Origin of the sequence: Limosilactobacillus caviae, from assembly GCF_014635905.1 — a bacterium.
GTDB lineage: Bacteria > Bacillota > Bacilli > Lactobacillales > Lactobacillaceae > Limosilactobacillus > Limosilactobacillus caviae.
Genome location: NZ_BMDS01000005.1, coordinates 114879 through 212842 on the forward strand (window position 1 = coordinate 114879; position 97964 = coordinate 212842).

126 protein-coding genes, 1 tRNA gene, 1 pseudogene and 1 other annotated feature (1 of these 129 only partly in view) are annotated in these 97964 nt (G+C 38.7%); of the genes and pseudogenes, 114 read left to right on the forward strand and 14 right to left on the reverse strand.

Annotation, left to right across the window (positions count from 1 at the left end; genetic code table 11):
• The 7 genes from IEU90_RS07905 to IEU90_RS07935 form a co-directional block, all read left to right on the forward strand.
• Nucleotides 1–460 carry the 3' portion of a peptidoglycan D,D-transpeptidase FtsI family protein gene (locus tag IEU90_RS07905; RefSeq protein ID WP_188357958.1) on the forward strand. 1640 nt of this gene lie to the left of the window's left edge, so the window shows 460 of its 2100 coding nt (coding positions 1641–2100); the start codon falls outside the window, past its left edge; its stop codon occupies nucleotides 458–460.
• 139 nt (nucleotides 461–599) lie between these two features.
• Nucleotides 600–749: a 50S ribosomal protein L33 gene (gene rpmG, locus IEU90_RS07910; RefSeq protein ID WP_003664049.1), complete on the forward strand. Its 150-nt coding sequence runs from the start codon at nucleotides 600–602 to the stop codon at nucleotides 747–749.
• A gap of 139 nt (nucleotides 750–888) precedes the next feature.
• A complete protein-coding gene (locus IEU90_RS07915) occupies nucleotides 889–1443 on the forward strand; it encodes a 5-formyltetrahydrofolate cyclo-ligase (protein WP_153710322.1) in 555 nt (184 codons plus the stop codon).
• A 3-nt stretch (nucleotides 1444–1446) separates the two neighbouring features.
• Nucleotides 1447–2106: a rhomboid family intramembrane serine protease gene (locus IEU90_RS07920; protein ID WP_153710321.1), complete on the forward strand. Its 660-nt coding sequence runs from the start codon at nucleotides 1447–1449 to the stop codon at nucleotides 2104–2106.
• 6 nt (nucleotides 2107–2112) lie between these two features.
• Entirely contained in the window at nucleotides 2113–2352 is a 240-nt protein-coding gene (locus tag IEU90_RS07925) for a YqgQ family protein (protein ID WP_153710320.1), read from the forward strand.
• 23 nt (nucleotides 2353–2375) lie between these two features.
• Nucleotides 2376–3347, forward strand: coding sequence for an ROK family glucokinase (locus IEU90_RS07930; RefSeq protein WP_153710319.1), 972 nt, complete (start codon nucleotides 2376–2378; stop codon nucleotides 3345–3347).
• A gap of 13 nt (nucleotides 3348–3360) precedes the next feature.
• The gene (locus IEU90_RS07935; RefSeq protein WP_153710318.1) at nucleotides 3361–3780 is read left to right on the forward strand and encodes a rhodanese-like domain-containing protein; all 420 of its coding nucleotides are present in this window, start codon (nucleotides 3361–3363) and stop codon (nucleotides 3778–3780) included.
• Nucleotides 3781–3935: 155 nt separating this feature from the next.
• On the opposite strand, the gene IEU90_RS07940 is transcribed toward IEU90_RS07935, so the two are convergent.
• On the reverse strand, nucleotides 3936–4112 hold the full coding sequence (locus tag IEU90_RS07940) for a DUF3042 family protein (RefSeq protein WP_003664039.1): 177 nt from the start codon (nucleotides 4110–4112) through the stop codon (nucleotides 3936–3938).
• Between the two features lie 114 nt (nucleotides 4113–4226).
• Here IEU90_RS07940 and miaA point away from each other — a divergent pair, with 114 nt between their 5' ends.
• The 4 genes from miaA (at nucleotide 4227) to IEU90_RS07960 (ending at nucleotide 9691) form a co-directional block, all read left to right on the forward strand.
• Nucleotides 4227–5150, forward strand: a complete 924-nt coding sequence (gene miaA / locus IEU90_RS07945; protein ID WP_188357959.1) for a tRNA (adenosine(37)-N6)-dimethylallyltransferase MiaA — start codon at nucleotides 4227–4229, stop codon at nucleotides 5148–5150.
• 169 nt (nucleotides 5151–5319) lie between these two features.
• Nucleotides 5320–6663: a type I glutamate--ammonia ligase gene (glnA, locus tag IEU90_RS07950; protein WP_153710316.1), complete on the forward strand. Its 1344-nt coding sequence runs from the start codon at nucleotides 5320–5322 to the stop codon at nucleotides 6661–6663.
• Between the two features lie 229 nt (nucleotides 6664–6892).
• The gene (gltX, locus tag IEU90_RS07955) at nucleotides 6893–8398 is read left to right on the forward strand and encodes a glutamate--tRNA ligase (RefSeq protein WP_153710315.1); all 1506 of its coding nucleotides are present in this window, start codon (nucleotides 6893–6895) and stop codon (nucleotides 8396–8398) included.
• Between the two features lie 111 nt (nucleotides 8399–8509).
• Nucleotides 8510–9691, forward strand: a complete 1182-nt coding sequence (locus IEU90_RS07960; RefSeq protein WP_153710314.1) for an aminotransferase class I/II-fold pyridoxal phosphate-dependent enzyme — start codon at nucleotides 8510–8512, stop codon at nucleotides 9689–9691.
• 71 nt (nucleotides 9692–9762) lie between these two features.
• Here the strand turns inward: IEU90_RS07960 and IEU90_RS11420 are convergent, their stop codons facing one another.
• On the reverse strand, nucleotides 9763–9888 hold the full coding sequence (locus IEU90_RS11420) for a hypothetical protein (RefSeq protein WP_003664033.1): 126 nt from the start codon (nucleotides 9886–9888) through the stop codon (nucleotides 9763–9765).
• Between the two features lie 492 nt (nucleotides 9889–10380).
• Here IEU90_RS11420 and IEU90_RS07965 point away from each other — a divergent pair, with 492 nt between their 5' ends.
• The 6 genes from IEU90_RS07965 (at nucleotide 10381) to IEU90_RS07990 (ending at nucleotide 14714) form a co-directional block, all read left to right on the forward strand.
• The gene (locus IEU90_RS07965; protein ID WP_153710313.1) at nucleotides 10381–11232 is read left to right on the forward strand and encodes a MetQ/NlpA family ABC transporter substrate-binding protein; all 852 of its coding nucleotides are present in this window, start codon (nucleotides 10381–10383) and stop codon (nucleotides 11230–11232) included.
• A gap of 17 nt (nucleotides 11233–11249) precedes the next feature.
• Nucleotides 11250–11774 carry a peptide-methionine (S)-S-oxide reductase MsrA gene (msrA, locus tag IEU90_RS07970; protein ID WP_153710312.1) on the forward strand — a complete coding sequence of 175 codons (525 nt, stop codon included), beginning with the start codon at nucleotides 11250–11252 and terminating at the stop codon, nucleotides 11772–11774.
• A 2-nt stretch (nucleotides 11775–11776) separates the two neighbouring features.
• Entirely contained in the window at nucleotides 11777–12091 is a 315-nt protein-coding gene (locus IEU90_RS07975; protein ID WP_153710311.1) for a metal-sulfur cluster assembly factor, read from the forward strand.
• A gap of 175 nt (nucleotides 12092–12266) precedes the next feature.
• Nucleotides 12267–13154: an exonuclease SbcC gene (locus IEU90_RS07980; RefSeq protein WP_188357960.1), complete on the forward strand. Its 888-nt coding sequence runs from the start codon at nucleotides 12267–12269 to the stop codon at nucleotides 13152–13154.
• Nucleotides 13144–14175 (forward strand): hypothetical protein, encoded by a 1032-nt coding sequence (locus tag IEU90_RS07985; RefSeq protein WP_188357961.1) that lies wholly within the window; start codon nucleotides 13144–13146, stop codon nucleotides 14173–14175. The genes IEU90_RS07980 and IEU90_RS07985 overlap by 11 nt, the downstream gene beginning before the upstream one ends.
• A gap of 32 nt (nucleotides 14176–14207) precedes the next feature.
• The gene (locus IEU90_RS07990; RefSeq protein WP_153710308.1) at nucleotides 14208–14714 is read left to right on the forward strand and encodes a hypothetical protein; all 507 of its coding nucleotides are present in this window, start codon (nucleotides 14208–14210) and stop codon (nucleotides 14712–14714) included.
• A 74-nt stretch (nucleotides 14715–14788) separates the two neighbouring features.
• Here the strand turns inward: IEU90_RS07990 and IEU90_RS11425 are convergent, their stop codons facing one another.
• Nucleotides 14789–14923, reverse strand: coding sequence for a hypothetical protein (locus IEU90_RS11425; protein ID WP_259395134.1), 135 nt, complete (start codon nucleotides 14921–14923; stop codon nucleotides 14789–14791).
• A 206-nt stretch (nucleotides 14924–15129) separates the two neighbouring features.
• Nucleotides 15130–15203, reverse strand: a tRNA-Arg gene (locus tag IEU90_RS07995).
• 186 nt (nucleotides 15204–15389) lie between these two features.
• On the opposite strand from IEU90_RS07995, the gene IEU90_RS08000 reads away from it, so the two are divergent.
• From IEU90_RS08000 to recN, 16 genes are all read left to right on the forward strand, one after another.
• On the forward strand, nucleotides 15390–16022 hold the full coding sequence (locus IEU90_RS08000) for a TetR/AcrR family transcriptional regulator (RefSeq protein ID WP_153710307.1): 633 nt from the start codon (nucleotides 15390–15392) through the stop codon (nucleotides 16020–16022).
• A gap of 140 nt (nucleotides 16023–16162) precedes the next feature.
• Nucleotides 16163–16235, forward strand: a sequence feature (ribosomal protein L21 leader region).
• 15 nt (nucleotides 16236–16250) lie between these two features.
• On the forward strand, nucleotides 16251–16559 hold the full coding sequence (rplU, locus tag IEU90_RS08005) for a 50S ribosomal protein L21 (RefSeq protein ID WP_153710306.1): 309 nt from the start codon (nucleotides 16251–16253) through the stop codon (nucleotides 16557–16559).
• A gap of 15 nt (nucleotides 16560–16574) precedes the next feature.
• The gene (locus IEU90_RS08010) at nucleotides 16575–16898 is read left to right on the forward strand and encodes a ribosomal-processing cysteine protease Prp (protein WP_153710305.1); all 324 of its coding nucleotides are present in this window, start codon (nucleotides 16575–16577) and stop codon (nucleotides 16896–16898) included.
• 25 nt (nucleotides 16899–16923) lie between these two features.
• Nucleotides 16924–17205 (forward strand): 50S ribosomal protein L27, encoded by a 282-nt coding sequence (rpmA, locus tag IEU90_RS08015; protein ID WP_019254008.1) that lies wholly within the window; start codon nucleotides 16924–16926, stop codon nucleotides 17203–17205.
• A 100-nt stretch (nucleotides 17206–17305) separates the two neighbouring features.
• Nucleotides 17306–18013 (forward strand): YggS family pyridoxal phosphate-dependent enzyme, encoded by a 708-nt coding sequence (locus tag IEU90_RS08020; RefSeq protein WP_188357962.1) that lies wholly within the window; start codon nucleotides 17306–17308, stop codon nucleotides 18011–18013.
• 12 nt (nucleotides 18014–18025) lie between these two features.
• On the forward strand, nucleotides 18026–19102 hold the full coding sequence (locus tag IEU90_RS08025; protein ID WP_153710705.1) for a M24 family metallopeptidase: 1077 nt from the start codon (nucleotides 18026–18028) through the stop codon (nucleotides 19100–19102).
• Complete coding sequence (locus IEU90_RS08030) at nucleotides 19103–19777, forward strand: 2'-5' RNA ligase family protein (protein ID WP_153710704.1); 675 nt, start codon at nucleotides 19103–19105, stop codon at nucleotides 19775–19777.
• Nucleotides 19778–19860: 83 nt separating this feature from the next.
• Complete coding sequence (locus IEU90_RS08035) at nucleotides 19861–20298, forward strand: Asp23/Gls24 family envelope stress response protein (protein ID WP_188357963.1); 438 nt, start codon at nucleotides 19861–19863, stop codon at nucleotides 20296–20298.
• Between the two features lies 1 nt (nucleotide 20299).
• Nucleotides 20300–20716: a transcription antitermination factor NusB gene (gene nusB, locus IEU90_RS08040; protein WP_153710702.1), complete on the forward strand. Its 417-nt coding sequence runs from the start codon at nucleotides 20300–20302 to the stop codon at nucleotides 20714–20716.
• Between the two features lie 211 nt (nucleotides 20717–20927).
• On the forward strand, nucleotides 20928–21785 hold the full coding sequence (locus IEU90_RS08045; protein WP_188358011.1) for a bifunctional 5,10-methylenetetrahydrofolate dehydrogenase/5,10-methenyltetrahydrofolate cyclohydrolase: 858 nt from the start codon (nucleotides 20928–20930) through the stop codon (nucleotides 21783–21785).
• On the forward strand, nucleotides 21778–23115 hold the full coding sequence (xseA, locus tag IEU90_RS08050) for an exodeoxyribonuclease VII large subunit (protein ID WP_153710700.1): 1338 nt from the start codon (nucleotides 21778–21780) through the stop codon (nucleotides 23113–23115). The genes IEU90_RS08045 and xseA overlap by 8 nt, the downstream gene beginning before the upstream one ends.
• Before the next feature lies 1 nt (nucleotide 23116).
• Nucleotides 23117–23395, forward strand: coding sequence for an exodeoxyribonuclease VII small subunit (locus tag IEU90_RS08055; protein WP_153710699.1), 279 nt, complete (start codon nucleotides 23117–23119; stop codon nucleotides 23393–23395).
• 20 nt (nucleotides 23396–23415) lie between these two features.
• The gene (locus tag IEU90_RS08060) at nucleotides 23416–24288 is read left to right on the forward strand and encodes a polyprenyl synthetase family protein (protein WP_153710698.1); all 873 of its coding nucleotides are present in this window, start codon (nucleotides 23416–23418) and stop codon (nucleotides 24286–24288) included.
• Nucleotides 24289–24302: 14 nt separating this feature from the next.
• Nucleotides 24303–25124 (forward strand): TlyA family RNA methyltransferase, encoded by an 822-nt coding sequence (locus tag IEU90_RS08065; RefSeq protein ID WP_188357964.1) that lies wholly within the window; start codon nucleotides 24303–24305, stop codon nucleotides 25122–25124.
• Between the two features lie 18 nt (nucleotides 25125–25142).
• The gene (locus tag IEU90_RS08070; RefSeq protein ID WP_153710696.1) at nucleotides 25143–25595 is read left to right on the forward strand and encodes an arginine repressor; all 453 of its coding nucleotides are present in this window, start codon (nucleotides 25143–25145) and stop codon (nucleotides 25593–25595) included.
• Between the two features lie 15 nt (nucleotides 25596–25610).
• Entirely contained in the window at nucleotides 25611–27290 is a 1680-nt protein-coding gene (recN, locus tag IEU90_RS08075; RefSeq protein ID WP_153710695.1) for a DNA repair protein RecN, read from the forward strand.
• 65 nt (nucleotides 27291–27355) lie between these two features.
• Here recN and IEU90_RS08080 read toward each other — a convergent pair whose 3' ends face one another.
• Nucleotides 27356–27703 carry a hypothetical protein gene (locus IEU90_RS08080; RefSeq protein WP_188358012.1) on the reverse strand — a complete coding sequence of 116 codons (348 nt, stop codon included), beginning with the start codon at nucleotides 27701–27703 and terminating at the stop codon, nucleotides 27356–27358.
• 140 nt (nucleotides 27704–27843) lie between these two features.
• Between IEU90_RS08080 and gmk the strand changes: the two genes are divergently transcribed.
• The 28 genes from gmk to rplS all read left to right on the forward strand — a co-directional run bounded on the left by gmk (nucleotide 27844) and on the right by rplS (nucleotide 57501).
• On the forward strand, nucleotides 27844–28464 hold the full coding sequence (gene gmk, locus IEU90_RS08085) for a guanylate kinase (RefSeq protein ID WP_153710694.1): 621 nt from the start codon (nucleotides 27844–27846) through the stop codon (nucleotides 28462–28464).
• Complete coding sequence (gene rpoZ / locus IEU90_RS08090) at nucleotides 28461–28679, forward strand: DNA-directed RNA polymerase subunit omega (protein WP_003663855.1); 219 nt, start codon at nucleotides 28461–28463, stop codon at nucleotides 28677–28679. The genes gmk and rpoZ overlap by 4 nt, the downstream gene beginning before the upstream one ends.
• A 132-nt stretch (nucleotides 28680–28811) precedes the next feature.
• Nucleotides 28812–30017 (forward strand): bifunctional phosphopantothenoylcysteine decarboxylase/phosphopantothenate--cysteine ligase CoaBC, encoded by a 1206-nt coding sequence (gene coaBC, locus IEU90_RS08095; RefSeq protein WP_153710693.1) that lies wholly within the window; start codon nucleotides 28812–28814, stop codon nucleotides 30015–30017.
• Nucleotides 30018–32447 carry a primosomal protein N' gene (priA, locus tag IEU90_RS08100; protein WP_153710692.1) on the forward strand — a complete coding sequence of 810 codons (2430 nt, stop codon included), beginning with the start codon at nucleotides 30018–30020 and terminating at the stop codon, nucleotides 32445–32447.
• Nucleotides 32448–32465: 18 nt separating this feature from the next.
• The gene (fmt, locus tag IEU90_RS08105; RefSeq protein ID WP_153710691.1) at nucleotides 32466–33419 is read left to right on the forward strand and encodes a methionyl-tRNA formyltransferase; all 954 of its coding nucleotides are present in this window, start codon (nucleotides 32466–32468) and stop codon (nucleotides 33417–33419) included.
• Entirely contained in the window at nucleotides 33409–34752 is a 1344-nt protein-coding gene (gene rsmB / locus IEU90_RS08110; protein WP_188357965.1) for a 16S rRNA (cytosine(967)-C(5))-methyltransferase RsmB, read from the forward strand. The genes fmt and rsmB overlap by 11 nt, the downstream gene beginning before the upstream one ends.
• Nucleotides 34753–34759: 7 nt before the next feature.
• Complete coding sequence (locus tag IEU90_RS08115) at nucleotides 34760–35500, forward strand: Stp1/IreP family PP2C-type Ser/Thr phosphatase (RefSeq protein ID WP_153710709.1); 741 nt, start codon at nucleotides 34760–34762, stop codon at nucleotides 35498–35500.
• A gap of 3 nt (nucleotides 35501–35503) precedes the next feature.
• A complete protein-coding gene (gene pknB / locus IEU90_RS08120; RefSeq protein WP_188357966.1) occupies nucleotides 35504–37408 on the forward strand; it encodes a Stk1 family PASTA domain-containing Ser/Thr kinase in 1905 nt (634 codons plus the stop codon).
• 12 nt (nucleotides 37409–37420) lie between these two features.
• A complete protein-coding gene (gene rsgA, locus IEU90_RS08125; protein WP_153710689.1) occupies nucleotides 37421–38311 on the forward strand; it encodes a ribosome small subunit-dependent GTPase A in 891 nt (296 codons plus the stop codon).
• Nucleotides 38312–38321: 10 nt separating this feature from the next.
• Nucleotides 38322–38975, forward strand: coding sequence for a ribulose-phosphate 3-epimerase (rpe, locus tag IEU90_RS08130; protein ID WP_153710688.1), 654 nt, complete (start codon nucleotides 38322–38324; stop codon nucleotides 38973–38975).
• Nucleotides 38976–39080: 105 nt separating this feature from the next.
• A complete protein-coding gene (locus tag IEU90_RS08135; protein ID WP_153710687.1) occupies nucleotides 39081–39734 on the forward strand; it encodes a thiamine diphosphokinase in 654 nt (217 codons plus the stop codon).
• Nucleotides 39735–39881: 147 nt separating this feature from the next.
• Nucleotides 39882–40067: a 50S ribosomal protein L28 gene (gene rpmB / locus IEU90_RS08140; RefSeq protein WP_003663833.1), complete on the forward strand. Its 186-nt coding sequence runs from the start codon at nucleotides 39882–39884 to the stop codon at nucleotides 40065–40067.
• Nucleotides 40068–40283: 216 nt separating this feature from the next.
• Nucleotides 40284–40646, forward strand: coding sequence for an Asp23/Gls24 family envelope stress response protein (locus IEU90_RS08145; protein WP_003663831.1), 363 nt, complete (start codon nucleotides 40284–40286; stop codon nucleotides 40644–40646).
• Between the two features lie 25 nt (nucleotides 40647–40671).
• Entirely contained in the window at nucleotides 40672–42381 is a 1710-nt protein-coding gene (locus IEU90_RS08150; protein ID WP_153710686.1) for a DAK2 domain-containing protein, read from the forward strand.
• Nucleotides 42382–42479: 98 nt separating this feature from the next.
• Complete coding sequence (recG, locus tag IEU90_RS08155) at nucleotides 42480–44516, forward strand: ATP-dependent DNA helicase RecG (protein WP_188357967.1); 2037 nt, start codon at nucleotides 42480–42482, stop codon at nucleotides 44514–44516.
• A gap of 18 nt (nucleotides 44517–44534) precedes the next feature.
• Nucleotides 44535–45566, forward strand: a complete 1032-nt coding sequence (plsX, locus tag IEU90_RS08160) for a phosphate acyltransferase PlsX (RefSeq protein ID WP_153710685.1) — start codon at nucleotides 44535–44537, stop codon at nucleotides 45564–45566.
• A gap of 36 nt (nucleotides 45567–45602) precedes the next feature.
• Nucleotides 45603–45857 (forward strand): acyl carrier protein, encoded by a 255-nt coding sequence (gene acpP, locus IEU90_RS08165; RefSeq protein WP_153710684.1) that lies wholly within the window; start codon nucleotides 45603–45605, stop codon nucleotides 45855–45857.
• Between the two features lie 206 nt (nucleotides 45858–46063).
• The gene (rnc, locus tag IEU90_RS08170; RefSeq protein WP_188357968.1) at nucleotides 46064–46765 is read left to right on the forward strand and encodes a ribonuclease III; all 702 of its coding nucleotides are present in this window, start codon (nucleotides 46064–46066) and stop codon (nucleotides 46763–46765) included.
• Between the two features lie 16 nt (nucleotides 46766–46781).
• Nucleotides 46782–50342: a chromosome segregation protein SMC gene (gene smc, locus IEU90_RS08175; protein ID WP_153710682.1), complete on the forward strand. Its 3561-nt coding sequence runs from the start codon at nucleotides 46782–46784 to the stop codon at nucleotides 50340–50342.
• Between the two features lie 16 nt (nucleotides 50343–50358).
• A complete protein-coding gene (gene ftsY / locus IEU90_RS08180) occupies nucleotides 50359–51801 on the forward strand; it encodes a signal recognition particle-docking protein FtsY (protein ID WP_188357969.1) in 1443 nt (480 codons plus the stop codon).
• 18 nt (nucleotides 51802–51819) lie between these two features.
• Nucleotides 51820–52161 (forward strand): putative DNA-binding protein, encoded by a 342-nt coding sequence (locus IEU90_RS08185; RefSeq protein ID WP_153710680.1) that lies wholly within the window; start codon nucleotides 51820–51822, stop codon nucleotides 52159–52161.
• A 1-nt stretch (nucleotide 52162) separates the two neighbouring features.
• Nucleotides 52163–53608, forward strand: coding sequence for a signal recognition particle protein (ffh, locus tag IEU90_RS08190; protein ID WP_153710679.1), 1446 nt, complete (start codon nucleotides 52163–52165; stop codon nucleotides 53606–53608).
• 98 nt (nucleotides 53609–53706) lie between these two features.
• The gene (gene rpsP, locus IEU90_RS08195) at nucleotides 53707–53982 is read left to right on the forward strand and encodes a 30S ribosomal protein S16 (RefSeq protein ID WP_188357970.1); all 276 of its coding nucleotides are present in this window, start codon (nucleotides 53707–53709) and stop codon (nucleotides 53980–53982) included.
• Nucleotides 53983–53994: 12 nt separating this feature from the next.
• Complete coding sequence (locus IEU90_RS08200; protein ID WP_153710677.1) at nucleotides 53995–54255, forward strand: KH domain-containing protein; 261 nt, start codon at nucleotides 53995–53997, stop codon at nucleotides 54253–54255.
• Between the two features lie 54 nt (nucleotides 54256–54309).
• The gene (rimM, locus tag IEU90_RS08205) at nucleotides 54310–54816 is read left to right on the forward strand and encodes a ribosome maturation factor RimM (RefSeq protein ID WP_153710676.1); all 507 of its coding nucleotides are present in this window, start codon (nucleotides 54310–54312) and stop codon (nucleotides 54814–54816) included.
• Nucleotides 54817–54818: 2 nt separating this feature from the next.
• On the forward strand, nucleotides 54819–55577 hold the full coding sequence (trmD, locus tag IEU90_RS08210) for a tRNA (guanosine(37)-N1)-methyltransferase TrmD (RefSeq protein ID WP_153710675.1): 759 nt from the start codon (nucleotides 54819–54821) through the stop codon (nucleotides 55575–55577).
• Nucleotides 55578–55587: 10 nt separating this feature from the next.
• Nucleotides 55588–57018, forward strand: a complete 1431-nt coding sequence (locus IEU90_RS08215) for an APC family permease (RefSeq protein WP_153710674.1) — start codon at nucleotides 55588–55590, stop codon at nucleotides 57016–57018.
• A gap of 123 nt (nucleotides 57019–57141) precedes the next feature.
• A complete protein-coding gene (gene rplS / locus IEU90_RS08220) occupies nucleotides 57142–57501 on the forward strand; it encodes a 50S ribosomal protein L19 (protein ID WP_153710673.1) in 360 nt (119 codons plus the stop codon).
• Between the two features lie 114 nt (nucleotides 57502–57615).
• Here rplS and IEU90_RS08225 read toward each other — a convergent pair whose 3' ends face one another.
• From IEU90_RS08225 to IEU90_RS08255, 7 genes are all read right to left on the reverse strand, one after another.
• Complete coding sequence (locus tag IEU90_RS08225) at nucleotides 57616–58746, reverse strand: tyrosine-type recombinase/integrase (RefSeq protein WP_188357971.1); 1131 nt, start codon at nucleotides 58744–58746, stop codon at nucleotides 57616–57618.
• 2 nt (nucleotides 58747–58748) lie between these two features.
• Nucleotides 58749–59066 (reverse strand): hypothetical protein, encoded by a 318-nt coding sequence (locus IEU90_RS08230; protein ID WP_188357972.1) that lies wholly within the window; start codon nucleotides 59064–59066, stop codon nucleotides 58749–58751.
• A 122-nt stretch (nucleotides 59067–59188) separates the two neighbouring features.
• The gene (locus IEU90_RS11340; protein ID WP_229723648.1) at nucleotides 59189–59782 is read right to left on the reverse strand and encodes a hypothetical protein; all 594 of its coding nucleotides are present in this window, start codon (nucleotides 59780–59782) and stop codon (nucleotides 59189–59191) included.
• Nucleotides 59783–59800: 18 nt separating this feature from the next.
• Nucleotides 59801–60382: a hypothetical protein gene (locus IEU90_RS08240; RefSeq protein WP_188357973.1), complete on the reverse strand. Its 582-nt coding sequence runs from the start codon at nucleotides 60380–60382 to the stop codon at nucleotides 59801–59803.
• 61 nt (nucleotides 60383–60443) lie between these two features.
• Nucleotides 60444–60914 carry an SHOCT domain-containing protein gene (locus tag IEU90_RS08245; protein WP_153710298.1) on the reverse strand — a complete coding sequence of 157 codons (471 nt, stop codon included), beginning with the start codon at nucleotides 60912–60914 and terminating at the stop codon, nucleotides 60444–60446.
• Nucleotides 60915–60976: 62 nt separating this feature from the next.
• A complete protein-coding gene (locus IEU90_RS08250) occupies nucleotides 60977–61405 on the reverse strand; it encodes an ImmA/IrrE family metallo-endopeptidase (protein ID WP_188357974.1) in 429 nt (142 codons plus the stop codon).
• The gene (locus IEU90_RS08255) at nucleotides 61402–61710 is read right to left on the reverse strand and encodes a helix-turn-helix domain-containing protein (RefSeq protein WP_188357975.1); all 309 of its coding nucleotides are present in this window, start codon (nucleotides 61708–61710) and stop codon (nucleotides 61402–61404) included. Before IEU90_RS08255 ends, IEU90_RS08250 begins: the two co-directional genes overlap by 4 nt.
• Before the next feature lie 258 nt (nucleotides 61711–61968).
• Here IEU90_RS08255 and IEU90_RS08260 point away from each other — a divergent pair, with 258 nt between their 5' ends.
• From IEU90_RS08260 to IEU90_RS08270, 3 genes are read left to right on the forward strand one after another with little or no spacing between them, the layout of a single operon-like run.
• Nucleotides 61969–62178, forward strand: coding sequence for a sigma factor-like helix-turn-helix DNA-binding protein (locus tag IEU90_RS08260; RefSeq protein ID WP_094508923.1), 210 nt, complete (start codon nucleotides 61969–61971; stop codon nucleotides 62176–62178).
• Nucleotides 62179–62204: 26 nt separating this feature from the next.
• Nucleotides 62205–62945, forward strand: coding sequence for a Rha family transcriptional regulator (locus IEU90_RS08265; protein ID WP_188357976.1), 741 nt, complete (start codon nucleotides 62205–62207; stop codon nucleotides 62943–62945).
• A gap of 11 nt (nucleotides 62946–62956) precedes the next feature.
• On the forward strand, nucleotides 62957–63265 hold the full coding sequence (locus IEU90_RS08270; protein WP_188357977.1) for a hypothetical protein: 309 nt from the start codon (nucleotides 62957–62959) through the stop codon (nucleotides 63263–63265).
• Here the strand turns inward: IEU90_RS08270 and IEU90_RS08275 are convergent.
• The gene (locus tag IEU90_RS08275) at nucleotides 63230–63586 is read right to left on the reverse strand and encodes a DUF2513 domain-containing protein (protein ID WP_188357978.1); all 357 of its coding nucleotides are present in this window, start codon (nucleotides 63584–63586) and stop codon (nucleotides 63230–63232) included. The genes IEU90_RS08270 and IEU90_RS08275 overlap by 36 nt on opposite strands.
• A gap of 345 nt (nucleotides 63587–63931) precedes the next feature.
• Between IEU90_RS08275 and IEU90_RS11430 the strand changes: the two genes are divergently transcribed.
• Nucleotides 63932–64054, forward strand: coding sequence for a hypothetical protein (locus tag IEU90_RS11430; protein ID WP_263851451.1), 123 nt, complete (start codon nucleotides 63932–63934; stop codon nucleotides 64052–64054).
• A gap of 10 nt (nucleotides 64055–64064) precedes the next feature.
• Nucleotides 64065–64352, forward strand: a complete 288-nt coding sequence (locus IEU90_RS08280; RefSeq protein ID WP_188357979.1) for a hypothetical protein — start codon at nucleotides 64065–64067, stop codon at nucleotides 64350–64352.
• Here IEU90_RS08280 and IEU90_RS08285 read toward each other — a convergent pair.
• Complete coding sequence (locus IEU90_RS08285; protein ID WP_188357980.1) at nucleotides 64288–64626, reverse strand: hypothetical protein; 339 nt, start codon at nucleotides 64624–64626, stop codon at nucleotides 64288–64290. The genes IEU90_RS08280 and IEU90_RS08285 overlap by 65 nt on opposite strands.
• A 51-nt stretch (nucleotides 64627–64677) precedes the next feature.
• On the opposite strand from IEU90_RS08285, the gene IEU90_RS08290 reads away from it, so the two are divergent.
• The 48 genes and pseudogenes from IEU90_RS08290 to IEU90_RS08525 form a co-directional block, all read left to right on the forward strand.
• Nucleotides 64678–64863 (forward strand): hypothetical protein, encoded by a 186-nt coding sequence (locus IEU90_RS08290; protein ID WP_229723650.1) that lies wholly within the window; start codon nucleotides 64678–64680, stop codon nucleotides 64861–64863.
• 31 nt (nucleotides 64864–64894) lie between these two features.
• The gene (locus tag IEU90_RS08295; RefSeq protein ID WP_188357981.1) at nucleotides 64895–65182 is read left to right on the forward strand and encodes a hypothetical protein; all 288 of its coding nucleotides are present in this window, start codon (nucleotides 64895–64897) and stop codon (nucleotides 65180–65182) included.
• Complete coding sequence (locus IEU90_RS08300) at nucleotides 65179–65448, forward strand: helix-turn-helix domain-containing protein (RefSeq protein WP_188357982.1); 270 nt, start codon at nucleotides 65179–65181, stop codon at nucleotides 65446–65448. Before IEU90_RS08295 ends, IEU90_RS08300 begins: the two co-directional genes overlap by 4 nt.
• Nucleotides 65441–66364, forward strand: coding sequence for a recombinase RecT (locus IEU90_RS08305; RefSeq protein WP_188357983.1), 924 nt, complete (start codon nucleotides 65441–65443; stop codon nucleotides 66362–66364). The genes IEU90_RS08300 and IEU90_RS08305 overlap by 8 nt, the downstream gene beginning before the upstream one ends.
• Nucleotides 66300–67235, forward strand: coding sequence for a PD-(D/E)XK nuclease-like domain-containing protein (locus IEU90_RS08310; protein WP_188357984.1), 936 nt, complete (start codon nucleotides 66300–66302; stop codon nucleotides 67233–67235). The genes IEU90_RS08305 and IEU90_RS08310 overlap by 65 nt, the downstream gene beginning before the upstream one ends.
• A 3-nt stretch (nucleotides 67236–67238) precedes the next feature.
• Nucleotides 67239–67454, forward strand: coding sequence for a helix-turn-helix domain-containing protein (locus IEU90_RS08315; protein ID WP_188357985.1), 216 nt, complete (start codon nucleotides 67239–67241; stop codon nucleotides 67452–67454).
• A 25-nt stretch (nucleotides 67455–67479) separates the two neighbouring features.
• Nucleotides 67480–67899 carry a DnaD domain protein gene (locus IEU90_RS08320; RefSeq protein ID WP_188357986.1) on the forward strand — a complete coding sequence of 140 codons (420 nt, stop codon included), beginning with the start codon at nucleotides 67480–67482 and terminating at the stop codon, nucleotides 67897–67899.
• Nucleotides 67900–67910: 11 nt separating this feature from the next.
• Complete coding sequence (locus IEU90_RS08325; RefSeq protein ID WP_188357987.1) at nucleotides 67911–68750, forward strand: ATP-binding protein; 840 nt, start codon at nucleotides 67911–67913, stop codon at nucleotides 68748–68750.
• A gap of 1 nt (nucleotide 68751) precedes the next feature.
• Complete coding sequence (locus IEU90_RS08330) at nucleotides 68752–68901, forward strand: hypothetical protein (RefSeq protein WP_188357988.1); 150 nt, start codon at nucleotides 68752–68754, stop codon at nucleotides 68899–68901.
• Nucleotides 68898–69419 carry a hypothetical protein gene (locus IEU90_RS08335; protein WP_188357989.1) on the forward strand — a complete coding sequence of 174 codons (522 nt, stop codon included), beginning with the start codon at nucleotides 68898–68900 and terminating at the stop codon, nucleotides 69417–69419. The genes IEU90_RS08330 and IEU90_RS08335 overlap by 4 nt, the downstream gene beginning before the upstream one ends.
• Complete coding sequence (locus IEU90_RS08340; protein WP_188357990.1) at nucleotides 69416–70117, forward strand: Rha family transcriptional regulator; 702 nt, start codon at nucleotides 69416–69418, stop codon at nucleotides 70115–70117. The genes IEU90_RS08335 and IEU90_RS08340 overlap by 4 nt, the downstream gene beginning before the upstream one ends.
• A 13-nt stretch (nucleotides 70118–70130) precedes the next feature.
• Nucleotides 70131–70598, forward strand: coding sequence for a hypothetical protein (locus tag IEU90_RS08345; protein WP_188357991.1), 468 nt, complete (start codon nucleotides 70131–70133; stop codon nucleotides 70596–70598).
• The gene (locus tag IEU90_RS08350) at nucleotides 70588–70998 is read left to right on the forward strand and encodes a hypothetical protein (RefSeq protein ID WP_188357992.1); all 411 of its coding nucleotides are present in this window, start codon (nucleotides 70588–70590) and stop codon (nucleotides 70996–70998) included. The genes IEU90_RS08345 and IEU90_RS08350 overlap by 11 nt, the downstream gene beginning before the upstream one ends.
• Before the next feature lie 76 nt (nucleotides 70999–71074).
• A complete protein-coding gene (locus IEU90_RS08355) occupies nucleotides 71075–71338 on the forward strand; it encodes a DUF6275 family protein (RefSeq protein ID WP_188357993.1) in 264 nt (87 codons plus the stop codon).
• Nucleotides 71338–71601, forward strand: a complete 264-nt coding sequence (locus IEU90_RS08360) for a hypothetical protein (protein WP_188357994.1) — start codon at nucleotides 71338–71340, stop codon at nucleotides 71599–71601. Before IEU90_RS08355 ends, IEU90_RS08360 begins: the two co-directional genes overlap by 1 nt.
• A complete protein-coding gene (locus tag IEU90_RS08365) occupies nucleotides 71602–71943 on the forward strand; it encodes a hypothetical protein (RefSeq protein ID WP_188357995.1) in 342 nt (113 codons plus the stop codon).
• A 14-nt stretch (nucleotides 71944–71957) separates the two neighbouring features.
• A complete protein-coding gene (locus IEU90_RS08370) occupies nucleotides 71958–72383 on the forward strand; it encodes a RusA family crossover junction endodeoxyribonuclease (protein WP_188357996.1) in 426 nt (141 codons plus the stop codon).
• A complete protein-coding gene (locus IEU90_RS08375) occupies nucleotides 72370–72813 on the forward strand; it encodes a hypothetical protein (protein WP_087214765.1) in 444 nt (147 codons plus the stop codon). The genes IEU90_RS08370 and IEU90_RS08375 overlap by 14 nt, the downstream gene beginning before the upstream one ends.
• A 21-nt stretch (nucleotides 72814–72834) precedes the next feature.
• Nucleotides 72835–72981: a hypothetical protein gene (locus IEU90_RS08380; RefSeq protein WP_188357997.1), complete on the forward strand. Its 147-nt coding sequence runs from the start codon at nucleotides 72835–72837 to the stop codon at nucleotides 72979–72981.
• A gap of 119 nt (nucleotides 72982–73100) precedes the next feature.
• Nucleotides 73101–73628, forward strand: a complete 528-nt coding sequence (locus IEU90_RS08385) for an ArpU family phage packaging/lysis transcriptional regulator (protein ID WP_188357998.1) — start codon at nucleotides 73101–73103, stop codon at nucleotides 73626–73628.
• A 1059-nt stretch (nucleotides 73629–74687) separates the two neighbouring features.
• Entirely contained in the window at nucleotides 74688–75182 is a 495-nt protein-coding gene (locus IEU90_RS08390) for a hypothetical protein (RefSeq protein WP_188357999.1), read from the forward strand.
• Nucleotides 75183–75248: 66 nt separating this feature from the next.
• Nucleotides 75249–75404, forward strand: a complete 156-nt coding sequence (locus IEU90_RS08395; protein WP_162607111.1) for a hypothetical protein — start codon at nucleotides 75249–75251, stop codon at nucleotides 75402–75404.
• A gap of 20 nt (nucleotides 75405–75424) precedes the next feature.
• A complete protein-coding gene (locus tag IEU90_RS08400) occupies nucleotides 75425–75610 on the forward strand; it encodes a hypothetical protein (protein ID WP_188358000.1) in 186 nt (61 codons plus the stop codon).
• Between the two features lie 77 nt (nucleotides 75611–75687).
• The gene (locus IEU90_RS08405) at nucleotides 75688–75882 is read left to right on the forward strand and encodes a crAss001_48 related protein (protein WP_094532547.1); all 195 of its coding nucleotides are present in this window, start codon (nucleotides 75688–75690) and stop codon (nucleotides 75880–75882) included.
• A gap of 2 nt (nucleotides 75883–75884) precedes the next feature.
• Nucleotides 75885–76031 carry a hypothetical protein gene (locus IEU90_RS08410; RefSeq protein ID WP_188358001.1) on the forward strand — a complete coding sequence of 49 codons (147 nt, stop codon included), beginning with the start codon at nucleotides 75885–75887 and terminating at the stop codon, nucleotides 76029–76031.
• A gap of 70 nt (nucleotides 76032–76101) precedes the next feature.
• Entirely contained in the window at nucleotides 76102–76242 is a 141-nt protein-coding gene (locus IEU90_RS08415; RefSeq protein WP_168353419.1) for a hypothetical protein, read from the forward strand.
• Between the two features lie 149 nt (nucleotides 76243–76391).
• The gene (locus IEU90_RS08420) at nucleotides 76392–76613 is read left to right on the forward strand and encodes a helix-turn-helix domain-containing protein (RefSeq protein ID WP_094536974.1); all 222 of its coding nucleotides are present in this window, start codon (nucleotides 76392–76394) and stop codon (nucleotides 76611–76613) included.
• Nucleotides 76614–76703: 90 nt separating this feature from the next.
• On the forward strand, nucleotides 76704–76982 hold the full coding sequence (locus IEU90_RS08425) for a hypothetical protein (RefSeq protein WP_003670971.1): 279 nt from the start codon (nucleotides 76704–76706) through the stop codon (nucleotides 76980–76982).
• A 131-nt stretch (nucleotides 76983–77113) separates the two neighbouring features.
• Nucleotides 77114–77629: an N-6 DNA methylase gene (locus IEU90_RS11435; protein WP_188358002.1), complete on the forward strand. Its 516-nt coding sequence runs from the start codon at nucleotides 77114–77116 to the stop codon at nucleotides 77627–77629.
• Nucleotides 77613–78593: an N-6 DNA methylase gene (locus IEU90_RS08435; RefSeq protein ID WP_188358003.1), complete on the forward strand. Its 981-nt coding sequence runs from the start codon at nucleotides 77613–77615 to the stop codon at nucleotides 78591–78593. The genes IEU90_RS11435 and IEU90_RS08435 overlap by 17 nt, the downstream gene beginning before the upstream one ends.
• A 36-nt stretch (nucleotides 78594–78629) precedes the next feature.
• Nucleotides 78630–79469 carry a terminase small subunit gene (locus tag IEU90_RS08440; RefSeq protein WP_188358004.1) on the forward strand — a complete coding sequence of 280 codons (840 nt, stop codon included), beginning with the start codon at nucleotides 78630–78632 and terminating at the stop codon, nucleotides 79467–79469.
• Nucleotides 79450–80730, forward strand: a complete 1281-nt coding sequence (locus tag IEU90_RS08445) for a PBSX family phage terminase large subunit (protein ID WP_188358005.1) — start codon at nucleotides 79450–79452, stop codon at nucleotides 80728–80730. The genes IEU90_RS08440 and IEU90_RS08445 overlap by 20 nt, the downstream gene beginning before the upstream one ends.
• A gap of 15 nt (nucleotides 80731–80745) precedes the next feature.
• Complete coding sequence (locus IEU90_RS08450) at nucleotides 80746–82239, forward strand: phage portal protein (protein WP_188358006.1); 1494 nt, start codon at nucleotides 80746–80748, stop codon at nucleotides 82237–82239.
• Nucleotides 82175–82462, forward strand: a complete 288-nt coding sequence (locus IEU90_RS08455; protein WP_153710969.1) for a ribosomal-processing cysteine protease Prp — start codon at nucleotides 82175–82177, stop codon at nucleotides 82460–82462. Before IEU90_RS08450 ends, IEU90_RS08455 begins: the two co-directional genes overlap by 65 nt.
• Nucleotides 82463–82472: 10 nt before the next feature.
• The gene (locus tag IEU90_RS08460; RefSeq protein ID WP_188358007.1) at nucleotides 82473–83537 is read left to right on the forward strand and encodes a minor capsid protein; all 1065 of its coding nucleotides are present in this window, start codon (nucleotides 82473–82475) and stop codon (nucleotides 83535–83537) included.
• Between the two features lie 147 nt (nucleotides 83538–83684).
• The gene (locus IEU90_RS08465; protein WP_153710967.1) at nucleotides 83685–84335 is read left to right on the forward strand and encodes a DUF4355 domain-containing protein; all 651 of its coding nucleotides are present in this window, start codon (nucleotides 83685–83687) and stop codon (nucleotides 84333–84335) included.
• Between the two features lie 19 nt (nucleotides 84336–84354).
• On the forward strand, nucleotides 84355–84723 hold the full coding sequence (locus tag IEU90_RS08470; protein WP_153710966.1) for a hypothetical protein: 369 nt from the start codon (nucleotides 84355–84357) through the stop codon (nucleotides 84721–84723).
• Between the two features lie 17 nt (nucleotides 84724–84740).
• A complete protein-coding gene (locus IEU90_RS08475) occupies nucleotides 84741–85790 on the forward strand; it encodes a major capsid protein (RefSeq protein WP_153710965.1) in 1050 nt (349 codons plus the stop codon).
• Between the two features lie 19 nt (nucleotides 85791–85809).
• The gene (locus IEU90_RS08480; protein ID WP_371868217.1) at nucleotides 85810–86118 is read left to right on the forward strand and encodes a phage head-tail connector protein; all 309 of its coding nucleotides are present in this window, start codon (nucleotides 85810–85812) and stop codon (nucleotides 86116–86118) included.
• Complete coding sequence (locus tag IEU90_RS08485) at nucleotides 86115–86468, forward strand: hypothetical protein (RefSeq protein ID WP_087214748.1); 354 nt, start codon at nucleotides 86115–86117, stop codon at nucleotides 86466–86468. The genes IEU90_RS08480 and IEU90_RS08485 overlap by 4 nt, the downstream gene beginning before the upstream one ends.
• A complete protein-coding gene (locus IEU90_RS08490) occupies nucleotides 86461–87009 on the forward strand; it encodes an HK97-gp10 family putative phage morphogenesis protein (RefSeq protein ID WP_188358008.1) in 549 nt (182 codons plus the stop codon). Before IEU90_RS08485 ends, IEU90_RS08490 begins: the two co-directional genes overlap by 8 nt.
• Nucleotide 87010: 1 nt before the next feature.
• Complete coding sequence (locus IEU90_RS08495) at nucleotides 87011–87379, forward strand: hypothetical protein (protein ID WP_124216590.1); 369 nt, start codon at nucleotides 87011–87013, stop codon at nucleotides 87377–87379.
• A gap of 4 nt (nucleotides 87380–87383) precedes the next feature.
• The gene (locus IEU90_RS08500; protein ID WP_079376038.1) at nucleotides 87384–87875 is read left to right on the forward strand and encodes a phage tail tube protein; all 492 of its coding nucleotides are present in this window, start codon (nucleotides 87384–87386) and stop codon (nucleotides 87873–87875) included.
• Nucleotides 87876–87950: 75 nt separating this feature from the next.
• The gene (locus tag IEU90_RS08505) at nucleotides 87951–88361 is read left to right on the forward strand and encodes a DUF6096 family protein (protein WP_019251705.1); all 411 of its coding nucleotides are present in this window, start codon (nucleotides 87951–87953) and stop codon (nucleotides 88359–88361) included.
• Nucleotides 88362–88471: 110 nt separating this feature from the next.
• Nucleotides 88472–88747, forward strand: coding sequence for a hypothetical protein (locus IEU90_RS08510; protein WP_153710962.1), 276 nt, complete (start codon nucleotides 88472–88474; stop codon nucleotides 88745–88747).
• A 2-nt stretch (nucleotides 88748–88749) separates the two neighbouring features.
• Nucleotides 88750–94932 (forward strand): lytic transglycosylase, encoded by a 6183-nt coding sequence (locus IEU90_RS08515; RefSeq protein WP_188358009.1) that lies wholly within the window; start codon nucleotides 88750–88752, stop codon nucleotides 94930–94932.
• Nucleotides 94933–94947: 15 nt separating this feature from the next.
• Nucleotides 94948–95304, forward strand: a complete 357-nt coding sequence (locus tag IEU90_RS08520; RefSeq protein ID WP_079376042.1) for a DUF6711 family protein — start codon at nucleotides 94948–94950, stop codon at nucleotides 95302–95304.
• A 15-nt stretch (nucleotides 95305–95319) separates the two neighbouring features.
• A pseudogene (locus IEU90_RS08525) lies at nucleotides 95320–97964 on the forward strand (hypothetical protein); the annotation flags it as partial.

The window sequence follows — 97964 nt, forward strand, 5'->3', positions numbered from 1 at the left end:
TATGTCAACGATTGCTAACGGTGGTAACCGGATGCGGCCATACATTGTTAAAGAAATTCGGGGTACTAAGGCTAATGGTGAGCTTGGGCCGGTTGAATACACGACAAAGCCACAGGTACAGTTAACGATTCCTGCATCTAAAGCAGACTTTGATGTTGTTAAACAAGGTCTTTACCAAGTGGTGCATGGTTCTAACCGCTACATTACTGGTAAAGCGCTGGCAACCGTTAAGCCATCGGTATCTGGTAAAACCGGGACTGCCGAAACTTATTACAAGTCACATTCGACAACGACAATAAGTTTTGCCGGATATGCTCCTTCTAATAATCCACAGGTAGTAGTTGCATTAGCAATTCCGGGAGCATCTAATTCAGACGGTGGTGCTAACCTAACAATGGCAAAACAAATCTTTGAGGCATATTGGAAGACAGTTCAAAGTCCTAAAGGTTTAGGTGATTGATCTAAACTGTCAAGGAAATTTCCTTAACAAACTTTGATAAATTACTAGCCAAATAGAAAAATAAATGATATAGTTGTACGAGTTAGGGTTACGAAAAATAACCACGTTAAATAAAAGTAATAGTTTGGAGGTCAAAATAATGCGTGTCAACATTACACTTGAATGTACTTCATGCCACGAACGGACTTACTTAACTAGCAAGAACCGTCGTCACAACCCAGATCGTCTTGAATTAAACAAGTACTGTCCACGGGAACAAAAGGTTACATTACATCGGGAAACCAAGTAATGACTAAAATAAAAAGAGCTGGGGAACCAGCTCTTTTTATTTATTTTTATAAAAAAACGCTTGCATAAATACGCACAAGCGGTGATAATAAAGTCTGATACCGTTTGTTATTTCACTATAAAGGAGCGGTCATAACATAATGGCTTATTCAAAAAAAGAATTACGGCAAGCATATATTGCACGCCTTCAACAATTGGACTTGAAAACCCGTCTGCATGAGGAACGGCGATTAGCATCTCTGCTATACGATCAGCCGGAATGGTTGAATGCAAAGACGATTGCAGTTACTTTAAGTCAGTCTTTTGAGATTGATACTGCACCGATTATCCTTCATGCGCGACATAAGGGACAGCAAATTGTCGTTCCGCGGACTTTACCGCACCGCCAAATGGAATTTGTCGAATTAAATGAAGATACGGATTTTGATGAGACGACATTTGGGGTGTTAGAGCCCCACGAAGGTAAAGTTTATTCTCCTGATGAGATTGACTTAATGGTTGTACCAGGAGTAGCATTTACAGCTTCTGGTAAACGTATTGGTTTTGGTGGTGGCTATTATGATCGGTATCTTCAAAAGTATGATGGTCCAACTGTTTCCATGGCATTAACGACTCAGTTAGCTGAGGAAACCGAGTGGACTCCAGAAGAACATGATCAGCAGATAGATAAAGTATTGTATTTGCCGGAGATATAAAAGATGCGGACGCAGGGACTTAGGCTAGCGCCAGTAACGCTTACCTTAATAGTTTTTCAAGTACTTGTTTATTGCTGGTTAGTCTATGCAGGCGGTTCAACCAATACGACGGTTTTACTTAATAATGGTGCGCGAAGTACTGCATTAATCAGGGATGGACAATGGTGGCGTTTGATATCACCTGTGTTTCTCCATGTTGGACTATCGCATTTGGTTGTTAATAGTGTGACACTTTTATACATTGGGCGTTATATTGAAGAGTTCTTTGGCCACTGGCGGATGGTTATAATATACTTTGTAAGTGCGATTTTTGGTAACCTAGTAAGTGCCGTTTTAATGCCTTCAACGGTTTCGGCAGGAGCTAGTACAGCTATCTTCGGACTTTTCGGCTCGTTTTTGATGCTTGGTGTTTGCTTTCATCATAACGTTATTGTTCGTGTCCTAAGTCGTACCTTTTTGCTATTTGTCGTCCTTAACATTGTAATGGATATCTTTATATCAGGTGTTGACCTAGCCGGACACATTGGCGGGCTATTTGGCGGATTTTTCATTGCATTTGTTGTTGGAGCGCCGCTATTAGGAAATGTTGACTTGCTAAAGCGTTTTCTAAGTGGCACTATATTAACTGTGAGTTTGATAATTTTAACTCTAGAATTGAAGTGATAATTTATGGCAGTCACCTCACGAGAATACCGCACACTATATGATGTTCAACAATTACTCAAAGAATTTAATATCTTTGTGTATGTTGGTAAACGATTGTATGATATTGAATTAATGGCAATTGAGTTAGATAATCTTTATCAATCCGGAGTCGTTGACAATTCAACATATACAAAAGCAAAGATTGTTTTGCGTAAAGAGCATCGTGAAGAACAAACGAGAATTAAAAGGGGTAAATTATACTAAAATTACCCAAGAAAGGAATCATTATGGCTAAGAAATTAATTGGTGTTGACCTTGGTGGTACTACTATCAAGTTTGCAATTTTAACGGAGAATGGTGAAATCCAACAAAAGTGGTCATTACGGACCAATATTTTGGATGATGGTTCACATATCGTGCCGGACATCATCGACTCAATTAATCACCACCTTGATTTATACAAGATGACTCGCGATCAGTTTATTGGAATTGGAATGGGTACTCCCGGAACAATTGACCGTGAAAAAGGAACAGTTATCGGTGCTTACAACTTAAACTGGAAGACAACTCAAAATGTTAAGGAACAAATTGAACAGGGTACTGGAATGCAATTTGCTCTTGATAACGATGCTAACGTTGCTGCCCTTGGTGAACGCTGGAAAGGTGCCGGTAACGAGGGTGATGATGTTGCCTTTATGACACTAGGTACTGGTGTTGGTGGAGGACTTATCTCTAATGGTAAGCTTATCCACGGGGTAGTTGGTGCCGGTGGTGAAGTTGGTCACATGATTGTTAAGCCGGATGGATACCTTTGTACTTGTGGAAACCACGGATGCCTTGAACAATATGCTTCAGCAACTGGGATTGTTCATATTGCTCAAGACAAGGCCGAAGAATATGAAGGTAACAGTCGCTTAAAGGCAATGATTGACAATGGTGACGAGATCACTGCTAAGATTGTTTTCGACCTTGCTAAGGAAAATGATTACCTTGCAAATACTGTTGTTGATGAAGTATGTTTCTACCTTGGCTTAGCATCTGCAAACTTAAGTAATGCACTAAATCCTGAATACCTTGTTATTGGTGGAGGAGTTTCTGCAGCAGGTGAATTCCTTTTGAAGCGGGTAAAGCAAAACTTTGAAAAATTCGCTTTCCCAACTGTACGGACTTCAACTCAATTGAAATTAGCTGAATTAGGTAATGATGCTGGTGTTATTGGTGCAGCTTCATTAGCTCGTCAGTTTGTAAATGAAGATTAATTTATAAGGGGAAATGATATTGGTACTTGGAGTTAGTTCTGGTTTGATGATTCTTAATGCAGTAATTTTAATCATCTTGCTAGTATGGATTTTTAGTTGGGCATTTCAGACCTATCGTCGTAAAAGATATGCAACCGTTCTTAGTCAAGACGACTTTAAGAATGGAATGCGAAAAGCACAAGTAATTGATTTACGACAAGAAAATGACTTTAAGCAAGGGCATATTTTAGGCGCACGCAACCTGCCTTATCCATATCTTCGTCAACAATATGGTGAATTACGGAAAGACTTGCCAATTTACTTGTATGATGAAGGGATGACATTGAGTACCCAAGCTGTTGCGTTTTTAGGTAAGCATGGGTACAATCACCTTTATATCCTAAAAGATGGGTACCGTGCGTGGGATGGTAAGACTAAAAAGTCCAAGTATTAGGAAATAGGCAAAAGTCTGTTAACTTTTTTCCAATCCTCGCAAAGATGGCAGGATGTTTTGAATAAGCATCTATACCCAATTTCTTGCAAAAATAACCACAAAAAAAGAGCTAGAAATTTAGATTTCCGGCTCTTTTTTCGCATGTAGCTTGTAAATTAAAGTTGGTGTGCGGAACGACCCTTACGGATAGCTGCGCGACGGTTTTGGTCAAACTTTTCTTCCTCTTCTTCGGCTGGCTTAATAACAGTTTTATGGAAAGTAAGAACCCCGCTAGCAATAGCAGCAACAGTTGCCAAGCTACCAACTAAAATACCCTTTGCTAATTGTTTCATAACATAAAACCTCCTCGAATTTATAGGTTACCTCCATTATGCAAGAATTAATGGCGTTTTACCAGTAAGAAGGACAAGTTTTAGCATAAAATTTATAAAAATTGGAGAGTCAATATGAGTAAAGTAATCGGAATTGTCGGCCCGACCGCTGTAGGTAAAACGGCACTGTCAATAAAACTAGCGCATGAATTTGATGGTGAAGTGATTTCAGGTGATTCGATGCAGGTTTATCGACATCTTGATATAGGAACTGCTAAAGTCACTCCGAAAGAGATGGATGGTATTCCCCATCATTTAATTAACATTTGTGATATTGATGAACGCTTTTCGGCTGCTCGCTTTAAGCAACTTGCAGACCAAAAAATAGTTGAGATCACTAATCGTAAACACCTGCCTATTATTGCAGGGGGGACGGGCTTTTATCTGCAAACGTTAACGGATAATCTTGCACTTGGCAGTGATAAATTCGACCAAGAAACGCTTGACATCCGAAATAAATGGAAAAAGATAGCTAATGAAAAGGGCGCTGAATATGTTTGGCAACAATTAAATAAACAAGACCCTATTGCTAGTGAACAAATTCCAAAAGCTAATATGCGGCGAGTTATTCGGGCGCTAGAGGTAATTCAAAAGACAGGACAGTTGTTTTCAAACCAGCCACAGTACCAAGCGACAAATGATTTTCTTTTAATCGGTCTTACAACAGATCGCCCAGTGTTATATGACCGAATTAATAAACGAGTTGATTTAATGGTTCATAATGGATTGCTGGATGAAGCAAAATGGCTATTTGATCATGGGGGAGAAAACCTTCCAGCTGGTAAAGGAATTGGTTATCATGAACTATTTCCTTATTTTCATGGCGAAATTACCCTTGATGAGGCAGTTGAAAAAATTAAGCAGGATTCACGCCACTACGCAAAGCGACAACTAACATGGTTTAGAAATAAGGCTGATACGCATTGGTTTGATATTTTGAGCCATCCGGATGACATTAATCAAATTAAGCAATTTATAAAAGATTGGTTAAAAAAATAAAGCATGAGAGAAGAGATTTTTTTAATTAATATAAAGCATTCAAATAGAATTGACTTATGGGCTCGCTATTGTTATTCTAAGTCACAGTGTTAAGGAGAGAAGCAGAATTTAGGTGAATTGGTATAGTCAGCTATTTCTGTTTTGATTGTATGAAAGGGAATGAAATTTTATGGGTAAACACGTATTTACAAAAGATGAAGTTCGCCAAATGGTAAAGGATGAAGATATCCATTTCTTACGAGTTATGTTTACTGACTTGTTGGGAACGATTAAAAGTGTTGATTTGCCAGTTAGTCAGTTAGATAAGCTAATGGATAATAAGATTATGTTTGATGGTTCTTCAATTGATGGATTCGTACGGATTGAAGAAAGTGACATGTATCTTTATCCGGATATGTCCACTTGGCTTGCATTCCCTTGGGGTGCTGAACATGGTAAGGTTGCACGAGTAATCTGCAGTGTTTACAAGACTGATGGTACTCCATTTGAAGGTGACCCTCGGAATAACTTAAAGCGTGTTCTTGAAGATATGCGGAAGATGGGCTTTAAAGACTTTAACATCGGTCCTGAACCAGAATTTTTCCTTTTCAAGACTGATGATAAGGGGAATCCGACTACAAACCTTAATGATAAGGAAAACTACTTTGATATGGAACCAGCTGATCCGGGTGAAGACTGTCGGCGTGATATTGTTCTTGCACTTGAAAAGATGGGCTTTGACGTTGAAGCTGCTCACCATGAAGTTGCTCCTGGTCAGCATGAAGTTGACTTTAAATATTCAGATGCCCTCGAGGCTGCTGATAATATTCAAACATTTAAGTTTGTGGTTAAGACGATTGCTAAGAACTATGGCTTCCATGCTACGTTTATGCCTAAGCCGCTGTCAGGCATTAATGGTTCTGGAATGCACCTTAACATGTCATTATTTAAAAAAGATGGCAGCAATGCATTCTTTGACGAAAATGATAAAGATCAGCTTTCATCAACTGCTTATCATTTCTTGGGCGGTTTGATGAAACATGCCCGAAGCTATACGGCAATCTGCAACCCAATTGTTAACTCCTACAAGCGATTAGTTCCTGGTTACGAAGCACCTGTTTATGTTGCATGGTCGACATCTAACCGGTCACCACTTGTACGGATTCCAAGTGATCGGGGAATGGGAACCCGATTAGAATTACGATCTGCTGATCCATCAGCAAATCCTTATCTCGCAATTGCTGCTGTTCTTGAGGCTGGTCTTGATGGTTTACGTAATAACTTACCACCAATTCATAATGTTGATGAAAACATCTACACAATGACGAAGGAAGAACGGGCTGAAAAAGATATCCGTGATTTACCTGATACCTTACACAATGCATTGAAGTCATTAGCAACTGATGAGGTTGTGAAGGGATCAATGGGTGAACACCTGTATCATAGCTTCATGGAGGCCAAGACCCGCGAATACGCTTCTTATCGTCAACATGTTTCTGATTGGGAACGCCAACATTATATGGAACAATACTAATAACTGGATAATTAAAAAAACACTTATGCAAAATTACTTGCTAAGTGTTTTTAATGCGAAAAAATTGTTGAATTGACAAATATGTTGTTTCATATACAATTATATTTGTTGCAATAAAAACGTTGTTAATTAAATCATCGACACGTTTTTTAAGACTGCTAGCGGGTCTAGCAATCAATTTTAAATCAGGATTTTATCTTGATTAGTTACTAAAGGAGAGTCTTAGATAATGGATCAAAAGGTCAGAGTTCGGTATGCACCTAGCCCAACAGGTTTCTTACATATCGGAAATGCACAATCAGCATTATTTAATTATTTATTTGCACGTCACTTCGACGGTACGATGGTATTACGAATTGAAGATACTGATACTAAACGAAACGTTGAAGATGGTGAAGCTAGCCAACGTGAAAACCTTCACTGGCTAGGTATTGACTGGGATGAAGGTCCAAATAAGCCAAATCCAAAGTATGCCCCTTACCGTCAAAGCGAACGGAACAAAGAAGGTATTTACCACAAATACATTCAAGAATTGTTAGACAAGGGTATTGCCTACAAGGATTACTCAACAGAAGAAGAATTAGCTGAAATGCGCGAACGGCAAAAGGCTAACAATGAACCGCCTCATTATGATGGCCGTTGGTATGGTAAAAGCGAGGAAGAACAAAAGGCTGCTGAAGCTAAGGGCTTAAAGCCGACTATTCGTTTCCACTTCCCTAAGGACCACGACTATGAATGGGACGATATTGCTCGGGGTCATGTTTCATTTAACTCTGATAATCTCGGTGGTGACTTTATCATTGAGAAGAGTGATGGAATGCCAACTTATAACTTTGCCGTAGTTGTTGATGACCATACGATGGACATCACTCATGTTTTACGGGGAGCAGACCACATTTCAAACACACCCAAGCAAATTGCTATTTATGAAGCATTAGGCTGGGATCACCCAACATTCTGTCATATCCCATTGATCTTTAATCCTAAGACTCGTAAGAAGTTAAGTAAGCGTGATAAGGATACCCTTCAATTCATTAGTGAATACAAGAAGCATGGATACCTTCATGAAGCCATCTTTAACTTCATTGCTTTCCTAGGGTGGTCTCCAGTTGGCGAACGGGAAATTTACTCTAAGGAAGAATTGATTAAGGTTTACGATCCAAAGCGGATGTCAAAGGCTCCAGCATACTTTGACCAAAAGAAGCTTGATTGGATGAATGCCCAATACATTAAGAGTATGTCTGTTGATGAATTAGCTGATCGGACAATGCAATTAGTTAAAGAAGGCGAAACAGAAGAAGCTAAACGCCTTCAAAGTATTCCAGAAGATCAATTAACCGAGTTGCTAAAGAAGACAATTAAGGTTCACCAACGGGATGTTAATAAGCTTCTTGAAGTTATTCAATATGCATGGTCATACTATACGGTTCTTGATCAATCATTTAACTATGACCTACTCAAGGACAATGAGGACTTCGCAAATGAAGATGTTTTAGCTGTTCTCAAGGGCTTAAAAGCTAAACTTGAAAACGGTGGCGAAGATCTTGATTACAGTCAAGCAATCAAAGAAGTAGGTAAAGATACGGGAATTAAGGGCCGTGGATTATACTTCCCATTAAATCTTGCCTTTACTGGATCAACTTCTGCTCCACAAATTTACGAGATTATGGATATTTACTCTCGTGACACAGATGTTGAATTACTTGACCGAATGATTAAGGCTTTTGAAAACTAATTTTATAAAGTTGAGCATGGAACAACAGTTATTTGATGTTGTTCTGTGCTTTTTATTTTAAACTGATTTATAATTAAGAAGTGTAATTAGTTTAAAAGGGGACTTAAATAAATGGTTGAAATGAGTAAATATATGCGGAAAATCTTGAGTGATGTTCCTACGCTAAAGGTGTTTGATTTCTCTCAGTATGTCTCAAAAATTCCGGGAATTATTAAGTTTACAATTGGTGAACCTGATTTTGATACGCCAGAATATATTAAAGAGGCGGGGATTAAAAGCATTGAAAATAATCGAACGCACTATGCACCGCAACGGGGAACAGTTGGCTTACGGCAAGCGGTTGCAGATACATTAGCTAAAAAATATGGCCTTCACTATGATCCCGCGACTGAAATCCTTGTTACTAATGGGGTGACAGAGGGAATTTCTACTGCTATTACTGCGATTACAAATCCTGGCGATATTATTCTTGTCCCAACCCCTACATTTTCAATTTATACGCCGGATGTAATGATTGCTGGCGGGACACCAGTAGAAGTTGATACATCGAAGACTGGCTTTAAATTAACCCCAGCATTGCTACAACAATATCTTAATAAATATGGTGATCGAGTTAAGGGAGTCGTTTTTGTTAATCCATCTAACCCGACTGGTATTGCTTACAGTCAAGCAGAAATGAATGAATTAGCTGCCCTTATTAAAGGGAAACCTATTTTTGCAATCTGTGATGAGATTTATAGCGAGTTGAATTATGATGGCGAATATTCTAGCATGGCTAAGGTGATTCCAGAACAGACGATCCTCGCAAACGGCTTTTCTAAATCATATGCTATGACAGGCTGGCGGATCGGATACCTTTGTGCGCCAGCTAAAGTGACTGACTTATTATTTAAGGTTCATGCTTTTGCCGTAACGGATATTGCAACGTTTGTTCAGGATGCTGCAGAGGCGGCTCTAAAGGCTGGGGACGAGGCAACAAAGGAGATGGACGCTCAGTACATTAAGCGGCGTGACTACATGTATAAGCGCCTTACAGAAATGGGCTTTGAATGTAGTCAGCCAATGGGTGCATTCTATATCTTTGCAAAGATTCCATCGTTTCTTGATCAAGATGATAATAAGCTGATTTATCAACTAGCTAATGATGCTAAAGTTGCGGTAACAGCCGGATCAAACTTTGGCAAGGGCGGTGAAGGATATCTTCGTTTTAGCTATGCAACAGGTATGGATCAGATTAAAGAGGGGATGGACCGCCTCGCAGCCTTTTGTAAAAAAGAACAAGGCAATAAATAAAAAGAAAAGAGACAGCGGTGTTAAAAACATCTCTGTCTCTTTAAGTATATAAGTGAATTGCTTCAAAAAAGTTATTCGCTCAGTTTCTTGGCGTCAGCATCAATCTTTGCAAAACCAGAACCATCTGGTTTCTTGCTGCCACGCTTTTCCATAGCTTTACGAGCCATTTCCTTACGTTCTTGCTTACTAAGTGCCATAAATAACTTCGCCTCTTTTTCTGAAACGCTTCAACAACAGTTATTTAAGAAAGATAAAATAACTGTTACTAATATTATAGTTCAGTCTATAAAAAATGCAATAAACATCATTATCTACGGTAGAGTTCATAAAAGAAGGTTGACTTTTATGATGAATATCGTTAATATAATTAAAACTAAATTAAAATATTGTTAGAAAAGATGAGTAGTTATTTTACGACCTATACAGAGAGCCATGGTAGCTGAGAGATGGCAGGAACCGAAATAATGAAGATGGTCTTTAGTTAATTGAGAGAATGAGCTTGGTTAAAGGTAAGTTCTCTACGGGGTAGCAGCCGTTATCCATGCTTCTAATTTCAAGGTGAGATTAGAATTGAGGGTACTTTTTGTACTAAAGACAGGGTGGTAACGCGTTATTAACGTCCCTAAGAGCACGGCATGGTTGTTCTTAGGGACGTTTTTCTTTTCTGGCATAAAGGAGGATTAAATAGAATGAAACGAAAGAGAAGGACAGGGTTGATTATTTCAGTTATTTTGGCAATTGTTGTGGTGGTTGGTATTGCCGGGATAGTCCACCAACGTTTTGGTAAAACTTCAACTACAACCGTTCGCTTGGGATTAGTTGGGACAGATTCAGAGCCGGTATGGGATAATGTTCGGAAAAGATTGAAAAAGCAGGGGATTAATATTGAATATGTGATTTTTAATGATTATGTTCAACCAGACGTGGCACTGAAAGACGGAAAAATTGATATGCATTCTTGTCTTACTCGGTATTACTTTGAATCCTATAATAAGCAACAGAATGCGCACTTAACAGCAATTGGTAATACTGTGATCTCCCCGTTAGGACTATATTCACAAAAATATAAAAAATTACAGGATTTGCCTAATGGAGCAACGATTGCGATTCCAAACGAACCGACAACACTAGGGCGGGGGTTGAACGTATTACAATCAGCAGGACTAATTAAAGTAAAGAAAGATAGTGGAATTAAACCATCGTTGAAGGATATTACGAGTAATCCACGCAATTTGCAATTTAAGGAAGTTGATCCGGCCACAGCTGCACGGGCCTTGAATTCTGTTGACGCGGCGATAATAAATGGAAATTACGCAGTAGCAGCTAACCTCAATCCAAAGAAAGATTCGATTTATTTGGAACCAATCAATAAAGCAGCAAAGCCATATGTCAATATAATTGCAGTTCAAGAGAAAAATAAGGATAATGAGGTTTATAAAAAGGTTGTAGCGGCCTATCAAACAGAGCAAACGAAACAAGCAATTGAAAAAACTTACAAGGGCGCTCAAGAAGCAGCATGGCCAATCTATGGTCGCAATTAAGAAAGGATGTAATTATTATGAGTTTAGATACAGCGATATTTGCAGGTGGGTGTTTCTGGTGCATGGTCAAACCTTTCGATACTTATCCTGGTATTGAAAAAGTAGAATCAGGATATACTGGTGGTCATGTTGCAAATCCTACTTATGAGCAAGTTTGTTCAGGAACAACGGGGCATACTGAAGCGGTAAAGATTACTTTTGATCCCACTAAGGTCTCATATAAGGATCTTGTTGAAATTTACTGGCATCAGACGGACCCGACAGACGCGAGTGGTCAGTTTCAAGATCGTGGCGATAATTATCGGCCGGTAATCTTTGTAAAGGATGAAGAACAACGGCGAATTGCAGAAGAATCTAAAAAGGACCTCCAAAAAAGCGGCCAATTTGGTAACGATAAGATTGTGACAACGATTGAGGATGCACAACCATTTTATCTTGCAGAAGATTATCACCAAGATTTTTATAAAAAGAATCCGCAACGATTTGCCTTAGAAGAAGCAGGCGGGCGTCAACAGTTTGTTGAAAAACATTGGAAAAAGTAATTATGAGAGATAAACAAGCAATTAAAGACGACATCGTCAAACAATTATCAACAGTTATTGACCCCGAACTTCATATTGATATTGTTAATTTGGGCCTTGTTTATACAATTGATCTTGATAACGATGGGATATGTTTAATTGAAATGACCTTAACGACAATGGGATGTCCGTTGACCAATGTTTTAGCTGACATGGTGGTTAAAGCAGTCAAGAAGGTGCCTGAAGTAAAAAATGTCGATGTAGAATTTGTATGGGAACCGGTCTGGACAATTGATCGAATGAGTCGTTTCGCTAAATTATCACTCGGTGTTCATTGATATTTAAATATTGGATAAAGGGAGAAAAGCTTTTCAATTTTGAAAGGCTTTTTCTTTTTAGAAAGGAAAAGTAATCGAAATATATAAAATTTTTGAAAAAAGTTTAAAAATAGTGGAAAAAGGGTAGTGAAGTTATTTATTATAATAGATAGTTATTTAGACAAGGAGCATGCTTATGGCGAGTGTAGAAACTAATAGTGATGCGCTTGATGTTACTCAAGCCATCAACCAACAAATTATTACAAAAGTAAAGTATTTACGACGCTTTAACGACGCAATTTCAAATCACCGTGATCGGGAAATCTACCAGTTGCTAGATAACCAACGCTATGCTAAAGAAATTGAACATCGCGAGCAGCAGCCAAATGATAAGGGTGTAATGAACCTGGTGGACGACTTGGCTGACCAGTTAAGTAATCACCTCAGTGAAAACTTAATTAAATACTTAGGCAAGACTTATCCATTTTTCTATTACGAAGAATATCAAACGGGCCATTACCGGATTTATTTTGGCAATTGGTGGGATCGTCGCCAGTTTGGTGAATTAGATGTGTTAAATGTCCGTTTTTCTTTTGATCAGACGGAATATGAGAAGCTGCGTACTGCTTTCGAACTTTCACGTGATAATAAGCGTTATAATAGCGAACGAATTAATAAAATTTCTAGTGAAAATGATCGGCTTCAAGACCTTATTGATCATCAACGAGAACGTGAAGAACGCAAAGAAGCACTCCAAGAACAGTTAAAAGATATTAGTTCCCGTTCTGGTATTTGGGAATCTAGCCGAAACAAAGAGAGTCGTCAGGAACTTGTGGAGCAATTGCAAAAGCTGGAAGACCAAGAAGACGAATCTCGTAATGCGGTTCAAACGATCAAAGATAATGAACGCGTTGTATTATCCCTATCTAAGGAAAATACAATTTTAAGTTATGAGCAAAAGAGCATTGTCGATACTTTTGGCAGTTTTGAAGATTTTGAACTGGCAAATCGCAACTTATACGCTAATTACTTAGAAAGCTTAAATGAAGCAAACGGAAAGCAGGTGGATAGCGATGAGCAATAATCGAATCGTGACTTCTCCTAGTGAGCGAGTACAAGCGCTTTCTGATTCATTTAAGGATGTCTTAAGTTTAGGACAAAAGTATGTTGACTTACTAGATCGATTAGCGCAGACCAAGGATACTAAGGACCTCCTAGCAGCTACAATAAAGTTAACGAAAATGGATTTAGCAAATGCGTTTGTTAACTTCCCTCCGCATTATAAAGCGGCTGATTACTTTTTGATTTTTATGGACCGCCTTCTGAAAATGCATGGGGATACGGCTGTTAATGTTACAGAGAATGAACTAAACCATGAATTTGAGGCAACAATGGCTTCAATCGGTAATGAAGCAATATTTAAATTTGAGATTGATAGTCGCGGTGAGGCAGCCTTTACTGAACAGAGTCAGCATGAACCTTTGTTTTACCTCAGTTTAGAAGACAAGTTAATGCAATTTAACAATCGTACTTTGGTAAATTACTTCATTATATATGCATTGAATCAGCACACGGATCTTGAGTTACGAGACGCGGTAAAACCATTGATTGATTTTGCTAAGTATCTGCAACAAGACCTTGATTTTACAATTGACCTCGGTATCCTTGCAACTGCTAACGATCGTCGCTTTATGCTGGATAAGCCGGATCTCCCATTGACTGTAATTGACCGTCTATTTGTTGCAACTGCAGATGAAGATTATATGCTAATGAACCTACCACGTAATAATGGGGCTGAATTAATATTAGATCAGGGTACCAAGCTTGATATTGCCTTTGACCCAGATGATTATAGTCAAGAGTGGGCCTTTTTAGTTGAAGATCCTGATGAACAGGTTTCATTCTTTGATGTCTTACTTCATTATGGATTAGTTCGTAAATGGTACTTGGCAGACCGCGATTCGTTAGCTGTTAGGACAGATCATATGGAAATAGCCGATGATGAAGAAGCGGTGCCTGATAGTGCTAGTTTGGCAGTAGATCAATCTGATGAAGAAGCAGAGGTAACAACGAAGAAAGACGATTCAGAAGAAAATGATGAATAATTGTTACTGCTTTTTTGTTGTGGAGGCAAAAGATGTTAGATATTACTAAAATGCTTCACCAAATCATTGACTTAGAATTAAAAATTGATGATGAAAAAGAATTGTTAATTGGCCCGGAAGTACGAAAGCAAACTATTTTTCTTGATCTTGATATTTCCTTATCTGATATGGCTGAGGCCGCTGGCTGGTATAAAGTTATTAATCCAAGTGAAGTAGATGAAAAGAAATTATTAAAAGCGTATGCCGAATCAATGGGGCTATTTCTTCTATTTAGCGCTAAAATGCAATGGACACATTTGGTAGTATTAGATGAGAAAGCCTGGCGACGTGTTGCTGATGCGAAAAGGGCGACCAAATTAGCTGATTTAAATAAATCCTACTTGGCGATTAAACACTTTTTAAGTGATGCATACTTTAATCATCAACAAGAAAGTTATCGTCATGCTTGGCATCTCTTATTAAAAATGGGGATCGTTGACTGGAAATTAACGCCTAAACAAATAACAAAGGCTTACCAAGCAATGATTGATCAATACTAAAATAACATTATGATCACGAAAAAGGGTGCGAGATAATTGTTATCTCGCACCCTTTTGTTGAACGGAATATAAGATTAAGCTTTTCGATCTCGTAAGTGACTGGTAGTAGCGCCATGTTTGCCACTCTCTTGGTTGTTGAGGCTGCCGAACATGAACTCACCAATTACTGACGCAACCAAAATTAAAACAATAATAAAAAATGGTAGCATAATAATCACCTCAAAAAGCAATCTCTATATACATTATTATTAAATAAGTCCATTTTTGCAATCAATTTGTAACATGAGATGAGCTATTTAATAAAATATTAAAAAATAATAAGAGAACCGCAACTGCGATAGGCCATTATTAGTTTTAAAATAGAAAAGAGGCTGAGATATTTCCCAACCTTTTTTTGTAAGTACATTATGAAAAATGGAGCGAGCGAGACTTGAACTCGCAACCCTCGGTTTAGAAGACCGATGCTCTATCCAGTTGAGCTACCGCTCCAGACAGATTTAAGTATATAATTTTAAACTAAACTTTGTCAATAACAAAAAAACTGATTATAAATAAATTATTAATATAAAGCTAGTTATTTCATTGACAAAACGCTTTCATAACAACTATACTTTAAATTAGTAGAAGTACGAAAGCGGAAAGGACTTAAGCTGTATATGGAAGGATGATGATTAAATGGCTGCTAATAAGACAGATCCGCGTGTAATAAAAACACGTAATAGTCTGCGTAAAGCTCTTGTATATCTGATGAGACGTGAAAAGCTTGAAGATATTAGCGTCCAAAAGATTACTGAAACTGCCAACATCACCCGCGGGACCTTCTATCTACACTACAAGGACAAACATGATTTTATTAAATCAGCAATTCAAGAGATTATTGATGATTTCTTCAGCCAAGTAATGATTGATAGTAATTGGTCGAAAGAACAAACGGTGCAGGTATTTTCACTCCGCAAGGCGTTTCAGTATATCGAAAACGATGCCGATATTTTTGATGTTCTATTGAATAATGAAAAGAATAACTTCTTTTATGAGCAACTTTATAATCGGCTGGCAAATGAAATGACGCATTTTAATGAGCAGGTTAATAAAAACCAGCAGTTAGAAGTTCCATTAAATTTGCAGATTTCCTTCGTTGATTCAGCGTTTTTAGGATTAGTAAGTCGCTGGTTAGAAGATGGTATGATTTACACCCCACGATACATGACTCAAAGTGTGGCAAAAATGTTGGATCAATTTAGCGGTGACAGTATTTCCTTGGTTAATTTCTTTAACGGTGAAAAAGAAGCAACCTTAGAGGAAATATAACGTTTACCGCAATTTAAGAGGATGGGAAAATAGTTTTTTCCATTCCCTTATTTTTATTTTGCATTAATTAAATCTCTGGGCAAATTAGAGTTGACGAAAAGAGGAATATTTGATATTATACAAACGTTGTATTTGTGAACCAACAACTACAACCGCACGTTACTAAGTTAAAAGCCATTTTAGCTGCTTGGAACGGCGAGTCTTAGATACTAAGGAGGTGCACAAAGTATGTACGCAATTATTGTTACTGGTGGTAAGCAATACAAAGTAGAAGAAGGTGCTTCTATCTACGTTGAAAAGCTTGAAGCTAAAGAAGGCGACAAGGTAACTTTTGATCAAGTTATCTTTGTCGGTGGAGACGACACTAAGATCGGTACTCCTGTAGTTGACGGTGTTTCTGTTGAAGGTACTGTTGACAAGCAAGGTAAGGAAAAGAAGGTTGTTACCTTTAAGTACAAACCTAAGAAGCACACTCACACTAAGCAAGGTCACCGTCAACCTTACACTAAGGTTACTATTAACAAGATTAACGCTTAATGTGGAGGTGAGGTCATGATTCGGGTGCAATTTTCTCTAGATTCGAATCAGCGGATCACTTCTTTTAAAATGACTGGACATGCTGATTCTGGTCCGTATGGTCAGGACATTGTATGTGCAGCTGTTTCTGCATTATCTATTTCAACGATTAATGGTCTTGAGCAAGTAGTTCATGCAAAACCTAACCTTAATCAAGATAATGTCAATGGTGGCTTTCTCGAAGTTACCAAGCTGGATCTAGGTCATGATAGTCAGATTCTTCTTAGAACTTTGTTAAATGGATTGCTTGATATCCAAGAAAGCTACCCTAAAAACATTGAAGTAAAGATGTTTAATTAAAGTTCATTGCTGGAGGTGAACAACTATGATTATGAATTTACAATTCTTCTCCCACCACAAGGGGGGTGGTTCCACTGCTAACGGTCGGAACTCAGCTGGTCGTCGTCTTGGTACAAAGGCTGCTGATGGTTCAATCGTAACTGCTGGATCAATCATCTACCGTCAACGTGGTACTCACATCAACCCAGGTGAAAACGTGGGTCGTGGTGGAGACGATACTTTATACGCTAAGGTAGCCGGTGTTGTTAAATTTGAACGCATGGGTCGTAGTAAGCGTAAGGTATCAGTATACCCAGTTGCTGAATAAGAATAAGAAGGCTTCAATTTTCCTTTTAGGAGAATAGAAGCTTTTTTTATTTTTAAAAATAATTTAGAATTAATATGAAAAGCAAAGGAGTATATTTCATATGGATATTATCGAAAAAGGCGAAGCGGTAAAAAAGCGGATTGCTGCTGCTTGTCAACGAAGTGGTAGAAATCCACAAGAAGTGCAATTGCTTGCTGTTAGTAAAAATCACTCAGCAGACGATATTTTACAGTTGAATAAAATGGGCTGGACAGATTTCGGTGAGAATTATGTTCAAGAACTGGCTAAAAAGCATGAAGAATTACCTCAAAGCGTTAACTGGTATATGATAGGTCACTTACAAAGAAATAAGGTTAAATATATTGCTGGTTATGTCAAAATGATTCAATCCGTCGACACGGTTAAACTATTACATACTATTGAAAAAGAAGCCAAGAAACATAACCGTCAAATTCCTGTTTTGATTGAAGTGAATGTTGGTGAAGAAGAGAGTAAATTTGGTGTTAGACCTACTTTAGCAGATTGCATGGAAGTGGCTGATGCATATTTGGAATTACCGCATGTAAAATTACGGGGGTTAATGACCAGTGCGCCGTATTTTGAAGATCCTGAGAAAACGCGCCCTATTTTTCGGAAGCTAAGAGAATTACGAGATGAGATGAATAGGCAAAATAGTCAGTTAAAGTTAGATGTTTTGAGTATGGGAATGACACATGACTTTGAAATTGCTATTGAGGAAGGGGCTACTTGCGTTCGAGTGGGAACAGCGATATTTGGCCCGCGTGATTATGCTAATCGGCAATATTAAAAGGGAGAAATAATGTCTAGAATTAAGCGATTACAAAAGAAGTTTGATAAGCTGTATATTGATGCTTTTTTAGTTACTAATCCTCAAAATATCTATTATTTAACAGGTTTTCAGCTTACTGCTGGGGATGGTTGTTTATTGATAACGCAGGATAATGCAATCATTATTACAGACGATCGTTACCAACTTGCACTTGAAGAATTTGAGAGTGATGAGGCTGTGGGGATGATTACCCGCGATTACTACGGAACCCTAAATAAAATTTGTGAAGGCATCAAAGTAACTGTGCTTGGGTATGAAGATTCTATTTCATACTATTTATTTGACGTTTTAGATGAAACAATGAATGCAGATATTGTTCCTTTTCATTATCAAATCGAACAAATGCGCATGATAAAGGATAGTAACGAGGTGGAGCTTTTACGGCAGGCAGCCAATTTGCATTTAGCAGGGTATCAGTATGTTTTAGCGAATATCCATCGTGGGATGACTGAACGCCATGTTGCTAATTTACTTGATTTTTGGATGAAAGAACATGGGGCAACTAGCGCATCATTTCCGACCATTGTTGCTAGTGGTAAAAATGCTGCCAAGCCACATGCTACAGCTTCAGAAAAAATAATTGAAGATGGTGATATTGTTACTCTTGATTTTGGCTACTATGTCAATGGTTATACGGCAGATATGACACGGACATTTGCTGTTGGTTCAATTGATCCAGAATTACGTGATGTGTATCAAATTGTTAATGAAGCGCGTCAAGCAGTTATTGCGGCGGCACATGTTGGTCAACGCGGAGATCAGCTTGACTTAGCCGGGCGACAATTGATTGAAGAAGCAGGCTATGGAGATGAGTTTAATCACGGGATGGGCCATGGAATTGGGTTATCTGTCCATGAGTTGCCTGCAAGCTATGGGCCAAATGCTAAGAATGTCAAACTTCGTAATAATGAAGTGATTACCGTTGAACCTGGTATCTATATTCCAGAAATTGGGGGAGTTCGAATTGAAGACGATATCCTTATTACCCATGGTGGTGTTGAAATTTTAACCAATGCGTCCCCAGAGTTAATCATTGTTGGTGATTAAATGGAACTAGATAAACTGTATAATAATATCGACCAGCAGGGAACATCGGCGATAAAGAATCATCAAGAACAGCTAGACGAATATTTGTTAGCTCCAGAGACAGATTTTCGTCGTGGCTTGACAATAATTAATTCGCTCCCAGCACACATTCGCCGTAATATTATGTTTTGTATCCAAAAATTAGCAACAGTTGAGCCAGTTCAATATTTCTATCCTGCTAATGATTTGCATATTACCGTAATTGATCTTATTGCAGCGAATAGTAAATTTCATCTATCTGTAGATGATAGGGAAAAATATATAGAAGTACTATCGAAAATTGTTTCCCAAGTTAACCCGATTCATTGGAAACTAAAGGGGGTTATTGCTAGTCCCGGTGCCCTCCTAGTTAAGGGTTACTACTCTCATGAATTGGTGGATTTACGTGATTTAATTAGAAAAGAACTCCCAGCAAATAATCTTGTATTGCAGGAACGCTATCAGACTATTTCCGGACACGTAACGTTCGCTCGGTTTACCAAACCGCTTCAAGGGTCACGGCAATTTCTTGATGCTTTAGCGAAAATGAAAACAATGGATTTGGGAGAATTTACTACGAATACACTCGATTTAGTAGTGCATGATTGGTATAATCGTAGTCCACAGCTGATTTCTAAATTGCCGTTACGTTATTAACCAAGTTGTTGCAATTCATGCTGACATAGTGCAAAATAGAAATGATTACTATATAAGAGAAGAAATAAATTGGAGGGCTGACGATGGCTGAAGAATCAAAGATTGTTTTAAGCAGTGAAGATCAATCACTCGGGACAATTCAAATTTCGCCACGAGTTTTAGAAATTATCGCGGGAATTGCCGCAAGTGAAATTGACGGTGTTTCAAAGATGTACGGCTCATTTGCAAATAGCGTAAGTGAACTTTTGGGACGCTCAGATCGCCGACGTGGAGTAAAGCTTTCCAGCAATGATAAAGATATATCGCTTGATATTGATGTCTATGTTGAATACGGGGTATCTGTACCTAAAGTTGCCGCAATGATTCAAGATAAAGTAAAACAACAAATTAATTTGATGACCGACTTAAAAGTTAAGGAAGTTAATGTTCATATTAAAGGAATTGTAACTTCAAAAGAAGACCAAAAGGTGGATCCAGATGACCTATTTGGCGAACACTTAGATGACGAGGCTGGTGAATAAAATGAGTTTAAACCGACATATGATTCGTGAAGAGGCGTTTCAGGTTCTCTTTGCATTACAATCAGATCCTGAAGCTGACATTCAAACGGTTTATGAAGCAATTCCTCATCATGATGAAAAGCAGATTCCTGCTTACTTAATGACGCTTGTAAATGGAGTCCGCGAACATCAAGAGCAACTTGATGAACAAATTAACGGTTTGCTAGCAAGTGGCTGGACGCTTGGTCGTTTAGCAAAACCGGATTTGATAATTTTACGTCTTGCATTATTTGAGATGCAATATGCAGAAAACGTTCCGGCAGTTGTTGCGATTAATGAAGCGTTAGAATTGACCAAGACTTTTAGCAGTGATAAATCACGAAAATTCATTAACGGTGCACTTGGTAAGTTTGAAAAACAAGAAAGCCTAAATAATTAAATACATGGAAGGCCTTGTTAAGTAACGTTATTTATGCCTTTTTACTATTTATTTCAATAACGCGATATGACTAGAGTGAGCAGTCATCCTCGCAGGAGTGGAGAGAAGTTATTATTGACTTTTGTTTCCACTCCCTTTTTATATGTTAAATATCACTGGACGTTTATTATGGTAGAATAAAAATTGGAAAATTAACGAGGAGGAAATCATGGTGGCAACAATTATTGATGGTAAAGCTCTTGCTAAAAAGGTTAATGCTCAGACCCAAGAACGAGTAGCAAAATTAAAAAAACAAAATATAACTCCCGGAATTGCAGTTGTACTTGCCGGCGACGATCCAGCAAGTTTAATTTACACTCGGAATAAACATAAAAAGGCAATCAAATTAGGCATTAACTCAATCTTGAAAAAATTCCCTGCTGATGTTAGTCAGGAAGAACTTCTCACTGAGATTGATCGATTAAATAATGATGATTCGATTGATGCAATTTTAGTTCAACAGCCGCTGCCAGCCCAGATCGATCCAGAAGTGATAACAAGTGCGATTTTACCGGAGAAAGATGTCGATGGATTGAATCCCTTAAATTTAGGGAAATTGTATGCTAATCAGCGTGGTAACTACCCGGTTGCTTGTACACCACGGGGAATTATGCGAATGCTGACTGAGTATGGGGTTAACTTAGAAGGACAAAATGCGGTAATTGTTGGTCGCAGCATTCTAGTAGGGAAACCATTATTAGCCCTGCTTAATAATGCCAATGCTACGGTTACGATGGCGGGGAGCAAGACGGTAAATCTGCCTTCTTTAACCTGCAGTGCCGATATTTTAATTGTTGCTACCGGCACTCCTTCTCTTGTTAAGAAAACGGATGTAAAGCTTGGCGCAGTTGTGATTGATGTTGGAATTAACCGCTTGATTAACGGTAAATTAGTTGGCGATGTGGACTTTGAAAACGTTAAGGAAAGAGCAAAAGCAATTACGCCAGTGCCAGGGGGAGTTGGTCCAATGACGATTGCTACTCTAATGGAGCAAACAGTTGACTTAGCGCAATGGAGGCATCATGGATAGAAGTCAGTATTTAACGGTTAGCGAATTAACTAAATACTTAAAAATGAAATTTGATCGTGACCCATATTTGCACACGGTTTATTTAACCGGTGAACTTTCAAATTTCCGCTTGCGGCAACGTCACCAATATTTTAGCTTAAAAGATGATAACGCTGTAATTGATGCAGTGATGTTTGAACATCAATTTCGGAAAATTAAATTTACCCCGGAACAAGGGATGAAAGTTTGCGTAGTAGGACATGTTAGTCTTTACGAGAAGAGTGGACGCTATCAGATTTATATTGATCAGATGGAACCTGATGGCTTAGGGTCATTATATTTAGCATTTGAACAGCTAAAAAAGAAACTAAGTGCGGAGGGTCTTTTTAACCTGCCTAAAAAACGAATTCCGATGTTTCCTAAGCGGATTGCGGTAGTAACTAGTATTGATGGTGCAGTTATCCGTGATATTAATACTACAGTTCGGCGACGTTATCCAATTGCTCAAGTTGTTTTGTACCCAACAGTAGTTCAAGGTGATAAAGCTGCCGCAGATATTGCAAGACAAATTAATCGAGCAAATGAGCGGGGAGATTTTGATACCCTTATCATTGGTCGTGGTGGAGGATCACTGGAAGATTTATGGCCGTTTAACGAAGAAATAGTCGCTCGTGCAATTGCGAATAGTAAGATTCCCGTTATTTCATCAGTAGGTCATGAAACAGATACAACAATTGCTGATTTGGTAGCTGATCAGCGTGCAGCTACTCCCACGGCAGCCGCAGAATTAGCCACGCCGGTAAAGCTTAGTGATGTTTTAATGACGATTAGGGATAACCAAAATCGGTTATTTAATACGATGAAGACGCAAATTAGCTTCGATCGTCAACAGTTAAATAAACAATTGCAAAGCTATATTTTTCAACAACCAACACGGCTATATGAGAATTATGCCCAAAAAGTAGACCAACTAACCCAACAGCTTAATCAATCGGCACAGAATCGAATGAGAGATGCACGGGTAAATGTTGAACGATTAGGTGCGAAGTTAATGAACTATTCACCCCTTCATCGTGTTCAGCAACAAAGTCAACTGGTCGCTCAGCTTCAAAAGCAACTTGTTAGTGCAACGGTTGCTAATCAAAATGAAAGAAAACAGCAAGTTACAAGTCTTATTAAGCAGCTGGATTCATTGAGTCCGCTAAAGATTATGAGTCGCGGCTATACATATGTTACAAGTGATGAAAAAGTAGTTAATCATGCCCAACAGTTAACAGTCGGGCAAAATGTTCAATTACATTTTGACGATGGTGACGTCCAAGCAGAAATTAAAAAGATAAAGGAGCACTAAAATGGCAACAGAAAAACCAACTTTTGAAGAACAACTAACACAACTACAAGAAATCGTTAATCATTTAGAGCAGGGAAACGTTCCTTTAGAAGAAGCACTTCAGCAATTTCAAGAAGGAATTAAGCTATCAAAAGAACTACAAACAAAGTTAACAACAGCTGAAAAAACATTAGGCCACTTAATTGACGACAATGGCGATGAAAAAGTATATGAAAAACAAAGCGATGATCCAAGCAATAATGGTGGCGGTAACCGCGGATTCGGCAGTGAAGACGAGTAATAGCGAGAGTAGTAAAGATAATGATTACTTCAATTTCAGACTTAAAAAAACAAATTGATAATTATTTGGCAAAATTTCTCCCTGAAGATATTGATCAAGATACTTTACGTGATTCAATGGAATACTCAGTGATGGCTGGCGGAAAACGGCTTCGACCGGCCTTAACTTTAGCAACAGTCGAATTGCTTGGCGGCACAATAAATGAAGATATTTTGCGGGTGGCAACAGCATTAGAATTGCTTCATACTTATTCTTTGATTCACGATGACTTACCGGCAATGGATAACGATGCCTTACGTCGTGGGAAGCCAACCAATCATTGCAAATTTGGTGCTGGCATGGCGACCTTAGCTGGCGATGGCCTGTTAACGCTAGCTTTTCAATGGGTCACAGATAATAATCTTTCAGCTGATATTCGTAGTCGCCTGGCATTTGAACTTGCCAAAGCTGCTGGTCCGGCAGGGATGGTTGCTGGTCAAGCACGTGATATAGAAGGGGAACATCAGCGATTAAGCTTGGAGCAGTTAAGATACTTACATCGGCAAAAAACAGGCGCGCTTATTCAGTATGCTGTTCTTGCTGGTGGAATTATAATGGATCAGCCTGCAAAGGTACAACAGCAACTAGCTGCGTTTGGGGCAAACTATGGATTAGCATTTCAAATTTATGATGATTTAATGGATGTCCTTGGTACAACTGAGCAAATGGGGAAAGCAGTTCATAAGGATGCTGCTGAACAGAAAAACACCTATCCTGGTTTACTTGGAGTAGACGGTGCTAAGAAACAGTTGCACAGTGCCCTTATTGCTGCTACTCAAAGTCAACGACAACTTGAAAAGCTAACTAGTAAATCGTTTGCTGGTTACGATGAATTTTTAGCATACTTCAAATAGTAAGGACAAGAAAAATGAAAAAAGAACGTGTAGATGTATTATTAGTTCAACAGGGGCTTTTTGACTCACGTGAGCAAGCAAAACGTGCGGTAATGGCTGGTGAAATCCTTGGTAAAAACAATGAGCGGTTAGATAAACCAGGGCAAAAGATTCCGATAACAACTACTCTTCATATGAAAGGCCATAAAATGCCATATGTCAGTCGAGGCGGGCTAAAATTAGCAAAGGCATTAAAGGTTTTTGACATTTCAGTTAAAGATAAAGTTGTTTTAGACATTGGTTCCTCAACGGGCGGATTTACAGATGTAATGTTACAAAATGGTGCGAAACTAAGCTATGCCCTTGATGTAGGTACTAATCAGTTAGTGTGGCAATTGCGAGAAGATCCACGGGTAGTCGTAATGGAGCAAACAAACTTCCGTTATAGTAAACTAGCTGATTTTACAAGTGGTCAGCCGGAATTTGCCTCAATTGATGTTTCATTTATTTCCCTTCGCCTTATTTTGCCACCGTTAGCACAAATTCTTAGAATGGGTGGTGAAGTAGTTGCTTTAATTAAGCCGCAATTTGAAGCGGGAAAGGAACATGTCGGAAAAAACGGTATCATTCATGATCATAAGGTTCACCGAGCAGTATTAGAAAATGTTTTGAATTTTGCTCGTGAAGATCACTTTGATGTTTTAGGATTAGACTACTCGCCAATTAAAGGAGGACAAGGGAATATGGAATTTCTCGTTCACCTTCGTTTGAGTGAAAATCCGGGCATCCTTGCTCAAAATGTTAACATTGATGAAGTTATTGAAGCCGCTGATGATGATTTAAATCATAAAGAATAAACAAGGGTGACTTTATAAATGAAGAAATCAGAACGACAACAAAAGATTCGTGAAATTATTACCAGTGAGAGCATTGAACGACAAGATGACCTTGTTGAAAGTTTACGTAAAATAGGTCTGACAGTTACACAGGCTACTATTTCACGAGATATCAAAGAAATGCAATTAATTAAGGTTCCTGCAGATAATGGTGGATACCGATACGGATTGCCAGCGTATCACCGTCAAGGGCATGAAAATCAACTGGCATCAACATTACGCGATAGTTTAGAACAACTAAAACGTAATGATTGTTTTTTAGCACTAACAGTTCATCCGGGAAATGGTCCGGTAGTAGCAAGCCTAATTCGTAAAATGGACTTTCCTTCTGTTTTTACAACAATTGGTGATGATGGCAATGTGCTGGTAGTATGTATGTCTGCAGAAGCCGCAGTAACATTAGAAGATAAGCTTAATGCAATGCTTGACTAAGTGAGGTGGCTATTTTTGTTACAAGAATTGACAATTGACAATTTAGCGATTATTAAACATCTTACACTAACTTTTGCTAACCAAATGACAGTTTTAACTGGAGAAACAGGTGCTGGTAAATCAATAATTATTGATGCGGTTGGATTATTAGCCGGTGGACGTGGCTCGCAGGAGTTCATTCGACGAGGTGAAGAAAAATTAAGTTTGCAGGGTCAGTTTGCAATCCCAGACGATCCAGAATTTGATCACCTGCTTGATTCTTTAGGAATTGATCACGAAGATGGAATCTTAATCGTATCACGGGAGATCCATCGAAATGGGCGTAATACAATTCGCGTTAACGGTCAATTGATTAACACAACTACTCTTCGCCAAATAGGTGCAGGTCTAGTCGATATTCAAGGGCAGAATGAGCACCAACAATTAATGCAGCCTGAAACGCACTTGGGGATGTTAGATCAATTTGCCGCTAAAGAGGTTCACCCCCTTTTAGAACAATATCAGGAAGAATATAAAGCATATTCAAAATTAAAGGCCGCAGTAAATAAAAAGCAAGCTAATGAACAACAGTGGGCCCAGCGATTAGATATGCTTCGTTACCAGGTAAATGAGATTTCAGAAGCTAATTTAAAAGAAAACGAAGAAGATGAATTGATTAGCGAACGTGATCGATTGGAGCATTTTCAACAAATTAATAATGCCCTTCAATTAGCGGTAACGACCTTTAATGAAAGTGATCAAGCGCCGGTTCTTGACCAAGTGGCAACGGTCATGGATGCAATTAGTGCAATCGCGGAGTTTGATGATGCTTATGATAATCTTAGCAAGTCGTTAAATGATGCATATTACGCTTTACAGGATGTTGCTAATGAAGCTAGTCAACAGCTAGATATGCTTGAATTTGATGATGAACGGCTAGCACAAATTGAGCAGCGTCTTACGACAATTGGTGATTTAGAACATAAATACGGGGATACATTGGCGGATGTCTTAAAGTACTATGCCAAAATAAAAAAAGAACTTGATTCAATGGAGGCTGCTGCTGATTCAAGCAATGACTTAGAACAACGATTAACTGAAGTAGAGAATAAGCTTCGTGAAACCGGTCGTAAGCTAAGTCAAGTACGACAAAAAGCAGCTCATGAACTAGGTAAAAAAGTTCACCAGCAGCTCAAAGAACTTTATATGGAAAAAGCAGAATTTGAAGTCCATTTTGACAATCCTAGTCATGAGCAATTTACGCCTACTGGAATTGACCAGGTTGAATTCTATATTCGAACTAATCCTGGTGAATCGATGGGGCCACTGGCTAAAATAGCATCTGGTGGAGAATTATCGCGGGTAATGCTGGCACTAAAAACAATCTTTGCACAAAAAGAAGGTGTCACTAGCATTATTTTTGATGAAGTTGATACTGGGGTTAGTGGACGAGTAGCGCAAGCAATTGCCGATAAAATTAGGTTGATTGCGCAACATTCTCAAGTTTTATGTATTACCCATTTACCACAAGTAGCAGCGGTTGCTCAACATCATTTTCTTATTAAAAAGTCAGTTCATGATGAACGAACTACAACTCGGGTAACACCATTAAAAGAAGATGAAAGAGTGGAAGAACTTGCACGGATGTTGTCAGGAGAAAAGATTACCCAGTTAACTAAAGAACATGCTCAGGAACTGCTTAATATGGCAAAATAAAAAATCAATGTATTCTACTATAGACGGTGGAATACATTGATTTTTTAAATAACTATGTATAAGTCCTATAAGTTCGCAATATAACGAATTTGGTCAAAATTAACAATGTAGCTTACATTTCGATTAGTGATAAGATAGCGATCTGTATCAGCTAATTGAGCAATGTTACCAGTAACGTTAACCGGGTAACCATCATTATTAATGGGCATTAGTTGAAACGTTGCCTTAATTTTGTCTTTAATTGCTCGCTTTAAGAATAATTGTCGCTGCTGAGCAGGTTGCGGAGTTAATAATCCCGCTTGATCATCATTGGGTGATTCTTCAAATAAGTGACGAAGTTTATTACTAATAATTTGTGGCGTAAATTTAAAAAGAGATTTTTGTTCAATTTGCATAATCGCGCCTCCGAACATTCGTTTGATTATGGTATACGAACATACATTCAGAATTGCAAGTAAAAAGCTCAATAATTTTTTGCTGTACATTTGCTTGATTTCAGTTCTAATCTAGTGCATTATAGTATTAATACGATTAAACAAATAGGAGCGTTATAATGGCAAATCGTGGAATGTTAATTGTGCTTTCTGGCCCTTCAGGGGTTGGTAAAGGGACTGTTCGGAAAGCTATTTTTGATTCAAATGATAATGATTTTCAATATTCTATTTCAATGACAACTAGAAAGCCGCGACCAGGTGAGGTTAATGGAGTAGACTATTTCTTTGTTAGCAAAGAAGAATTTGAACATCATATTCAAACCGGCGGAATGCTTGAATATGCTAAGTATGTTGACAACTATTACGGTACACCATTAAAATATGTTAATGAAACCTTAGATTCTGGGAAAGATGTATTCCTCGAGATTGAAGTCAACGGAGCAATGCAAGTTCGATCCAAATGTCCAGATGGCGTATTTATTTTCTTAACACCACCTGATTTAGATGAATTAAAGCAACGGTTGATTCATCGTGGAACTGACAGTATGGAAGTTATTAATAAGCGTATTCATAAAGCTTTTAGCGAGATTCAAATGATGCAAAACTATGATTATGCGGTTGTTAATGATGAAGTTCCAAAGGCGGTTGAGAAGATTAAAGACATTATCCGCACCGAACGGCTTCGTGTAACACGTGTTATGCCACGATATCTTGAAATGTTAGGAGATTCCGAAAAATGATTCTATTTCCATCAGTTGATGAATTATTAAAACATATTGATTCACGTTATTCGTTAGTAATGCTTGCTAGTAAGCGTGCTAACGAACTAGATGCAGGTGCTGCACCGTTACTTGAACATTATGATTCAAGTAAGTCAGTAGGAAAAGCTCTTGAAGAAATTCTTGCTGGAAAAGTAACGATTGATCCTGATCACACTGAAGACTTACAAGATTAATCAAACCACACAAAGATGACAAAAGGGACTAGAGCAAAACTGCGCTGGTTCCTTTTTTGCTCATAAAAGTCCAGATAATAACGATAAAATGCTATAATCAACTAAGGAAAATAATGAAGCTGAGGTGGAGAAATGACACGGATTGCAGTATATCTTACAGGCAGTATTGCTGCATATAAAGGGGTAGAAGTAGTACGCGGACTTCAAAAGATGGGACATGAAGTTCGTGTGGGGATGACAGATGCTGCTACTAAACTTGTTACACCTGCCACGCTTTTTGCCTTAACTAAGGAAAAGGTTCTTACTGATCTTTGGGATGAGCATTCGACCCCAATTCCGCATATCGAACTGGCGGATTGGTCTGAACTGGCAGTCGTTGTTCCAGCATCAGCCGATATTATCGCTAAAATGGCACTCGGCCTTGCTGATGATGCGGTTTCAACAACTTTGCTTGCAACGGCAGGACCCAAGATAATTGTTCCTGCGATGAATAACCATATGTGGCAAGCCCCGGCGACACAGCGTAATATTTCGCAGTTACAACAGGATGGGGTAAATGTCATGCCACCAGCTAGTGGACGGTTAGCTGAAGGATATACAGGTCGGGGAAGATTACCAGAACCAGTAGCAATTTGCCAATATATAAAAGATTTTTTAGCAACTAAAAAGGTCTTGCAAGGTAAAAAGCTGATTGTGACTGCTGGCGGTACTCGGGAGAATATTGATCCGGTTCGTTTTATCGGTAATCGTTCTTCTGGTAAGATGGGAATTGCAATTGCTGAGGCTGCCGCTCAAGCAGGTGCAGCGGTCAAATTAATTATTGGTCAAGTTTCAGTTGATCTTCCCCAGTCACCAGCTATTGAAGTTGTCAAAATTACTACGACAGAAGATCTTTTTAAGGCTTTGCAAGGGTACTTTCCAGAAAATGATATATTGATTATGGCGGCGGCAGTGGCTGATTATCGTCCAGTCGATTTTACTGACCATAAAATTAAAAAGAAAGTAGATAATCCTAACATTACGTTAGAATTGACTGAAACGGTAGACGTGCTAAAGGAAATAGCAAAAACAAAAAAGAAAAATCAGCTTGTAATAGGATTTGCGGCTGAAACTAACGATTTGTTAACAAATGCTAATCGTAAACTTGCTAGTAAAAATGCAGATATGATTATTGCTAATAGTGTTGCTGGTAGTGATGGGGCGTTTGGCAATGATGAAAACCAGGTAACGGTTCTGCAGAAAAGCCAGCCGCCAATTAAGATGGCACGTCAATCCAAGAGCAAAGTTGCAACTAAAATTATTGAATTAATTAGTTCAAAGTTAAAGCAAGGTGATTAAATGCCAGAATTGGCCCAAGTAGTTGTTGATGTCCCAACTATGCAAACGAATCAGCCATATACATATCAAATTCCGCCAACACTCGAAAAGCAAATTCAAGTTGGTGTAAGGGTGATTGTCCCGTTTGGCAATGGAAGACGAACAGTTCAAGGCTTCGTTGTGGGAATTAATCAGGAAACAAAATATGAGGGAAAACTTAAACCGATTCAAGCAATAATGGATTTACAACCAGTAATTAGTTCTGAATTAATGGAACTTAGCAAGTGGTTAGCGGACAGCACATATTCTTTTTGGATTTCTTGTCTATACACTATGTTGCCTAACTTATTAAAAGCTAAGACGACAAGAATTATTCGGATCATTGATGAAGTGGATGAGCATGTAGCATTTGATATTTTCCATGGTAAAGATGAGTTAGAGATGACTGATGTTCAAGATAACCCGACAATTTTAAGCGAATTATTAAAACTCCAAAAAGCAGGGAAAATAGCAATTGAATATCAAGTAGAAGACCGTGCTCACGCTAAAACGGTTACTGGAATCCACCCCCAACTTAATTTTGAGCAATTAGAAGATGAGCGGATTTCACTCCATTCAAACGCCCATGCTCAAAATCGCCTTATCTCATATTTACAATCATTAAATGGACAGACTGTTAAGTTCAAAGAAGCACAACGGATAACAGGGTTAAAGCCAGCCACCTTTAATCAGGGACAGAAAAAGGGATGGTTAGAAAAAGTACCGATTGAAGTCTACCGGCAACCTTTGGACATGCAGGGAACACCGGATGACCAACATTTAGCAGCCCCGCTTACCCTTAACGCAGATCAAGAAGCAGCGGTTAATAAAATTAATCATGCAATTGACGATCATGCTTCACAAGTTTTTTTACTTCAAGGAGTAACAGGAAGCGGTAAGACAGAAGTATATTTACAATCTATTGCTAATGCTTTGAGACAAGGGAAGACCGCCTTAATGTTAGTTCCTGAGATTTCTTTGACGCCACAAATCGTTAACCGTGTTCGTCGTCGATTTGGCTCTAAGGTAGCAGTATTACATAGCAGTCTATCCAATGGTGAACGATACGATGAATGGCGACGGATTGAACGTGGTGAAGCACAAGTCGTTGTAGGAGCACGTTCCGCAATTTTTGCCCCGTTAAAGAATATTGGGTTAATTGTTTTAGATGAGGAACATGAATCTAGTTATAAGCAAGATGAGTCTCCCCGTTATCATGCGCGTGAAGTTGCAAAATGGCGGGGAAAATATAACCATGCGCCAGTCGTCTTAGGGTCTGCTACCCCCAGCCTTGAAAGCCGTGCACGGGCAGTGAAAAATGTCTACCATCTGCTAAGATTACCACATCGCGTAAATCAGCAAATCCTTCCGCCAATTAATATTGTTGATATGCGTGATGAGGTAAAGAAGCATGGTGAAAGCAACTTTTCACAAGTATTATTAGGAGAACTGGCGGACCGGCTTCAAAAAGGTGAGCAAAGCATTTTGATGTTAAATCGGCGTGGCTTTTCATCATTTATGATGTGCCGTGATTGCGGAGCCGTATTAAAATGTCCTAATTGTGATATTTCGCTGACTTTACATATGGATACGCGAACGATGAAGTGTCATTATTGTGGTCATGAAGAGCCGATTCCTCATGAATGTCCGAACTGTCATAGCCGTCAGATCCGTTATTATGGAACCGGAACTGAGAAAGTTGAACAAGAATTGCATCAATTATTACCAGGTGCCCGTATTATTAGGATGGATGTTGATACAACACGGCGCAAAGGAATGCATGCAAAATTATTGCGTCAGTTTGGTCATCATCAAGCAGACATTTTATTGGGAACCCAAATGATTGCAAAAGGGCTCGATTTTCCTAATGTTACACTAGTAGGAGTTTTAAATGCCGATACCGGATTAGGATTGCCGGATTTTCGAGCAAGCGAACGGACCTTTGACTTATTGAGTCAGGTTAGTGGGCGTACTGGTCGCGCGAATAAGCAGGGAAAGGTCATTATTCAGACCTACAATCCGGATCATTATGCTATTCAAGACGCTAAAGAGCATAATTATGAAAAGTTCTTTAAGCAAGAAATGATGTTACGACGGCAAGCAGGGTATCCGCCTTATTATTACACGGTACGGTTAATGGCAAGCCATCCAGAAGAAGCAAAGGCTGCAGGTGCGATGGCCAAAATTTACGAACAGTTAAAAAATGGGCTTTCTTCGTCTACTATTATTCTGGGGCCAACCCCCCGAGCAATTGCACGAATGAAACGGCGATATTATTATCAGATAGTAATTAAATATAAAAAAGACCCGTACTTACACCAATTATTATTTGATATTCTTCAAAATACTCAGAGTCGCGGGTTTAAAGATGTACAGGTAAGTATAGATCAAGATCCACAATATTTTATGTAAAAGAAAGGATGTATTTTAATGGCAACATCAATCGTTTTTATGGGTACACCAGAATTTGCTGTTCCCATTTTACAAAGTTTAATTGACAATTCAGAGTATGATGTTAAGGCTGTATTAACACAACCGGATCATCATATTGGTCGAAAGAAAACACTCCATAAATCGCCGGTTAAAGAGTTGGCTGAGCAAAATAATATTGAAGTTTTACAACCTGCTAAATTGAGCAAGAGCCCAGAAATGGAAAAAATTATTGCCATGAAACCAGACTTGATGATTACGGCTGCATATGGTCAGTTCTTACCAACAAAGCTATTAGCGGCGGCCCAAATTGCAGCTATTAATGTTCACGGTTCGCTCCTGCCTAAGTATCGTGGTGGTGCGCCAATTCAATATTCAATTATTAATGGCGATAAAGAAACCGGTGTCTCCATTATGTATATGGTGAAGAAGATGGATGCTGGAGATGTATTAGCTCAAAAGGCAATCCCGATTGAGGATAATGATGATAGTGGCACGATGTTTAAGAAGCTTAGTCTGCTAGGTCGTGATTTATTATTGGAAACATTGCCAAAACTAATTAGCGGTGATGTCCACCCGGTTGCGCAAGATCCGGATAAAGTTGTCTTTTCGCCAAATATTACAAGTGAACAAGAACAGATTGATTATCGGTTACCTGCCCGTTTAATTGATGCGAAGGTCCGCGGGTTACGGCCAGCACCACTTGGCAACATGGTTATTGATGGCTTACGGACAAAAATTTACGATGTTACGCCATTAACTGAACAGACAGATCTTGAACCGGGAAAGGCAGTCCGTGTTACTAAACATCAATTGGTGATTGCAGCTGGTGATGGGACAACTTACCAGATTAATAAATTGAAACCAGCGGGTAAGAAGGCAATGGATATTACATCATACCTTAATGGACATAAAGATATTACTGAGGGAGGACAAGTTGTAAGTGATGACTAAATTTCAGCCACAAAATGCGCGAGAATTAGCATTAGTAGCTTTGGAAGGAGTAGTCGAAAAGGGTGCTTATTCTAACCTGCAAGTAGATCAGTTACTTAAAAAATATCCTTTAGCAGATAAGGACCGCCGATTAGCAACTAATATTATTTATGGAGTATTACAGCATAAACTAACCCTTGAATATTGGCTGCAATCCTTTGTTAAGGGAAAGCGTCTTGATCCATGGGTTAAAACATTACTTCTCTCTGCTATTTACCAATTTCATTATTTAGAACGAGTACCAGATTGGGCTGTCACTGATGAAAGCATAAAAATTGCAAAACGCCGAGGCAATCCCGGAATTCGTAAATTTGTTACAGGTGTTTTACATGCCGTTTTAAGAGAAGGATTACCTGATTTAAGGAAGATTAATAATCCTAATTTGCGGTTGAGTTTGCAAAGCAGTGTTCCGCAGTGGTTAGTAGCTGAGCTTATTACTGAATATGGACAGGAAAAGACGGAAAAGATTCTCCAATCCATTAATGAACCAGCTCATCAGGTTGTTCGTGTAAATACTGCTAAAACAGACATGGAAACAATAAAAGAAGCATTGGATAAAATGGGCGTTGAGTATCATGAAAGTCAAGTGGCACAAGATGCCCTAGTAATTACTAAGGGTGAAGTTATTACATCCAGCTTGTTTGAAAGCGGAAAAATCACAATTCAAGATGAAAGTGCAATGCTCGCTGTTGAAAGTATGCACATTAATCCTAACGATAAGGTGCTTGATGCATGTGCTGCCCCTGGTGGTAAAACTGTCCAAATAGCGGAAAAGCTTATTGGAGGTCATGTCGATGCGCTTGATATCCATCAGCATAAGGTTCGGTTGATTGAAAAAAACGCCCAACGCTTGGGAGTAGGCGACCGTGTTACTGCTAATGCGCTTGATGCCCGTAAGGTTAACGAATTATTTGCAGATGAGAGTTTTGATAAAATTCTTGTTGACGCTCCTTGTAGCGGAATGGGATTACTAAGACGTAAACCCGAAATTCGCTATACCAAGACATTAGATGACAGTAAGAAATTGCATCAAATTCAGTTATCAATTTTAGATGCAGTCGCTGCAAAAGTAAAAAAAGGCGGTATAATCACATATAGCACGTGCACGATTTTACAACAAGAAAACGATCAAACTGTTCAGGCATTTCTTACTAAGCATCCTGAATTTGAGTTAGTAAAAACAACAACTGCACGTAAGATTAAAGATAATCGTCACTCATTAACTTTAACTATCTTACCGAGTGACTTTAATTCTGATGGCTTCTTTATTAGCAGCCTTAAGAAGGGAATATAGTAGATTGATGAAAGTTGCTTATCAAACAGATATTGGTCATCAACGAAAGCAAAATCAAGATCGGGTTGCTGTTTTCACTAATAAATTTGGCAATCAATTGCTGGTTATTGCTGATGGTATTGGTGGAAACAGAAGTGGCGATATTGCTGCAGAACAGACCGTAACTATTCTTGGCGATCAATTTAAGAACAGGCCGCCACGGACACCAATGGACGGGATACGTTGGTTTGCTCGAGAAACGCAATCAATTAATGACCAAATCTTATCGCAATCAAAACATAACCTTCAGATGCAGGGAATGGGGACGACGATGGTTGCAGCCATTACTTTTAACAATGCAGTTGTCGTTGCTAATATTGGTGACAGTCGTGGATACATTCTCCACCAGAATCTGTTAACGCAGATCACAGTCGATCATTCTCTTGTTAACGAGTTAGTTAAAACTGGTGATATTTCTGAAGACGAAGCATTAAAACTACCGCAAAGCAATATCATTACGCGTGCCATTGGGATTTCTCCTGACGCACAAATAGAAGTGAACCGTTTTGAACTAAACCACGGCGATCAATTATTAATGTGCTCTGACGGTCTGTTTAAAACTGTCGCTAAGGATCAAATCATTAAGGTTTTAGAGTTGCCGATACCACTTGAAGAGAAGTGTGCGCAACTAGTAAAAATGGCAAATGATGCAGGCGGTCCAGATAATATTACCGTTTTAATCGGGATTAATAGTGACCAGGAGGGATAAGCAATGAATCCTGGATACGAAATTGGTCACCGATATAGGATAATTAAATCGCTGGGCGAAGGTGGAATGGCAAATGTCTACTTAGCTCATGATTTAGTATTAGATCGTGATGTTTCAGTTAAGCTTCTCCGGCTTGACTTACGAGATGATCCTAATACTAAACGGCGATTTCATCGTGAGGCGATGGCAGCCACGCAGTTAAATGATCCGCACATTGTTGGTGTTTATGATGTTGGCGAAGATCATGGACTGCAATATATGGTGATGCAGTATGTGAAAGGGACCGACTTAAAGGCATACATAAAAAAACATCATCCAATACCGTTACCACAAGTTATTGATATTATGGAGCAGGTGCTTTCTGCTGTTGCTACAGCACACGCCCATGGTATTATCCATCGTGACCTAAAACCGCAGAATATATTAATTGATGAAAATAAGAATATCAAAATTACTGATTTTGGAATTGCCGTTGCCGTGTCACAGGACTCTTTAACGCAAACTAATACATTAATGGGTTCTGTACATTACTTATCACCGGAACAGGCCCGCGGAAGCATTGCAACAAAACAGTCTGATATATATTCTTTGGGAATCATCCTTTTTGAATTATTGACAGGAAAGGTGCCGTTTGAAGGCGAGACCGCAGTATCAATTGCGTTAAAACATTTCCGTGAAGAGATTCCATCAGTGCGGGAACAGAATAAGCAAATTCCCCAAGCATTAGAAAATGTAATAATTAAGGCAACCGCTAAGGAACCTGCTAATCGATATGCTTCGGTTGACGAGATGGCTGCTGACTTAAGGACTGTTTTAGATCCGCAACGAGCTAATGAGCCACGTCTAAAGTTGCAGGAAGACGATAATGGTGAGACAAAAGTATTAGATGTTAAACATTTAAACAATGAAAGAAAACATCAAAAAAATACTGATGATCAGCAGCAAAAACAACGTCCATCAACAAAATCATGGTGGAAAAAGTACGGGATTATTAGCGGAATCGTTATTATCGTTTGCCTAATGCTTGTCGGTGGCTGGTGGTTCTTTGTTCGACAGGTTATCATCCCAGATGTTGAGGGGATGACCATTGTCAAAGCGGAACAACGATTGCATCAACAGGATTTGCGAATTGGTAAGATTACCCGTGTAAATAGTCAGACTGTTGATAAGAATCGTATTGTGACAACAAGCCCGCACATAAGCCATAAAGCACGAGTAAGTACTCCCATCAACTTAACCGTAAGTACAGGGGTAAAGCAGTGGACAATGGCAGATTATGTAGGAGAAGATTATTCATCGGTAGCTGCTAATTTACGCCGCAAAGGCTTTCAAGTTCACCAAGAAAGTGTTTATTCCGATGATATTGATAAGGGACAGATAATTAAGCAAAATCATAAAAAGGGTGCAATTGTTAAAACAGCATCTGACACAATTGTCTTTCGTGTTAGTGCAGGTAAGGAACCAATAAAAATACCTGATTTTACGAATCAAGATATTAGTGCCGTTCAACAGTTTGCAAATAAAAATAATTTACAATTAACGACACAAGAGAAAAAGTCAAAGACAATTGCGACTAACCATGTTATTAGTCAGACTCCACGAGCAGGATCGACGCTAAATCATGGGGATACCTTGACAGTCTCGATTGCTAATTCTGGTAATCAGACGAAGACAACAAATATTCAGATCAATATTCCGTTTGATGGTAATGGTGGACAACGAGAAAACCGAGTACAAGTGTATATTCGGGACGCAAACCATAACCTAACAATGGAATATCAAGATATTACGATTAATCAGGAAACGACAATTAACGTGCCGTTTACCCTTAAACAAGGCCAAATGGGAGCCTATCGGGTTGTTCGCAACGGGCGGACAATTATGAGCGCAACAAATATTACAGGATAATGGAGGTGCCATTTGAAGAAAGGAATAATTCAACAATCGTTAAGCGGCTTTTACGATGTTTTTGCTGATGATAAAATTTATCGAACAAGAGCACGAGGCAATTTTCGACAACGGAAAATAAAGCCTGTTGTCGGTGATTACGTCGAATTTAGCGCGGAAAACCAACAAGAAGGGTATTTACTCAAAATCTTACCGCGACGAAATCAATTAGTTCGGCCGCCTGTTGCGAATGTAGATATGGCGGTTGTCGTCACTTCTGCCAAAGAACCAGCATTTTCCGCTAACTTATTAGATCGGCAGTTAATCGCACTGGAAGCACAAAAAATTACCCCTTTAATTTATTTTTCAAAAACTGATTTACTCACCACAGAGGAGTATCAGCAATTATTACCAATAGTTGAAGGATACAAAAAAATCGGCTATCAGGTTTATGAGGATTATGATCCTTTTAATCCGCAACAGTTAGCTGCTATGATGAAAAAATTAAAAGGCAGCGTAGTAACAATGATGGGTCAAACTGGAGCAGGTAAGTCAACACTACTCAATCATTTAGCACCACAATTAAAATTGGCAACAGGCGAAATTTCGCAAGCTCTTCAGCGTGGTCGTCACACGACAAGAAAAGTGAGTCTGTTAGATGTTAATGGGGCATTAATTGCCGATACACCAGGATTTTCATCGTATGAAACCTTTGACATGACCGTTAATGACCTACCATTACTATTTCCTGAAATGGTAGAATTATCTGCTAATTGTAAATTTCGTGGATGCCTTCATTTAAAAGAGCCACAATGTGCTGTGAAGGAAGCGGTAAACAATGGTATAATCATGAAGAGTCGGTATGATGATTATGTTCAGTTCCATGAATTGATTGCTAATCAAAAACCAAATTATAAGAAATGAGGGAATTAGAATGATTAAAGTTGCACCATCAATTTTAAGTGCAGATTATGTAAACTTACAAAAGGATATCGAAAAGGTAGAAAAGGCTGGTGCGCCATACCTTCACATCGATGTTATGGACGGTACATTTGTTCCAAGTATCTCTTATGGACCAGGTTTTGTGAAAGCTATTCGTCCTATTACAAATATGGTGTTAGATGTACACTTGATGGTTGAAAGTCCAGAACACATCTTGCCAATGTTTATTGATGCTGGAGCTGACATTATTGGTGTTCAAGTCGAAGCAACCCAACATATTCATCGTGCTCTTCAGATTATTAAGAATGGCGGAGTTAAAGCTGAAGTTGTTATTAACCCTGGTACACCCGTAGCCATGATCGAACCAGTATTACACATGGTTGATCAAGTATTAGTAATGACAGTTAACCCTGGCTTTGGTGGTCAAAAGTTCTTGCCGGAAACTGTTGATAAGATTGCACAACTAAATGCAATTAAGGAAGAAAAGGGCTATGACTTTGACATTGAAGTTGATGGCGGCGTTAACGATAAAACTGTTGCTGACTGCTACAAGGCCGGTGCTACAGTAGCAGTTGCTGGTTCTTATGTCTTTAATGCTGAAGACCCAGCTGAACGAATTAAAGCACTTGAAGATGCGACAAAGTAATTAGTTGCTGAGAAATAAAGAAGGTCTTTGGTGTTCAGGAGATATCCGAATGCTAAAGTCTTCTTTTTTGTTTTGACGAAGTTCTTAGTTTTAGAGGATAGAATAATGCGGATAAATGTACTTGTCGGCGGTCCTGTTGAAATGGTTCCGACTGAACTCATCTTAGAGCGTAAGAATGAAAAGTGGATTGGCGTTGATCGCGGAGCAGTAAGATTATTGAAATGGGGGATTAAACCACTAATTGCAGTTGGTGATTTTGATTCAATTGATAAAGAAGAATTATTAGGGTTAGAAGATACCTTAGAAAAGATTAAGATCTATCCACCAGAGAAAGACTACACCGATACTCAACTTGGTATGAAATTTGCTATAAATGAAAATCCTGATGAAATTAATGTCTTTGGTGCAACTGGCGGACGGTTGGATCATTTGTTGGCAAATTTATTTCTGCCCCTGCAAGAAGAATTTAAGCCTTATCTTACACGGACTAAATTTATTGATTGCCAGAATGTAGTAAGTTACTATTTACCGGGCGAATACACTATTTCAAAATTACCAGCGATGAAATATCTTGCTTTTGTTAACCTTACCCCCGTTCGCGGACTAACCCTAAAAGATGAAAAGTATCCTTTAGAAAATTGGAGCAGTCAAATTCCATTTTCCTGGACCAGCAACGAATTTACAGCTGTTAATAATCATTTTGCGTTTAGAAGTGGAGTAGTGGCTGTAATCCAATGTAACGATCCATTAAAACAGTAATTTGCGGGCGTTAAAAGTGTGTCAAGGAAAATTACTTGAAAGAAAACTATTGCATTGTGGTGGCGCCTATGGTAGATTAATTAGGTGAGTTACATCGCAGTTTTGCGTAAACGAAAAAATTATGAAGCAAAGAGGAGGGTATCACCAATGGCTAAAGATTTTATCAACGGTAAACGGACGCAATTTGGTAACAAGCGTTCTCACGCCCTTAACTCAAGTCGGCGTAGCTGGAAGCCTAACTTGCAAAAGGTAACCATTTTAGTTAATGGTAAGCCTAAGAAGGTTTACGTTTCAGCACGTACACTGAAGTCAGGTAAAGTGACTCGGGTTTAATTAAAAATGATGCCGTCCAGCTGGGCGGCTTATTTTTTACGTAAATTAATTAACCCCATTAATCAAAATACAAAAATATGAATAGGTTACTTTTTTACTTAAATATGCTATGGTATGATGGTATTGATTTAATTGTGGATATTAGTAGAAGTTACTAAGTCCTGAGATTATCCGGCATCTGTATTAGGGCCGGCACTTTATAAGGAGGCCATGACGATGGCAGTAAAAATCAAAACTAAGTCAGGTACAATTGACATTGATAATGATGTGATTTCATCAGTTGTTGGTGGGGCTGCTACTGATAACTACGGTGTTGTTGGAATGGCAAGTCGAAACCCCTTGCGTGATGGGGTCAATCAAATTCTTCGTCGTGAAAATTTTGCACGGGGAGTTGTTGTTCGGCAACAAGATAATGGAGTAGCTGTTGATGTTAATATTATCGTAGGCTATGGCACTAAGATTTCAGAAGTATCAAAGAGTGTCCAAGCAAAGGTAAAGTATAATCTTGAAACAATGCTCGGGATCACGGCTAACTCAGTTAATGTATGTGTCCAAGGTGTTCGGACACTAGAAGATTAAGCGAGCATTGGGGAGGAATTTCGAATTGGCTGTAACAAAAATTACAAACCTTGAATTTGGCAAGATGGTCCAAGCGGCTGCAGATAAACTTGGCAAAAATGCTGAATTTATTAATTCATTAAATGTTTTTCCGGTTCCGGATGGTGATACGGGAACTAACATGACTTCTTCAATGGCTAGCGGTGCTAAGTATGAACGTAATGAAACAAGTAAAAAAGTTGGCGATCTAAGCGCAGCATTAGCAAAGGGACTACTGATGGGTGCCCGTGGGAATTCGGGGGTTATCTTATCGCAAATTTTCCGTGGCTTTGCAAAGGCAACGGAAGGCATGGACGTTTTATCAGCCGCTGATTTCGTAAATGCTTATGCTAATGGTGCTAAGACAGCATATAAAGCTGTTATGAAACCAACCGAAGGAACTATTTTAACTGTAGTTCGTGAATCTGCTCAAGAAGGTCTTAATAAGATAAAAGAAACCGATGATCTTATTGAGATTATGCATGCAATCTATGAAGCAAGTGAAAAGGCACTAAAAAAGACTCCAGATTTATTACCTGTCTTAAAAGAAGTTGGGGTAGTTGATTCAGGTGGTCAAGGGTTAGTTTTTGTTCTACAGGCATTTGATGAAGCTTTAAGCGGCCGTGTTGATAAGAGCGAAGATTACAAGCCTGATAATGCAGAAATTGACGAAATGGTTCATGCAATGGATCATCAAAGTGTTCAAGGCAAGCTTAATCCAGAAGATATTAAGTATACATATTGTACACAGATGTTAGTTCGGATCGGCAAAGGAAAACAGGTAACCCAAAAATTTGACTACGATACTTTTTATAACTACTTAGCTGAATTAGGAGATAGTCTACTTGTCTTGAACGATGATCAAGTTGTACGGGTTCACGTTCATACAGAGCATCCTGGGAAAGTTTTATCTTGGGGTCAGCAATTTGGTGATTTACAGACAATTGAAATTCATAATATGGTATGGCAGCAAGAAGAAATTATGGAAAACGATGAAGAAAATTCAGCTGAAGAATCCCCAATTGAAAAAGCTAAGGCTGCTAATGAAGCTAAAGAGGACCTTAAGACTGCTGTAATTGCGGTTGCCTCTGGAAAGGGTATTGCTAAATTATTAAAGAGTTTGGGAGTCACTCATATTATTACTGGTGGTCAAACAATGAACCCAAGTACTCAGGACATTTTAGACGCAATTAATAATAGTGGCGCTAAGCAGGCAATTGTTCTTCCTAATAACGGGAATATCTTTATGACTGCTGACCAGGCGGCAGATGTAGCCGATATCCCAACAAAGGTGGTTCATAGTAAGACGATTGCTCAGGCGATGAGTGCATTGCTTGAGTACAATCCAGAAGCATCCTTAACTGAAAATCAGACTAGTATGGAGAGTAATCTTGACGCAGTTGCTAGTGGTGCAGTTACTAACGCTGTCCGCGATACAACAATTGATGGTCGAGAAATAAAGAAAGACGACTATATGGGAATTGTTGACGGTAAGATCGTCACTACTGACCTTAACCTTAAAGAGGCAGCAATCAAGATGGTAAAAGCCATGTTAGATGAAGATAGTGAAATTGTGACAATTCTATATGGAGCGGATGGCGACCAGTCAACTGCCGAAGAAATCAAAGCGGCAGTTGAGGAAGTAGATGATGAATTAGATATTCAGATTTACGATGGTGGACAACCTGTTTATCCATACCTGATTTCTGTCGAATAGAATTATATTATTTTATAGGGGTGGGATAATAAAGAGCGATTGGCTTTTGATCCCACTCCTATTTTGAATGCTGGCTATGTTTAAGCGAGGTGAGATAGGTGAGAAGCTTAGCAGATTCAGTTGCTAATTTAAAAGGTGTCGGTCCTAAACGGGTAGCTGATTTAGCAACTTTAGGCATTGATACGATTGAAGATTTATTAACTTACTATCCGACTCGGTATAACGACTTTACGCCGACAGATATTGACAGTGCTAAGGATAAACAAAAGATAACCTTGCAGGGAGTTATTGTCTCAGAACCAATTTTAACTAGGTACGGATATCGTCGTAATCGGCTCGCTCTTCGCATGCAGGTTGGAAAAGAAGTAATTCTTGTAACATTTTTTAACCAACCTTACCTAAAAAAGCAGCTGGCATTAAACCAGCAGGTAACAGTAATGGGGAAATGGGATGCGCACCGTCGTCAGATAACAGCAAACAAACTGATTAAGGAGCAGGCGGATAATCGCAATGAATTTGGGGCAGTTTACTCGGTCAACAAACACATCCGTCAAAATACTTTGCAGAGTTTTATCCGTCAAGCTTATGAAGAATATGCTAATATAATTCCTACTTATCTACCTGAAACACTTCGGCAACGGTATCGATTATTAGATCGCCGACAAATGATCAAAGAGATCCATTTCCCACAGACCCAAGCGACAGCAAAAGCAGCTCGCCGAACAGCCGCTTATGAAGAATTCTTTTTGTTTCAACTGCGCCTACAAGCTATTCGCCGGGCTCATCGACAAGAAAATGGTGATCGGATTTTATACCACAATGACGAGTTAAAAGAATTTATTGCTGGTCTCCCTTTTGAATTGACAACTGCACAAAAAAGGGTTGTTAATGAGATATGTCGAGACATGCGTCAGCCTTATCAAATGAACCGGCTTCTTCAAGGGGATGTTGGCTCTGGAAAAACAATTGTAGCGGCAATTGCCATTTATGCAGCCATTACTGCAGGCTACCAAGCGGCATTAATGGCCCCAACTGAAATTCTGGCAGGACAACATGCTGAAAAATTGGCGAAGGTTTTTGAAGGGACTCATGTTCATGTTGCATTGTTAACTGGTTCTTTAACCGCTAAGCAACACCGTGAATTAATGACGGCAATGAAACGCGGGGACGTTAACCTAATTGTCGGAACCCATGCTTTAATTCAAGATGATGTTGAATATGCTAATCTCGGGTTAGTAATTACTGATGAGCAGCACCGGTTTGGAGTTAACCAGCGACAGCAGCTACGAGAAAAAGGTGAGCACCCTGATGTCCTTGCAATGACAGCAACCCCGATTCCGCGAACATTAGCAATCACCAGTTATGGAGAAATGGATGTTTCAGTAATTGATGAGCTTCCAGCTGGGCGTAAACCAATTCGGACTAATTGGCTACAATCGAACCAACATGCAGAAGCAATCCGCTTTTTACGCGAACAATTAAAAGATGGCGCGCAGGCTTATGTTGTTAGCCCGCTAATCGAAGAATCGGCAGCTTTAGATGTCCAAAACGCCACTGACCTGTATAATCAGTTATCGGTGGATCTGGGGCCTTCTTATAAAGTTGGCTTGTTGCATGGTCGTATGGGAACCGATGAAAAAGATGAAACAATGCGGCAATTTAAGGAAGGTAAGCTACAGGTATTGGTAGCAACAACGGTGATTGAAGTAGGAGTAGATAATCCCAATGCTACGGTAATGGTTATCTATGACGCTGATCGATTTGGCCTTGCCCAGCTTCACCAGTTACGGGGCCGGGTTGGCCGAGGGAACCGCCAAAGTTATTGTCTATTAATTGCTGATCCTAAAACAGACGAGGGAAAAGCACGAATGAAGACGATGGTCGCTACTAATGATGGCTTTAAGGTAGCTGAGCAAGACTTGGAGCTGCGGGGATCTGGAGACGTGCTAGGCAAAAAACAATCAGGGATGCCGGAATTTAAGGTTGGTGACCCGGTTGCTGATTTAAAAATGCTTCAAATTGCCCGTGCTGATGCCGGTAATCTTTTAGCTACTCCTAACTGGGATGATGTTGACGAGAATCAGCCACTTGTTTTGTACCTAAAACGTCATGAATTAAAAACGCATTTTGACTGATGTGAGGAGGATTTTTTTATGAAAATTGCAGTTGATGCAATGGGTGGCGATAATGCTCCCCAAGTAATTATTGAGGGTGTTGAACAGGCACGAGATCTTTATCCTGACCTAGAATTTGACCTTTATGGTAATCCGGATAAAGTAAAGCCATTAATAAAAAATAACGATCGCTTAAATATGATCGCTACAACTGAAGAAATTTCAATGGGTGAAGAACCGGTTCGAGCAATTAGAAGAAAAAAGGACTCATCAATTGTTCGGGCAGCTACGGCGGTTAAAGATGGAAAAGCAGATGCGTTCTTCTCTGCAGGAAATACAGGGGCAATCTTAGCGGCTGGCTTATTTATTGTTGGGCGGATTAAGGGAATTGACCGTCCAGGGTTGACAAGTATTTTACCAATTGCCCAGCCCGGTGCTAATCGACATAACTTTGTGTACTTAGATACTGGAGCAAATGCCGAAAGTAAAGAAAAAAATCTTGAGCAATATGCTTATCTTGGCAAGTTTTATGCAGAAAATGTGCTGGGGGTTGCTAATCCACGGATCGCCTTGCTAAATAACGGAGCTGAAGAGGATAAGGGAGATAAACTACATAAAGAAGTATGGCAAATCCTTAATAGTAAAGATGATTTGAACTTTGTTGGTAATGTTGAAGCAGGCGACCTTTTATTCGGTAAGGCTGATGTTATTGTAAGTGATGGCTGGACAGCTAATGCGGCATTAAAGGCAACAGAAGGAACCGCTAAAATGATGATGACGCTGATTAAACACGGGATTCTTCATGGTGGACTGCGGGCCAAGTTGGGTTACTTGATGTTAAAGCCAACGTTCCACCAAATTGGTCAAAAGATGAGTGCTTCAACATATGGAGGAGCCGTTCTTCTAGGCTTAAAAGCACCAGTTGTAAAGACGCATGGTTCATCGGATGCATTGGCGGTAAAGAATACTATTAGTCAAATTAGAACGATGCTGAAAACCGGTGTAATTGAAAAAACAGTTGAATTTTTTGATAATACTGAAAATCTAGACAACTCTAACAAAAACGAATAGAATAAGTAGCGAACTAGTAAAGAGAGGTTAATAATAATGGCTGATGATAAGAAAACAGAAATCTTTAATAAGGTTTCAGAGATTGTTGCGGACCATTTTGACGTTGATCGGGCCAAAATTACTGATGATCTAAATTTAAAAACAGACTTAGATGCAGACTCAATTGATTTCGTTGAATTTGTTCTCGAATTAGAGGATACTTTTGGTGAAGAAATTGATGATGAAGATGCTGAAAAACTCAGTACAATTGGCGAGGTAGTTGACTATATTGCTGCCCATACTGCTGATTAATGATGTTTTGCTTATTAGAAAAGTTATGATAAAGCTGAAGAGGCTGGGAAAAGACAAAATAGTTTTTTCCGCAGCCTCTACTTTTTGCTTAATTTTCAATATTTACCTAATTATACATAAAATTACCTGCGGAAACGAAGGTTGTCTAGTATAATAAGCGGTAGACATTTTTATAAACATTTAGTCAATAATGAAAGGAATTTTTTATGATCGAAGAATTACAAGACTACCTGGCCAAGGAATTTAATATTCATTTTGATAATCCTGCTTTATTAGCAGAAGCTTTTACTCAGGCTTCTTACGTAAATGAACATCCTAATCAAGGACTGAAATTTTATGAACGGATTGAATTTCTTGGCGATGCTGTGTTGGAACTGATCGTCTCGGAGTATATTTATAAACGTTTCCCCGAATTACCACAGGGAAAACTTACCCGGCTAAGAGCAGTAATGGTTTGTGAAGATAGTTTTTCAAAGTTTGCTAAGGAATGTCATTTTGACCAATACATTCGTCTAGGTCATGGTGAAGAGATGGCTGGAGCACGTCAACGGCCGGGGCTACTATGTGATATTTTTGAATCCTTTATTGGAGCACTATATTTAGATCAAGGACGTCCGGCAGTTGAAAAGTTTGTCCAACGGGTAATTTTTCCTAAGCTTGATATGGGGTGGTTTGACCATGCGGTTGATGCCAAGACAAGCTTGCAAGAATTTCTTCAACGCGATGGAGATATCGATATCGAATATCATTTAATCGATGAGAGCGGTACTGAAAACGATCCTAACTTTAAGGTGAATGTCACGGCTAATGGTGAAGTTATTGGTGAAGGGGAAGGATCCTCTAAGAAACACGCTGAGATGCAGGCTGCCCAACAAGCACTTGATAAGATGAGAAATAAAAATAAATAGTAAGTAGGAATAACTGATGCAATTATTGTCTTTAACTTTGGATGGGTTTAAATCTTTTGCCCAAAAAACAACAATTAAATTTGAACCAGGGATGACCGGAATTGTTGGCCCTAATGGTAGTGGTAAAAGTAATATTATTGAAGCTATCCAATGGGTGATGGGTGAACAATCTGCCCATCATCTACGGGGAGACCGAATGGCTGATGTCATTTTTAATGGCTCTGCTGATCGGAAACCATTAAATCGCGCACTGGTTTCAATTACATTGGATAATAGTGACCACTACCTTGCAAGTGAATTTACAGAACTAACGATTACAAGAAAAATTTATCGTAATGGTGATAGTGAATACTTAATTAACGATCAAAATGTTCGCTTAAAGGATATTACCGACCTGTTTATTGATTCTGGCTTGGGTCGTGAGTCCTTTTCTATTATTTCACAAGGGCGGATTGAAGAGATTTTCAATGGGAAACCGCTAGATCGGCGAAGTATTATTGAAACTGTGGCGGGGGTTGCTAAATATAAAAAGAATAAAGAAACTGCTGAAAAAAGATTAGCTACAACCATGGAAAACCTCAATCGGGTAAACGATATTATTAGCGAGCTTGAAAAGCAGATTGAACCATTAGAAGAGCAAAGTGCAATTGCCCAGGATTATTTAGAACAAAAAAAGCAATTTGATGTTTTAGACCGGACGCAAACGGTTCGTCGCCATGATACCTATCATCAAATGAAAGATGACTTAGAAGATAAATTAATACAAGCTCAGAGAATGGTAAGTGATTATCAAAAACAAGCAGACCATGACCAGCAACGGCTCAATCAGTTAAAACAACAACGACGGGAATTAATCGCAAAAAAGGATCATTTACAGGCAATTATTCTTAGTCAAACTGAAGCAATTGCTAAATTGGAAAATCAACAATCTGTTTCGAGTGTCCGTCGTGAACAACGGGAAAATGAACAACAACGCTTACAGTCTCAACGAGCTGAACTTCAAGGACGATTAGAATCGTTAAAAACTCAACAACGAGAAAATGAGCAACAGATTAACCTGCAGCAAACAACAATTAAAAAGCAGCAGGGAGATTTTGAGGCTGCCAAAAAGATGAGCAGCAGCGAACGGATTGCCAAGTTAAACCAGCAAGTTGATGAGCTAAGAGACCAGCAAGTTAGTTTAATGCAAGAGTCTACGACCATCCACAACCAGAAGTCATTTTTATCGCGTAATTATGAACAAACCGTAAGTTCACAGCGTCGCAATAGTGATGAATTAAAGAAATTAAAAACTGAATTAGCTGAAATAACTAGAAAATATGATAGTAGTAAACATGCAGCTGAAATTGCGCAAGAAAATGTTAGTGGTGTTGAAAAAAACTTAACTCAGGCCCGGCAGCACCATGCTGAACTTAATCAACAATATCAGACGCAGCAACGAAACTGGTATCAAGTCCTGGGGGATATTCGTTCCCTGAAGTCACGGATCAATGCCTACCAATCAATGGCAGATGAATACAGTGGTTATTATCGGGGAGTCCAAAGCGTTCTTCGGCAACGGCACCAATTCCCCGGATTAGCTGGTGCAGTTAATGAACTGTTTGATGTTCCTGCTGAATATACGACTGCCGTTGAAACAGTTCTAGGAAGCCAAGTACAGCAGTTAGTCGTTGACCGGCAAGTAACTGCAAAGCAAATTATTAATTTCTTAATCAAGACGCGTGCTGGTCGAGTTACAATTCTGCCATTGGATACGCTTAACCGTCGTCGACCATTAGCTATTTGGCCGCAACTAACTGCTTTACCAGGATACTTAGGCCGGGCGACTGAATTGATCAATTATGATAGTAAATTTCAAGTTATTGCTGATTATTTATTAGGAACAACAGTGATTGCTGATAACCTTGATAATGCTACCGCAATTGCTAAGGCCGGTCGTCACATGATTCGGGTTGTCACTTTAGATGGTCAGTTGATTAACGCCAGCGGGGCAATGACCGGGGGCGCTACTCGTAATCAGCGGGCAGGATTGCTAAGCCAAAAACAAATGGCAAAGCAGCTTGAAGCAGAGTTAAATAAACAAGAAAGAGCAGCAAACGCCTTAGAACAAGAAATTGGCAAATTAAAACAGGCCCAGACAGCTAATGAGGAAGTGGTAGCTAATTATCAAGAACAGCAACGAAACTTGCAAAATGAATTTCATGAACAACAGAGTAATTGCCAGCTTGTTGCCAATCAGCAGGCTACATTAACGAATCGGGTAAAAATCTTAGAATTAGAAAATAAACAACAAGATACACAACACCAAGACTATGAAACAAAAGTAAAGCAAAACGAAGAGCAGGCAGCGAAGGTTAATCATGATTTAGCAACGGTAAAAGATAAGATTGCTACTACGCTTAGGCTAATTGATGAACTGCAAAATAATGAATCAACGCAGGCAGAGCAATTAGCCCAGATGCAGCAACAGATCGCAGTAGCTAAGGAACGTCTTCAACAATATATTCGACAAGCTCGCGAATACGACCGGCAAATGCAGTCCATTGATAAAACTTTAGCGGAAGTGACGAAAGAATTAACTAAGCTAACGGACCAATCGGCTAGTCAATCAACTAGTGACGAATCCACTAAGACGGCTCTTGATGAGGCAAAAGGAAAACAAAGGAAAGCTAATGATCAGCTTACAGAGAATGCCGTTGCCTTAGAAGGGCTTGAACAACAATTATCAAAAGCAGAGGCCCATTATAATCGATTGCAGGAATTACAACGGGTTGCCCTTGATGATCGTAATAATTTGAATGAAAAGCATGTCAAATATGAAGCAATAATTGACCAGTGCCTTAATCGCTTAAATGAGCAGTATTCAATGACCATTGATGAGGCCCGCCAGCATATGAGTGATCTTGATGAGGAAACACTTGCTACACGATTGAAACTATTGAAACGCGGCTTAGATGACCTTGGGCAGGTTAACGTGGGGGCGATTGAAGAATATAAGCGTGTCCGTGAACGCTATGATTTTCTAAAGGGTCAGCAAGAAGATTTGCTGGATTCTCGTGCGCAGCTTAACCAGACGATGAGCGAAATGGACGCGCAAGTGAAAGACCGCTTTATTACCACGTTCAATCAAGTTTCTCAAAAATTTGATGAGACCTTCCAACAAATATTCTCCGGTGGACATGCCAAGCTGGTGTTAACTGATCCTCATGATTTGTTAACGACTGGGGTAGATATTATGGCGCAACCGCCTGGTAAGAAAAATCAGCATTTATCATTATTATCAGGTGGGGAACGAGCATTAACCGCGATTACATTATTATTTGCAATCCTTAAAGTGCGGCCGGTTCCATTTGCGATTCTTGATGAACCTGAAGCGGCTTTGGATGAAGTTAATGTTCAACGCTTTGCCCATTACCTTAGTCAATTTGGCAGTGATGGTCCGCAATTTATTGTTATTACTCACCGTAAAGGCACGATGATGGATGCGGATGTTTTATACGGGGTAACAATGCAAGAATCTGGTGTTTCTAAAATGGTATCAGTCGATGTTGTAGATACCTTACAAGACGATAATTAAATTAGGAGGTTTTAATATGGGATTATTTGATATTTTCCGTCGCCATAAAAAGAAGGAAGAAGAAAAATCAGCTGAAAGCTCAAGCGCGGCAGTTCAATCAGCAACTGCAGATGAAAAATCGGCAAATGCTCCGAGTACCGCGCCAGCATCTTCTGCAATCAAGCAACCAGAGCCGGTAAATATTCCACCTGCTGATAGTTATGAAGAAAAAATTAATCCAGATGGTTCACATGAAGTAATTCACAATGGAAAGGAAGAGAAAACAGAAGAAGCTTCCCAATCTTCAGCAGCAGAAGAAGTATCTGCAGAACCGGAATCATCTACGGTTGTGACCGAAGAAGCTACTAATGATGAGTCTGAGGCAGCACCAGCGCAGGATGAATCAGTTAGTGAAGAAGAGACTGTCGAAGAAGAAACGGAAACTTCAAAAGATGAAACACTAAGCGATATAGATGAGGCTGCTAAAAGCGATAATGATGTGACGAACACTGAAGAAACGCCAGAACCAGAAGAAGAAACGGAAACAGTAAAAAAGTATGACCGTGGGCTCGAAAAGTCACGGACCGGCTTTGGTGCGCGGTTAAATAAGTTTTTGGCAAATTTCCGTCACGTTGATGAGGATTTCTTTGACGACCTCGAAGACATGCTGATTGAATCTGATGTAGGTTATGATATGGCCATGAAACTCAGTGATGAATTACGTGAAGAAGTTAAACTACAAAATGCTAAAAGCAAACAAGATGTTTCAAACGTGATCATTGAAAAAATGGTTGAATTATATGATGAAGCCGGCCAAGACGAAAATCCAGACTTGACGATGGCTAAGGAAGGGCCAACCGTTATCATGTTTGTTGGTGTTAATGGCGCTGGTAAGACAACGACAATTGGCAAGATGGCTGCTTTATTTAAGAAACAGGGTAAGAAGGTATTACTGGCAGCTGCTGATACCTTTAGAGCCGGAGCAACGGAACAGTTAGATGTGTGGGCAAAACGTGATGGCGTTGACATCGTTACTGGACCCGAAAATGGTGATCCGGCAGCAGTTGTCTTTGATGCAGTAAAACGGGCAAAAGATGAAGAATACGATGTTTTGTTTGTAGATACTGCTGGTCGGTTACAAAATAAAGTTAACTTAATGAATGAGCTGGCAAAAATGAAACGTATTCTTACTCGAGAAATTCCTGATGCACCGCATGAAGTTTTGCTGGTTCTAGATGCCACCACCGGTCAAAATGCCCTTAACCAGGCTAAGTTATTTAAGGAAAGTACGGATGTTACCGGAATTGTTCTTACTAAACTTGACGGAACGGCGCGGGGTGGAATTGTTCTCGCAATTCGTAATGAACTTCATCTTCCAGTTAAATATGTTGGGCTCGGTGAAAAGGTTGATGACTTACAGAAGTTTGATGCTGGAGACTTTGTATATGGTCTCTTTAAAGGACTAGTAGAAGTCGACTAAGTTATAGGTGGTGACTAAATGGAAATTGAGAAGAATTATCGGATAAATTCATTATTTGAGTTTTACCAACCGTTATTAACTAAAAAACAAAATGATTATTTAGAGCTTTATTACGGGGATGACTACTCATTGGGCGAAATTGCCGAGAATTTCCATGTTAGTCGTCAGGCTGTGTATGATAATATAAAGCGAACAGAGAGTATATTAGAAGATTACGAAGCAAAGCTACATTTATATGCTGAATTTCAAAATCGTAATCAACAGGCGGATCGCATTCAACGATACGTGCGTAAAAACTATCCAGATGATGCAACCCTAAACCATCTGGTAAATCATTTGGAAAGCTTGGAGGAAGAATAAAATGGCATTTGAAGGTTTAACAGATCGTCTCCAAAAGGCGATGGAAAAATTACGGCGAAAGCCTAAAGTTACCGAAGCAGATCTTCGGGAAACGATGCGCGAAATTCGTCTTGCACTTTTAGAAGCCGATGTTAACTTTAAGGTTGTAAAAGACTTTGTCAAAACAGTACGTGAGAAAGCCGCTGGAGCCGAAGTATTAAAAGGATTAAATCCAGCACAGCAAATTGTTAAGATTGTTAACGACGAATTAACTAAACTAATGGGGGAAGAAGCTGTTCCCCTTAACAAAGCTCCGCATATTCCAACAGTAATTATGATGGTTGGTCTTCAAGGGGCAGGTAAAACAACGACTGCTGGTAAGTTGGCTTTACGGTTAAAAAACGAGAGCAATGCACGTCCGATGTTTATTGCAGCCGATGTTTATCGTCCAGCTGCAATTACGCAGTTACAACAGGTAGCTGACCAGATTGATGTTCCAGTATTTGAAAAAGGAACAGACGTTGATCCCGTTGAGATTGTTCGTGAAGGAATGGAAGTTGCTAAACAAAATCATAATGATTACGTCATTATCGATACTGCTGGTCGGCTTCAAATTGATGAACAATTAATGGATGAGCTGGCTAACATTAAAGAGTTGGTAAAGCCAAATGAAATTCTACTTGTTATTGATTCAATGACAGGTCAAAATGCTGTCAACACGGCGCAAGGCTTTGATGATAAGCTTGATATTACTGGGGTTGTCCTCACTAAATTAGATGGGGATACCCGTGGCGGGGCAGCGATGTCTATTCGTGCGGTTACTGGTAAGCCAATTAAATTTGTTGGTGAAGGGGAAAAGATGGAAGACCTTGATGTTTTCCACCCAGACCGAATGGCTTCACGAATTTTGGGTATGGGGGACATGATGACCCTAATTGAGAAAGCCCAAAAGAACTTCGATGAAGAACAAGCTCAAGAAACAATGGATAAGATGCGTGAAAACACGTTTGATTATAATGATTTCTTGGCACAAATGGATCAAGTTACTAAGATGGGTCCATTAGAAAATATTATTAAGATGATGCCGGGGATGGCTAATAATCCCGCATTAAAGAACTTAAATCTTGATCCTAAGCAGTTTGCTCACATTAGAGCGATTGTGCTTTCAATGACACCAGAAGAACGAGAAAATCCAGATATAATGAACCCTAGCCGCCGTCGACGATTAGCAGCTGGATCCGGTCGGCCAATCGTTGAGGTTAACCGAATGATTAAGCAATTTAATCAAATGCGAAAGATGATGAAGCAGGTTACAAATGGAAACCTCAATGGAATGCAGAATATGTTTGGCGGGCAAATGCCAGGTGGTAAAATGGGTCAGATGGCGATGAACCGAATGGCACGTAAGATGAAAAAAGATAAGCAAAAACGGATAAAGCAGCTTCGTAAATTACGAAAGAAGAAATAATTTCAAAAAAATTAAGCCTGTCAAGAAAAAATACTTTACATTCTATTTGAACACTGGTATATTATTATCTGTTAAAAGAAATCAGGGAGGTGCAAAGAATGTCTGTTAAAATTCGTTTAAAGCGCATGGGTTCAAAGAAGCGTCCATTTTACCGGATCGTTGTAGCTGACTCACGTGCCCCACGTGATGGTCGTTTTATTACTTCATTAGGTACTTACAACCCATTGACTACTCCTAAGGAAGTCAAGTTTGATGAAGGCGCTGTTATGGAATGGTTACAAAAGGGTGCTCAACCTTCAGATACTGTTCGTAACATGCTTCAAGCAGCTGGTGTTATGAAGAAGTACCACGAAGCAAAGTACGCAAAGAAGTAGTGATAATTAATCATGGCTGAGACAAATGTAGAGTCGTTAATTCGTAGTTTAGTTATCCCGCTATTAAAGCAGCCACAGGCATTATCAATTACTCAGAGCGATGAGGGAAGATATCATCGATACATAATTGATGTTGATCCTAATGATGTCGGTCGGTTAATTGGTCGACAAGGTCATGTTGCTGCGGCATTGCGAACAGTAGTCGAGGGTGCTCAATCTCAACGGGCTAACTCTAAGAGAGTCCGGTTATTGATTAATGACCATCGTCACTAAATTTAAAACTCCCACACTAATCTGTGGGAGTTTTTGCCTTTTTTGGAGGAAAATATGGAATATTATAATGTTGGTAAAATTGTAAATACTCATGGGGTACGTGGAGAAGTCCGCGTATTAGCAACTACTGATTTTATTGATGAACGATTTACTGCTGGAAACACTCTTTATTTGCAGCAGGCTGAAGAACCATTGCCGTTAAAAATTGAAAAGGCTCGACAACATAAAGGCTTTGTTTTAGTAAAGTTTGCGGGATATGACAATATTAATGATGTTGAAAAATTCCGTGACCATGAATTAATGGTAAGTGCCGATGATCAGCAGCCTCTTGATGATGGTCAATATTACTACCATCAAATTATCGGACTTGACGTTGAAACAACGGATGGACAAAAACTGGGGAAGATAAAAGAGATTCTATCGCCAGGTGCTAATGACGTCTGGGTGGTAGAACGACCTGAAAAAAGGGATTTACTATTGCCTGTAATTGATGATGTCATTAAAAAAGTTGATCTTGATCATCAGCTTGTGATTGTTGAGTTAATGGAGGGACTTGAATAGTAATGAGAATTGATATTTTAAGCTTATTTCCAAATATGTTTCAAGCAACGATGGGAGAATCAATTATTGGAAAGGCCCAGGATAATGGATTCGTTGACATTAATGTGACTGACTTCCGACAGTATACTACTGATAAACACAACCATGTAGATGACGCGCCATTTGGTGGCGGTGCAGGGATGCTCCTTCAAGCTCAGCCTATTTTTGACGCAATGGATGCAATTCAGCAGCAAACTGAAGGACAATATTCAAAGGGACGGGTCATTTTAATGGATCCAGCTGGAAGAAAGTTTGATCAGGCATATGCAAAGGAACTAGCTCAAGAGGATCATCTAACCTTTATCTGTGGTCATTATGAAGGCTATGATGAACGAATTCGTCAACTGGTTACCGATGAAGCCTCGCTAGGAGATTATGTTTTAACTGGCGGGGAGCTTGCCGCAATGGTAATGATCGATGCAACTGTTCGGTTTGTACCTGGTGTGCTGGGGAATATGTCGTCACCAATGGGAGATTCATTTAGTAATGGTTTACTAGAATACCCACAATATACCCGGCCAGCTGATTTTCGTGGAATGAAAGTACCTGAAGTTTTAACAAGCGGTAACCACCAAAAGATTAAAGAATGGCGGATGCGTGAATCATTGCGGCGTACCCTCCACCGTCGGCCAGACCTGCTTAAAACCGCTAAGCTCAGTCGGGAACAGCAATTAATGTTAGAAGATATTAAGTTAGATGAAGATCCAACTGTTCCGGACTAAGGTGATATGAATGAAAAAAATAATTAAACGCTTATTTCTTAAACAGAATCCGCAAGTTTACGAAGAAAAAGATGCTCAATTAACACCCAGTCTTCGAACGAGGGATTTAATCGGTTTAGGAACAGGAATGGTTGTTGGAACAGCAATCTTTACATTACCGGGAATTGTTGCTGCTGAACATACTGGTCCAGCGGTGCCGCTTGCATTTATTGTCGCTGCAATTGGAGCAGGATTATCCGCCTTAGCCTATGCTGAAACCTCATCAGTATTACCGTTTGCTGGTTCAGCTTTCTCGTGGATTAATGTCCTGTTTGGCGAATTTTTCGGTTGGGTTGCAGGCTGGGCACTCTTAGCTGAATATTTTATTTCAGTCGCGTTTGTGGCTTCTGGATGGTCCGCATATATGCAAGGCTTTTTAGGAAGCTTTGGAATTAAATTACCACATGCATTAACGGGTGGTTTTAATCCCCATACTGGTTCATACATTGATATTTTGGCTGCGTTTGCAATTCTAATTGTGGGAGTATTAATCTCACGAGGAGTACATCAAGTAAGTAGGATTGAGAATATTATTGTCAGTGTTAAATTATTGGTAATTCTAATGTTCATTGTGGTTGGTGCAACTGCTATCCATCCGCAAAATTATGTTCCATTCCTTCCAGCTCATCAGTCAGGAACAACATTTGGTGGATGGCAAGGGATATTAGCAGGGACAGCGCAAATCTTTATTGCTTATGTCGGTTTTGATGCAATCGCCGCTAATACTGCTGAAACTATTGATCCTGAAAAAACAATGCCACGGGGACTGATTGGTACCCTGTTGCTTGGGACGGGTTTCTTTATTGCGGTTTCACTTGTATTAGTCGGAATGTTTAAATATAATCGTTATGCAAATAATGCGGAACCGGCTGCCTGGGCCTTACGTCAATCGGGACACTATATTACAGCTAATTTATTATCAATTGTTGCGATTGTTGGGATTTTTTCCGCTTTAATTGCGATTCTGTTAGCGTCATCTCGGTTAATCTATGCGTTTGGTCGTGATGGGTTATTACCCAAAACACTTGGTCAGATTGATGAAAAACATGTCCCTAATCACGCATTATGGATGATTACCGTATTGGCAATGATTTTAGGCTCCGTATTCCCATTTACGTTTTTAGCAACCCTCGTCTCTGCAGGAACATTAGTCGCATTCATCTTTGTTTCATTAGGAATCTATGCATTGCGGCCGCGTGAAGGGGTAGATTTGCCGGAAGCACAATTTAAAATGCCGCTTTATCCTGTCTTGCCCGCAATTTCGGCAATTTTCTCTGCAGTGATTTTTTGGGGCTTAAATACAGATGCGAAAATTTTAATGATTGGTTGGTTTGTAATTGGATTATTGATTTATTTTATATATGGAATTAGACACTCAATCATTAATAAAGAAACTCATTAAATTTACCCTTGAAAGACAAATGAAAACAATGTATAGTAGTTAGTGGCTGTTTAGCTGTGAATAACGGTGTTCCGCTGCCCGTGTTAAAGGACATGAATGTCGGCGAAAGGAAAGAATTATATTATGCGTCAAAACAAGTTAATCGAAAAGATTACTGCTAGTCAATTACGGGATGATATTCCAGAATTCCGTGCAGGTGATACTGTTCGTGTTCACGCTCGGATCGTTGAAGGTTCACGTGAACGTATTCAGATGTTTGAAGGTGTTGTTATCAAGCGCCATGGTGCTGGTATCAGTGCTACATACACTGTTCGTAAGATTAGTAACGGTGTTGGTGTTGAACGTACTTTCCCAGTTCACTCACCACGTGTTGACAAGATTGATGTTCTTCGTCATGGTCGTGTACGTCGTGCTAAGCTTTACTACTTACGTGAACGTACTGGTAAGGCTACTCGTATCGCTGAACGTCGTCGCGACAACTAGTAGTGCAGAACCCTTGTGTCTCAAGGGTTCTTTTTTTGTTTTAAAATTATTTTTAAGGAAAAAGAAAGAGCAAAAATAATTTTTTAAAGTAAATGGTAGGTTTTTGGTAGGTTTTTATAGTTCATCAAGTTTTGACGCTTCCTTTTCAATTGCTTTTTGTGTCACGTGAAGATATATCTGGGAGGTAATCTTACTACTGGAGTGACCAACTCTTTGTTGGATTACATATAGCGGAATTCCTAACTCGGCCATTTTCGAGATGTGGGTATGTCTGAATACATGAGTACTTAGTGGTTTATTAAGTTTAAGTTTCTTCTTTGCTGATCTTAAAACAGTATTTACTGAGGCAGTTTGAATTGGTGTGCCATTTTCAGTTGCGAAGATAAAACCTTTGCCATTAGATTTTTTCTTCAGATCAAGATAAATTTGAACGGCTTTCTTTGGTAGTACAACGCTACGGACTGAGGATGAGGTTTTAGGTGCGTTGCTCTTTTTTTGTTCTTTGATTTTAATTCGTTTATACTCTAATGTACCGGTTATATCTACAAACCAATGGTTGTCCTTTTGGTAAACATCATCAAAACTTAAAGCGGCTGCTTCGCCAAAACGTAGCCCGGTGAGATATAACCATTCGCAAAGTTCTCCGTAGATACGAGTATTATTATATAGATAGTTGAGTACGGCTTTCAGTTCGTCAGCTTCGAGGAACTTATCTTTAATTTGTTGACCATTAGCAGGGGCCTTATAATCAATTTTAACGTTATCAACCGGGTTATCTTTTGTATATGAGTGTTTTACTGCATAATCAAATAACTTATGCAGATAGTACTTATATCGTGATACATAGCCACTGGACAACTCTCTATCCCCATACATTAGACTTTCTAGTTTTTCAGTAATGATAAGCGGGGTAAATTTTTCAACTAAGGCATCGTTGCCAAAAATATCTAGTAAAGTATTAACCATTGTTTGATGGCTATAATACGTTGATCTCCTAATTCGTGGCTTTTCATATTCAGTATATTCATCAAGTAACTGCTTGAGTGTAATCCCATGAATTATTTTTCCGATACCGACTTTTGATAAAGCTTTGGATATGCGATTATCTAGAATAATTTGAGCTTGCTTAGCAGTACTCTTTTTATGGTCTTTCATTGTAATACTGATGATTTTAGTCTTATTAGTTAGGGGATCTTTATATTGCTCAAAGAAGCGAAATTTTCCATTGCGTTCTTGCATCCACATAATTAATCTTCTCCAATCTCCATCATACTTACTGATTCTTCTAAACTATCAAGGATTTCGTTAGTTTCGATAAACTCAATCCATTTATTTCTTGGTGTATTTCTATTGGCTTTCACCCCCTTATATAACTTGTCGTAAACATTACTGATAAAATCATCAGTATATTTATTTACGACACGTTCGATTTTAGCGTCATTCCAGCGTTTAGCTGGTTGGCGCTTTTTATTTTTAGCTTCCTGCTCTGTGCGAACTTTATTCTTAAAGATGGCAATAGTTGTTGAGTTACTATCGATATATTCCAGCAGCTCATTTTTATTCATAATAAACAGTCCTTCCCGTACATATGTTCTTTTATAGTGCTTTTTAAACCGGTCGATTTCGACCGGTTTAAAACTCAAATATTAAATAGCTTTTAATGTCATCAATTTAGTTGGACAAGATTTTATTTCTTAAATTGTTTTCCACAGTTCATACATACAAAATCAGTTTTCTTTGAATTCTTACCGGCAAAACCGGCAAGTGGACCAACAACAGTACCGTGTGCTAAAACCGTTCCAGCAACAGCTTTACCAACTGAAAATCCTTTCTTGTGAACTCCGAGTGGTTGTACGTTTGTACTTTTACACTTAGGGCATTTAATTTTGCTGCGATTTTTAAGTTGATGTTTTTGAATCTTAAGTTGGTTCTTTTGAAGTTTCAGCTCATTCTTTTGCATTTTTGCTTCACGTTTTTGCTCTTTTGTTGCTTGACGTTCAGCTTCTCTTGCTTTAGCTTGTTCTCTTATTTCCTCAAACTTTTGATCCCGTTCTTCTTTATCCTTAGCAATTTCTTCTGGTGTGCGTGTGTCCTTAAATCGGGGTTGTGTCCCCATGACGAGCCAAATCGCTATGAAACAAATTCTTCCCAACCAAGGAATATTGAATGAACAAATATTAATTAGCCCAATGATGAATCCGGCGACTAGTCCAGTCGCAAAACCACCAGAAGGATCACCTTTCCAAAATTGTGGTTCTTTCTTATTGCTTTCAGTATCCAAAGTTTAACCTCACAATCCCTAATTCTCTTTGATAGTTCCGTCTGGATAAATGCGTAGACTATATTGAGTACCAGTCATAGTACCATCGTCAGCAGTTCCTTTAACAAAATAATAGCCATCATTAATGGCTTTACCAGTTGTACCATCAATCATACAGTTCCAATGTATTTTTCCATTTTGATCACCATATTTTGCTTTTGCAGCTGCAATAGCTTGGTCAGGTGAGTTAATAACGTTAGTAGTTGAACTAATAGAAGATGATTGATTAGGCTGAACTCTTGGAACGGTTACTGAAGAACCACCAGATAGCTGAATAGAAGGTATTTTTACATCGGACATACTAAATGAGCTTGCCTGACTTTTAGTAGTTGTATTCTCTGAATTATCGTTTCCGTCTACATCTACCGAATCTTCGTCCGCTTCGTTATCATCAAGTGAATCATCATCTTCTGTTAAATCATTGGCCGATTCTTTAGCGAGGCTTGATGCTTCAGCTTTATCTCGACTTGTAGTGGTCTTATGTGATTGATTAGAACAACCAGTAAGTAGCAACAGGGCTAATGTAGCGGTAGTTCCAACCTGCCAATAAGTTTTTTTCAAACTAAACTCCCCCCCAAATAAAAATTACAGCTTTTAACGACATCGGTTATTGGTCATAGGTTTATAAGTTTAATAATTGCTTTTTCTTAGCTTCGTATTCTTCTTGTGTAATTGCATTATTATCAAGAAGCTTTTTAAATTTTGCTAATTCATCTGCCGAACTCACAGTTATATTAGAGTTTGTTAGAGCTATTTTTTTATTGATTAATTCAACAAGTTTATTCATTTCTTCTTGATGTTTTTTACCAAAGATAATGGCATTCTTTTTACTCCATGCCGAACCAGCATAAAGAGGATCTAATCCCCCTAAACCACCACCATGTTCACTTCCACTAATAGGAACAATAATGATATGACCTCTAGTAATACCTGGTTTCTTATAATCGATACTTGCTATTGCTGAATAAGGAATAGTACTAGAACCAGTACCACCATGATTGGCGAAACTTCTTAAGCCTCTATGTTCAATAGTTACTTTTTCACTATCAGCAGTAATAATTGCATGTTCTGGAATTTTAATTTCAATTTGCATAAAATTCTCCCTAATATAAATAAAATCCAGCTTTTAACGTCGATCAGTTTTTGGACGTGGCATTAAACTACATAGTAATCATGAATTTGTTTATTAACCACGTCTGTTAAATAATTGGGAACATCGAATACTTCCATAAAGTTTGCACTATTAGCGCATTCTCTATCTACTTCTTGACAGTAAAAAGGGACTAGTAATTCAACGGCACCAACGTTTGCCTTATATTCAACTGACTCTTTACCAGTAAAAGACGCGTGATAATATACAACGTCCCCATGATCGCCATGAATAACATGAGCTAATTCATGTGCGAATTGAAAAATAATTTCTTTTGGCCGATGCCAATTAAGGTTCATTACTACACGTCGATATTCGTAACTACTCCCAGGTGGAGTATAAGGAGAAAAGTGTTTCCATTTAACATCAATATGATATTCTGCAGCTTTTTCTAAAAGATAATCGTATGCTTCTTCTGCTTGTTGATATATCATTTATCATCACCACGCAATAAACGTTTCATATATTCTAAATCCTCAGGCGGAATTTCCCTCCCTTCGAACGTAAAGACAGTATCTTTCGATGCAAGGTCAGCTGTATTTTTGCTATCTGAGTTACCAGTTAAATAGTCTAAAGATACATTGAGATATCTAGCTACTTTCTCAAGATTCTCAGTTTTGGGAGATCTAACGTTCCATTTAGAAATTTGACCGTTCGATATTCCAGCTTTGCGCTCTAATTCAGCGATAGTAATTCCGCGTTTACTTGCTAATTGTTTTATTCTCTGAGCTAAATCCATTACTACAACAGCCTTTCATATAATTTTTTAAATTAAATAGTCAAAAGACTATTTTTATTGTTGACAATTAGTCAAAAGACTATTATAGTATTACTTGTAAGTTGATTAGCAAGTACTTACACAAGTTGACGATAGTCAAAAGACTAAAAGTTCTTAAAACAAACAAGTTTAATTGTAAGCTTATTTTTTTATTTTAAGAATAGTCTAAAAACTAATAAATGTCAATAAAAATTGAAAATTAACTAAGGAGGTGAGAGAATGTCAAATCTTACATATGGAGAAAGGATGACAATTCAATTATTGCGAAATAAAAAAGCAGGTCTTCAACCTTCAACACAACAAGCTATAGCTCAAAAATTTGGACTTTCCAAGATGTATGTCAGCTCTATTATTGCCGAAAAACAACATGGCGAAAAATCTGATGCGTGGCGAAAAAAATTTGCCGCATATGCCGGAATGGAAAATTAACAACTCGATTAAGGAGATAGTCTTCTATGGATGAACCACAACTATTAACTTTTCAAGGCGAACCGACGTTAGATAGTCGTGAAGTTGCCAAGATGATTGGTAAACGCCATGCACACTTAATGCGTGACATTCGCTGTTACATCAACGATATGGAGGAGAATCCAAAATTGGATTCTCGTCAATTCTTCATTGAAAGTAACTATGAATCCAGCCAAGGGAAACTTTTGCCTTGCTACTTACTAACCAAGATGGGTTGCGAATTCGTAGCTAACAAAATGACTGGTAAGAAGGGCACATTATTTACAGCTCAGTACGTGTCACTTTTCAATGAATATCAAGAAGAACATAAAGCGATTGAAGCTCATATGACTTCTGATGAAATTGCAGTGCGCAACCGTGAATTAAATTTCAAGGAACAATGGCTTAAAGAAATGGAAGCTCAAAACGCAAATAAACGGGCCGAATTACTTTTGAAGATTGCAGGTCATACGCATGGTGACCTTTATCAGCAACTAATGAATGAAGCCACTGACCAGCTTATGTTCCCTGTGTACCAAGATAAGGTGTTCACTGCTGGTGATATTGCAAACCAACTTGGAGTTAGTCCTTACACAATTGGAATATGGGGACAGCGCTTAGGTCTAAAAGCACCTAAGGGAATGACTAACCGTTACGGGTATTGGAAAGGTAATCGTTATTACTATAACCAATTAGCAGTTCAGAACTTCTATGAACATCAAGCAGCAATTATTGATGACGAGCTTTAGGAGGTGACGCTTTGAAAGTTGAAAACAAAAAACACAGGGATCCGTTTAAGGGAGTGACTTTTTCTGGGAAACCTGTATCAAAAAATGAATACATTGAAGCATACGAAAGTTATGTTAGTCGATGTTCGAGTAAACAGATTCTTAACTCAGATTGTGATATTCGGGAAACGGCAGAAGGGGTCTTTATTAATGGAGTAAAACAAACAGGAGTGAAAGATCTCCAAGTAAAAAAGAACTCCCATCAATTGATAGAAGTTCAAGTAGATTATCTCGCAACATCATTTTCAAAAGAAAAGTTTTGCTATAGTTCTAGAAATTGAAGGAATGGTAGTAGGAATACCTTCTTCTTTTAATACTTGTTTGACTTTAGCCCATGGTTCTTCCGCTGAAATAGAATCAATAAACTTGTGTCCGTCGGGAGTTATGTCTTGAACAACGAAGTAAAGCATGCCAGACAAATCAGCTTCAGCTTTCCCATCGATTAGTTTGCTGTCAATTGCTTGCTTTAAGGCATAGCTTGCATCTGATTGAGTAAATCCCTTTTCAGTTACATCATTAACAATTTCGATGGGGTTAGGATTTAGTGATTTATCTTGAACAGTAAGCATAACCTGCCTTAATGCTTCGTAATTTAGTTTCATAGTATTCCTATTCACCTCCTTTCATCGGAGATGAATTAAGTATGGCAAAAGAGAGGAGCTGATTAGATGAGCCCATATTTATACCAGATGAACAGGCTAGAGTTTTGTAATGTTTGGAAGTCAATAAAAAAGGTTGGAAATAAGGAAATTGAAGTTCCTATGTCATTATCAACCTTTAACAGACGCAGGTCATGGGCGCAAGAAAACTATCCAGATTGGCGAAAGGTATTTCTTGCCAGTGGTCGCGTTGATCTGAAGGAATATCAAAAGTTTGAAACATTTCGATCAGAAAGATACTACGAAGATCATGAAAGTCCATATGTAAAAGCGTTGAGAGGTGATTAGATGGCATATCTATCGTGGTGCGTGTTAGCAATTATGGCTTGCTTCTTAATTGGAGCAATCGTCAACGTTATCGAAGGTGAAAAGCTGAATGTGCTGAAAGAAAAGTACAGAAAGAAACATTAGGAGGTAAAAAATGGAACCATCAAAAGAATTTTTAGAAGTATTAGAAGATGAAAAAAAGCGTCTAGAAAACGAAGTCTCAAAAATAGATCTTCAAAGTCCAGACGCATATAAACAGGCATGTAAATTAGCAGATACTTATTCAAATTATTTTTATAAACGCCACGAACCAATGATCGCAATTGAATTTAAAAACTTTATTATGGGCGTTTATTCAAAGCATAAAATTGGAAATCTTAGCGATAAAGAAATTCATGACAAACTCTGTAAAACTCTTCAAGATATTTTAAATCATCCTTAGTAGTTCTATCTCTTCGTTGAGTATTTTGTATTACTAAAACAAATTGTGCTAAGGCAAATCTAAAATTTTTGTACTGACCTGGGTCAATAATTGTACTTGTTTCATTAAATAAACTTTCAAAAGAATCAACGTTCTTTTTGAAAAGATTAAATCTGAAATTAAATTGTTTTTTATGAGCTTTATCCGTATCAATTCCATCAATTAAATCTCTCATATCAGACACAATTAATTCCATATATTCAAATGACAAGTCTCTATATAATCCATCAGCCATATAATCACCTCCATTGAGATGATTATATCAAACCAAAGGAAGGTGAAAGAAATGATTAATAAAATAATCAATTCCAAAATGTTAGCCATGCTAATAGGTGCTTGGATCACCTATTGTGCAGGTGTTGGTGATTATGGCGGAGCAGTGTTCCTGCTGTTCTTCTACTCACTATTGTTGTGGGACTTGAACACAAAAAAGCCACCGGCGCTGGTAACACCGATGGCAATAAGTAACTAAGAAAAATATAACACTAAGGGGATTATAACACATGAATGATCAAAAAAACGAAGAATTGCGTAAAGCGGTTGAAAAAGTAATCGGTGAGAAAGTCGACCACTTTTTCATTGTTGCAAGTAATGATCAAGGAATGGAGCTAGCTTCCATGTTCGGAAGAACACCTATGATTGCTTATCCGTTAGCAGAAATCTTTAAAGCTAAGCCAGAACTTGAGAATCAAGTAGAAAAAGCTAAAAAGTTTCAAGAACAATCAGTTAAGGAGAATTTTAATCAACTACTTAAAGTTCTAGCGGATCAGCTTGGAGGTAAAAAGCAATGAACTTATCCGAAATTTTTGCCCGTAATTTACGAGTTCGTATGGCAACGCTTGATTATAAAACAAGCGATTTATTCAGACTTACAGGAATTGCTAAAACAACCTTAATGGCTTTGCAGAGTGGACACAATAAAGGTGTTCAATTTACGACAGTTGAAAAATTAGCAGTTGCGTTAAAGTGCAATCCTTGGCAGTTGTTTGATGAGGACATGAATTGGACTGCCTATAAGTGGGCTAACAAGTATCAGGGGGTAAATAAAAATGAATAATCAGGTAGTAAATACACAACAAATTACGGTAAAGCAGTTCGTTAATATGAACTCAACTAAGAAGCGTTTTGAAGATGTACTTGGTAAGCGAGCATCACAATTTATGTCAAGCATCGTCAGCGTCGTTAATTCTAATCAGAATCTACAGCATGTTGATGCAGGAAGCGTAATTAATTCTGCATTAGTTGCAGCTGCTTTGGACTTACCAATTAATCCAAGCTTAGGGTACATGTATATCGTGCCCTATAAAGGACAAGCACAGCCTCAAATGGGCTATAAAGGCTATATTCAGCTAGCACAGCGTTCTGGTCAATATAAGCATCTCAATGCGATTGCTGTATATGCTGATGAGTTTCAAGGGTGGAATCCATTAACCGAAGAGATAGATTATCAACCTAACTTTCACGATAGAAACGGCGAACAGCCAGTCGGCTATCTTGGCTACCTTGAATTGCTGAACGGCTTTCAGAAGACAGTTTATTGGACGAGAGAGCAGATTGACGATCACCGTAAGCGATTCTCAAAGATGAGCGGCGGTAATACTCCTAAAGGCGTTTGGGAAGATAATTTCGATGCGATGGCACTTAAGACGGTGCTACGAAATCTTCTTACCAAATGGGGGCCAATGACTGTTGACATGCAAACAGCCTATAACGCTGATGAAGAGGAACATAATGAAGCGCCTAAAGATGTAACGTCTGAGCAAAATAATGAAGAGGGCTATCAAACACAAGACATTCTGAATAGCTTTGATCAAGCTGAAAAAGAAAAGGCTTCTAAAGAAGAGGCTAAGCCAGCCAAGAAAGCTACTAAAACAGCAAAGAAGACAGTTAAAAAGGGGGATCAAGTAAATGGTACTAGCGAAAGTCAAGAAGAACTCTTCCCAGACGGAACCATTACCCCTCACACAAAGTAATTATTATGACCACGACACTGATTTTCAGTACATGAGTAAATCTGTGTTTCAGGGATTTGAAGAATGCGAGGCCGAAGAACTCGCTGAATTAAAAGGTGAATGGGATCCTGATGATCATAAGAAGAAATCAGGCCAACCTGATCCTCTAATTTTTGGAAACTTTATCCATAGTTATTTTCAAGGCGAAGAAGCACATGAAGAGTTTTTGAAAGAGAAAAAGACGATTAAGGAGATATATAAGCATAACAACAAAGGTGAGCCTACAACTAACCTAAAGGCGGCTTATGACAAAAAAGGTGAAGCTTATTCCTTAATTAATAAGATGAAGTTAAATAAGTACTTCAATCGTGCATATAAACCACGTGATCCAAAGAACAAGGAAGTTATCGTAACTGGTGAAATTGGTGGATATCTATGGAAAGGCAAGATTGACAGCTTAAATCTTGAAGAACAGTATTTCTGTGATCTTAAAACTACTAAAGATATTCATGCTGCTAATTGGATTAAAAAAGGTGACAGAAACATTAAAACTAACTTTGTAGAAGCGTATGGCTACTACATGCAAATGGCAATCTATCAGGAACTTATTCGGCAGACGTTTGATATTACCTGCTTGCCGTTGATGTTTGTTGTCAGCAAGCAACAGCCAATTCCTGAAGTATGTAATTTGAAGTTTGATCAATACGATCCTCAACACCCGGACGTTAAGTATTTGATGGACGATGCGTTAGAGACCGCTAAGAAATTACAACCACATTTTTGGAAAGTGATGATGGGCGAAGAAAAGCCTAGACGATGTGGTAAGTGTGCTTACTGTCGTTACACAAATAACAGTCCTGAATTTATTTTGCCAACGCAAATCGAGGTATAAACAATGGAACAACATCCTAGTTATTACACAAATATTCCTGCTTTTGTTAGATATGATGAAGAACTTCTTAGAAAACCAAAGTCAATTCTGCTTTATGGAGAAATTGTTGCCTTATCTAATCAAAAAGGATACTGCTGGGCTAGTAATTCTTATTTTGCAGAAAGATTAAGAGTTTCTGGAAGAATGATACAAGACTACCTATGCTTCACGACCTGGTGAAGTAGATTTCATGAGGGGTGACGAAATGGACTTCACGAGACCTGGTGAAGCAGACTTCGCAGAGAATATTACAAGTATTAATAATACAAGTACTAATAAGCTGTTAGCTGATGCACAGCATTCCTTCCAGGAAATCACTACCCTTTGGCAAAATAATTGGGGATTTCCTAATGGGATTGCTCAACAAGATTTAACTGAGTGGAGTAAGGAATTTGGTAATAACCTTGTTTATTACTGTGTTGAGTTTGCTTTGAGACACAATGTAACAGCGAGAGGTGCAGACCCCTACCTTAACAGGAAGCTCAGCGACTATCGAAAACAAGGAATTAAGACCGTACAAGCTGCTATTGAGTCTGATCAACGTCACGAGCAACAAATGAGCCGTGAATATCAGCAAAAGAACAATTCGGCTCCTAGAAAGCCAAAGAAACGAATATACGATTAGAGGTGGTTAAGATGGCCCTTACTAAAGCGCAATGGGACATCGATCCTAAGTTGTTTGAACAAGCTGGTGTAAATATCCATGATCCGAAACTCAAAGAAAAGATGGAACAACGTGCTAAGCAAATGCACAACAAATTTAATCGTGACTTACAAAGAAATAAGACTAAGGCCGTGTGGAATAAGTCTCTGTGGTCTTCTGGAGAAATTGTATTCAATTTCAAAGACTGGAAGCCAGACGAACGGGAAAATCCACAGCAAGCCCGATTTTTAGGCAGAAAGGCACTCAATCTATCCAAAGAAATGATTAACGGCCACTTAAACGTTGTTATGAGTGGAGATGCTGGAGTAGGTAAGACCTCATTAGCGTTAGCCATGCTTAATCTGCTACGTCATAACGGTAAGCAAGTTCTATTTGTCTCAACTGTTGCTTTGAGTGAGTTAGTTAGTCAACAGTACGAGTACAAGGATAGAAAAGAACGACTGCAAGGCCTTAAACGGGCAATGGACACATGCGATGTTTTGCTGCTTGATGATCTTGGAGCAGATGGAGGAAGTATCGAAAAAGTTTCGGGTGATGGCTATATTGGCGCTCGTAAGGACGTACAGGCGCTTTTATTCAGTGTTGCCAATAATCGATACGAAGGTACGGAAAAAGAGCGTAAACGGGCTAATGAGAAGAATATCAAGCTAATTAAGCCTGTTCACCAGACAATCATTACAACAAACAATACAACCGATGAATTAATCCGAATTTATGGAGAGCGAACGATTAGCCGTCTAGTTACTCGTGACCCTAATCATCGCTTGCCATTTAACGAAATGGACGATATGCGAATAAAAGAAGGTATTTAACATGAAAACAATACGCCCTGCTTGTAATGGAAGCGGCACGTATTTAGACCATAAATGCTGTGTATGTGGTGGAAAGGGAATCTATCACATTAGCAACGAATTAATTATGATGATGTATCGCAACGGAGATTTGAAGGGGAAGACAGCATGAATGCAGAAGAGTATTTAACAACCGATGAGCTGGTTTACACGATTAATCATAGCCAAGAGATTGATCGTGGCGATGAAATGGGACCATTTGCCGTTAAACGGGGCAAGTATGTTTATGTTTACCGCACATGGCAGGACGCACGAGACGAAGAAGAACGTAAGCCGATGTGGCAGATGATGATTCCTGTTAACATCGAAAGCTTGTCAGAATTATACGAACGAGAAGATTTAGACGCTGATGATCTAGAAAGTAAAGGCTTCTGGCCTCTGATTGAACTCATTAGCAAGTATGCACATACACCGTTAGTTTTTCGAGGCACAGTGCTAAGCGATAATGACAAAGAAGAACTGAGGCACCGTTTGCTAGGCTACTTCAAAGATCATAGTTTTAGTGAGGATTACCGTAATGGACGCTTAGACGCAATGTACGGTGTCATGTGCCAGCTTGGCATGGAAGATGATTACGACGCAGCTAAAGGCTCATATAAAGCTATGAAGATTAAGGCGGTGAATGAATGATGACAGAAGAATTAGTAATTATGCGTGATCGGCAAGCAGTGACAACCAGTTTGCAAGTAGCAAAGGTATTTGGTAAGGAACACAGAAATGTAATGCAATCAATTAATAACAAACTTCAATCTGCTGAAAATTCAGCAGATTACCAAAGTATGTTTGTATCAGGCACTTACAAGGATTCCAAAGGAAGAACCTACCCAATGTACTACATGAATCGTGATGGATTTACATTCATTGCGTTTGGCTTTACTGGAGCTAAGGCGGATCAATTCAAGTTGAAGTACATTGATGCTTTCAATCAGATGGAGAAGCAACTTCAACAGCAAAAGCCCCTTAGCTTACCTGAACAAATTAGTTTGATTGCTAAGGGCTATGAGAGCCTTTCAGCAGACGTTAAGGACATCAAAGACCGTATGGGATTACCTGGCAATATGGCTCATTCGTTTTCTAAGAAGCGTAACGCAAAGATTATCAATGTTCTAGGCGGTAAGAAATCCAACGCATACTGTGACAAGAACGTTCGAGCTAAGACCTATCGTGCATTGTTCAGCTCATACCGTGAGACGTTCGATCAAGACCGATACAACGACTTACCGATGAAAGACTTTGACAAGGCAATTGATTTTGTTAATAACTGGTATCCGCCGTTTGAGTTGCAACAACAGATTCAGATGGCTAATGCACAGCTAGCGATTGTTTAGGAGTGTGGCTGTAATGATATTCGATGTGTTTATCAAGAAGCTTGATGAAGTAACGCTGAACGGGATGCGTTTTTCAGCTAAGCAAAACGGTAATTGGCTAGAAATTTATCTTAATCATGGTGAAACGCCATCGTTCAAAATCAGCTTAACTGAGACGTTCCACTTGGTAACTGTGGGTAAAATTCGTGGACGGTTTGATGAATGGAAAAAGATTGCTGATCTATGCTGGGAGTTTGCTAGTACGCCAATCCATGAACGATTCGTGCCGTATGTGCTAACAACTGGTACTGGTGACGAAAAGCTATACTTCAAACTACTTGAAGTGATGAACAGCGGAAAAACCGCAATGGTGGTTACTTCTAAGCCCGTAGTTTACCGTGATTTTATCTTGAAATTCTATGAGGATACCAATTCAGAACTAAAAAAGCTTATTAATTTAACAAAGGAAGTTACTAGGGAGGGACTATTTGATGAAGATTGATGAATTTATTAAAAGAGTAAATGAAATATTTTATGCAGAATATTCCTTTGAAAATAACGAAATTTATATATATAGAACAGAGCAAGATATGATTGATGAGAATAAAGATGGTGATGATACGTATTACTTCATGAATGTTAAATTATGCAAAGAAAAATTTTCTTTGTTCATTGATCCTGATTGGATGCCAGATGATGTAAAGGGATTGTCTTTGCTTTTTAACTTGCTTCGAGAGTTAGAAGAAACACCTGTTAAAGAGCGTTTTCCAGAAAAGAGGTATCGTTTACGTTGGCTTGACGATAAGGATGGCACCCCAGAATATATATATTTGACTCTAATGCAGGCTGGAATATGTGGAGTGATAAAAATATTACAGATACTTTTAATGAATCACAACTAGATCAATTAAAGAGAGATCATCCGCTTTTCGCATCCGTAATTGACATAATGAAGGAACCAGTAGAGGAGGAAGAATAATGACTAACGAAGAATTTATAACGATGGCAAAACTAAAGGTTAAGAAATATACCTATAAAAATGTTGCTAAAGACGGTACATCACTTTTTCATGTTTATGTAGTTTGGCAAGCCAAGGTTTTGCAGAACTACAAAGCCTTGTTAGCTACTGATATTGAAGGCGATCAGCATTATTATGAAGCAACTTACAACGGCGATAAGAAAGAACTTTACTTAGACGTTTATAACAAGCAAGAAAATAAATGCTTTGAGGTGGACGATTAATGCTACATAAATACCGAAAGACAGCCTTAATTGAAGCTGAACAGTTCGATGGAACAAAAGAAATAAAAGACAAATACCAAATAGTTGATAAAGCAGAATTAACTTCTGCTTACTATCAGGGAGGAAGTAGGTATTTTCTTCCTACTAGAGAAGGACTCACAGCTATTAATAAATATGGTGATTACATCGCTACTGGCGTTGATGGAGAGCATTGGGTTATCGACCAAGATATTTTTGAACGGACTTATGAGAGGTGTGACTAGATGAAACATGAAGCAGAACAAGAATTACTTAAAACACTTAATGGACAATTGAGCGAGTTGCCGGCCGTTGCTAAGACAATGGTTCAACAATATCAAATGTCAGCAATTGTTCTATCTATTTTGTGCGGTGTACTTTTTATTGCTGCGTTAACTGGCACTATATGGCTATCAATTTTCTTCTTTAGGAAACATCGTGATCACCATGATAGCTATGATTTTGCTTCTGGGATGACGGCATTGTTCGGAGGAACAATGAGTGTCTGCTTATTAACGGCATTATGTTTGAATATTATTCACGCTTGTGCACCAATTGCTTCGATTATTAAAGACTTATTGAACTAAAGAACGAGGTGAAAATGAAAATAATATTCAACATTGAGCCCGTCGAACAGGCACGGCCTAGAGCAACTAAAACGTGGAAAGGAATACGCTTGTATGATCCGAAAAAGGTATCGACCTACAAGAAACAGTTGGGGATGATGTGCAAATTCCAGTACAAGGATAAGCCACTAACTGGCCCGTTAATTGTTAGTCTTAAATTTTATCGACAAGTTCAATCAAGCGTATCGAAAAAAGAGCGTGAATTACGCCTCTCAGGAATACACAGACCGATTGTAAAACCGGACACGGATAATTACATCAAATCTACTTTGGATGGCTTAAATGGCCTGCTATGGGAAGATGACAACCAGATTGTAAAGATAGTTGCTGAAAAGTATTACAGTGACCATCCTAGGGTAGAAATCGAGGTAGAGGAGGTAAATGAAGATGGCAATACCTAAAAGACTATCTAAAGCAATGGATTCATTAACTGTTAATCATGAATGGGGTGGAGTTAATGAAATGCCAGAAGAGATCCTTGCTCCTGATGATTGGCGACTTCAAGAAATTATGAAGTTTCGTAAGGGTTTGAAGTTGCGAGAACCTAGAAGAATTAAAGAAGCTGAATGGCGAATTAAGCAATATTTTTATAAGCACAATATTAATAACCCTTTTGCACAAGCTTATATCTTGCGAAAAATTGGCACTAAACAGTCTACTATTCTAAAGATTACAGGGTTATCAAAACCTGAATACTATCGTCACGTAGGAGTGTTGTTTCGTAATACAGGCTATTACGGACAATTGAGAATTACAGATGTAGAAGCAGTTTTAAGGCAAGCAAAAATATCTGACATTTTGAAAGATGTAAATAACAAGATTAAAGAATAGAAGTGAATTTGGAGGGAAAAGATGGGAAGAGTAATACGTAATTTTGCGGGATATACAGTAATTGGATTTATCGGGCTTATAGTTGTTGGCATTGCATTGTTAGGTCTAGGCGGAGTGCTATACATGGTATTTAGTATTTGGTATGCTGTCTTTTCCTTCTTTGGATAGCATTTAAAAGCGTTAAATTGCGTTAAAAAGCGTAAAAAAAGACGCCCTCACTATGAGAACGTCTCCTCAGATATCTATTTAAAACATATTCATTATATCACAAGGGGAGCGTGCAAATAGTGGAACTATTAAAAGGGGATAATAAGAAAGCAACAATTGCGAACGTACAGAATTTCTTTTTAGACGAAGATAAATACCCAACTATTCGACGTAGATCGGGTGACTGGGGTGTTAAATCGCCACAGAACGATATTACAGGTATTCGAGGGTCAAGACGTGGTAATGGTTCGGAAAAAAGTATGATTGAATATGCTGAATACACGTTAGCTAAACGAGCGGTTGACTATGCGATTGCAGGATGCAGCAGTAGTTACCGACACCCTAGCCAACAAATTATCAAGTATAGATATATTCAAGGTTTATCTCTTTCAGTAATTAAAGAGAGGATTAATAAATTCGGCAATTCTACTTACTATCGGGCTGATGATTATGCTTGCTTGGAATTTGCGGATTGTTTAGAAGCAGTATGTGAACGTCTTAATGTTGATTCTGATATTATTCCTGACTTGCGAGCAAAAAACAGGAAGAAAACAGGACAAAAAGGGGATGAAAAGAGGACAAAAACGGGAATACAACGGGAGATATAACGTTATATTATGTTATCGTCGCAAAGTTAGTTAATAAAACTTTGCACGCTCCGTTTAAATATGTGCCTAAGCAAGCCTGAAACTGCTATGCGTGTTTCCGGCGTTTAACGATACTCGCAACGGGATCTCTTGTTAAACGTAGGAAGTGTGGAATCCGGTAGCCAAGCCGACGCGATGGTGGCAGATGACCATAATCCACATTGAGACTATCGTTAACTAACTTCAAAATAAATTTACGGTAACGGTTAAATTTGGTTTGTGCGTTTTGGAAGATCTCCTTTAGATCATTAAATTTACATGCTACTCTGATAGTCTCGTAGCAACCGTGCTGTAATCAGCAGAAGAGTATGCAATCTAACTCAGCGGCTAGAGGATTGCCAATATTAAGGACAGCAAAACCGTTACAGGAGTAGGCGGAAAACTACGACCGGGTGCGGTGATTGTGTGGTCCTGATTATGCGAATATGCAAACTAGATGCCAAGTATCCTGGAGTGGTCCAATACTTGTGGGGGCAGTTCCCAATATTCGCAATTGCAGTGCTTACGAGTCGCACTGCTTGCTGAGGTCCAAGATGGGCACACAACCGGCCTTGTGTGGCAAAAGCGTGGTTCGAATCCACCTCTCAGCTTTATCACGGCAAATTTAACTATGATAGGAGATGAAAGCTCCTCTTTCGTAATTGCATAGTCTTTTTTGTCCAAGCCGTGATGTAATACAGAGATGCAAAGAGTAACAAAAAATCAAAAACGATTAGTGGATGCAAGCATCTCTGTATTATGCTGATGTTATTGTGGAGCACTCCTAATGGTTCGCTATCATGGGGGTGGCAATATGGGCATTCTAGGTCGCTCCTAGTTTGTGGCGGTTCGATTCCGTCCATCAGCATTCAAGGCTCATCTACTTTTTAAAACATTCAACGAAAGGAGGAACACCTACTTACTATGATGTTCTTCTATATGCCTTGATTGTCCGCAATGACGTTAAACTAATTTAAATCACCTTCAGAAGTCTAGCTATTGTGGCTAGGCTTTTGTATTATGTTTAGTTAGGTGATTTAAATGAAAGAATATGGAAATTTACTCATTAATTCAGTAATCCCTCTATTAATCTCTGGAATTAGTACCATAGGTGGAATTTGGGGTGCAACTATTCAAGCTAAAAAATATGAAGACTCAAAACAATCTAAGGTAGAATCTTATCAAAAAATATTGGAGATAATTGAACCTATTAATGCTCTATATATTTTAATCCAAGATAGTAGGTGGGCGCATGCAAGAAATGCTTGTTTTGGTGGAGCATTGGATGATTTAGAAAATAAATTGCAATCAGGTACTTATGTTTTGTTGGTCCCAAGGGAAGTATTAAAATCTACAAAAATCATATTGAATGAAATGGTTGAAATTGTAAATTTAGAAGAACAAATGAGTAAAATTAAACCTCGTTACAACAAAAAATATAATCCAGATATCCTTGAGGTAAAAATGAAAAACTTATATATTGACTATAACCAATATATTTCTAAGATAAAGAAAAAATATAGATTATTTAGATAGAGATTGATTAATCAAGTCAGCTTAACGGCTGGCTTTTTTGTTTGGAAAGGGTGATTTTTATTGTTTATGAAATTTATTGCTATGTTAATGGTTCCGGTTATGTTTATTGGAGCCCTATTAATTAAGCCGGCACTTATTGGCGTTGGCTTATTTGTTACATCGCTAATTGTCGAATTTTTAATTATTTATTTAGTGACTTATATGCTAGAAGATCATTTATAAAATAGTTAGGAGTGACTGCAATGTTTATTGAAAAAATGTCTTATACACCTGGAATGATTGATGGATTACACCAAATGGTGATGATTTATAGTGTGCTGTTAGATTCTGCACGCAAGGAAGCAAAATCAGAGGTTGAAGCATATAAAATGGCAGATCATGTATTTACTGACATCTTAAGCTCTAGCGAAAACGCCAAAGATAAATAATTTTAAGCCTGGTTATTATAACTGGGCTTTTTATGTAATTGGATATAGTTATGAAGATATAAGGAGATTAAATATCTATGGAAGAACATGTAAAAAGATTAGTAGTTGAGAGAGATGAGCTTTCTGATAAGCTTAAAAAACTCTCAGAATTCATGAAGAGCGATACTTTTAAGAAACTTGATGAAGATGACAAAATGATTTTGAAAATCCAAAAAGATTCTATGAAAACATATAAACGAGCTCTTGGCTTACGTATCTATTGGGAAATCTAGCAATGTATCAAACTAAACGATTTGGATTAGTTGCTAGCAAGCAAGAATACTTAATGCTATGTCGTGCTGAACACACAAGGAAACGATTAGCAAAGAAAAAGCCGACAGGTCAACGCTTGTCGGCTTTTAAAGTACACAAAAATAAATAGTTTTCCCTCTAATTCACTTGACTTACGTACGATATAGTACTATTATAATAAGTGAAAGGAGGATAGGAATATGGCAAAACATAAAAAGAAAAAGGAAAAGCAGAACGGCAAAGTTGAAGCTACAAAGTGGGCGGCAATAGCTGCATGGGCAGTGCCTGCTTATCCGATTGCAGAAACAATTAAAATAGTCGTTAAGCATTTCCTTAAATAAACGATAACAAAGGGTTGAGGTGAGAGCCTCGCCCGCTTTGCTATATTCTATTTTATCATGAGTAAACAAGAAAAGAAGTATCGTAAAAGTATTAAACTTGCTTTGATTACTGGTGTAGTGGCATGGATTGTCTATGGGGCTGTACGCGTATGGCTAGGATAAACTTGAATACTCCAGATATTATGGATGCTAAAGAAGCGTCCATAATCTGGGGCCATGCTGAAAACTATGTAAGGAGAACTTACCAGCAGAACCCGGATAAATTTCCAAATGGTTCTATAAGAAAGTTTGGAAAGCAATGGATAGTTACTACCGAGGGAATGGAAGCAATCACTGGTACTAAGGATCCGCGAAAACAGAATAACGATTAGTACGATGGCGCCATGTGGTACATATCTATCAACTAGCTTATCTGTGAGTTAGGCGATAAGAGTGGTTGAATCAATTATGAGAGGTAAAGGATGCATAGAAAATCATTTAAGAATGTAAAAGATCACTCGTTGATCATTGATGATGGTTGGTTTAATGCAATGTATAAAGATAAGATTGACGATCATCTTGGAATGGAGGCTGAGATCAGCTTTTTAAAGCAACCAGATAGTATTGATATTTTATTAACCAATCTTTATTACCCTAATATGCGCCAAGGAACGCGGGAACAAGATGATCAACAGACGGTGTTCAAATTATCTAAAGAAAATGCAATAAAGCTACGAGATTACTTAAATAAAGTTTTATAGGCGAGGGAAGTAGTTTATAAAGGAAAACGTGCCAACGTGGCAAGATCCTGGTGCAACTCTGGGCGCCCTCATTACTAGCATCTGCAATTTGCAGGTGCTTTTTTTGTACTCAAATTTAGAAGGAGCAAGTCATGGAACTAAAAGAACTAACTGAAAAGACTTTGGTGTTATTTAATTCTAAGAATACAACTGAACTAATTAAGAAATTACCTAGTTATTGGAACGATGATGATACTAAAACCAAATTTAAGGAATTAGTCAGTGATTTAAGTATTGACTGGCTACAAAAGATTTTTCAGTATTATGAAGCGGACCGGAAAGGCAAGAAGCAGGACTATACGCCGACAACTCTGGCGAAGTTAATGGCAAACCTAGCTCTACGAAACAGTGAGAAACACATTACTGATATGTGTGCCGGCAGCGGAGCCTTGACTATTCAATGCTGGAACCTCAATCATGACATCGAAGCTGAGTGTCTTGAATTTGATGAGAAAGTTATTCCGATCTTGCTATTTAATCTAGCAGTACGAAACATTAAAGCAACAGTTTATCAAATGGACGTATTACAGCAAGAAGTTACCAATAGTTGGCAAGTAGTTGCAGGGGATGAATTTGGAAAGGTGATTGAAAATGGCAACAACGATTAGTAATCCACCATATAATATGAAATGGCAGCACCCGTTCTTTGCTCAATCACAAGAAAGATTTCTTCTTGGTGTGCCACCAGAAAGCAATGCTAATTATGCTTTTATCTTAACGGCGCTATCTAAACAGGATAAGGCCGTTTTCTTATTGCCTAATGGCGTGTTAAGTACTAACAACAAAGAAGAACAAGCGATTAAAGCAAGCCTAGTTGAAAAGAACTACTTAGAAGCAGTAATTAGCTTACCTGATCGGATGTTTGAAAGTACCAGTATTCCAACCTCATTACTAATCTTTAATAAGAAAAAGCAAACGTCAAATATCTTAATGGTTAATGCCTCTTCATTGGCAACAGAAGAAGTACGAGAACAACGAGGACAGGTTGGCAGCAAGTCACACACTAACCGTGTTTACAAGAAGAAGGTCAACGTATTAAGTAACGATGCTATTAATAAGGTTATGTCGTTGTTAGACAAGCCAGCAGATGAGCCGGGCCTATCAAAAGTCGCTTCAATTGAAACCATTAAGGGACAAGATTATATCTTAACTCCTAATCGTTACATTGAGATGAAAAAGGAAACGGTTCAACACTCATCGCTTGAAAAGCTTGCTGAACAATTGAACCGAGTATCTGCTGAAAAGGGTGCCGTCAAGTTAACTATCAATAAGAAGATGGCTAGTGATCTTGGATTAATGCCATTGATTAAGTTACTTCAAGAAGGAGCACAAACCAGTAAAGAATTGAACGAACAATTCAAAGACGATGGAATAGCGCTTAGCGATGAAAGCATTGTTACTTTGACTAACAGCAAGACTTTCAAGATTGAGGTTAAAAAGTGGGATAAGTTGCCAGCTATTGTTGTTATGTTTGCTCAGATGTGGAAGCAATTAATGATCACTTGCAATAACGAAGAGAACCGCTACTTAATGGAATTAAAGGATATTATGCTTGAACGATACTTTGAATAAATAGAAGTTATTAGAAAGGTGGTGTGGTGATATGCCATGAGTAAGATGGAAGAAGCTAAGGCTGATTACTTAGCTGGAATGAAGTATAAGGATATTGCCAAGAAGTACGATGTTTCTCTTAACACGGTTAAGTCGTGGAAAACAAGAAACAAGTGGCAGCGGAAGAATGCAACCAAGAAAAAAAGTATGCACACAAAACCGGAGAAAGTTGCACCGGCATTACCGCCACCAGAATTACCAGATAGTGATGAGCTTAATGATAAGCAGAAAGCCTTTTGTCTGTACTATTTACAGCGATACAATGCGACTTGGGCTTATCAGAAAGCTTATGGTGGAAGTTATGAAAATGCTCTTGCACACGGCTCGAGAATGGTAGGAAATGGTAGGATCAAGAAATACTTAGCTGAACTAAAAAAACAACAATCACAAGACCTATACGCGACCGCCAATGACATCTTGCTACGCTACTTAAATCAAGCGACTAGCAACGTTACTGATGTTCTATCGTTTAGGACAGAAAAGCATTTAGCCTATTATAAGGTACGCGATAAAAATGGACCTTATGAAGATGGCGGGGGGAACTTCCGCTATGTACCAAAGATTGACCCTGAAACAGGCGAACAGGCTTATTACTATACGAATATTGTTGAGTTAAAAGATAGTAGCGAGATTGATACATCGAACATCAAGAGTATTCGAATTGATAAAGGTGAGCCTGTGGTTGAAATGGAAGATCGTCAGAAGGCAATGCAGATCTTACTTGATCGCTTGCCTGAGCCAGAAGTTAACGATGAAAGTACCAACTCATTACTTGCAGCACTTAGCAATGGTATGAAGAAGATATGGAGTGATAAAGATGGGGATAAAGACAGTTAGATTTAAGTTTACCCCGTTTAGTCGTAAACAACTTCAAGTGCTTAGCTGGTGGGCTAATGATGAATTAAAGGGTTATGAAGCTATTATTTGTGACGGCTCCGTTCGTGCAGGTAAGACAGTTGTCATGTCATTGTCGTACGTACTATGGTCCATGACCCAATTCAACGGTCAGCAGTTTGGAATGGCTGGTAAAACAATTGGTTCATTTAGACGTAACGTGCTAAGACCATTGCGGAGTATGCTAGAAAGTGAAGGGTATGCTATTCACGATTCACGTTCGGATAATATGCTAACAATCAGCAAGAATGGTCATACAAATTATTACTTTATCTTTGGTGGTAAAGATGAAGCATCACAGGACCTAGTTCAAGGTATTACTTTGGCTGGGTTCTTTTTTGATGAAGTTGCACTTATGCCGCAAAGTTTTGTTAATCAAGCCACAGCTCGTTGTTCGGTAACGGGTTCTAAGATGTGGTTTAACTGCAACCCCGAAGGACCTTACCATTGGTTCAAGCTAGAATGGATTGACAAAATAAAAGATAAGCGAGCATTACGACTCCATTTTATGATGCAGGACAATCCGTCATTGGCACAAGAAACCATTGATCGTTATAACCGAATGTATTCTGGCGTGTTTTATCAACGCTATATTTTAGGCTTGTGGGTAATGTCAGAAGGTGTTATCTATGATAACTTCGATAAGAACAGCATGGTGGTTCACGATCTGCCGGAGCATTTTGAAAAGTATTATGTGTCTTGTGATTACGGTACACAGAACCCAACAGTATTTCTGTTGTGGGGACGCAATCATGGCGTTTGGTACTTAGTTAAAGAATATTATTACTCAGGACGTGCAACTGCTCACCAAAAGACAGATGAGCAATATTGCCAGGAGCTTAAGAAGTTTCTTGGCAATATTCACGCAAAGATTATCATTGACCCGTCTGCTGCTTCTTTTATTGCTGTGTTACGGAATAATGGTTTCCGAGTACAAAAGGCAAAGAATGATGTGGTAGATGGTATTCGTGTTACACAAACGGCGATGAACGAAGGCAAGATACTATTTAGCAATCAATGTCCTAATTTATTTAAAGAATTATCCAGCTATGTATGGGATGAAAAAGCAGCTGAACGTGGTGAAGATAAACCAGTGAAAGAACATGATCACGCTTGCGATGCTATGCGTTATTTCGTTTACATGGTTATCCATAAAGGCTTCACTGCAAAGATTACCAAACGTCCACATGTTCGTGGTTTATAGAAAGAAGGTGTTTATGTGGCTGTTGCAATTGATAGAGAATTACTTGGGGATGTTAACAAGCCAAATCTTGAAGCAATCAACTACGCTATTCGTAAACTGAAAGAACGGCAAGGCAGGTTGGATAAACTTGCTGATTATTACAACGGAAATCAAGAAGTTAATAACCATCGCTTTGAGAACGCTAAAGTTAAAGCTTCTAACGTTATGATTAACCATGCTAAGTACATCACTGATATGAATGTTGGCTTTATGACTGGTAATCCGGTTAAATATACCGCCAAGAAAGGTAAGAATATTGATGATGTGTTAGAAGCTCTAGAAAAGATTGATATTCATAAGCACGACATTGAACTTGAAAAAGACTTATCTGTGTTTGGGTATGGCTATGAATTGCTTTATCTTAAAACAATTGATCCAACTATTAGCATTGATGAGCTTGGCAATGAAAAGATTACTCCTAACACTGAATTGCGAGTAGAAGCCGTTGATCCGCGTGCCGCAATTGTTGTTACTGATGATACAGTTGAACACGACCCTTTATTTGGTGTGTTTGTTCAAGCAAAGAAAAATTTGAGCGGACAGAATGATGGTTATAGTGTCACGGTCTACATGCCAAAAAAGATTGTAGAATATCGCACTGAAGTAGGAATGGAAGTATCGACAGATGATCAAATTGTTGACGAATACGATAACTTGTTCAATGCAGTTCCATTAATTGAGTATCGAAATAATGAAGAACGACAGGGTGATTTTGAACAACTAATCTCGTTGATTGATGCTTATAACCTCCTCCAAACTGATCGAATTTCTGATAAAGAAGCTTTTGTTGATGCAATCCTTGTTACATTTGGCTTCGGATTAGAAGAGGATGAAGACAGTATTGAAGCGTTGAAGAATGGTGTTATTAATGCACCTTCTCGTGACGATGGGGCTGATGTTGAATGGTTAACTAAGACTTTCGATGAAACACAGGTTAACTTGCTTAGCCAATCAATTGAAAATGATATTCACAAGATTTCATACGTTCCGAATATGAACGATGAAAAGTTTATGGGTAATGTGTCAGGTGAAGCAATGAAATTTAAGCTGTTTGGGCTTGAAAATCTTATTTCAATTAAGAAACGTTACTTCTTCGATGGCTTGCACCGGCGATTAAAACTGATCCAAACCATCGTGAATATTAAAGGTGGCAATTCGGATGTTGATGGTTGTGATATATCGTTAACACCAAATATTCCCGTCAACTTGTCTGATGTGGTTAATAACATTAAAAACGCTGACGGTATTCTTCCACGCAAGATTACTTATAGTTGGCTTCCACAAGTTGGGGATGTTCAAGAAGTTATTGATGAAATGGCTCAACAAGATGCTGATAACATCAGAAAGAACCAGCAAGCGTTACAACGACAAGATCCAGACCGTTTAGAATTGGAGGATAGCCAAGATGATTCGAGTGAAGATTCAAAAGAAACCAACCAAGACGATAATCAAAGCAAGCGGACACGCTGAGTATAGTGTAAAAGGCTCTGACATCGTCTGTGCTTCGTTTTCTACCTTATTAACTCATACGGTTAATAATTGTACTAACGTGGCTGTAAATGATGAGAATGGAACTCTGACAGCTGTATTTACAAATAGTGAACACATTGAAGATAAAACTTTACTAAATGCGTTTGAGAACACAGTTAATCAGCTTGCGGAACAATACGGTCAATACATCACTGTTTTGTAGGTGAAAGCCTATGAAAGTTGATAAAAACAAATTCAACTATTGGCAATTGCGAGACTTACAAGACGAACAGAAGAACCAGGATGAAGCAACTAAACGCCTAAAAGTTATTAATGCGGCGTATCAGAAAGCCCAAGCATATTTAAGCGACGAGGTTCAAAAGATCTATCGTCGCTATTTTTATGCTGACATTACTGCTGATGAGGTTGCAACAATCATGTCTTCGCACATCTCACCATCTGAGTTCGTAACCTTACAAGCGTTAGCAAGCAATATTGTCGATAAAGAAAGTAAGAAGGCTGTTGATAATTACTTAAATCAATTAGCCGCTAAGAGCAGAATTACCCGACTGGAAGAGTTACAAGTCAAAGCGTATATAGTTGCTAAAAATGTTGGAGACGTTGAATTGGATCAGAATATTAAATTGCATACTGATGTAATGAAAAGAACCTGGTCCGAAGTCGAAAAGCAAGGAGCTATATATGATAAAGCAAAAGATTACAAGCTTCCTAATAAAGCAAAACCAGCCTTAGAATCCAAAGAAAACAAAATCGTTATCAAGAATCCTAAGACTAACAAAAAGGTTGCAATGGTATCGATGGAACAAGACGTACCAAAGTCGAAAATCACTGAAATACCTAATCGTTATGTGGAAGCGGCATTAAATTCCAGATGGGAAGGTAAAAACTTTTCATCACGCATTTGGGATAATACTGATAAGCTTGCTGAACGGTTGCAAGAATTGTTTACGGCTAAAGAGTTAAGTGAAATGGCTGAACGAGAAATGATTAAGCAAATTGAAGATGAGTTTAATACAAGTTGCTTCAATGCTAGTCGATTAATCAGAACCGAAGCTAATTATTTTTACTCTAAGATTAAGCTTGATAGCTGGAAGAAACGAGGCGTGAAGCAATATCAGTTAATTGCTGTTCTTGATAGTCGAACCAGTAAGATATGTCGAGCAATTAATAATAAAGTTTTTAACGTATCTGATACAGTTATTGGTAAGAATGTTCCACCTTTGCATCCGTTTTGTCGAACTGTGCCGGTAATTTATTTAGGTAATAAAAAGTCTTGACCTAAGTAAGTCATGAAACTGCTTCAATAATTGAATACGTGCGTGGGCTTGAAGACGCATATTTAGAAGTCACTGTGTAGAAATATGGAGTGGCTTTTTTCGTGCAGTCATAAATTCAAGTGTGCATGGGTAGAAAGGATTATATCTATGGAAAAAGTAAAGTTTTATAGCAATTTGCTAAAGCTGAACTTACAGCGGTTTGCAGATGAAGGACAAGATGGTGAAGGAGGTGCTGATACAGGAAACGAAGCAACGGATAATAATGATGATTCTGATACGCAAAATAAGCCTTTCATGACATTCCAGACCCAGTCAGAATTGGATTCTTATTTTGATAAGAAGTTAGACAAGGCATTAGGGACTGCTAAGGCTAATTGGGAAAAGGAACAAAGCGATAAGGCAAAGAAAGCTAAGGATCGCAAGAACATGACCGAAGAAGAACGACGTGAGGATGACTTCAAGCAACGGGAAGAAGCTTTATCTGCTCGTGAAGCCGATGTTACTAAGCGTGAGAATCGGAGTAAGCTTGCTTCTCGTTTAGTTGATGACGGTTTGCCTACTGGGTTAGTTGATGTTTTTGATGATGTTCTAGCTAATGAAGACAATATGAACGAAACATATGAACGGGTAAGCGAAGTATTTCGTAGCGCTGTTCATGATGCCGTTGAAACTCGGTTAGCACAAGGCTCACGAACACCTAAGAGTACGGATGATGATTTGACTCATAAATCGGCCGGTGAGCTTTATGCCGAAAAGGCTAATAGTGCTAATAAATCTGAAAGTGATTTTTGGAAATAAGAAAGGAGAATGACAATTAATGTACACACGATTTCAAAATGGTAAGCAATTAAACTTCCTTGCTTCTGAGAAGTTCACTGCTTTCCCTGAAACAATTAACAAGGACAATTACAATGTCCAAATTGATGACTTAGGACGCAAGTATGTACCTGCTGGGACAGTATACCCAACAAATGATGCAAAGGCTGTTGGTATTACTGTTAATGATGTATATGTATCAGAAGATGGTTCTAATCAAATGGTGGCTGTTATGCGTGAAGGTTGGGTATTAAGTCAACGATTAACTCCAACTCCATCAGCAGATGCAATTAAAGCAATGACAGCAATTCACTTTAAGGATTTAGACACGACTGCTGATACTACTACCCCAGCAGATCCAAAAGCGTAGTGAGGAGGAGATAATAGATGAATAAGCAAACACTTAAGCTAGATTTACAACGTTTTGCCACACCAATTCTTGATATGTTCGATCAGAATACGGTGCTTGATTATACTCGTAATCGTCAATATCCAGATATGTTAGGTGATACTTTATTCCCAGCAACTAAGGTTCCAACACTCGAAGTTGATATCTTAAAAGCTGGTAGTCGTGTCCCAACAATTGCTAGCTATTCAGCCTTTGATGCCGAAGCTGAAATCGGTAGTCGTGAAGCAAGTAAGATGACTGCTGAATTAGCATATGTAAAGCGCAAAATGCAAATTACCGAAGAAATGTTAATCAAGTTACGTTATCCACGTAATAATGCCGAAGCTAACTACTTAAAGCAATATGTATTTAATGATATTGATGCAATGGTTCAAGCGGTGAAAGCACGTGGCGAAAAGATGACAATGGAAATGTTTGCTACTGGTAAGATTACTGATAAAGACAACGGCATTTCCATTGATTATCAAGTTCCAAAAGAGCATCAAACTACATTATCAAGTAATGCTACTTGGGATAGCGGTAGTGCCTCAATCATTGAGAATCTACAAGACTGGTCAGATAAGTTGGACATTACTCCAACGCGTGCATTGACCTCTAAGAAGGTATTACGGACATTAATGCGTAGTACTGAAATTAAAGAGGCAATCTTTGGTAAAGATACCGGTCGGGTTGTTGGTCAAGCTGATTTAGATCAGTTCATGGTTGCACAGGGACTTCCGGTTATTCGTGCATATGCTGGTAAGTATCGTGAGGAAGATGCTAAGGGTAAAGTTAAAACACAAACATACTTCCCAGAAGATCGGATCGTTCTCTTTAATGATGAAGTGCCAGGTGAAAAGATCTATGGCCCAACTCCAGAAGAAAATCGCTTAATCTCAACTAATGCACAAGTATCAGAAGTTGGTAATGTTATGGCTAAAATTTATGAATCCGGCGAAGACCCAATTGGAACTTGGGTATTAGCAGCGGCAACCATGCTTCCATCATTTGCTAGCGCTGATAATGTATACCAAGCTAAAGTCCTTTAATTAATTGGAGGTGCTGAATGTGGACCAAGTGGCCGAAATGGTTCCATCCGTAAGTGCTCGTTTAAAAGTTACGGATGATGAATTGATTAAGGAGCTATTAGAAGAAGCAAATGCTCAGGTGCTAGATTATACGGGTCAAAAAGAATTAGTTGGTAACATGAGTGTGTATGTTAAAAAGTTGGCAGTCATTAACTACAATCGCTTAGGCCTTGAAGGTGAAACTCAACGATCAGAAGGTGGCGTTACTAATTATCTCGAGACTGGTGTTCCAAAAGATATTCGACAAGGATTAAACCGCTATCGAATTGCTAAGGTGACGAAGCTATGAGATTAAAAGAAAGTGATCTCACAACCGTTTATCTCAAAGCACCAATGAATACTCAAGATGATGAAGGCTATAGCATTTCTGGCTGGGGCGATCCACAACCAATTAGGATGAATGTTCAATCAGCTGGTGGTGCGGTCAATGCTCAGATCTATGGAAAAGATATTAAATATATCAAAACATGTAAGTATCAAGGAGATTTACTTTCAGAAGGGCACGGCGAAGGCTTTGGCATTTGCCTAAAAGTTCCGAGTTCTAGTGATCCTGATTATAAGATTACGGCTATTCAAGAGTTTTCTACTCATAAAAACGTTACTTTGGAACGTATCAAGAGGGATGAACAAAATGATTGAATGTGAGATTGTGGGGCTCAATGAGTTAAAAACTAAGCTACGAAAACTTCCTCAAGTTGTAGCGGATGCAACTGTTAACGGCCAAGAGACAGCAATTGAACAAGCTGAAGCCTATGCGGTCCAAGAGTTGCAATCTAGTATCAAATATTCTACTGGTGAGCTTGCCCGTAGCTTTAAGCATGAAGTAAAAGTCGATGGGGATGAAATAGTTGGTCGTTGGTGGAATTCGTCAATGATTGCTATTTTCCGTGAGTTTGGTACTGGTAAGGTTGGTGAACAATCTAGCAAGCAGCTTCCACCTAATGTGGCAATTGTTTATCGCCAAACTCCCTGGTACATTCCAGCTGAGGAAGTTGATATTGACCTTACTAAGATTTATGGAATTCCAAAGGTTAAAATTAAAGGGAAGTACTTTTATCGAACTAGTGGACAACCAGCAAGGCAATTTATGACACCTGCTGCTAATCGGATTGCTAAAGAAGCTCCAGGCATTATTAAGAATGTAGTTGATCAGGAATTACGTGATAAGTTGGGTGATTAATATGGAACCTTATAATGTCAAAGCTTTAGTTTATAAAACCCTTAACTCTATGTCAGAGTTAAAAATAGTTTCACCATCTTACCCTAATAAATTCACGGTATTTCCAATTGCTATCTATTCAACAACTCAGTCTTCTTATATACGTAATGCCTACCAAGAAGAGACTGATACAGAATGGAAGATAACAATTGATTTGTATAATGATAAAGGTTCTTTAACGCAAATAAAAAATAAGCTCATTGCTAAGTTTTCGGCAATGGGCTTTTCTAATAACATTGGTGATCAAGATTTAAATGGAATAACACGTGTTGTACTCGTCTTTACAGGAATTGTAGATAACACAAGTAAGCGTGTATACCAGAAAGGATGAAATTATGAAGAATGTAAAATTATATAGTGATGCATTAAAGTTAGACCTACAACGTTTTGCTATCGATAGTTCAGAAGGTCTGGTTGGTACTGGTACCAAGCTTGAACGTTCAGAAGATGGTTCTACATGGGAAGAAATTGCGGATATTAAGACCATCCCAGAATTAGGTGGGGATACTGAAAAGGTTGATGTTACTACTTTGGCTGATGACCGGCGGAAGCAAGTTGAAGGGATTCAAAACGCTTCTAACGTTCAGTTCCAAGCTGTGTACAAGGGTGCTAGTTTTGCCAAAGCTTTGCAACAAGCTGGTGATCGTAAACAATACCAATGGAAGGTTACTTATCCAGATGGAATGACTGCTACAATGCGTGGTTCATACAACATCAAGTTTGCAGCGGTTGCAGTTAACGGGGCATTAGGTTACACAATTACTATTACTGTATCTGATGGTCCACACTTCACTGCTGCACCAGGTAGTGATACACCAAAAGGCTAGTTTATTAATAAACGTGGGTTCGATTCCCACGTTTATCTTTAGTGACAAATAAAAATTAAAGGAGAATTTATTCATATGACAACTACTGTTAAGAAAGCAACAAAGACAATGCAATTAGGTGATTTGGAACTTGACTTAAAGCTTGGTGGTCGTGAGGTTTTCAAGATTGAACGGCGACTTGGTAAGTCGATGTTGTCCTTATTTATGGACTCTCAAGGTGGAAACAAGCTACCTCCAGTTAATGAAATTCTGATTGTCTTACAAGGCGCTAATCAAAATCATGGTGTAACTGATAAACGAGTATTGAACGCCTTTGAAAAGTACTTAGATGATGGTAATACCACGATGGATCTCTTTAATGCCTTAATGGAACTATTTGAAGCGTCTGGTTTTTTCGGCAAAAAGAAGAAGTCATCGAAGACCAATTCGGAATCGGACGAAGTGACATTAGATCCAGTGGAAACGACCCAAGATCAGTTGCTGTAAACGAAAAGAATTACGATACAGTATCAGATTTATTCAAAGACCTTTACCCAATCGCTGTTGAATCAGGGATAGACGCTGATCATTTCTGGGATTTAGACTTTGCGGAAATCATGACGCAAATTGCCGCTAACAGGAAGCGAGAATTAAATGATTTACGTGCCAAAGCATATATGGATCACCGTTTAAGTGAATTGGTAGCATTTGCGGTTAATGATCCTGCTAAGATGCCTAAGCTAGAAGAAGCTTATCCGTTTGTTAAGGATAATATGAACCAGATAGAGCAACCAGCTGAAAAAGAGCCCGATTGGAAGAGAGATCAAGCTATTCTTATGCAACAAGCTCAACGGATTAGACAATTCAATAAAGACAAAGGAGGAGGTGAATAGTAATGGACTTGGAAGAACTTGAGTTAAGATTTAGAGCTAATTATGGGGATGTGCTCCAGAAAATGGATGAGTTGACTAGTCTCATCGATCAGAAGACTAACGATATGCAAGTCAAAATCCAAAGCAACTTGGACCGTATTCAACAGAACATGAACGACAATGCTTCTAAAGCAAATGAGAAAGCCAAAGAAGAAGTTCGTCAACGTGAAGAAACTGAAAATTCTAAGCAAAAATCTATTGAGCGTACAGCTAGCGTTCAAGATGATGCAACTAATAGGATTATCGAAGGAAACAAGGCGCAAGCTGAAAGTTCCAAAGAAGCTGTTAACGAATCAGAAAAAAGCTTGGATAGTTTGACAGCGCGTCTACAAGAAGCATCTAACATGCAACAACGAATTGCTCAACAAACTAAGGTAGCTCGTGAAACTGTAGGTGATATTCCTGTTAAACAAGCTCAACAAGAAGTACGTCCTAAAGAAAAGCCTAGACCAAGAATAAAAAACTCAAGCTTCGATGACTACCAAGAAAAAAGAATTCAGAGCTATATGCCTAAAAGGCCGGTTGATTTAGGAATTGATGATGAAATTCAAGCGGAAGTTTCCCGAGCTAAGAAGGAAATTGATGGTCTTGTATCCCACATCAACGAAAAAATGCAACAGGCGCAATCGATGCAACGTAGAATAGCAACATTGATGGCTAGCAGAGATAACCTTGATATGAGCAAACAAGGCAGTCAGGTTAGAGCAATGCGACTTGATGAACAGCTTGCTAATGCACAAGTCAAGATGGAACGTTATCAGAACCAAGCCAAAGCTCTTGCGCAAGAAATGTCGCAAGAGCTTAATACTATTCCAAATTCACTCAAACGTATTGAACGTGAGATGGATCAAACAGAAGGCAAGATTGAACGGATTAGGCGTACTATTGCGGAAACTAAAGCACAAGATGCTGTTCTTGGTAGATCATCTGGTAATAACAAGGAACTTAAAGAAACCGAAGCAGAGTATAAACGCCTTGTAAATCGAAGTAATGAATTGGCTAAGGCTTATAGTTACGTTAGTTCTCGTGGAGATGAATTACGAAACGCATCTTCAAGAGTGAACACTACACTAGCTCAAGAAGGTAACACCGCATCAAATACAAGTTCACGGCTTAGTCGGTTACGAAATACAATTTCGAACGTCACCTCGTCATTTAGACGCATGGGCGATAGTGGCAGTTCTTCAATGAGAAGAGCTGGTACAAGCGCTTCTTTACTCAGTGAACGATTAAAGGGTGTCAAGATGGCAATGAGCATGTTAGCCAGTCAGTTAATTGTGTTTACGCTACTGTATCAAGGTATCATGATGCTTGCTCAGGGAATGGGTTCAGCATTGATGACTAACCGCCAATTTGCAAGTAGCTTTAATGCGATTAAAGTTAATCTGCTAACTGCTTTCTATCCAATTTATAGTTACGTTTTGCCTGCTATTAATGCTTTGATGAATGCCTTGCGTAAAGCGACTGGTTGGATTGCTCAATTTACTTCTGCTTTAACTGGTATGAGCCTTTCTGGTGCTCGTAGTGGGGCCCAAGGACTTTATAACCAAGTTCGTGCGATGAACGATACTTCAAAAGCGGCAAGTAAAGCCAGTGATGCGGTCAAGAAGCAACAGCAGGAACAAGCGAAGGCAGTTCAGCGTGCTAACCAACAGATTGCCGAAGCTAACCGTCAAGGTGCGGCGGCAGTAGCGGCTGAAAACGAAAAGATTAAGGCTGCTAACGAACAAGCTAAGAAAGCCTTTGAAGATACTAAGAAGGCTAATGAAGACCTTCAAGCATCACTTATGGGCTTTGATGAGTTAAATGTTTTAGATAATAACAAAAACAATAGTGATAATGGTAGCTTTGAAGCCCAGCCACTAGAGAAATTCACTCCACAACAAAAGCAAGATACGCCAATCTTTGATGATCCTGGTATTGACGATGGTGGAGCTGGTGATGAGGGCGATCCAGGCCTTGACTGGAATGTCCCGTTAGAAGCTTCTCAAAATGCAATTGATGCAGCTAACAAGGTTAAAAAGGTTTTAGGTGAAATCTTTGATCCAATGAAAAAAGCTTGGGACGAAAAAGGCCAAGCTGTTGTTGATGCTGCTAAGTATTCATGGAAAGAAATTAAACGTCTATTAGGTGATGTAGGTAATTCATTCTTACATGTCTGGGATAACGGTACCGGGCAAAAAGTAATGGAGAACTTATTGCAACTATTAGCGGATATGCTGAATATTATTGGCGACATTGCGAGGGCATTTGCCGAAGCATGGGAAGAAGGTGGACGAGGGACAAGGTTTATTCAAACAATTTTTGACTCGTTGAATAACATTCTTGTTGCTATCCACCACATAGCTGAATCATTTCGTGAAGCATGGAATACTGGTGATCTTGGTAAAAGGATTTTTGCTAATCTCTTAGATTTGGCTACTAACCTAGTTAAATTCATTGGTGATATTGCTAAAGCTTTTGATGAGGCGTGGCAACACGGCAATAACGGAACTAAGATGTGGCAAGCTATTCTCAATGCAATCAACAATGCCCTTAAAGTTTTCAAAGATATGACCGGATCTATTGATGAGGCTTGGAATCACTCTAAATTAGGTGTTTCAATTTGGGAAAACATTATTAAACTTATAACCGGAGTTGCTAATGCAAGTGCCAATATGGATGACCAATTTGATAAGGCGTGGAAGCATGGTAATGTTGGAACTTCTATTTTTAAAACATTATTAGGTATGGTCAATGATATGCTTAGCGCTTTAAGCGATATGGAAAACTATACTGCTAGCTGGGCTAAAAAGATGGATTTTACACCATTACTTCGGTCAATTGATAACCTGTTAAAAGCTATTCGTCCAGTAACTAAGGATGTGTGGGATGGTTTAGCGTGGGCTTATAAGAATGTTTTGCTACCTTTAGAGAAATTCACAATTACTAACTTACTTCCAGACTTCTTCAATCTATTAGCAGCTGCATTGAAGGTTGTTCACAGTGTGATTAAAGCTGCTGAACCAATTTTTGAATGGTTCTTTAATGGTTTCCTTAAACCGTTAGCAAAGATTACAGGTTTTGCCATTGTTGGTGCATTGAAATTACTAACAGGTGCATTAAACCTCTTATCTGATTGGATCGATCATCACCAAACAGCAGTTAAAGTAATGACTACTACTTTAATGACAATGTTCAGTCTTAAAGTTGCAGGTAAAACTATTTCAAGTATTAAGGACTTTACCGATACCCTTAAAATAGTTACAATGCTTAGTTTTGATAAGCTTAAGCATGGTGCTAAGTATGCTGATGACTTACTGGGAACGGTGATTGATTTTAGTAAACACCCAATTACTAAAATTCAAGAACTAGCTAAAATTAAGTTTGATAATTTTAAGACCGGTGTCGGTAAGCTTAAAGATTTATGGAACGAAGTTAACAAGAAGTGGCAAAATACTAACCTCGCTAAAACTGACTTTCTTAAATCGGCTAAGTCTTCTATTAAAACTGGCGAACCGATAAAGCTTGGCCAAAAGCTAGGTATCGGTTTATCAACCGCCATGATTGCTGTAACTTCTGGAATTGATATTTATAAAGGTATCAAAGCTAAGAACAAAGAAACTAAATTTAAGGATTTCGGTTCTGGAATTGGTGGTGCCATCGGTGGTGGTATCGGCTTGTTCTTTGGTGGACCACTAGGTGCTGCAATTGGACAACAGATTGGCTCGTTTATCGGTAAATGGGGTGGTACTGGTGCTGCTAAGTTTAGCGATGGATGGGCTAAATATGGCAAAGGTAAAAAGCCTAAAGATTGGGTTGAAGCTATTGGCTTTAAATCACATGAAATCCTAGATAACTTTACGTCTTGGGCTAAACAAGTTGGACCAAATATCAGTAACTATATTGGCAAGAGTAAGAAAGATATTGAAAAAGCTGGTAAGAACATTGGTAAATGGACTACTGGTTTTATCAGTGATACTCAAAAAACATTGAAGAAGTGGGCTTCGGGTATCGGAACTAACTTCAATAAAGATGTTGAAAAGAGTAAGAAACTTGCTGTTGCTGGTAGTAATAAGCTTAAATCTTGGACTACTGGATTCGTTGCTGATGCCAAGAAAAATATTAAATCCTGGGCGCAAAAGATTGGTTCAAATATCAATACGGATGTGGAAAAGGGTAAGAAATTTGCCAAGCAGGCTGGCAGTAAGATCAAGGACTGGACAACAGATTTCATTGGTAATGCCAAGAAAAAGGTCCATAGTTGGTCATCACAAATTGGCTCTAACATCAACGACAGTGTTGAAAATGGTCAATCAATGGCCAAAAATGCTGGTGAGAAACTCAAATCTTGGACAACAGATTTTAGAGAATCAGCTAGTGGTCTTGTACGCCAATGGGCTGAACGCTTAGGTGACCATATTAATAACGGCTCTGAATCTTCACGCTCAGGTTCTGTTAATGCTGGTAATAAATTATCTGAATGGACCAGAAGTTTCTTTAATGATGCTAATAGTAGCATTCATAATTGGGCTGGTAATTTAGGCGGTCACGTAGGCAATGGTATTAGTGGTGCTTACAATGCAGCCAAGAATGCTGGTGAACGGTTAGGAAGTTGGGTTTCTAATTTTAGAGATGGTACTTCGAGAACACTTGGCTCATGGGCTGGTGGACTTGGGAGCACTATTGGTGGCGGTATTACTAGTGGACTTCATAATATTAGTAGTGCTGTTGGTAAAGTTGTTGATGCTATTGTTAGACCTGTTCAAAAAGCAACCGATAAAATTCGTGAAGGGATTAACTGGGTATTAGGGAAGCTTGGCGGTGGTTCTGTTGGTTGGGGTTACTTTAACTGGAACGCCTACAAAACAGGGACACAAAATCACCCAGGTGGATTAGCATTAGTTAATGACCAAGACGGTGATATTTACCGAGAAAGTTATGAACTCCCTAATGGTGAGCAAGGACTATTCCCTGCTAAACGTAATTTCTTAACTTATCTGCCGGCTGGTACTAAGGTCAAGACTGCAACTGATACCGCTAACGAATTAGCAAACATGGTTCCTAAATATGCTGGTGGGATTGGTAGCTTTAATTTTGACTTTAGTGGAATTAGTCGAGTACTTAGCAGTTTAAACTTTGGCGGTCTTTTTAGCGGTATTGGTGGATTCTTTGATGCTGCAATGGATGAACTGGAAAATGTTACAGATGACATTGCTCATCCTGAAAAACTCGTTAACTATATTGTCGATAAGTTTGTGACCTATGATTGGGGAGCAGGCGAGGTACCGCTAAAACTCGCCAAGGGTGCTGTTAACGAAGAAAAGAAGGGTATGATGAACTGGGCACGAAAAGTTATTGACCAATTCGGTGGTGCAACTCATCAAACCGGACCAGGTGCGGAAGGTTGGCGTAGTGCTGTTAAGAAAGCATTGCGCAAGAACGGCTTACCTGCCAGTGCTGATTATGTAAATGCTTGGGTTCGTCAAATTCAAACAGAATCAGGCGGTAATGAACGTGCTATTGGTGGTAACGATGGTTTAGCTGACGGAAACGCAACTGGTCTTTTACAAACGAAGCCAGGAACGTTCCGTCAATTTGCTTTTCCAGGACACGGCAACATTATGAAAGGGTATGATAACATGCTCGCTGCTATCAACTACGCCAAGCAAACTTATGGAGCACGCGGCATGTTGGCAGTTATTGGTCATGGACACGGTTATGAAGATGGTGGCCTAATTTCTAAGCACGGCTTCTATGAAATTGGTGAAGGTGATAAGCCTGAAATGGTTATCCCACTAATGAACCGTGAACTAGGTATGCAACGGATTAACGAAGCAATTGCATTTATGAATCGAAACTTTGGTGGAGGATTACAACTTCCAACAGCTCTCTCAAATAATGCGATTACTCCACATTCTATGTATGCTGAATCTTCAGTAAGCAATGATGCAACAATGCAAACTGGCGGATTCAAAGAAATGAGTACCAACCTAGTAAATGCCATTGTTCAAGCATTACAAATGCAAAACACCACTAATAGTAGTAACCAACCAGTTGATTTACACTTAACCGTTAAGATTGGTGACGAGTCATTTGGTGAACATGCTATCAAAGGAATTAATGCGGTAAATCAAAAGAATGGTCGAAATATGTTAAATATCTAAGGAGGAGATGGATGGTTGTATTCTCTAAAAATTTCTGGGACAGTGGTTAATCCGGCCCCACAAACAATGCAAGTTGCTATTCAAGATATTGATGCAAAGGCGACCCGTGATGCGCAAGGTCTTTTACATCGTGATCGAGTAGCAACTAAAAGAAAAATAACATTAACTTTTGGTGCTTTAACAGTAGCCGAATGTTCAAAGATTTTGGATTCTGTTAAGGCCGAATTTTTTAGTGTTGAATATTTAGATCCAGTAGACGGGCAAGTTCGATCAGGGACGTTTTATGTTGGCGATCGGACAGCGCCCGTTTATTCATTTGTAGGATCATTACCGGTTTGGAAAGGTTTATCTTTTGATCTGATTGAGCAATAAGGAGGTGATTAATTAGTGTTAACACAATCAAAAGAAGTTCAAAATGCTTGGCGAGCTTCACAGCGAACTTTGGATATTAAAGTTACGATTGATGGTAAAACATATGGTGCAACTGATATTAATAGTTTGAAGTATGATTCCGGAGCTTACAATGGTGATACGTTTGCAATTGGGTCTACGTATTCAAATACAGTTCAGATTGAATTCTCTCACCTTATTGAGGGATTGAAGCTGGGAATGGAAGTTCGTCCTAGCATTGGAATAAAAACGTCTAGTGGTTATGTTTATGAACCGTTGGGCGTTTTTATTATCTCCAGTGAAATCAAGATGGACCGAAATAATAATCTTACGACTGTTAGTGCTAGTGATCGTTTCTGTGGCTTAGAGGGAACTTATACATCTAAATTAACGTACCCAGCTAAAGTATTAGATGTCATTTCGGAGATTTGTGCACAATCAGGCGTTAAAGCTAATACTAATGATTTAGCACGTCTTCCGCACCAAGAAGATTTGCCAGCTCCAATCACTGGTCAAAGCTACCGTAAAGCACTTGGCTGGATTGCTCAGTTGTATGTTGGCTATGCTCTGTTTGATCGACAAGGTTTATTTACAATTCGGACAATTTCTGAACCAAACTATGAATTAGATCCTAGTCAATATGAACAAGCAGGACTAACGAAGAATGAAGCTGCCTACAAGATTAATGGTATTCAGTGTCAAGTCACGCTTACCACTAAAACTCGTGATGGTGAGAGTACAGAGGAAACCAAGACTTATCAAGCGGGGGATGCTACTGGTTCGCAAATTAAACTCGAAAATAATATCATGACACCACAACGGCTCAATGATATTTGGGAGCAATTGAAAGACTTGACTTTTTACCCGTTTAGTCTGAATTGGTTTGGAAATCCTGCTGTTGAAGCAGGGGATTGGCTACGGCTAGAAGATAAACAAGGTAATTCTTTTGTTGTTCCAAACAGTAGTTACACACTTGATTTTAATGGTGGACTTTCTGCAACTTCAAAAGCTGATCAGACAACATCTTCTGATCAAATGGTTCCTTGGCAAGGTAGTGTTGCTCAAACAATTAAAGAATTACAACTTAGAAGAGCGCCAGACGGGACAGTTGTGTTTCCGTCAAGCGTAACAGAACCACCAACTAACGCTAAGTTCAATGATGTTTGGTTTAAGAAAAATGGTAATTCAACTGAACTTTGGATATTTGAAAAGCAAGATGATGGGTCTGGTAAGTGGATTCGTAAAGATTTATCTGATGACGAGATAAAGAAAAAGGTTGCAGACGCTCAACAAGGGCTTAACCAAGCCAAAGTAGATATCATCAACAATAAGCAGAAAGCCGATGCCGATATTGAGAACCTTAATAAATCGATTGAAGATAATAAAAAAGTTGCCGATGAAAGCTTGCAAAAGCTAAACGATTCGGTAACCAATCTGCAAGGTCAGTATGATAATAATATTGTTCCTAACTTGAATAAGGTAATGGCCGATGCGTCTGACGCACTGCAAAAGTATATCTCTGCTCAAAATTCAATTGCTGATTTAGCCAAGCGGGCACAAGAGCAAGGAAAAAATATTGCTAATGTAACCAACACCGTTAAAGGATTGAATGTCAATTACGCCAATTTAGCAGGAGATGTTAATTCCACTAAAGTAGATGTAAAAGGTCTACAAACCACTATTGGTACTGCTAACGGTGATATCGCACAGTTAAAGCTTGATGCACAGAATCTGCAAACAATGTTGGCTGGTAAAGTTGATAATACTACCTACACGAACTTTGTTAATTTGACTAATCAAGCTTTGAACGTTCGGTTAACTGCTAGTGATTTAAATGGGTACGCTAAAACAACTGACGTACAGGCTACAGCTAATGGGTTGAAGTTTAATATTGATAGCGTCACCGATCGAATGAATAATTTGAAAGTTGGTGGTCGGAATCTAATTCCTAATAGTGGGACTGATATTGTTATTGAGTCAAAGACAACTGACCCATATCCTGCGTGGGACAATAAAGCAGTTTATTGGAATTTGACTCCTGGTGAAACATATACGTTTTCTGTTTCGGCAACGAATACCAATGGTGTAGAGCAAGCTTCTGTAAGAATCTTTAAGGAAAGCTTAGATGGTAAATTTATCAATAAAGAAGCAGCTCATTGGTATTTCAACGCTGATGGCAAACGTCGTAACTTTACTTTTACAACTCCTAATGATGCTATTCCTTATGATATTTGGCTGTATGCGGGACCAATGGGGACGCTGCAAGGTAAAGATTTTACCACAACTTACCATCACCCCCAGCTTGAAGTTGGCACAGTCGCTACCGATTATCGCCCCGCTCCAGAAGACGTTGCTAATGACATCACACAACTTTCTGCACGGATAACGGCAAACAGTCAACAGTTTAGCAGTTACTACACTAAATCCGAGACCAATACTAAAACCAACATCGCTAAAAACGATGCTGTTAACGCTATTAAAAGTGATTCTAATTGGACTGGCTTGAAGAATGTATTAACTAATAGTGGCTTTCTACAAACAGCTGATGGCTTTCTTCAAAAAGTGCAACAAACAACTGTTCCTATGTTTAATGGCGGTGGAGTTAATCTACTACTAAATACCCAGAATTTTGACCATAATTG

Bases quoted from the DNA above. Each gene is read 5' to 3' on its own strand.
- coaBC (WP_153710693.1), top strand. From the start codon at position 28,812: ATGACACGGATTGCAGTATATCTTACAGGCAGTATTGCTGCATATAAA.
- rpe (WP_153710688.1), top strand. From the start codon at position 38,322: ATGATTAAAGTTGCACCATCAATTTTAAGTGCAGATTATGTAAACTTA.
- IEU90_RS08020 (WP_188357962.1), top strand. From the start codon at position 17,306: ATGGATATTATCGAAAAAGGCGAAGCGGTAAAAAAGCGGATTGCTGCT.
- trmD (WP_153710675.1), top strand. From the start codon at position 54,819: ATGAGAATTGATATTTTAAGCTTATTTCCAAATATGTTTCAAGCAACG.
- IEU90_RS08335 (WP_188357989.1), top strand. From the start codon at position 68,898: ATGAATGCAGAAGAGTATTTAACAACCGATGAGCTGGTTTACACGATT.
- IEU90_RS08345 (WP_188357991.1), top strand. From the start codon at position 70,131: ATGATATTCGATGTGTTTATCAAGAAGCTTGATGAAGTAACGCTGAAC.
- IEU90_RS08455 (WP_153710969.1), top strand. From the start codon at position 82,175: ATGATTCGAGTGAAGATTCAAAAGAAACCAACCAAGACGATAATCAAA.
- IEU90_RS07960 (WP_153710314.1), top strand. From the start codon at position 8,510: ATGGTTGAAATGAGTAAATATATGCGGAAAATCTTGAGTGATGTTCCT.
- priA (WP_153710692.1), top strand. From the start codon at position 30,018: ATGCCAGAATTGGCCCAAGTAGTTGTTGATGTCCCAACTATGCAAACG.
- IEU90_RS08440 (WP_188358004.1), top strand. From the start codon at position 78,630: ATGAGTAAGATGGAAGAAGCTAAGGCTGATTACTTAGCTGGAATGAAG.
- IEU90_RS11430 (WP_263851451.1), top strand. From the start codon at position 63,932: ATGGCATATCTATCGTGGTGCGTGTTAGCAATTATGGCTTGCTTCTTA.
- IEU90_RS08285 (WP_188357980.1), bottom strand. From the start codon at position 64,626: ATGGCTGATGGATTATATAGAGACTTGTCATTTGAATATATGGAATTA.
- IEU90_RS08185 (WP_153710680.1), top strand. From the start codon at position 51,820: ATGGAAATTGAGAAGAATTATCGGATAAATTCATTATTTGAGTTTTAC.
- IEU90_RS08355 (WP_188357993.1), top strand. From the start codon at position 71,075: ATGACTAACGAAGAATTTATAACGATGGCAAAACTAAAGGTTAAGAAA.
- ffh (WP_153710679.1), top strand. From the start codon at position 52,163: ATGGCATTTGAAGGTTTAACAGATCGTCTCCAAAAGGCGATGGAAAAA.
- IEU90_RS08425 (WP_003670971.1), top strand. From the start codon at position 76,704: ATGCATAGAAAATCATTTAAGAATGTAAAAGATCACTCGTTGATCATT.
- glnA (WP_153710316.1), top strand. From the start codon at position 5,320: ATGGGTAAACACGTATTTACAAAAGATGAAGTTCGCCAAATGGTAAAG.
- IEU90_RS08030 (WP_153710704.1), top strand. From the start codon at position 19,103: ATGGAACTAGATAAACTGTATAATAATATCGACCAGCAGGGAACATCG.
- IEU90_RS11425 (WP_259395134.1), bottom strand. From the start codon at position 14,923: ATGCTACCATTTTTTATTATTGTTTTAATTTTGGTTGCGTCAGTAATT.
- IEU90_RS08360 (WP_188357994.1), top strand. From the start codon at position 71,338: ATGCTACATAAATACCGAAAGACAGCCTTAATTGAAGCTGAACAGTTC.
- IEU90_RS07985 (WP_188357961.1), top strand. From the start codon at position 13,144: ATGAGCAATAATCGAATCGTGACTTCTCCTAGTGAGCGAGTACAAGCG.
- IEU90_RS08410 (WP_188358001.1), top strand. From the start codon at position 75,885: ATGTATCAAACTAAACGATTTGGATTAGTTGCTAGCAAGCAAGAATAC.
- rpmA (WP_019254008.1), top strand. From the start codon at position 16,924: ATGATTATGAATTTACAATTCTTCTCCCACCACAAGGGGGGTGGTTCC.
- fmt (WP_153710691.1), top strand. From the start codon at position 32,466: ATGGCAACATCAATCGTTTTTATGGGTACACCAGAATTTGCTGTTCCC.
- IEU90_RS08115 (WP_153710709.1), top strand. From the start codon at position 34,760: ATGAAAGTTGCTTATCAAACAGATATTGGTCATCAACGAAAGCAAAAT.
- IEU90_RS08055 (WP_153710699.1), top strand. From the start codon at position 23,117: ATGGCAACAGAAAAACCAACTTTTGAAGAACAACTAACACAACTACAA.
- IEU90_RS08465 (WP_153710967.1), top strand. From the start codon at position 83,685: ATGGAAAAAGTAAAGTTTTATAGCAATTTGCTAAAGCTGAACTTACAG.
- IEU90_RS08245 (WP_153710298.1), bottom strand. From the start codon at position 60,914: ATGCAAATTGAAATTAAAATTCCAGAACATGCAATTATTACTGCTGAT.
- IEU90_RS08435 (WP_188358003.1), top strand. From the start codon at position 77,613: ATGGCAACAACGATTAGTAATCCACCATATAATATGAAATGGCAGCAC.
- IEU90_RS08295 (WP_188357981.1), top strand. From the start codon at position 64,895: ATGAATGATCAAAAAAACGAAGAATTGCGTAAAGCGGTTGAAAAAGTA.
- IEU90_RS08225 (WP_188357971.1), bottom strand. From the start codon at position 58,746: ATGTGGATGCAAGAACGCAATGGAAAATTTCGCTTCTTTGAGCAATAT.
- gltX (WP_153710315.1), top strand. From the start codon at position 6,893: ATGGATCAAAAGGTCAGAGTTCGGTATGCACCTAGCCCAACAGGTTTC.
- IEU90_RS07920 (WP_153710321.1), top strand. From the start codon at position 1,447: ATGCGGACGCAGGGACTTAGGCTAGCGCCAGTAACGCTTACCTTAATA.
- IEU90_RS11435 (WP_188358002.1), top strand. From the start codon at position 77,114: ATGGAACTAAAAGAACTAACTGAAAAGACTTTGGTGTTATTTAATTCT.
- IEU90_RS08135 (WP_153710687.1), top strand. From the start codon at position 39,081: ATGCGGATAAATGTACTTGTCGGCGGTCCTGTTGAAATGGTTCCGACT.
- IEU90_RS07935 (WP_153710318.1), top strand. From the start codon at position 3,361: ATGATATTGGTACTTGGAGTTAGTTCTGGTTTGATGATTCTTAATGCA.
- plsX (WP_153710685.1), top strand. From the start codon at position 44,535: ATGAAAATTGCAGTTGATGCAATGGGTGGCGATAATGCTCCCCAAGTA.
- IEU90_RS08230 (WP_188357972.1), bottom strand. From the start codon at position 59,066: ATGAATAAAAATGAGCTGCTGGAATATATCGATAGTAACTCAACAACT.
- rpmB (WP_003663833.1), top strand. From the start codon at position 39,882: ATGGCTAAAGATTTTATCAACGGTAAACGGACGCAATTTGGTAACAAG.
- IEU90_RS08200 (WP_153710677.1), top strand. From the start codon at position 53,995: ATGGCTGAGACAAATGTAGAGTCGTTAATTCGTAGTTTAGTTATCCCG.
- IEU90_RS08390 (WP_188357999.1), top strand. From the start codon at position 74,688: ATGAAAGAATATGGAAATTTACTCATTAATTCAGTAATCCCTCTATTA.
- rpsP (WP_188357970.1), top strand. From the start codon at position 53,707: ATGTCTGTTAAAATTCGTTTAAAGCGCATGGGTTCAAAGAAGCGTCCA.
- pknB (WP_188357966.1), top strand. From the start codon at position 35,504: ATGAATCCTGGATACGAAATTGGTCACCGATATAGGATAATTAAATCG.
- IEU90_RS08065 (WP_188357964.1), top strand. From the start codon at position 24,303: ATGAAAAAAGAACGTGTAGATGTATTATTAGTTCAACAGGGGCTTTTT.
- IEU90_RS07975 (WP_153710311.1), top strand. From the start codon at position 11,777: ATGAGAGATAAACAAGCAATTAAAGACGACATCGTCAAACAATTATCA.
- xseA (WP_153710700.1), top strand. From the start codon at position 21,778: ATGGATAGAAGTCAGTATTTAACGGTTAGCGAATTAACTAAATACTTA.
- IEU90_RS08460 (WP_188358007.1), top strand. From the start codon at position 82,473: ATGAAAGTTGATAAAAACAAATTCAACTATTGGCAATTGCGAGACTTA.
- IEU90_RS08340 (WP_188357990.1), top strand. From the start codon at position 69,416: ATGATGACAGAAGAATTAGTAATTATGCGTGATCGGCAAGCAGTGACA.
- IEU90_RS08250 (WP_188357974.1), bottom strand. From the start codon at position 61,405: ATGATATATCAACAAGCAGAAGAAGCATACGATTATCTTTTAGAAAAA.
- rplS (WP_153710673.1), top strand. From the start codon at position 57,142: ATGCGTCAAAACAAGTTAATCGAAAAGATTACTGCTAGTCAATTACGG.
- IEU90_RS08315 (WP_188357985.1), top strand. From the start codon at position 67,239: ATGGAACAACATCCTAGTTATTACACAAATATTCCTGCTTTTGTTAGA.
- IEU90_RS08505 (WP_019251705.1), top strand. From the start codon at position 87,951: ATGACAACTACTGTTAAGAAAGCAACAAAGACAATGCAATTAGGTGAT.
- IEU90_RS08330 (WP_188357988.1), top strand. From the start codon at position 68,752: ATGAAAACAATACGCCCTGCTTGTAATGGAAGCGGCACGTATTTAGAC.
- IEU90_RS08265 (WP_188357976.1), top strand. From the start codon at position 62,205: ATGGATGAACCACAACTATTAACTTTTCAAGGCGAACCGACGTTAGAT.
- IEU90_RS08070 (WP_153710696.1), top strand. From the start codon at position 25,143: ATGAAGAAATCAGAACGACAACAAAAGATTCGTGAAATTATTACCAGT.
- IEU90_RS08350 (WP_188357992.1), top strand. From the start codon at position 70,588: ATGAAGATTGATGAATTTATTAAAAGAGTAAATGAAATATTTTATGCA.
- IEU90_RS08080 (WP_188358012.1), bottom strand. From the start codon at position 27,703: ATGTTCGGAGGCGCGATTATGCAAATTGAACAAAAATCTCTTTTTAAA.
- IEU90_RS08310 (WP_188357984.1), top strand. From the start codon at position 66,300: ATGGTACTAGCGAAAGTCAAGAAGAACTCTTCCCAGACGGAACCATTA.
- IEU90_RS08290 (WP_229723650.1), top strand. From the start codon at position 64,678: ATGATTAATAAAATAATCAATTCCAAAATGTTAGCCATGCTAATAGGT.
- IEU90_RS08475 (WP_153710965.1), top strand. From the start codon at position 84,741: ATGAATAAGCAAACACTTAAGCTAGATTTACAACGTTTTGCCACACCA.
- IEU90_RS08395 (WP_162607111.1), top strand. From the start codon at position 75,249: ATGAAATTTATTGCTATGTTAATGGTTCCGGTTATGTTTATTGGAGCC.
- IEU90_RS08060 (WP_153710698.1), top strand. From the start codon at position 23,416: ATGATTACTTCAATTTCAGACTTAAAAAAACAAATTGATAATTATTTG.
- IEU90_RS08280 (WP_188357979.1), top strand. From the start codon at position 64,065: ATGGAACCATCAAAAGAATTTTTAGAAGTATTAGAAGATGAAAAAAAG.
- IEU90_RS08275 (WP_188357978.1), bottom strand. From the start codon at position 63,586: ATGAAACTAAATTACGAAGCATTAAGGCAGGTTATGCTTACTGTTCAA.
- miaA (WP_188357959.1), top strand. From the start codon at position 4,227: ATGAGTAAAGTAATCGGAATTGTCGGCCCGACCGCTGTAGGTAAAACG.
- rnc (WP_188357968.1), top strand. From the start codon at position 46,064: ATGATCGAAGAATTACAAGACTACCTGGCCAAGGAATTTAATATTCAT.
- IEU90_RS08490 (WP_188358008.1), top strand. From the start codon at position 86,461: ATGATTGAATGTGAGATTGTGGGGCTCAATGAGTTAAAAACTAAGCTA.
- ftsY (WP_188357969.1), top strand. From the start codon at position 50,359: ATGGGATTATTTGATATTTTCCGTCGCCATAAAAAGAAGGAAGAAGAA.
- IEU90_RS08495 (WP_124216590.1), top strand. From the start codon at position 87,011: ATGGAACCTTATAATGTCAAAGCTTTAGTTTATAAAACCCTTAACTCT.
- IEU90_RS08510 (WP_153710962.1), top strand. From the start codon at position 88,472: ATGACGCAAATTGCCGCTAACAGGAAGCGAGAATTAAATGATTTACGT.
- IEU90_RS08215 (WP_153710674.1), top strand. From the start codon at position 55,588: ATGAAAAAAATAATTAAACGCTTATTTCTTAAACAGAATCCGCAAGTT.
- IEU90_RS08025 (WP_153710705.1), top strand. From the start codon at position 18,026: ATGTCTAGAATTAAGCGATTACAAAAGAAGTTTGATAAGCTGTATATT.
- IEU90_RS07915 (WP_153710322.1), top strand. From the start codon at position 889: ATGGCTTATTCAAAAAAAGAATTACGGCAAGCATATATTGCACGCCTT.
- IEU90_RS08365 (WP_188357995.1), top strand. From the start codon at position 71,602: ATGAAACATGAAGCAGAACAAGAATTACTTAAAACACTTAATGGACAA.
- IEU90_RS08470 (WP_153710966.1), top strand. From the start codon at position 84,355: ATGTACACACGATTTCAAAATGGTAAGCAATTAAACTTCCTTGCTTCT.
- nusB (WP_153710702.1), top strand. From the start codon at position 20,300: ATGAGTTTAAACCGACATATGATTCGTGAAGAGGCGTTTCAGGTTCTC.
- IEU90_RS08000 (WP_153710307.1), top strand. From the start codon at position 15,390: ATGGCTGCTAATAAGACAGATCCGCGTGTAATAAAAACACGTAATAGT.
- IEU90_RS08325 (WP_188357987.1), top strand. From the start codon at position 67,911: ATGGCCCTTACTAAAGCGCAATGGGACATCGATCCTAAGTTGTTTGAA.
- IEU90_RS07925 (WP_153710320.1), top strand. From the start codon at position 2,113: ATGGCAGTCACCTCACGAGAATACCGCACACTATATGATGTTCAACAA.
- IEU90_RS08305 (WP_188357983.1), top strand. From the start codon at position 65,441: ATGAATAATCAGGTAGTAAATACACAACAAATTACGGTAAAGCAGTTC.
- IEU90_RS08320 (WP_188357986.1), top strand. From the start codon at position 67,480: ATGGACTTCACGAGACCTGGTGAAGCAGACTTCGCAGAGAATATTACA.
- smc (WP_153710682.1), top strand. From the start codon at position 46,782: ATGCAATTATTGTCTTTAACTTTGGATGGGTTTAAATCTTTTGCCCAA.
- IEU90_RS08405 (WP_094532547.1), top strand. From the start codon at position 75,688: ATGGAAGAACATGTAAAAAGATTAGTAGTTGAGAGAGATGAGCTTTCT.
- IEU90_RS08375 (WP_087214765.1), top strand. From the start codon at position 72,370: ATGGCAATACCTAAAAGACTATCTAAAGCAATGGATTCATTAACTGTT.
- IEU90_RS08300 (WP_188357982.1), top strand. From the start codon at position 65,179: ATGAACTTATCCGAAATTTTTGCCCGTAATTTACGAGTTCGTATGGCA.
- IEU90_RS08400 (WP_188358000.1), top strand. From the start codon at position 75,425: ATGTTTATTGAAAAAATGTCTTATACACCTGGAATGATTGATGGATTA.
- IEU90_RS08415 (WP_168353419.1), top strand. From the start codon at position 76,102: ATGGCAAAACATAAAAAGAAAAAGGAAAAGCAGAACGGCAAAGTTGAA.
- acpP (WP_153710684.1), top strand. From the start codon at position 45,603: ATGGCTGATGATAAGAAAACAGAAATCTTTAATAAGGTTTCAGAGATT.
- IEU90_RS08370 (WP_188357996.1), top strand. From the start codon at position 71,958: ATGAAAATAATATTCAACATTGAGCCCGTCGAACAGGCACGGCCTAGA.
- IEU90_RS08420 (WP_094536974.1), top strand. From the start codon at position 76,392: ATGGCTAGGATAAACTTGAATACTCCAGATATTATGGATGCTAAAGAA.
- IEU90_RS08255 (WP_188357975.1), bottom strand. From the start codon at position 61,710: ATGGATTTAGCTCAGAGAATAAAACAATTAGCAAGTAAACGCGGAATT.
- IEU90_RS07940 (WP_003664039.1), bottom strand. From the start codon at position 4,112: ATGAAACAATTAGCAAAGGGTATTTTAGTTGGTAGCTTGGCAACTGTT.
- msrA (WP_153710312.1), top strand. From the start codon at position 11,250: ATGAGTTTAGATACAGCGATATTTGCAGGTGGGTGTTTCTGGTGCATG.
- IEU90_RS08380 (WP_188357997.1), top strand. From the start codon at position 72,835: ATGGGAAGAGTAATACGTAATTTTGCGGGATATACAGTAATTGGATTT.
- IEU90_RS07990 (WP_153710308.1), top strand. From the start codon at position 14,208: ATGTTAGATATTACTAAAATGCTTCACCAAATCATTGACTTAGAATTA.
- IEU90_RS08500 (WP_079376038.1), top strand. From the start codon at position 87,384: ATGAAGAATGTAAAATTATATAGTGATGCATTAAAGTTAGACCTACAA.
- IEU90_RS11420 (WP_003664033.1), bottom strand. From the start codon at position 9,888: ATGGCACTTAGTAAGCAAGAACGTAAGGAAATGGCTCGTAAAGCTATG.
- rpmG (WP_003664049.1), top strand. From the start codon at position 600: ATGCGTGTCAACATTACACTTGAATGTACTTCATGCCACGAACGGACT.
- IEU90_RS08515 (WP_188358009.1), top strand. From the start codon at position 88,750: ATGGACTTGGAAGAACTTGAGTTAAGATTTAGAGCTAATTATGGGGAT.
- IEU90_RS08035 (WP_188357963.1), top strand. From the start codon at position 19,861: ATGGCTGAAGAATCAAAGATTGTTTTAAGCAGTGAAGATCAATCACTC.
- gmk (WP_153710694.1), top strand. From the start codon at position 27,844: ATGGCAAATCGTGGAATGTTAATTGTGCTTTCTGGCCCTTCAGGGGTT.
- IEU90_RS07930 (WP_153710319.1), top strand. From the start codon at position 2,376: ATGGCTAAGAAATTAATTGGTGTTGACCTTGGTGGTACTACTATCAAG.
- rpoZ (WP_003663855.1), top strand. From the start codon at position 28,461: ATGATTCTATTTCCATCAGTTGATGAATTATTAAAACATATTGATTCA.
- rplU (WP_153710306.1), top strand. From the start codon at position 16,251: ATGTACGCAATTATTGTTACTGGTGGTAAGCAATACAAAGTAGAAGAA.
- IEU90_RS08260 (WP_094508923.1), top strand. From the start codon at position 61,969: ATGTCAAATCTTACATATGGAGAAAGGATGACAATTCAATTATTGCGA.
- IEU90_RS08010 (WP_153710305.1), top strand. From the start codon at position 16,575: ATGATTCGGGTGCAATTTTCTCTAGATTCGAATCAGCGGATCACTTCT.
- IEU90_RS08145 (WP_003663831.1), top strand. From the start codon at position 40,284: ATGGCAGTAAAAATCAAAACTAAGTCAGGTACAATTGACATTGATAAT.
- IEU90_RS08445 (WP_188358005.1), top strand. From the start codon at position 79,450: ATGGGGATAAAGACAGTTAGATTTAAGTTTACCCCGTTTAGTCGTAAA.
- IEU90_RS07980 (WP_188357960.1), top strand. From the start codon at position 12,267: ATGGCGAGTGTAGAAACTAATAGTGATGCGCTTGATGTTACTCAAGCC.
- IEU90_RS07965 (WP_153710313.1), top strand. From the start codon at position 10,381: ATGAAACGAAAGAGAAGGACAGGGTTGATTATTTCAGTTATTTTGGCA.
- IEU90_RS08485 (WP_087214748.1), top strand. From the start codon at position 86,115: ATGAGATTAAAAGAAAGTGATCTCACAACCGTTTATCTCAAAGCACCA.
- rimM (WP_153710676.1), top strand. From the start codon at position 54,310: ATGGAATATTATAATGTTGGTAAAATTGTAAATACTCATGGGGTACGT.